Consider the following 110,056-nt stretch of genomic DNA (forward strand, 5'->3'; position numbering starts at 1 on the left):
AGCCGAAGCCGGACGCCAACCAGGGCGGTAAGATCGCCGTGGTGTTCGCCAACGGCGCCATCATGGACGGCCCGCAGACGCCGGGCAACGTCGGGGGCGACACCACCGCCGCCGAGCTGCGTCAGGCCCGTCTGGATCCGGCCGTCAAAGCCGTGGTGTTCCGCGTCAACAGCCCTGGCGGCAGCGTCAGCGCGTCCGAAGTGATCCGCTCCGAGCTGGCCGCCGTGCGCGCCGCCGGCAAACCGGTGGTGGTGTCGATGGGCGGCATGGCCGCGTCGGGCGGTTACTGGGTCTCGACGCCGGCCGACTACATCATCGCCAGCCCGAGCACGCTGACCGGCTCCATCGGCATTTTCGGCATCATCAATACCTACGAGAAAACCCTGGATACGCTGGGCGTGCACACCGACGGCGTGGCGACATCGCCGCTGGCCGATATCGCGGTCACCAAGGCGTTGCCGCAGGAGTTCTCGCAGATGATGCAGCTGAATATCGAAAACGGGTATAAGAACTTCCTCGATCTGGTCGCCAAATCACGCAAGATGACCCCGCAGCAGGTTGACCAAATCGCGCAGGGCCACGTGTGGCTCGGCAGCGACGCCAAGGCCAACGGCCTGGTCGATCAGTTGGGCGATTTCGACGATGCGGTGAAGAAAGCCGCTGAGCTGGCGAAACTGCAACAGTGGCAGCTCGACTGGTTCGTCGACACTCCGAGCCTGAGCGATATGGTGCTCAGCCAGTTCGGCGTTTCCATTCACGCCATGCTGCCGGCGGCGATTCAGGCCATGCTGCCTGCCCCGCTGGCCTCGGTCGCCAATGCGGTGAAAGAGCAACCGGGTTTGTTCAATAACTTGAACGATCCGCAGAACCGTTACGCGATCTGTCTGACCTGCGGAGAAGTCCGCTAACAAATAATTCTGCAGCCCGGCCTCCGCCGGGCTTTTTTTCTGCCGCCATGTCCCTATAATTCAGCCCATCTTATCTTTGTTAAAATCATAACCATGCAAAAGAAATCCATTTACGTCGCCTACACCGGCGGCACCATCGGCATGCAGCGTTCCGAGCACGGCTATATTCCGGTTTCCGGCCACCTGCAGCGTCAGCTGGCGCTGATGCCGGAATTCCATCGGCCGGAGATGCCGGATTTCACCATTCATGAATACGCGCCGCTCATCGATTCCTCGGACATGACGCCGGAAGACTGGCAGCACATCGCCGACGACATCAAACAGAACTACGATCGCTACGACGGCTTCGTGATCCTGCACGGCACCGATACCATGGCGTTCACCGCCTCGGCGCTCTCCTTCATGCTGGAGAACCTGGCCAAACCGGTGATCGTCACCGGCTCGCAGATTCCGCTGGCGGAGCTGCGCTCCGATGGCCAAACCAATCTGCTGAATGCACTGTACCTGGCGGCCAACCATCCGGTGAACGAAGTCAGCCTGTTCTTCAACAACAAGCTGTTCCGCGGCAACCGCACTACCAAAGCGCACGCCGACGGCTTCGACGCTTTCGCGTCACCCAACCTGCCGCCGCTGCTGGAAGCCGGTATCCACATTCGTCGCCAGCACGGCATCGACAGCCCGGTTTGCAACGGTGCGTTGCAGGTACATGACATCACGCCACAACCGATCGGCGTCGTCACCATCTATCCGGGCATTTCCGGCGCGGTGGTGCGCAACTTCCTGCTGCAGCCGGTCAAGGCGCTGATCTTACGCTCCTACGGCGTCGGCAACGCGCCGCAGAAGGCCGAGCTGATCGACGAGTTGCGCGCGGCTTCCGAACGCGGCATCGTAGTGGTCAACCTGACGCAGTGCATCTCCGGGCGCGTCAATATGGAAGGCTACGCCACCGGCAACGCGCTGGCGCACGCCGGGGTGATCAGCGGTTTCGACATGACGGTGGAAGCCGCTCTGACCAAGCTGCACTACCTGTTGAGCCAGCCGCTGACGCCGGAACAAATCCGCGCCCTGATGCAGCAAGATCTGCGCGGCGAGCTGAGCATCAACGGTTAACCTACCGATCTTTGGAGCGGCGATGAAAACGGCCCTGTTGTTGATCGATCTGCAAAACGACTTCTGCCCCGGCGGCGCGCTGGCGGTCACGGCGGGCGACGCCGTCATCCCGGTCGCCAATCAGGCGATCGCCGCCTGCCTGGCGCGCGGCGAACCGGTGGTGGCCAGCCAGGACTGGCATCCCGCCAATCACCGCAGCTTTGCGGTGAACTCCGATGCGCAAGTCGGCACCCTCGGTGAACTGGAAGGTTTGCCGCAGGTGTGGTGGCCGGTGCACTGCGTGCAAGGGAGCCTCGGCGCCGATTTTCATCCTCAACTGCAGCGGCAACACATCAATGCCGTCTTTCGCAAAGGACAGGATACGGACATCGACAGCTATAGCGCGTTCTTCGATAACGGCCACCGGGCGCAGACCGAACTGCACGGCTGGCTGCAATCGCAGGGCATTCAGCGGCTGGCGATCATGGGCCTGGCAACCGACTATTGCGTGAAGTTCAGCGTGCTGGATGCGCTGGCTGCCGGCTATCCGACGCAGGTGATCGTCGACGGCTGCCGCGGCGTGAATCTGCAGCCGGACGACAGTGAGCGGGCGCTGCAGGAAATGGCGCGCGCCGGCGCGCAGCTAGTTACCCTGTCACAATTTCTCACCAATTAAATCCTGCCGGGCGCTATCGGCGCCCTCTCTGGGCGGCGGCGAAAATATCGACGCCGCTCACAATGCTGTTCTTCTTCTCCTCCAGCCGCTTGTGACCGGCAGGCGCTTTTGCTGTTATGGCAGCGACGCTTTTGGCGTCAAACGGTTATACGCATCCGGGGCCCGCTGAGCCCGGCTTTATTGTGACCGCTACTGGCGGTACGGTCGGCCTTGCCGATCCCAAGGAGACAAACATGAAAATAACCCGAAAACTGCTGCCTTTGCTGGCAGCGGTGCAGTTGGCTATCGCCGGTATCGGCGCGGCTCAGGCGGCCTATCTCTCCGTCGGCTACTTCAACGGCGGCGGCGACATCACCGCCGGCCCCGGTGGTGACATCGACAAGCTGGACGTGACGCAAATCACCCACCTCAACTATTCGTTTGGCCTGATCTACAACGACGAGAAAGACGAAACCAATGCGGCGCTGAAAGACCCCGCTCGCCGCCATCAGATCTACCTGTCGCCGAAAGTCACGGCCGATCTGCAACGTCTGCCGGTGCTGCGCAAACAGAACCCCGAGCTGAAAGTGCTGTTGTCGGTCGGAGGCTGGGGCGCACGCGGTTTCTCCGGCGCCGCCGCCACCGCGGAAAACCGGGCGATTTTCATTCGCTCCGCGTTGCAGGTGATCGAGCAGTACCGGCTGGATGGGATCGATCTGGACTGGGAATACCCGGTAAACGGCGCCTGGGGTTTGGTGGAAAGCCAACCGGCAGACCGCGACAACTTCACCCTGCTGCTGAAAGAACTTCATCAGGCGCTGGGTAAAGGCAAACTGTTGACCATCGCCGTCGGGGCCAACGTCAAAAGCCCACGTGAATGGGTCGATGTAAAAAATATTGCGCCCTACCTCAATTACATCAATCTGATGACTTACGACATGGCTTACGGCACGCAGTACTTCAATGCCAACCTGTACGATTCAACGCGTTGGCCAACCGTAGCCGCCGCCGATCGCTACAGCGCCGATAACGTAGTAAAGCATTATCTGGGCGCCGGTCTGAAACCGGCGCAGATGAACCTCGGGATCGGTTTCTACGGCCGGGTGCCGAAACGGGCGACCGAGGCAGGCATCGACTGGGACAAACCGGATGCCGCCAACCATCCGGTGACGCAGCCTTACTTCAGCGCGCGAGAAATCGCCCTGTTCCGCACGCTGGGATTGGATCTCAGCAAAGACACTTATTTTAAATACCGCGATATCGTCAACAAATTGCTCAACGATCCGCAGCAGCGTTTTCGCGAGCACTGGGATGACGACGCCAAAGTGCCATACCTGACGCTGCAATCCGCCGAAGGCAAGCCGCTGTTCGCCATCTCGTACGAGAACCCGCGTTCGGTGGCCATTAAGGCCGATTACATCAAAAGCCAGGGATTGGGCGGTGCGATGTTCTGGGAATACGGCTCAGACGATAACAACCGGCTGGCGCAGCAGCTGGCGGAATCGCTGGGCATAAAGGGCGAGAAACGTTGAATCGACGGGGCGATGGCGACATCGCCCCGCTTTAGGAGTGGAGCCTTACTGCGGCTTGAGTTTCACCAGCGGCTCGGCAACGAACTGCTGCTTCAGCTCTTGTTTGCTCTTCATCACGATCTGCCCGTCGGTGCCGATGCTCATATGCTGCGGATCGACGTTGTTCATCGACTGCCACAGCATCACCGCCTGTAGGCTGTTTTCCTTTTGCTCCGGCGTCAGCGCCACGCCGTCCGGCCATTTGCCCAGTTCAACCGCCTGCACCAGGCGTTGGTATATCTCGGGCGTCATCGCCGCAATCAGATCTTTCACGTCCATCAGGGCCCTTCTCGCTTACGGAAGAATAATTAGCTGAATCGATTTTGTTGGTTAAATTACCGCTTAACCGGCCGTTTGATCGCCATTTTCGCCATCGGTGAAACTCAGCGAGGCGGAGTTGACGCAGTAACGGTCACCGGTCGGCTGCGGGCCATCGGGGAATACATGCCCCAGGTGCGCGTCGCAGTGGCCACAGCGGATTTCAACACGATGCATATTATGTGAATTATCATCAAGATAACGGATTGCATCGGCGGAAACCGGCTCGTAAAAGCTGGGCCAGCCGCAGCCGGAATCGTATTTGGTTTCGGAATAGAACAGCGGCTGGTTACAGCACAGACAATGGTACACGCCCTCACGCTTGTTATGCAGCAATTTGCCGCTAAACGGCGCTTCGGTGCCACGCTGTTGCGTGACATAACGTTGGATTTCATTCAGTTCCGTGACCGGATGAGCGGGGGTTGTCTCTTTAGCCATTTGTGCTTATCTCTGAATGTGGATAATGTCAACGAAAACAATGATTAATAATAACAAAAAATTAACACCGCTGCAGGGGTTTTTGGCCTAAACTGTAGCCCATAAAGGCCACGTCACGATGATATGTGATAGCGATCACACATCTTGCGTATGCTGACTTTATACTTGGCGGCTTGTCCCCATATAACGGATGAGGCCGAGCGCAAATGGACTGTGCAATAAGCGTGCAAAACCACCCTTCCGGTTTGACTTGCCGCAAGTATTGACACGATTCCGCTTGACGCTGGGTAAGGTTTTTGTAATTTTACAACCAACCTTTTATTCACTAACAAATAGCTGGTGGAATATATGACTATCAAAGTAGGTATCAACGGTTTTGGCCGTATCGGTCGCATTGTTTTCCGTGCTGCTCAAGAGCGTTCTGACATCGAGATCGTTGCAATCAACGACCTGTTGGACGCAGAGTACATGGCTTACATGCTGAAGTATGACTCTACTCACGGCCGTTTCAACGGTACGGTAGAAGTTAAAGACGGCCATCTGGTTGTTAACGGCAAAACCATCCGTGTTACCGCAGAGAAAGACCCGGCTAACCTGAAGTGGAACGAAGTGGGCGTTGATGTGGTTGCTGAAGCGACCGGTATCTTCCTGACCGACGAAACCGCGCGTAAACACATCACCGCCGGCGCTAAAAAAGTGGTTCTGACTGGCCCATCCAAAGATGCGACCCCAATGTTCGTTCGCGGCGCCAACTTTGACAAATATGCCGGCCAGGACATCGTTTCCAACGCCTCTTGCACCACCAACTGCCTGGCGCCGCTGGCTAAAGTCATCAACGACAACTTCGGTATCGTTGAAGGCCTGATGACCACCGTTCACGCCACCACCGCGACTCAGAAAACCGTTGATGGCCCGTCTCACAAAGACTGGCGCGGCGGCCGCGGCGCATCCCAGAACATCATCCCTTCTTCTACCGGCGCAGCGAAAGCGGTTGGCGTGGTTCTGCCAGAGCTGAAAGGCAAACTGACCGGCATGGCGTTCCGCGTACCGACCCCTAACGTGTCCGTTGTTGACCTGACCGTGCGTCTGGAAAAACCGGCTACCTACGAAGAAATCAAGAAAGCCATCAAAGACGCCGCTGAAGGCTCTATGAAAGGCGTTCTGGGCTATGTTGAAGACGACGTGGTTTCCACCGACTTCAACGGCGAAGTGCTGACTTCCGTGTTCGATGCCAAAGCCGGTATCGCACTGAACGACAACTTCGTGAAACTGGTTTCCTGGTACGACAACGAAACCGGCTACTCCAACAAGGTTCTGGATCTGATCGCTCACATCTCCAAGTAATGGCATGATGTTAAGCTGATAATGAGGGCGACATTTTTTTGTCGCCCTTTTTTTACCCGTCATCTTTCGAGTCACAGCGTTGTTCGCTGCACACACTCACCTCAGTCACTGTCTAAGCATGCGCCTGAGGGCCTGGTTGTGACCCGAAAGCTAATAGGGTCCATTTCTATTTCCGGCAAACAATAGGTTATGAAATGAACGAGAAAATTTTCACCCTGCCCGTTTCCGAACAGATTTCTCCTTATATCAGCCAGCGCCAACTCGATGAGCTGGGCGTGGTGGTCGTGTCGCACCCGAAAGTGCGCGCGGCGGTCGCGCTGCAGGGCGCCCATTTGCTGGCCTGGCAGCCTAGCGGTGAGCAGCCGGTGATTTGGCTCAGCAACAACACGCCTTTCGCCAAAGGCAAGGCCATCCGCGGCGGCGTGCCGATCTGCTGGCCGTGGTTCGGCCCGGTGGCGCAACCCTCCCACGGGTTCGCCCGCAACCAGCCCTGGAGCCTGACGGCGCACGATGAAGATGACAACGGCGTCATCCTGACCTTTACGCTGAAAGACAATGAGCAGACCCGCAAGCTGTGGCCGCACGCCTTCACGCTGATTGCTCGCTTCAAGCTGGGTGAAGAGTGCGAGATCGAACTGGAATCGCACGGCGATTATCAAGCCACGGCGGCGCTGCACAGCTACTTCCAGGTTGGCGATATCGATCGGGTCAGCGTGGCGGGCCTGGGCGAACCTTATATTGATAAGGTGGCGGGCGGCGTCGAAGCGCGTCAGACGGGCGAAGTGACCTTCGTCGGCCAAACCGACCGCGTCTATACCCGTCCGGAGGCCTTCAGCCTGATCCGCGATCCGGCGCTCGCACGCACCATCGAGGTTCATCACCATCATATGAGCGACGTTATCGCCTGGAACCCCGGCGTAGAGCTGTCCTGCAGCATGGGAGACATGCCGAACGACGGTTACAAGACCATGGTCTGCGTTGAGACCGGGCGCGTCAGCAAACCGCTGCTCGCCGCCGGCGAACAACCCGCCCGTTTGGGTGTGACCTTCCGCAGCCGTAAAAAGGCCTGAAACCCCGTGCGCGTCAGCGCACTACGGATGTGCAAAAGGGGCGCTCGCGCCCCTTTTTGATGCACGCCATGCACACTTATCGTGCAATGCGCGATTAGAAGGTGTAGCTCACACCCGTCATCAGCAAACCGGTGTAAGATTTATCCACCATCGGGCTGTCTTTCACTTCATCCGACAACTTCACATAGCGGCCGAGGAAGAAGGCGTTCCAGCTCTTGTTGATCTGGTAATTGGCGCTCAGCTCGAGATACGGCGCCCAGCTATCGCTCGGGGTGTAGCTGTCCAGACCGCTGCGGCGCGATTCATTGGCGCTGACGCCATAGTAATATTTGTTCTGGTTTTTGCTGTTCCACATCACGCCTACGCCCGGAACCAGCGTCAACGCGTCCAGATCAAACTTGTACAGATAAGCCACATCGCCCACCAGCCCGTTGCTGTAGTTCAGCGTGTCGCCGGTGAAGGTGGTGCGAATGGTGCCCCACTCTGCGTTGTGTGAATAGGCCAGGCCGGCCATCAGCGTGCCGCGACGCTTGTCGAGACGCTTCATGCGATCGTCGTCGCTGTCGCCCGGACGGTAGCCCCATGGCGTGTAATACCCCATGATGCTCAGCTGATTTTCTTGATCTTTCCACAGGTAGTAACCGGCGGTCAGAGTACGGAAGTAGAAGTCGTCACCTTCATAGTCGATGACGGGCACCGGATAAACGCGATCCTGATAACCGCGATACGGGTCCGGGCTAACCAGCGCGGCAGCACCCAGTGACCAGGTTCCCGCCTGGGCACTTTGCGCACAAACCATTGCGGAAGCGATAATTGCTAGCGTTTTGAGTTTTGAAATCTTCACTGGTTCTTTTTCCATAAATTACAGGGTTAATAGCCGCAATAGTTTATGTGAAAATTTAGTTACGCGCCTAATCTTTACAATAGAAAACGACCAAGATCGAATAACTTATAGCGGAATTATGAATTAATCATGGCGGAACGATGACGATTCATGCCGCAGGCCGCGCCAGACAAGGCATTTGGTTATCCCGGCAATAACTGAGTCATTGATATGACTTAAAAAAAGCTTTTTCTACGGCAGGAAATTTTCCGGCAAGCAAACTAAGCTTAAATCAGAAGGTGAATTTATCCTGGGCCCAGTGGCATACAGCGCAACTCGCGATAATAAGCGCACCAAGTTGGCATACGGGTTGCTGTACTCAGGCGTATTCTCATCTTTCGGGAGCCAGAACACTATCACACGCTCTCTTTAACCTGTGCTAATAACGAAAGGACGGGCATCATGAACATATTTGACCACTATCGCCAGCGCTACGAAGCTGCCAAGGACGAAGAGTTCACACTGCAGGAATTTCTTACCATTTGCCGGCAAGATCGCAGTGCCTATGCCAACGCGGCCGAACGTCTGCTGATGGCTATCGGTGAACCTGTGATGGTCGACACTGCGCTAGAATCACGCCTGTCGCGCCTGTTCTCCAACCGCGTGATCGCACGCTATCCGGCCTTCGAAGAGTTCTACGGCATGGAAGAGGCCATCGAACAGATCGTCTCTTACCTGAAACACGCTGCTCAGGGCCTGGAAGAGAAGAAACAGATCCTTTACCTGCTGGGCCCGGTGGGCGGCGGCAAGTCCTCGCTGGCGGAACGTCTGAAAGCGCTGATGCAGCGCGTGCCCATCTACACCCTCAGCGCCAACGGCGAACGCAGCCCGGTCAACGATCATCCGCTGTGCCTGTTCAATCCGCAGGAAGATGCCACGATCCTGGAAAAAGAGTTCAATATCCCAAGTCGCTATCTCGGCACCATCATGTCGCCGTGGGCGGCGAAGCGCCTGCATGAGTTCGGTGGCGATATCACCAAGTTTAAAGTCGTGAAAGTGCGCCCTTCCATTCTGGAACAGATCGCCATCGCCAAAACCGAGCCGGGCGATGAGAACAACCAGGATATCTCGGCGCTGGTCGGTAAAGTGGATATCCGTAAACTGGAGAACCACGCGCAGAACGACCCGGACGCCTACGGCTATTCCGGCGCCCTGTGCCGCGCCAACCAGGGGATTATGGAATTCGTCGAGATGTTCAAAGCGCCGATCAAGGTGCTGCATCCGCTGCTGACCGCAACCCAGGAAGGCAACTACAACGGCACCGAAGGCATCTCCGCCCTGCCGTTCAGCGGCATTATTCTGGCGCACTCCAACGAATCCGAGTGGGTGACCTTCCGTAACAACAAGAACAACGAAGCGTTCCTCGACCGCGTGTATATCGTCAAGGTACCTTACTGCCTGCGCGTGTCGGAAGAGATCAAAATTTACGACAAGCTTCTGGATCACAGTGAGCTGACCCATGCGCCATGCGCGCCGGGCACGCTGGAAACGCTGGCGCGCTTTAGCGTGCTGTCGCGGCTGAAAGAGCCCGAAAACTCGAGCATCTACTCGAAAATGCGCGTGTATGACGGCGAAAGCCTCAAAGATACCGACCCGAAAGCCAAGTCCTATCAGGAATACCGCGACTACGCCGGGGTTGACGAAGGCATGAACGGCCTCTCCACCCGTTTCGCCTTTAAAATCCTCTCGCGGGTATTCAACTTCGATCACGCCGAGGTGGCAGCCAACCCGGTGCACCTGTTCTATGTGCTGGAACAGCAGATCGAGCGCGAACAGTTCCCGCAGGATTTGGCGGAGAAATACCTGGAGCACCTGAAAGGCTATCTGATCCCGAAATACGCCGAGTTTATCGGCAAAGAGATCCAGACCGCCTATCTGGAATCCTACTCGGAATACGGACAAAACATTTTTGACCGCTACGTCACCTATGCCGACTTCTGGATCCAGGATCAGGAGTATCGCGATCCCGACACCGGCCAGCTGTTCGACCGCGAGTCCCTGAACGCCGAACTGGAGAAAATTGAAAAACCGGCCGGCATCAGCAACCCGAAAGATTTCCGCAACGAAATCGTGAACTTCGTGCTGCGCGCCCGCGCCAACAACAACGGCCGCAACCCGAACTGGACCAGCTACGAGAAGCTGCGCACCGTGATCGAGAAAAAGATGTTCTCCAATACCGAAGAACTGTTGCCGGTGATTTCGTTCAACGCCAAAACATCGACGGACGAGCAGAAAAAACACGACGACTTCGTCGATCGCATGATGGAGAAAGGCTATACCCGCAAGCAGGTGCGCCTGCTGTGTGAATGGTATCTGCGGGTCAGAAAATCCTCATAACGCCTCAGGTAAGCGGCATTATCAGGGCCATGTCCACAGTCATGGACGTTGCAGCGCAGCCCACGGAGGGGCTGACACATTGCGCTGCCGCGGCCGGGACATGAAGAGTTGGCAACGTCGTTTGGGGAAGTATGGCCTATTTCATTGACCGGCGGCTGAACGGCAAAAACAAGAGCACGGTGAACCGCCAGCGCTTCTTGCGCCGTTACAAGTCGCAAATCAAACAGTCGATTGCCGAAGCCATCAACAAGCGTTCGGTCACCGACGTAGACAGCGGGGAGTCAGTCTCTATCCCCACTGACGATATCAACGAACCGATGTTTCATCAGGGGCGCGGCGGCACGCGCCATCGCGTTCACCCAGGCAATGACCACTTCGTGCAGAACGATCGCGTCGAACGGCCTCAGGGCGGCGCAGGCGGTGGCGGCGGCCAGGGCAGCGCCAGCCAGGACGGTGAAGGCCAGGATGAGTTCGTCTTCCAGATATCCAAAGACGAGTACCTCGATCTTTTGTTCGAGGATCTCGCCCTGCCCAACCTGAAAAAGAATCAGTACAAGCAGCTGACCGAATACAAAACCCACCGCGCCGGCTACACCGCCAATGGCGTGCCGGCCAACATCAGCGTCGTGCGTTCGCTGCAAAACTCGCTGGCGCGGCGTACCGCCATGACCGCCGGTAAAAGGCGCGCGTTGCACGAACTGGAAGACGCGCTGACCCAGTTGGAAAACACCGAGCCGGTGCAACTGCTGGAAGAAGAGCGGCTGCGCAAAGAGATTGCCGAACTGCGCAAGAAAATCGAAAGCGTGCCGTTTATCGACACCTTCGATCTGCGTTACAAAAACTACGAGCGCCGGCCGGAGCCCTCCAGCCAGGCGGTGATGTTCTGCCTGATGGACGTATCCGGTTCGATGGATCAGGCCACCAAAGACATGGCCAAACGTTTTTACATTCTGCTTTATCTGTTCCTGAGCCGAACCTACAAAAACGTCGAGGTGGTCTATATTCGCCATCATACCCAGGCGAAAGAAGTGGACGAGCAGGAGTTCTTCTATTCGCAGGAAACCGGCGGCACCATCGTCTCCAGCGCATTGAAACTGATGAACGAGGTGGTCGAAGAGCGTTACGATCCGGCGCAATGGAATATCTACGCCGCGCAGGCGTCGGACGGGGACAACTGGGCCGACGATTCACCGCTGTGTCACGAGCTGTTGGCGAAGAAGATCCTGCCAATGGTGCGGTACTACAGCTACATCGAAATCACTCGCCGCGCTCACCAAACGCTATGGCGCGAATACGAAGATCTGCAAGCGAAATTCGACAACTTCGCCATGCAGCATATCCGCGAACCGGACGATATCTATCCGGTATTCCGCGAACTGTTCCGCAAACAGACCGCATAATCATAAAAACGGCCGGAGAATATCTGCCCGGCCGTTTTTATTCTCAACGAATTCAAATGCTATTTCTGCGGAAGGCATCCGCATCCGGCGTCAATCATAGAACCAACTCACCTGAATACAACACGGGGCCGGTCGGTTGCTTGCTCGGTGAGCCGCCTAATGGCTCCAGGCTAATGGCAATCGTTGTTCCTTTAACTAAATCTGCATCTGCCAAATAAAACTGGCTCACGCCTTTCACGTTCACGAGTCCAATTGAAACGGGCTTATGTCCAACGGGGATCAGCCACAGCTCAAGACTTTTTCCATCCGGAATAGCGGCCAAGCCTAAGGGGGTTATACGAACAATTTTTCTTTGACCGTCTGAACTTACGACCCACGTCCCTTGATGCGCTCCGTTCAGGACCACTAACGGTTTCAGCTCTGGCGCACGCCAATAAAACCACGAGCTCAGGCTCAATGCGCCCAATCCCGCAGCAAGCCCCCATGCAATATAGTTTCGCACGCGCCGTCGAGGCGAAGCGTATTGAGGCAGATTTAATTCAATTTTTTTCCAAACGCTTTCAGGGGGCGGTATTGGCATTATATCGATATCCAACCCCGACAACATATTTTGCCACTTTCCAACCTGGGTCGCCAAAATGCTGTCCGTTTTCAGACGGCGCTCAAAATGCAGCCGGGCATTCCCTCTGAGCGTGCCAAGAGCATATTCTGCAGCCAGCATGTCATCACTTTCGCGTCTGTTCATAGGCCCAGGCAATCCTTTAGATGTGCTAGCGCCCTGCGGACCCAGCTTTTTACCGTACCAAGCGGTTGCTGCAACCAATCAGCGATATCCGCGTGCGACATCCCTTGATAATATGCCAAAGCAATACTTTGCCGTTGTTCAGACGTCAGATGCTTCAAACAGTCATTTAACTTTTTAGCCAGCTCCCCCTCATCACCCTGGCTTTCATTTTCCGACTGAGGGATTTGATCGCTATATTCTTCTTCCAGTCCGATATGGCGTCCGTGCCGGCTACGCAATCCATCTATACATCGGTTCCTTATAATGTGAGTAAGCCATGTCATAGGCGAACTCAAGGTCGGATCATAATCTCCGGCACGCTGCCACACGGCAAGAAAGCCGTCGACCAGAACCTCTTCCGCCCACTGGCGATTACGTAACATGCGCAGCGCAATGGCGAATAAACTTGCGGATGTCGATCTGTACAAGCGTTCAAATGCTCGGCGATCGCCATTAGCGATCGCCTTTAAGCACATTACCTGGTTTTCTTTCAACGAGTGATCCATACCATCCCTAAAGCGGTTAAGCTTTGCCCATTCCGAGTATAGGCCTTACTTGGGCATTAGCACGGTATCAATAACGTCGATTACACCGTTTTGCTGCCGCACATCATAGGTGCTGATGTTGGCGACGTCGCCTTTAGCATCTTTGATCTGAATATTATGCGGGCCATTATTCATAAACCATAGCGACTGACCGTTGACGGTTTTGAGTTCCGCCCGTCCGCCGCCCTGCTCAATTTTTCTTTCCAGCGCCCGCATGTCGTAGTTCCCAGCCACAACGTGGTAGGTTAATACACTGCTTAACAGCGCTTTATTTTCGGGTTTTAACAGATTTTCAACGGTGCCGGCCGGTAATTTGGCGAATGCGGCATTCGTCGGCGCAAAAACAGTATAAGGACCTTTGCCTTGTAAAGTATCAACCAAGCCGGCGGCCTTAACGGCCGCGACCAACGTTGTGTGGTCTTTTGAGTTCAGCGCATTTTGCACAATGTTTTTTGAGGGGTACATCGCCGCGCCGCCAACCATTACGGATGACGTGTCCCCACTCGCCGCATAAGTGGCGACGCCGAAAAGTAATGAGCCGGTAACCAGAGTAACGATAAGTGTTTTCATGATGAAGTCCTCTCCGTAAGCTGAGCGTAAGTGTTGCTCATTCCTGATATACGTATGAGGTTCTCCAAGTGGATGCACGGGTCGAAAAAATAATGTAGAGAGAACGAACGCTGTGACAGACAAATAAGCACGCCGTGATGGCCGCCCGTTTCCGCTCTTGCTTATGAGGTTATTCCTAAACCTTCACATCCTCCCTCATGTGTCTTGATGGGAATATTCCCATTCAGTTATCGTTAACACACGCATCGGGTTCTACCCTAAGCGAAATTTGACTCATTTTATTTTCTATGGCTTCTCAGCCCGCTTCGGCGGGCAATTTACCTGTCAGCAGGTTAGACACCATGATCGATTACACCCTCTATGGCCTCAACAAGAATGATGTTGATGAATACCATAAGCAAATCTGCTGCCTGCTCGGCAAAAGCGTGCTGCTGGTGCTCATCGCCAACAAACCGATCACCAAACAGAATCTGCTGGCCAGTCTTATTCAGGAAGTTGAACAACAGCACGACGAGTATTTTCAAAAATTGCATCGCGCGGCAATAGAAATGATCGGCGTTAACGGGCGCTAGATCGATATGCGCAAGGCGGAAATCTACGCCATTATTGCCGCCGCCGTGGTGTTGATTATGCTGTTAATAATGAACTCCGGCAGCGATATCAACGCTTATCCCTAATGTGAAGCGAAGCACTCCTTTGCCGCAAGGTGCCTCTTTTTTGGCCCGAAGCGCGTTTCTGCCCGGGTTTTATTTTGAACCGGCCGCTTCGTCAATCAATCCCGCCACGTCATCGGCATGGGAGACCAGCGAGGCATGACTGGCCTTCAGCACCATCACTTTCTTAGCCTGCAGCCGCTGCGCCATACGCCGTTGGTTCTCCGGCGCTATCATACGGTCGTCGCTGGAGAGTTGATACCACGACGGTTTATGTTTCCAGGCGGGCTCACCGAGGGGGTTGCCGAAGGTATCGGCCAATGGCGCCTTCTGCGTCGCCGCCATCACCAGAGCCTCGTCGGCGGTAAGATCCTGGCAAAAGCTTTCGTGAAACTTGTCGGTCTTGATCCACAGATAACCGTCGCTGTCGGGAATCAGATTCGCGACTGCCGCAGGAGGATGCGCTTGCGTAATGCCACCGGGGCTTTCACCGGCATCCGGGGCAAACGCGGCAATGTAGACCAGGCCGACCACGTTAGGTTGGTTGCCCATTTCCGTGATCACCGCGCCACCGTAAGAGTGCCCCACCAACAATACCGGTCCCGCTTGCTGCGCGACCATCTTGCGCGCCCGTTCCGCATCCTCAGCCAGTGAGGTCAGCGGCATTTCCACCGCATGAATCGCCGAATAGCCCCTGCGCGACAACTCGATAATCACCTTACTCCAGTGCGCGGCGCCGCCCCAGAATCCGTGCACCAGCACGATGGTTGGTTTTGTGCTCATTGCCGACCTCTTCATCTCATTTGGAGGCGCTGTAGACAGATCAACAGCCGCCCTACAGGGACGCGCCTTGCAGCTGGCGACGTCGCGCGATCTCCATTTATATAGTTAGCACTGCGGTATTCGGCAATAGCTACGACGGGTTAAGGCGCTCGGTTTACAGGCGTCGTCATGACTTGCCGAGGCAGCGTACGCCGTGGCGGCAGTGCAAAAAACGGGATTAAAACTAGGATTTTTACCCATGCCGATCTAAAATCCCACGCAAAAACAAAGACAAGTAAATTTGGTTCATCGGGAAAAGGAATGAAGTTGTGAAGGAAATGATCTCCATCGTATTGATGACATGCCTGCTGGCGCTGCTGTTTTCGTGGCTGTTCGTCTACGGTCTTAACATTCATTAAACCTACAGCAACACCAAACCCCCCTTCCTGGCTGACCGGCAGCGCATCCGGACGATGCGCTAAAAACCCCTCTCCCCGCATGTTTCTATCCCATCATTCGCCCGCCGACAGCTAAAAAAGAACCCAAAGCTCGCCGGCGCAACGCGATCTCGCCTTCGTCTGCTCGCCCACTAAAACATCAATAAAATTTATGATTGATAACCTCGTCGCGTTTCCGGACATCTGAATGACTATTTTCCTTCTTCACACCGTTCCCGCCTGAAATCAGGCTGACAACCTTAAAATGTTACCGGTAACTATGTTGTTGATTTCTTTTCGTAATAAACATAAAGCCGTTAATAACCTTACATTCTTTATAGAAATAAATTATGCATTCTTATGGATAAAGGCATGAATTAACGGCCTTCGGTCATTGATTATCGCCCGCCAAGCTCCTAAAATTCGCGCGTAAAAATACAACTGGGATCGAGTTTCATGTCGTCGCTGTGGGTTGCAACGCAATACTGTTATTTTATTGGTCTGTTAGTTTCAATGATTTTCACCTACCTGGTAAGCAGGGACACCGTCAAAATTCGTTGCATCAGCGCGCTGACCATCGGGTTAACCTGGCCGTTAAGTCTGCCGGTCGTCTTGCTGTTTTCGCTGTTCTAACGCCCTAACAGGCTGTGCCGCCACGGATGCTTTTAAACAGCCGTGCTAATGGAATGGGTCAGCCGACGACGCTGCCCCCTCACCGGCGAAACAAGTGACGATACGGCGCATTGTTAAATGAAAGGCCATTTCCCCGCGTAACGTTTTACTTGGGGGTCGACTATTCACCACGCAGCGATCGCCAACGGCGGTACAGCCGCCCCGCGCCCCATACCATCAGCCATAGCAAAATATTCCCCCCCAACCAAAGCATCAGCAGGTAGAGGAAAGTCTGATAACCGGGTATGCCCCGATCGGCGAAGAACGGATTAAAGTGCAAGAATTTGACGATCGCGAAGGGATTAAGATTGAAACGGGTGAAGACGCAGGCGGTCAGCACAGGCGGCAACAGGATGTAAAACGCCAGGGTGAATATCAGCAGCAGCCTGGTGCCATGCGTGTTTTTATAATCTTTCATATCAGCGTATTGCTTGCTTCATCTCAGTGCGAGAATCGCCTGGCGATCGCTCGCCAATCGACCCTGCGGGCCAAAAATAGTTCCGCGCAAACGCGGGAATAAAGCCGGTTCAGCGTTTAATTCTCATTTAGCGCTCGGGTGATATATACCCTGTGGATTATAAATTACGATGCCGACGCGCCGCCTTCAACTGCAGCGTTTGCGTGGCGTCATCAGGAGGCCCTAATGAAACCGGACGCACTCTCCCTGCCGCCGAGCGCCAAAAAACTCAAAGTGATCTACGGCTGGTATATTTACGTGATCTATATCCTGCTGGTTTTCAACATTTACATGGCGGTCTACAACGTCTGCGTTCGGCATCCGATCGAAGCCCCGCTGCTATCGCTGTTTCACAGCCTGTTTCTCGCGCTGATGTTGCAACAGGTGCTCAAGAAAAACGTCGTTTTCGCCTGGATCTTGTTGGGCTATTTTATTCTGATGCGCCTGTATTACGCCAATGTGCTGCACATTGAGTTCACGCTGGTGAGCCGTGGCCTGGTGCTGCTGATTCTGACGCTGCTGCTGACCGGCACCGTGGCCGTCGGGCAGCTGGCCACGCCGCCACAGCGGCGTGACTGGCTGGCTCGCCTAGGCTGGCGGCAATGGACGACGCTCGCGGCGCTGGCGGCGATCCTGACCCCGCTGATCACCACCGATTACCTCGGCTAAACGCGGTGCTATCTGGGGATATGGGGCTCTGAAATGTCTACGATGCGGCATATTTTGGTGTAGTTGCCTGCCTTCTCACAGATCTTGTCCGTGACGAACTCGCTAAGGTAGCCCAGCAGCAGCAAGTAGCCAACCATGCACAAAATAAAGATAAGCGTTCTCACCGATAGCGACCAACCTGACAAGAGTATCTCCAGCATCATAACCTGAACGAGGCGCTTTAAAAGGATTTCATGTGCGCACTGGCCGCATCGGCGCACGTTCTGTAGTAACATTAAGCCACCACGCCAACCACCGGAAACGCCGATGCACCATCTGATGTTAGACATTGAAACCCTGGATATAAAACCCAGCGCCGTGATTTTGGTGGTCGCGGCGGTGTTTTTCGATCCCCGCACCGGCGAACTCGGCGCCGAATTCGAGGCCGCCGTCAGCAGCCAGAAAGATCAGCCGGGACGAACCATAAGCCTGGACACGGTTGCCTGGTGGGCGAAACAATCCGATGAAGCGCGCAAGCTGGCCTTCGGCGGCACCGAGAGCCTCAAGCGCGTGCTGAGCAGTCTCAGCCGTTTTATCCATATGAACAGCACCGATACGGTAAAGGTCTGGGGTAACGGTAAAGAGTTCGACTGCGCAATCCTCGAACACGCCTTCCAGCAGTTGGAGATGCCCTGTCCGTGGAAATTCTGGGATACCCAGGATGTGCGCACGGTGATCACGCTGGCGGAACTGCACGGCTTTAACCCGAAAAAGACCCGTCCGTTCGAAGGCATGCCGCATCGCGCGTTGGATGACGCTCGCCATCAGGCCCGTTATGTGGCCGATACCGTCTCGGCGCTTTATCTCCGCCCGGGAGCGCAGCGCTGACCCGCTTTGCCCCTTTTCATTTGCCGCCAGAATCTCTACTCTAGCCCTCTTTGTCACTCGGACGTGCCTTTCCTGCTATGCAAAAGTTCCTGTTTCTGCTTCTCAGCCTGGTGCTGCTCGGCCCATTGGGCATCGATCTCTATCTGCCCACCATTCCCGCCATCGCCGTCGGCCTGGGCAGCAGTGAAGCGCTGATCCAATCCACCATTTCGCTGTTTATTCTGGTGCTCGGCCTCGGTCAAATCATCGCCGGTCCGTTGGTGGATAACTATGGCCGCAAACCGGTGGCGCTGGCCGGCATTATTCTCTACACGATCGGCGCGGCAATGGCGGCGCTGGCCACCAGCCCGACGATCTTCATCGCGTCGCGCCTGTTGCAAGGGGTTGCGGTCTGTTGCACCGCCGTCGTCGCCTTCAGCGGCGTGCGCGATCGGCTGAATGGCGACGACGCCGCCCGCGCCTTCGGCTTTCTCAACGGCACGCTGAACATCATCCCGGCATTGGCGCCGCTGCTCGGCGGCCTGCTCGCCGAAGCCTTCGGCTGGCGCGCGCCCTTTTGGTTCCTGGCCGGTTACGCGCTGCTGGTGTTGGTGCTCATCGCGCTGCGCCTGCCGGAAACTCGCCCCGCCGACACCGTGCCGGTCAAAGGGCTGCCGGTGCGCCAATACGCGCGCATCCTCAGCGAACGGCGTTTCCTCTCTTTTGCGGTGGTGAACTCCGGGGCGATGGGCATGGCGCTGACCTACGTTTCTCTGGCGCCTAACGTGCTGATGGGCACCGCGGGCCTGACTCCGCTGCAATTCTCGTTGGTGTTCGGCGCCAACGGCTTCTGGATCATGTTGGTCAGCTTCTTCGCTAACCGCATCATCCACAAAGTCGGCCGCCCGGTTTGTCTGGCGACCGGCGGCATTTTGATGGGGTTGGGCTGCCTGGGCCTGCTGCTGGGCGTCATGTGGCTTCCCGCGGCGGCGCAAGCGCACTGGCTGGCGTATATGCTGCCGGTCGCCAGCGCCTGCGCCGGGTTGGCGTTCGTAATGGGCCCGGCCACCAGCTATGCGCTGGAACCGTACTCCAATGAGGCCGGCGTCGCGTCCGCGCTGGTCGGTTTCGTACAGATGGCCGGCGGCGCCGCGCTGGGACTGCTGGCGATGGCGCTGCCGCTGCAACCGAAGCTGTCGCTGGCCTTGGTCATGCTGGCGGGCTGCCTGCTGGCGCTGCACGCGCGGCGGCTCAGCAAGCAGATTAAAGGACAGATCAGAAAAGTCGCCTGAGCCGCGGCTCAGGCTTCGGTAACGACCGGCACCCGTGCCGCCAACGCCGACAACAGTTCATAGCCTAACGTCCCTGCCGCCGTGGCCACCTCGTCCACCGGCAGGCGTTTTCCCCACAGCTCCACCTCGGCGCCCAGTTCAACGTGGGGACAGGGCGTCAAATCCACCGCCAGCATATCCATCGATACCGTTCCCAGGGTGCGTGTCAGCACGCCATCGACCCATACCGGCGTTCCGGTCGGCGCATGACGCGGATAGCCGTCGGCATAACCGCAGGCCACCACGCCGATACGCTGCGCGCCGGCGGCGCTGTAACGGCCACCGTAGCCCACGCGATCGCCAGACTTCAGCTGCTGAATGCCGATGATCTCGCTGCTCAGCGTCATCGCCGGCTGCAACCCCGTCGATGCGATATCGTTCCAGCATCCGCTCGGCGAAGCGCCATAGAGAATGATCCCAGGGCGCACCCAGCTGCCGTGGGTCGCAGGATGCCACAGCGTAGCGGCCGAGTTGGCCAGGCAACGCGGCAGCGGTACATCGGCCGCCGCCGCCTCGATGGTGGCCATCTGCTGAGTTACGCCTTCCGGCCCGTCGGCGGTGGCGAAGTGACTCATCAGCGTAAGCTCGGCAATATTGGCGACAGCCTGCGCCCTGCGCCACACCTCATGCAGGCGCTCGGGCGCAAACCCCAGCCGATTCATGCCGCTGTTCACTTTCAGATAGACATCAAACGGCGCACTCAGCTTTGCGTCGGCGATCGCCGCCAGTTGCCAGTCGCTGTGCACCGCCGTCGTCAGGCGATAACGATCGAGCAAGGCCAGATCCTGTCGCTGGAAGAAGCCTTCCAACAACAGGATCGGCCCCTGCCAACCGGACTCGCGCAGCAGCACCGCTTCGGCCAGATCCAGCATGGCGAAGCCGTCGGTTTGCGCCATGCTGCGCCAAACGTGTTTGATGCCGTGGCCATAGGCGTTGGCCTTGACCACCGCCCAGACTTTGGCGCCGGGGGCGAAACGGCGCACCACCTGCAGGTTGTTTTCAATTGCGCCGAGATGCATCGTGGCGGTTATCGGACGGGGCATCGCTTCTCCTTGGGGCAGCGTACAGCGGCCACGCGCGCCTGCGCGTGGCCGAAAAAGTCTATGACAGCGTCGACGATTAACGTGCGGGATGCACGTCGTTCAGCGGAACCGCGTGTTGCTGGCGAAATCCGGCGCTGTAACGCGCCACCGCCAGATCATCGGAAGGGATTGCCGGCGTAATGCCGGACATCAGATCGGACAACAACTGCCCGGAACCGCAGGCCATGGTCCAGCCGAGCGTGCCATGCCCGGTGTTGAGGTACAGGTTTTTCAACGAGGTGCGGCCGACGATCGGCGTGCCGTCCGGCGTCATCGGGCGCAGGCCGGTCCAGAACGTCGCGTCTTCCACTCTGCCGCCGTTCGGGTAGAGATCGCGCACCACCATCTCCAGCGTTTCTCGCCGCTTTTGCTCCAACTGAGTATTGAAACCGACGATCTCCGCCATGCCGCCGACGCGAATGCGCTGGTCGAAGCGCGTGATGGCGATTTTATACGTCTCATCCAGTACCGTAGAGAATGGCGCCGCCGCCTCATCGACGATAGGGATCGTCAGCGAATAGCCCTTCAGCGGGTAAACCGGAATAGACACCAGGCCGCGCAGCAGCGCCGTGGAGTACGAACCGAACGCCACCACGTAGCTATCGGCTTTGAACACTTCCTCGCCGCACTGTACGCCGGCGATCTTGTCCCCCTCCACCAACAGACGGTCGACGCTGCGGTTGAACAGGAAGGTCACGCCCGCCTGCTCAGCCATCTTCGCCAACTGTTGCGTAAACAGTTGGCAATCGCCGGTTTCGTCGTTCGGCAACTGCAGGCCGCCGGTCAGCTTGTGCGCCACCTGCGCCAGCGCCGGCTCAACGCTGCCGAGTTGGCCGGCCTCCAGCAATCGGTAAGGCACCCCGGCATCTTCCAATACCGCAATATCTTTCGCGGCGTTTTCGAACTGTTGTTGGGTGCGGAACAGCTGCAGCGTGCCGCCCTGACGGCCTTCGTACTGGATGCCGGTTTCCTGCCGCAGCGCCTTGATGCAGTCGCGGCTGTATTCCGCCAGGCGCACCATGCGGCCTTTGTTGGTCATGTAGTGTTCGGTGTTGCAGTTTTTCAGCATCTGCCACATCCAGTTCAGCTGGAAGCTGCTGCCGTCGAGACGGATCGCCAGCGGCGCATGGCGTTGGAACATCCACTTAATGGCCTTCAGCGGCACGCCCGGCGCCGCCCAGGGAGCGGCATAGCCCGGTGAAATCTGCCCGGCGTTCGCCGCGCTGGTTTCCAGTGCCGGGCCGGGCTGACGATCGATCACCGTCACCTCATGCCCAGCCTTCGCCAAATACCAGGCACTGGCTACGCCCACCACTCCACTACCTAAAATTACCACTCGCATCGCTGACTCCAGCCCAAGGCTTCACAAAGCACAATCTTCTGCTAACAGGAAATTAACTCAGTGAAAAAATCCGTCCAACAACTTCATCATCAAACGTGACAATATTCACAATTAATTTATCGTCGATGGCCCGCGCATTTGCAATAGCCGCCAGAAAATAGCGATAAGATACGGTTTAAGGGGGTTTATGGCGCGAGGTCACCCCTGATTCGCTAGCATTGCTATCATTGATGTCATGGAAAATTGGCGTGATAAGCAACATGGATTTAACAGAATATAAAAATATCAGCTAACCTATAAATAGAATAAAAAACCACAAAAACAAAAAATACCAAAACAACTGGCAAATAACGGCACCACCCGCTGCAGCAGAAAAATCGCGTAAATTTTCAGCCCTTAATAGCCTTATTTTTACTGTTGGAATAAAGCGGCGTTCACTGTGGCGCCATCTTGTTTTCGCTGCAGCACGATATGAACGTTCAAGCCCCCAGCCGCGCCCAGAGTTCATACTGTCGCTATTCAGGAGAACCTCGCATGTTCATCGCTCTCTATCAGTTCTCAGTCAAAACCGGACACGAACACGCTTTTCGCCAGGCCTGGCTTGAATTGACGCAGGGCATCTATCAGCAACGCGGCAGCCTGGGCTCGCGCCTGCATCGGGAGGTGAACGGCAAATATATCGGCTATGCGCAGTGGCCAAGCCGCTCGGCATGGGAAAACGCCGATGATATTCAGCTGGATGAACGGTACCGAGCGGCTCGGGATCGCATGCGCGCCACTTTATTGGCGGATGAAACGCTATTTGAAATGGACGTCACGGACGATTACCAGCAAATCAGGTCGTTCGACTGACCACAAGCCCACGCGTGCGGGCTTGTGGTGGCAGAAGAGAGAAGCATCAATGATGCAGCATCTCGTCCACGACTTCTTTGGTCTGCAGCTGGAACGGGTAGTAGGTCGGCCAGTTATCCATCTCTTTCAGCAACGCCTCCTGCGACGTGTTGCCCATAAAGATATGGAAATGCGCCGATTTGCGCGGCCCGATAATGTGATCGCTGAACTGTACGAATTTCGGCGCCTGACTGTCGGCATCCTGGCACTCGAACAGATAACGCACGCCTTTCTTACCGGAGACATACGTCAGGATCTTATGCCCGGCGTACTTGTACTGACAGGCGCTGGATTGGTCGCCACGGTGAAATTCCATGATACCGTTCTCAATGCCAATGGTATCCACATCGGTGGCGTAACCTTTGCGGTAATACGCCTTCACCTCTGCGAAGGTTTTGCTCTTATCCTGCGCCGCTTTCTTCCTGAACACCGGGTCAAGATCCCCATTGATCAGATACGGATACACGGATTGCCATACGCCCTCCCAATCCGCCAGGTCGCGATCTTTGACGTCCTTATCGTCGAACACGCCTCCCTCCGCCTTTTTTTCCACTTCCGTCAGCGGCTTGCCATGTGAATGATGCCCGTGAGCCAACGTTTGCCCACTGATGAACAGCGCCGCCAGCGCCACTGCCAATTTGCCCAAATGCCTCGTCAAAACGCGCTCCTTGTCCGTTATTGAGAAAAATGAAAAGTTACAATATAACATAACAGTTTTCAATCCCTGTCGCACAGCAGGCAATGTGTTGCACGCCCCTGCCGCAGGGCTATACTCGGAGAAGATGCGCGGTGTTGCACCGCCATCTGCCGGGACGGGCGCCGGATCGACCGCCGTTCGCTCCTTTGCGTACCGGCATTTTTATTTCACTGATTTGCAATGGTTAATTATGACTTGAACTATGCTTGTTACAGGGTCCGCCGTTTGAGCAAGGCCCGTGAATAATGAGGGTGCGCTGATGACTACTTCAACACATGACAAGGTTAAGGATGATAAACGTCTGAGCGATGGACCGGACTGGACGTTCGAACTGCTGCAGGTGTATTTGGAGCAGATCGACCGCGTCGCCAAGCATTACCGGCTCGACACCTACCCCCATCAGATCGAGGTGATCACCTCAGAACAGATGATGGACGCCTATTCGAGCGTCGGCATGCCGATCAACTATACCCATTGGTCCTTCGGCAAAAAATTCATCGAAACCGAGCAGCGCTACAAACAGGGCCAGCAAGGGCTGGCGTATGAAATCGTCATCAACTCCAATCCCTGCATCGCCTACCTGATGGAGGAGAACACCATCACCATGCAGGCGCTGGTGATGGCGCACGCCTGCTATGGCCACAACTCGTTCTTCAAGAATAACTACCTGTTCCGCAGTTGGACCGACGCCAGCTCCATCGTCGATTACCTGCTGTTTGCTCGCCACTACATCAGCCAGTGCGAAGAACGCTACGGCGTCGAAGAAGTGGAACGGCTGCTGGACTCCTGCCATGCGCTGATGAACTACGGGGTCGACAGGTACAAACGCCCGCAAAAAATCTCTTTGGTGGAAGAAAAAGCGCGCCAGAAAAGCCGCGAAGAGTATCTGCAAAGCCAGGTGAATACGTTGTGGAAGACCCTGCCACGCGTCGAGCGCGAAGAGTCGCCTGAGCAGGCGCGCCGATATCCGAGCGAACCGCAGGAAAATATCCTCTATTTTATCGAGAAGAATGCGCCGCTGCTGGAACCGTGGCAGCGTGAGGTGCTGCGCATCGTGCGCAAAGTCAGCCAATATTTCTACCCGCAAAAACAGACCCAGGTAATGAACGAGGGGTGGGCGACCTTCTGGCACTACACCATCCTTAACCATCTTTACGACGAAGGCCGGGTGACCGAGCGGTTCATGCTGGAGTTTTTGCACAGCCACACCAACGTGGTTTATCAGCCGCCGTACAACAGCCCATACTATAACGGCATCAACCCCTACGCGCTGGGCTTCGCCATGTTCCAGGACATCAAGCGCATCTGCCAATCGCCGACCGAGGAAGATCGCTACTGGTTCCCGGACATCGCCGGTAAAGACTGGTTGGACACGTTGCACTTCGCCATGCGCGACTTTAAGGATGAGAGCTTTATCAGCCAGTTCCTGTCGCCCAAAGTGATGCGCGACTTCCGCTTGTTTACCGTGCTGGACGACGATCGCAACAACTACCTGGAAATTGCCGCGATCCATAACGAAGCGGGCTACCGGGCAATCCGCCAGGAGCTGTCGGCTCAATACAATCTGAGCAACCACGAGCCGAACATTCAGATCTGGAACGTAGACCTGCGCGGCGACCGTTCGCTGACGCTGCGCTACATCCCGCAGGAGCGCGCGCCGCTCGATAAGAGCCGCCGCGACGTGTTGAAGCACCTGCATCGCCTGTGGGGCTTCGACGTGATCCTCGAGCAGCAAAACGAAGACGGCAGCGTGGAATTGCTCGACCGCTGCCCGCCGCGGCCTACGCCGCTGTAACCGCCATAACGACAAAGGGCGCCAACACGGCGCCCTTATTATGTCATTCGCACGGCATCAGCGGCGCGCTTCGGTCAGATCGCTCGGCATGGTGCCCTGCATGCTCTGCCAAATCGCCCCGCTGTCTTTACCGTAGTTGCGCACGGTGTCCATCACCTGGTCGTACAGCTTCTCATGGCAAAGCGTAGACAGCTTGCTGTAGAAAGTCAGCGCCAGCTTGCGCGCTTCCGGGTTGGAGAAGTAGTAACGGCCCACGCGAGTGTACAGCCCTTTCAGGCCGTTGAAAATCAGGCCATAGATCGGGTTGCCGGAAGCGAACGCCAGACCACGGAAGATCTCATAGTCCAGGACATTGAAGGCATCCGCCTGATCTTCCACCTCGGCGGCTTTCGCCAGCACTTCCTGCGCCTGCTCAGGATGATTGCGCACCGCAGCGCGAATAAAGATCGATGCGATATTGGTACGCACGGACAGCAGGTTATCGATCAGCTGCGGGACGCTTTTGTGATCGAGACGAGCCACGGTCTCAAGGATATTGAGGCCGGACGTTTCCCAGAAATTGTTCACTTTGGTCGGTTTACCATGCTGAATGGTCAACCAGCCATCGCGGGCCAGACGTTGCAACACTTCACGTAACGTGGTGCGCGTGACGCCAATCAACTCCGAAAGCTCACGCTCCGCGGGCAAAATAGAGCCAGGGGGGAAGCGATTATTCCAAATACTCTCAATAATGTACTCTTCCGCGAAACCGGCAGGACTCTGCGCCTTTTATGACCATGTGTTTGACGTTCCGTTGCGACGATAAAATCAGTAAAAGTAATCAGCTCATCATACCAGATCACACAGACATGACATAGCGTGAGCGAAAAACAATAAACGAAAGTGTGCATAAAGTGGCAAAAAACGCGCAAAAACACAGGCCCTGAGAAATTTGCCGCCGTAAAACAAGCTCCGGTTGCGCCCGCCCCCGCCGCGTTGTTAGGGTACGTGCTACGACTGATTTAAGGATGCATAAAGGACAATGGAAACAACCCTGCGCAGCGCCCTGCTCAAAAACTTCCTGGGGCAATCTCCCGACTGGTACAAACTGACCATTCTCATTTTCCTGGCGATCAACCCGCTGGTGTTCTTTTTCGCCAGCCCGTTTCTCGCGGGTTGGCTGTTGGTGATCGAGTTCATCTTTACCCTGGCGATGGCGTTGAAATGTTACCCGCTGCTGCCGGGCGGACTGCTGGCGCTGGAGGCCGTGGCCATCGGCATGACCAGCCCGGCGCAGGTTTCGCAAGAAATCGAACATAATCTGGACGTGCTGCTGCTGCTGGTCTTTATGGTGGCCGGCATCTACTTTATGAAGCAGCTGCTGCTGTTCGTGTTCACCAAGCTGCTGCTCAATATCCGCTCGAAAACGCTGCTGTCGCTGGCGTTCTGCCTGGCGGCCGCCTTCCTTTCCGCCTTCCTCGATGCGCTGACGGTCGTCGCGGTAGTGATCAGCGTCGCCACGGGGTTCTATTCCATCTATCACAATGTGACGTCGAACCGCTCCGACGGCGACATCGGCGATGACAGCGATTTCACCGGCGAAGAGCGCAAGCAGACGCTGGAGCAATTCCGCGCCTTTCTGCGCAGCCTGCTGATGCACGCCGGCGTCGGCACCGCGCTCGGCGGAGTCATGACCATGGTGGGCGAGCCACAGAACCTGATCATCGCCAAAAGCGCGGGCTGGGGCTTTATCGACTTCTTCCTGCGGATGGCGCCGGTCACTTTGCCGGTGCTGGCATGCGGCCTGCTGGTCTGCTGGCTGGTAGAGCGTTTTCGCCTGTTTGGCTACGGCACGCCACTGCCGGAAGCGGTGCGTGAGGTGCTGAAAGAGTATGATCGCAAGGCCACCGCAGGCCGCAGCAAGCAAGAAAGGCTCAAGCTGGTGATGCAGGCGCTGATCGGCGTTTGGCTGGTGCTGGCGCTGGCCTTCCACCTGGCGGAAGTCGGGCTGATCGGCCTGTCGGTCATCATTCTCGCCACATCGCTGTGCGGCGTGAACGACGAACACGCCATCGGCAAAGCGTTCCAGGAGGCGCTGCCGTTCACCGCCCTGCTGACGGTATTTTTCACCGTGGTGGCCGTGATCATTGAGCAACACCTGTTCAGCCCGGTGATCCAGTTTGTACTGCGCGCCGAGCCCGCTTCTCAGCTTTCGCTGTTCTACCTGTTCAACGGTCTGCTGTCGTCGGTTTCCGACAACGTATTCGTCGGCACGGTTTACATCAACGAAGCGCGCACCGCGCTGGAAACCGGCGCCATTGCGCTGAAACAGTTCGAACTGCTGGCGGTCGCCATCAATACCGGCACCAACCTGCCTTCGGTCGCGACCCCCAACGGCCAGGCGGCGTTCCTGTTCCTTTTGACGTCGGCCTTGGCGCCGCTGGTGCGTCTGTCGTATGGCCGCATGGTGTGGATGGCTCTGCCTTATACGATCGTATTGACCGTGGTCGGCCTGCTGTGCGTACAGTTCACGCTGGAGCCGGCGACCGAACTGTTGACACAGTGGCACTGGCTGACGCTGCCGCCTGTCGACGCCATCGGCCACTGATGCGGCGCCGGCAGGGTAAACCGACTATTTTTACGCTGAAACCGGCCCAGGTGGCTGGCAGCGAGGGGGAATTGGTTTACACTGCCGGTTCAATTGCTTACTGCATGGAAGAATCTAGATATGTTGCAATTCTTTAACCGCTGTTCACAAGGACGCGGCGCCTGGCTGCTGATGGCCCTGACAGCGTTGGTGTTGGAACTGGTCGCGCTCTATTTCCAGCACGTTATGCTGCTGCAGCCCTGCGTCATGTGCATTTACGAGCGTTGCGCGCTGTTCGGCATCCTCGGCGCCTCACTGGTGGGCGCCATCGCGCCGAAAACGCCGCTGCGCTATGTGGCGATCCTGCTGTGGATCTACAGCGCCTGGGAAGGCGTACAGCTGGCGTGGAAACACACCATGATCCAACTGCACCCCTCGCCGTTCAATACCTGCGATTTCTTCGTCAGCTTCCCGTCCTGGCTGCCGCTGGATAAATGGCTGCCTGCGGTGTTCCACGCTTCCGGTGACTGTTCCGTGCGTCAATGGCAGTTCCTGACGCTGGAAATGCCACAGTGGCTGGTGGGTATCTTCGGTACCTATCTGCTGGTGGCGCTGATTGTGCTGATCGCGCAATTTGTCCGCCCACGCCGCCGCGATTTGTTCGGCCGCTGATAGGCCAACAAACAAAAAACGGCGCCTCAGGGCGCCGTTTTTTAGGGTATTATTGTTGAATTCAGAGATAACCCCATTTCAGGTATGTGTAAGGAAGTAAACGAGCACGATCAGTGCCCCAGCTACGGCAAACAGACGGACCATTTTCATTGTTATGCTCTCGAACTTGCGGGAGAGCGGCCAAATTACCCAACTTATCGTTTAAAAAGAAGCATCCTGGCTCGATTAAGCGCGTAATTTACATAACATTAAGCTTCTGCGTTGCCAGCGGGCCAACACATGCTGTGCAGGCACTTTCCTCACGGCCTGCGGGCATCAATAAATTACCGTTATTTATGAACGACTGCGTCTTTGTCACATTCAGAGCACAATATTTTGGTGAAGTTTGCCCATAAAATCCTTATAGTATCGGCAAAGTGAGTACTACCGATTTCCCTGGTGTTGTTGTGTGTCTTGCCCCTCATCTTTGCAGGGGCTTTTTTCCTTCTCCCCCCAACCGTCAGTCCCCTCTGCCTTTAAATAAATCATTCAAATTTAACTCTGCGCGGTATCACTCATCGGCCAACGTTCACGCACTAATGATTAAAATCGTTCGTGATTCTTTCCTTATGCTGAATGCAGTAGGCCAATGATATCAAGGACACGATTTATGCCGGATAGCACCTTTCCCCCCACGTCTCAGCGCCCGTTCCTGCGGCGCATGCTGCTCAAAGCAGGGAAAAAATTCCTGAGCTGGAACGGCGAATTTCAGACTCGCCATTCGCTCATCTCCACTACGCCGCGGATCGGTAATCATGAATTTAATTGGGTGACGGCGCTGGAAGCCCGTTGGCCTGCCATTCGCCAAGAGTTGGATCGGTTACTGGAGCACCCGGAGGACATCCCCGCGTTCCACCAAATATCACCGGATCAGAAACGCATCTCCAAAGGGGATAATTGGAAAACCTTCGGGCTATTTGTCTACGGGCAGCGCGTTGATGAGAACTGCGCCATTTGTCCGCACACCGCACAGGCGGTCAGCGAGATCCCCGGCATGCGCACCGCCATGTTTTCGATCCTTAAACCGCACTATCACATCGTCCCCCACAAAGGCCCGACTCGCGCCGTGGTGCGCGCGCATTTGGGATTGATCGTGCCAAAGGATCGGGAAAAGCTCTGGATCCGCGTCGACGATCAGATCCTGCACTGGGATGAAGGCAAGGTCATTTTGTTTGATGACTCTTATGAACACGAGGTGCGCAATGATACCGACGAACTGCGTGCGGTGCTGTTTCTCGATATCGACCGGCCGATGGACAAAGTGGGGACGGCGGTAAATAAACTGCTGTTCAGCCTGATTAAAGCCAGCCCTTACGTGAAGCAGCCGCTGAAAAATCTGGCCAACTGGCGCCGCCGCGACAAAAAAGAGTGAAGTGACGGCTTATGCCATAACCTCACGCCTGCCGGTTAGCGCAATTGCAGAGGGCGGCGTGTCCTGACACGCCGCCCTCTTGCATGAAAACGCGTCTTGCTGCGCAAGGGGGCCGGCGTTATCTGGCCCAGTCCGGCTTGTTGAGGATATGGTCCTGCCAGTCCACCACTTCGCTCTCGCGCACCGCGATATGCCGCACCGTGATGCGCTCACCGTGCATCGCCGCCTTGGAGCCGCTCAGCAACGGGTGCCAGGGGAACAGCGGCTTGCCTTCGCCGATCAGGCGATAGGCGCAGGTCGGCGGCAACCAATCGAAGGTGGTGAGGTTTTCGCGCGTCAATTTGATGCAGTCCTCTTCCAGCTCGAAGCGCCGCTCGTAGTTACGGCATTGGCAGGATTTGATGTTGAGCTGGTTGCAGGCTACGTTGGTAAAATAAATCTCGTCGGTATCTTCGTCGATCAGCTTATTCAAACAGCATTGCCCGCACCCGTCGCACAGCGATTCCCACTCTTGTTCTGACATTTCCGCCAGCGTTTTCTGTTGCCAAAAAGCGAGTTGTGACATGTTAGCGTCCGGTTTCGGTAAATGGATAACTCACCTGCGCACAGGTTCGAGGGGGACTATATAGACATTTTAGCCGCGAGATGCAAGTTTTGCCGCCGACGATGCCGGCGGCCAACAGCGTTCAGATCACCCGGGTGCTGAGCGCTTTACCGTTCAGACTGATTTTCAGCATGTCGCCGGAAACCATCGGGCCTACGCCCTGCGGCGTGCCGGTCAGGATGATGTCGCCGGCGCGCAGCGTGAAGAAACGGCTCATGTAGCTGATTAGCGGCAGGATCGGCGTGATCATGTCACGCGTATTGCCCTGCTGGCGCAGTTGATCGTTGACGGTCAACGACAGCTCGGCGTTTTGCGGATCGCCGAATTCCGCCACCGGGATAAACCCTGACATCGGACAAGACCCGTCGAAGGCCTTGGCCTTCTCCCAGGGCTGACCGGCCTTTTTAAAACCGGCTTGCAGATCGCGCAGCGTCAGATCAAGCGCCACGCCGTAACCGGCAATCGCACGCGCCACGCGATCTTCGTTGGCCTGCTTCAACGGCGTGCCGATCAGTACCGCCAGCTCTACCTCATGATGCACCGCACCGAACTCTTTAGGGATGGCCACCGGCTGGCGGATATCGCATAACGCCGTTTCAGGTTTGATGAACACCACCGGCTCGACGGACACCGCGCTGCCCATTTCCTTGATGTGATCGGCGTAGTTGCTGCCGACGCAGACCACCTTGTTCACCGGGAAATCGAGCAGCGAACCCTGCCAGTCTCTGTGTTGATACATACCGCTTCTCCCAAACTGTAGAGGCTTGGCGCGCCAAGCCGATTATTGGTGTGCCGGATCAATGCCCGATCGCGTCTGCCATCATACCCACGGCGATAGCGAAATAGTAAGAGCGATTCCAGTGCATCAGGGTGCGGAAATTATCATAGACCAGGAAGGTCCGCCCCTGCAGATCATCCGGCGCGATGATCCAGCCGCGCTGCACGGCGTGCGGCAACGCGCGGCCATCCGCACGGCGCACGCCGCGTTTCTGCCAGTCGTTGACGCTGCGCGCCTGCGCGTCTTTCAGGCCCAGTTCGGCTCGATTGAAGCCGGCGGGCAGTTTGACCTCGCGCCCCCAACCGATGCCGGGCTGCCAGCCCTCTTTGGACAGGTAGCTGGCCGTGGACGCGAAAACGTCGTCAATGTTATTCCAGATATCGATGCGTCCGTCACCGTCGCCGTCCGCCGCATAGCGCAGGAAGGAGCTTGGCATAAACTGACATTGCCCCATCGCGCCGGCCCAGGACCCTTTCAGTGGCGTATCGCCAACGTGCCCCTGTTCGACTATCTGCAACGCCGCCAGCAGCTCCCGGCTGAAAAAGGCCTCGCGGCGCCCTTCGAACGCCAGCGTCGCCAGCGCGGACACCACGTCCTCCCGCCCCTGGATCTTGCCATAGGCGCTCTCCATGCCCCACAGCGCGATGATATAGCGCCCCGGCACCCGATAGCGTTCGCTGGCCCGCAGCCATTGCGCATGGCGCTGCCGGTACAGTTCGCGCCCCTGCCGCACCTTGGCGGGCGACATCACCCGCCGCAGGTAATCATCCAAAGTGATCTTCTGCTCCGGCTGATTGCGATCGGCCTTGATCACCCGATCGACGAAATGGATTTGCGCAAAGGCGCGGTCAAGGGTGGCCTGACTGATGCCCTGTTCCCGCGCCCGGCGCTTCAGTTGCTCGACATACGCCGGGAACTGCGCCGGATCGCGCCCGCTGGTCGCCAACGTCGTCTCCTGCGACGCCTGCGGTGCGCCCGGCATCATCGCACCGCCCAGCGCCAGCCAAACGGCCAACGCGGTACTTCTCGTCGAACGTGTCATCATGCCTCCCCTGACCGTAGCGGCGGTCTCAGGCCTTGTCCCCCGCCAAATGCTGATTGAGCAGGTTTTCCACCGGCGGCGGGAACTGCAGGTAATAACCTTCGTCTTTCAGCGCCTGTTTCACCTTTTCGATATCCGCCGAGGCCAATTTCTTGCGTTCATCGAGTGAAAGCATCATGGCGAATTGCGGTACGCCGAAACTTTTCATCAGCGCTTCCGGCACACGAGAGAAATCGTCTTTTTTTTCGACATAAAGATAAGTTTGATCGCGTTTCGGGCTTCTATAGATCACACAAAGCATTTTTTTAACTCTATTTAATTGAGGGAGCGTCTTGCCTGGATATAACTCTGACTATAACATGCTTATAGTACATCGGAATATCGCACCCCGAGTGGTATTCCGGGGATTTAAAGTTGCTGAGACTGAGTCAGGATAGATGTCACAATCGCCAATTGAGCTAAAAGGCAGCAGTTTTACCCTATCGGTTGTTCATTTGCATAATTCGCAGCCCGAGGTAATACGCCAGGCGTTACAGGAAAAAGTTGAGCAAGCGCCCGCTTTTCTGAAAAACGCCCCTGTTGTTATCAACGTCGCAACGCTGGATGGCGATGCGAACTGGAAAGAACTTCAACAGGCTGTCGCGGCGGCAGGTCTGCGCGTTGTGGGTATCAGCGGTTGCAGAGATGAGCGTCAAAAGCGCGCGATAGCCCGTGCCGGGCTGCCGTTGCTGAGCGAAGGCAGAGGCCAGAAAATGGCGGCGCCGGAGCCTGCACCTGCGCCCGTGGTGGCGGATAACGCCCCCGCCAAAACGCGTATCATCAGCACCCCTGTCCGTTCCGGCCAACAGATTTACGCCCGCAACTGCGATCTTATCGTGACCAGCAGCGTCAGCGCCGGCGCCGAACTGATTGCCGACGGCAACATTCATGTCTATGGCATGATGCGCGGTCGCGCGCTGGCAGGCGCGTCAGGCGACACGCAATGTCAGATTTTTTGCACCCACCTGGCGGCTGAGCTAGTCTCTATCGCAGGGCAGTACTGGTTGAGCGACCAAATCCCGTCCGATTACGTCGGGCAGGCCGTACGACTCAGCCTGTTGGATAACGCTTTAACCATACAACCTTTAAATTAAGCCCTTTTGACAAGGAATCCATTTCATGGCACGCATTATTGTTGTTACATCGGGTAAAGGGGGCGTTGGCAAGACCACTTCGAGCGCGGCCATCGCTACCGGCCTGGCCCAGAAAGGCAAGAAAACCGTCGTGATCGATTTCGATATCGGCCTGCGTAATCTTGACCTGATCATGGGCTGCGAACGTCGGGTAGTTTATGATTTCGTGAACGTGATTCAGGGCGACGCCACGCTGAATCAGGCGTTGATCAAAGACAAACGCACTGAAAACCTCTATATCCTGCCGGCTTCGCAGACACGCGACAAAGACGCGTTAACCCGTGAAGGCGTTGAAAAAGTCCTCAACGATCTCGGCGAGATGGATTTTGACTTCGTGGTCTGCGACTCACCGGCCGGTATCGAAACCGGTGCGCTGATGGCGCTGTATTTCGCCGACGAAGCTATCATCACCACCAACCCGGAAGTCTCTTCGGTACGCGACTCCGACCGTATCCTGGGCATCCTTTCCTCCAAATCGCGCCGCGCCGAGAAAGGCGAATCGCCTATCAAGGAACACCTGCTGCTGACCCGTTACAACCCGGGCCGCGTCAGCCGTGGCGACATGCTGAGCATGGAAGACGTGCTGGAAATCCTGCGCATTCCACTGGTGGGTGTGATCCCGGAAGACCAGTCCGTACTGCGTGCTTCCAACCAGGGTGAGCCTGTCATTCTGGATGCCGAGTCAGACGCCGGTAAGGCGTATGACGATACCGTTTGCCGCTTGTTGGGGGAAGAACGCCCATTCCGCTTCATTGAAGAAGAGAAGAAGGGTTTCCTGAAACGCCTTTTTGGGGGATAAACCATGGCCTTATTAGACTTCTTTCTGTCCCGCAAAAAACAGACAGCCAATATAGCCAAGGAACGGCTGCAGATTATCGTCGCAGAGCGTCGTCGCGGGGACAGTGAGCCCCCGTATCTGCCTGATTTGAAACGCGATATTCTGGCGGTTATTTGCAAATACATTCAGATCGATCCTGAAATGCTGCATGTGCAGTTCGAGCAGAAAGGGGACGATATTTCGGTACTTGAACTTAACGTGACATTACCGGAATCGGAAGAAGCAGCTAAATGATTGCGACGCATTAATTACCCCCTGTATATTTTATGCAGGGGGTAACTGTATGTGCATCCAGTTATTAAGCATTATCGGCAGCAAAAAATCGATTTTTCCCTTTGGGACAATTCCCAATTAACTTTGCCGCCACCTCGTTTAAAGTAAATTCTGGCCAGATTTACCTTCAACGCATTATTTCCTGCCTATATTCACCCGAGCAGAGTTTCCCTACCCTGCCCTGGTGATAACCAGCGATTAATAATCTTTCAGGATGTCCTGCAACGGCGCCATTAATAAATCGCCGCGCCAGCCGCTGATTAATTCAGGGCGACTCTCGCCGTCCTTCAGTTTCCAATGCCAGTTCAACAATTGGTTAATTTGGCGACGGGATGCCAGCAGCTCGCTGCTCAACCCGCTTTGCTCGCTGACGGTGGCGATAGCGGCCTTGATGTCCTTAAACACCTTCTTGTAGCCCGGCTGATCGATAAGGTTAGCCAACGGCGCCGGCAAATCGGACTCCTCCAGCGCTTCGGCTTCGGCCACCAGCGCCAACAGCGTTTTGCCGTGATAACGGATCTCCGGCCCGCTCAGGCCCAGCGAATCCAGTTCTCCCAGCGAAGACGGCATAAAGCGCGCCACCTGCCACAGGTTCTCCTCGCGAACCACGAAGTTCACCGCCAGATCGCGCTCGCGCGCCTGGCGCAACCGCCATTCCGCCAACTTCTGCAGACACCCAAGCTGACGCGGGCGCAACTGCCAGGCATTGCTGATTTCGCGATAGGCCACTTCCGGCGCCAGCGCCTCGCTACGGCGTTGGCACAGCAGCAAGCACTCGTTATTGGCCGCAGCGGTCCAGCCGGCCTCTTCGGTCTCCTGCACCAGCTGTTTGGCCATCGGCAGCAGGTAGAACACGTCGGCGGCCGCATACACGCACTGTCTTTCAGTCAGCGGGCGCGCCAGCCAATCGGTGCGCGACTCGCTCTTGTCCAGTTCAACCTTCATGTACTCCGCCACCAGCGTCGCAAAGCCGCAGGAGAGCGGCCGACCGGTAAAGGCCGCCAGGATCTGAGTGTCGATCATCGGCGTCGGCAGCGTTTTAAAGGCGTTGAGAAACACTTCAAGATCTTCACTGCCGGCATGCAGGAACTTCACCACGGCGGTGTCGGCCAGCAGCTCGACAAACGGTTGCCAGTGCTTGATCGGCAGAGGATCGATAAGGGAGAGTTGTTCACCGTCGTAAAGCTGGATCAGGCCCAGCTGCGGATAGTAGGTACGCGTTCTGACAAACTCGGTGTCCAGCGCAACCTGGGCATGCTTTCTCGCCTGCTCGCAGACCTGCTGCAATCCGGCATCGGTAGTGATCAACTGATAATTCAAAACATCATTCTCTTGTAGGATTCAAACACAACAACGCCGGCATTCACCGGCGTTGTTGATAGGCTGACGCGAGAGCAAAACCTAGGCGGCATCGGCCGGCTTAGGCGCTTTTTGCTCATCGCGCAATTCTCGCCGCAAAATCTTGCCGACGTTCGACTTCGGCAGTTCATCGCGGAACTCAACAATTTTAGGCACTTTATACCCGGTCAGGTGGCGTCGGCAATGGGTCAACAGCTCTTCCTTGGTCAGCGAGGCGTCTTTCTTCACCACGCAGATCTTCACCGTTTCGCCGGAGGCCTCGCTGGGCACGCCGATTGCCGCACATTCCAGCACTTTCGGGTGCTGGCTGACCACATCTTCAATCTCGTTCGGATACACGTTGAAACCCGAGACCAGGATCATGTCTTTCTTGCGGTCGACGATGCGTACAAATCCCTGATCGTCCACGGTCACCACATCACCGGTCGCCAGCCAGCCGTCTTTCAGCACTTCGTCGGTGGCATCCGGGCGCTGCCAATAGCCTAACATAACTTGCGGCCCTTTGACCCACAGTTCGCCCGGCTCGCCCGGCGGCACATCATGGCCGTTGTCGTCCACTAACCGAATGTCCGTCGACGGCACCGGCAGACCGATGCTGCCGCTGTAGTGCTTAAGATCGTAAGGGTTGCCGGCCACCAGCGGCGCGCACTCCGTCAGGCCGTAACCTTCCAGCAGGTGTTTGCCGGTGGTTTTCTCCCACTTCTCGGCCACCGATTTTTGCACCGACATGCCGCCGCCGACCGAGAAACGCAGCGTAGAGAAATCGAGCTTGTGGAAGTCTTCGTTATTCAGCAACGCATTGAACAGCGTATTCACCCCGCTCATGGCGGTGAACGGGTATTTGCCCAATTCTTTCACCAGGCCCGGAATGTCACGCGGGTTGGTGATCAGCAAATTGCGCCCGCCCAGATCGATAAACAGCAGGCAGTTCACCGTCAGCGCGAAAATGTGATACAGCGGCAGCGCCGTCACCACCAGCTCCTGCCCTTCACGGAACAGCGGCGAATAGGCAGCCTTGGCCTGCTCAAGGTTGGCCTGCATGTTGCGGTGCGTCAGCATCGCCCCCTTCGCCACCCCGGTGGTGCCGCCGGTGTATTGCAGGAAAGCCAGATCGGCATTAATGATGTCCGGTTTTACATATTGTAAACGGCGGCCGCGCTGCAGCGCGCTGCGGAAGGAAATGGCGTCCGGCAGATTGTATTTCGGCACCAGACGCTTAACGTATTTGACCACGAAGTTGACCAACGTGCCCTTGGCAGCCGACAGCTGATCGCCCATGCGCGTCAGGATCACGTGTTTGACCTGGGTGTTGAACACCACTTTTTCCAGCGTATGGGCAAAGTTGGAGACGATGACGATGGCACTGGCGCCGCTGTCATTCAACTGGTGCTCCAGCTCGCGCGGGGTATACAGCGGGTTGACGTTGACCACCACCATGCCGGCGCGCAGAATGCCGAACAGGGCAATGGGGTATTGCAACAGGTTAGGCATCATCAGCGCGACGCGGTCGCCCTTCTTCAGGCCCAGCTCATTTTGCAGGTAAGCCGCGAAAGCCCGGCTGCGTTCTTCCAGTTTGCGGAAGGTCATCACCTCACCCATATTGATAAAGGCGGGCTGATCGGCATAGCGCTGCACGGCATGCTCAAACATTTCGATCAACGACGAATAGCGATCGGCATCAATCTCTGCGGGCACATCTGCCGGATACCGTTTTAACCAGACCTTATCCAAGGTATTACTCCTGAAATCATTACTAATTATCATCGCAGCCCTCAAACTCGCAGCCTAACCATAACAATATTTTAACTCAGCAGACCAGTTCGGGTTTTAAACATTACTCAGGTTGCGATGTACGTCACTAATTGTCGGATATTCCTTATCCCAAAAAACAAAAGGGCGGCCTGAGCCGCCCTGTCAAATTTGTTCACATCAAGCGTATGTTACTCGGTTACGATGGTTTGCACCTGTGCCGGGCCGGGGTTGTACCAGCCATAGCCGGCGCCCCAGCCGGGTCCCCACGGGCCACCGCGCCAGCCCCAAGGGCCCATCGGCGCAGGCGGCATCACCACCTGCTGTACCAGATGCCAGCGCTTGAAACCGGTCACGTTCATCGTTACGAAGCGATATGGCGTCATGCCGATCCGCCCCTCTTTCAGGCCGGTGATAGGGCCGACGACGGTCACCAATTGGCCTTTGAAATCGACCGGTTCGAGGAAGCCGTTCACCGTGGCCAGCAAGCGGCCGTTCGACGGTTCACCCAGTATCGGCCGCGCACCGCTGTCAAGCGGCACCGCCGCGATCTCCAGCAGCGTGCGCCCTTGTTCGTTGGCGACGTTCACCACGGTGCCGCCGAAGCGGGCTTCCGCGCCGGTAAACAGGTTCGGTGCATTTTGTACCGAGGAAAGCTGAGTCACCGGCGAAGGGCTGGAGCCTTTGATCGCATCCGGTACGGTGACGCACCCGGTCAGAACCAGCGCGCCGCAGGCGACGGCCAGCAGCGACAGCTTTTTACTTGCAGTGCGGATTAACATGGTCGCAATCTCCTGAAATGCCTGTAACTTTGACCGCGTTTCAGCGTTCAAGTTGCAGGCCTTCATCGCCCGGCATCAACATCAGCACAATAACGCCGTGATTACTCGCGGCCCGGCAGTTTTTTCCAGGTCACTTCATTGCGCAGGTAGGTCGGCTCGGCGTTTTCCACCGCCACCACCAGCCCCTGTTGCCAGGCGTGCAGCGCCAGCGGCAACATGTCTTCCGCCTGCGGCAACAGCATCAGGCCGTCGCGCACGCTCAGCGTGGAACCGTTGACCAGATCGGGGTAGGTTTGCCAGCCGGTGCCAACGTGGGCCCATTCGCCCTGCAGGCGCTGTGCACGCTCGAGCGCCTGCGCCGGCGACAGCACCGCCTCGCCTTCGCTTTCCAACCAACGGCCGTCGGCCTGACGTTCGAACTGCCCCCAGTAGACCTCGCCCATGCGCGCATCGATCGCCGCCAGCACACGCTCCGCGCCGCTGACGCGCCAGGCGCCCTGCGCCATGGTTTGCAGCGTAGAAACGCCGATCATCGGCAGATCGGCACCCAGCGCCAGGCCCTGAGCGATGCCGATGCCGATGCGCACCCCGGTAAAACTGCCGGGGCCGCGGCCGAAGGCCAGCGCATCGAGCTGGTTGAGCGCCAGGCCGGATTCCGCCAGCACCTGCTGCACCATAGGTAAAATACGTTGCGTATGCTCGCGTGGGCACAGCTCAAACAGGGCGTGGATTTCGCCTTGATTCCAGACGGCGACGGAACAGGCTTCCGTCGCGGTATCGATCGCTAAAATTCGCGTGGACATGCCAACCTCTGGCGGGAATAAAACTGGGTTTTTCATACAGGGCGCGCATTGTAGCACAGCCCCGTAAGCCCTTCATCTTTCACGTGGCCGACGTATCAGCGGCCTGCAAGAAGGCGATCGCCTGCTTCAGATCGCGGGTACGCGGCGTAGGCGGCAGGCTATTGAGGAACACCTCGCCATAAGGGCGCATCACCAGACGGTTATCGCAGATCACCAGCACGCCGCGATCGTCGGTATCGCGGATCAAACGGCCCACCCCCTGTTTCAGGGTGATGACCGCATCCGGCAACTGCACGTCATTGAACGGATCGCCGCCGCGCAGGCGACAATCTTCAATGCGCGCCTTCAGCAGCGGATCGTCCGGTGAGGTAAACGGCAGCTTATCGATGATCACGCACGACAGCGCATCGCCACGCACGTCCACCCCTTCCCAGAAGCTGCTGGTCGCCACCAATAGCGCGTTACCGGCGGCGACGAACTGTGCCAACAGCTGCCCTTTGCTGGTTTCCCCTTGCAATAAGACCGGCAGCGTCATCGTGGCGCGGAACTCTTCCGCCAGCTCGCGCATCATCTGGTGCGATGTGCACAAGAAGAAGCAGCGGCCGTTGTTGGCTTCGATTAATGGGCGCAGCATGCGCGCCAGCTGGCGCGCCCCGCCGGGCTGATTCGGCGAAGGCAAAAAGCGCGGCACGCACAGCAACGCCTGTTTGGCATAGTCGAACGGGCTCGGCAACAGCAGCGTTTTGGCCTTGGTCAGCCCCAGCCGTTCGGTGAAGTGACCCAACTGATCGTTAACCGACAGCGTGGCCGAGGTAAAGATCCAGCTGCCCGGTTTCTCGTCCAGCATTTCGCGGAAACGATCGGCCACCGTCAGCGGCGTCAGCGCCAACACGAAGTGGCGCGAATTGCACTCATACCAATAGCTGTAGCCCGGTTCCGTCACCGCCTTGAGGCGTTTGAGACGCGCGCGATACAGCGTGGCGCGCTCAAAGGCGGCGTCCAGCAGCGCCGAACGCCCCAGCGACAGTTTCATGACGTCATAACACAGCTCCAGCGCGTCATCGAGCAGCAACAAAGCACGCTGCACGTTCGGTTCGCCGAGCACATCCCGCAGGTTGCCGCGAAAACCCGGCTCCCCCAGATTCAGACGGAAATCTTGCGTGCTCAGGCTGAGACGGTCGGCGCTTTTTTGCAGTTGGGCGGCATCGCGCACCTCGGTGCGGTAGGCGATGGTGATGTCCTTCGCCAGATCCAGCAGTTGGCGGCTGGTGAGCTGCTGGCCGAAATACTGGCTGGCGATGTCGGGAATTTGGTGCGCTTCATCGAAAATCATCACCTCGGCTTCCGGGATCAGCTCGGCGAAGCCGCCCTCTTTCACCACCATATCCGCCAGGAACAGGTGATGGTTCACCACCACCACATCCGCATCCATCGCGCGGCGGCGCGCTTTGACCACGAAGCAATCCTGATACAGCGGGCAGTCGCTGCCGAGACAGTTGTCATTGGTGCTGGTCACCAATGGCCAGACGAAGCTGTCTTCCGCCACTTCGCTGCAGGTGCTGATATCACCCTCTTTGGTCTGCGACGACCACTTGCGCAGTTGCACCAGATCGATCAACGTCTGCCCCGCCAGCTCCCCGCCGGCCATCGACTGTTGCTCAAGACGCTCCAGACACAGGTAGTTGGAGCGCCCCTTCAGCAGCGCCAGCTTGCCTTTGTACTTCAGCGCCTTGGCGACGGTGGGCAGATCGCGCGCATACAGCTGATCCTGCAGCGCTTTCGAACCGGTGGAGATGATCACTTTGCGATCGGCACGCAGCGCCGGCGCCAGATAAGCGAAGGTTTTGCCGGTGCCGGTGCCGGCTTCCACCACCAGTTCCTGCTTGAAATTGATCGCTTCGGTAACGGCTTGCGCCATCTGCCGCTGCGGCTCACGCGGTTTGAATCCCTTGATAGCCTGCGCCAATGCGCCGTCTGTTGCAAAATCGTCTGTCACGCTGTCTCTCTGCCGGTGTCATTCAGCGGTGATTATGCCAAGCCTGCCGCCCGGCTACCACCCACTTTATCGCCGCGCTTTTTCATCACCGGCTGTGCTACCCTTAGCGGGACTATGATATGGAGATAAGCAAATGAATATCGAAAGAATTGATCCCGATCAGCGCTGGTCCGAAGCCGTGGTGCACAACGAGACCGTTTACTACACCAGCGTGCCTGAGAATCTGGATGATGACGCGACCGCGCAGACCGCCAACGCCCTTGCAGCCATCGACGTGCTGCTGGAACGTGTAGGGTCGGACAAAAGCCGTATTCTGGATGCCACCATCTTCCTGGCCAATACCGCCGACTTCGCCGCGATGAACGCCGCCTGGGACGCCTGGGTCGTCGCCGGCAGCGCGCCGGTGCGCTGCACCGTGCAGGCTCAGCTGATGAATCCGAAGTACAAGGTGGAAATTAAAATCATCGCCGCGCTGTAAGCCACGCGCAGACGAAAAAAAACCGCAGACGGCAACGCCTGCGGTTTTTTATTGCCCGCTATCAGGACAGTTTGAGGATCACCATCCCCGTCAACAGCAGCGCCAGGCCAATCCAGCCTTTGGCGTTCAACCGCTGGCCGAACATGATCCAGCCTGCGGCGATGGTGGCGGCGATACCGAAACCGCCCCACAACGCGTAAGCGATTGACAGATCGATGCCTTTTACCACCTGCGCCAGGGCGCTGAACGCACCGAGTACCGACAGCAGCGACAGCAATCCCAGCCAAATTTTACGGAAACCGTCCGACATCTTCAGGAAGATGTTGGCGATGATTTCCAGCACGATGGCCAATCCCAGGAACCCAATGTGGTACAACTCAAACTGTTGCATGGTTGTCACCTCGCGGGCTGACCTGTTTTCGCTCTTTGCGGGTACCGGATTTCACCAGCATGATACCGGCGATCAGCGTAGCCAGACCCAGTACCTTCAGCGCCGAAATGGGCTCGTCGAACCACAGCACGCTGAACAGGGTAATGAACAGAATGCCGATACCTTCCCACAGCGCATAAGCCACGCCCAACGCCACGCGTTTTACCGCTACTGACAGCAACACATAAGACGCGGTGATCATCACGTACATCACGATATGCCCGATCATGCCGCCATTGACGCTGGCGTATTTCATCGACAAGGTGCCGATGATTTCGGTCATGATGGCCAAACCTAAAAAGATCCAATAAATCATAATTTTTCTCCCAAACGGCGAATAACGCGCGCCAAGGCATATTTATCCCGATTTATCTCGTCGAACGGCCGCAGTACGGCGCGCAAGACGCAGAGATCCCTGGGGATAAACTGACCCAAACGCAAAAAGAATGTTTGCCCGGCTGAACGGTAGAGCGAAGGCGTAAGCCCGCTACCAGCACCGGTTAAGGGAGAAAGACGCTATAGCTCGCTGCACCAGTGATGCTCACTGGCAAGGATCGCAGACAGGAAGAGTTGGCACGTAGAGGTTCTGAGGGTAGTTCCGTTAATAGTCATCATAATAATTCTCTATTATCAGCCGCACACCGTGCGATTTGCCCAATATCCTCATAAAAGTAAAATTTTCAACTGAGATATTTTTACCACAGCCCAAATAAGAAAGCAAACTGCCGTTTTCATAAAAAAGCAGAAAAAAACGGGTTAAAAAATAAGAAAGTTAATCGCGATAAAAATTAAAAAAGGACCCAACGGAGCGTTGAGCCTTGCGATATCCGCGGGTGAGCAAATAAGCGCCACCCCCAGGCCTGGCGCGGGTTACAACGCGGCGCCGTTGACGGCGCTGCGCGCCAGTTCAGTGATGCGCGCGTAGTCGCCGCTTTCGAGCGCATCGGCCGGCACCAGCCAGGAGCCGCCGATGCACAGCACGCTTTTCAGCGCCAGATAGCTGCGGTAATTGTCCGGCGAGATGCCGCCGGTCGGGCAGAAACGCACCTGCGGGAACGGGCCGCCGATCGCCTGCAGCGCCTTCACGCCGCCGTTGGCTTCCGCCGGGAAGAATTTGAATTCGCGCAGGCCGTAATCCATGCCCTGCATCAGTTCAGATACGGTGCTGATGCCCGGGATCAACGGGATTGACCCCGCCGTCGCCGCCTGCAGCAAAGCGTCGGTCAGCCCCGGGCTGATGGCGAACTGCGCCCCGGCCTCGGTCACCTCCCGCAGCTGCTGTGGATTGATCACCGTACCGGCGCCGATGATCGCCTCCGGCACCTCTTTGGCGATAGCGCGGATAGCTTCCAGCGCACAGGCGGTGCGCAGCGTCACCTCCAGTACCCGCACGCCGCCGGCAACCAATGCTTTCGCCAGCGGCACCGCCTGTTCCAGCGTGTTGATCACGATAACAGGCACCACCGGCCCCGCCGTCAGGATCTGTTCAGCGCTGGTTTTCCAGTTTTTCATCATTCTTTCTCCATTACTCGCGGTTAACAATGGCACGCCCCTGCCACAGGGCTCCGCGCAAACGCGCGAACGTCCGGCCGTACCGTAAGTGATGTGGCCCACGCGCAGATCGCAGGCAAAAAAAAAAGCCGGCAGACGGGCTGCCGGCATTGCGCATTACTCGAACTCGTTCCAGGAACGGCCGTCGCGGGTGATCATCGCCACCGAGGCCACCGGCCCCCAGGTGCCCGCCTGATAAGGCTTAGGCGCTTCGTTGTCGGCTTTCCACGCGTCCATGATGGAGTCGACCCACTTCCAGGCCTCTTCCACTTCGTCACGGCGCACGAACAGCGCCTGAATACCGCGCATGGTCTCCAGCAGCAGGCGCTCGTAGGCGTCCGCCACGTGCTCCTGGTTGAAGGTTTCCGAGAAACTCAGATCCAGCTTGGTAGTCTGCAGGCGGTGCTTGTGATCCAGCCCCGGCACCTTATTCAACACCTGAATTTCGATGCCTTCGTCCGGTTGCAAACGAATGGTCAGCTTGTTTTGCGGCAGCTGCTGATAAGAGTCGCTGAACAGGTTAAGCGGCGGATTCTTGAAGTACACCACCACTTCCGAGCATTTGGTCGGCAGACGTTTACCGGTACGCAGATAGAACGGCACCCCGGCCCACTGCCAGTTGTCGATGTCCACGCGGATGGAAACGAAGGTCTCGGTGCTGCTGCTCTTGTTCGCCCCTTCTTCTTCCAGATACCCCGGCACTTTCTTGCCCTGAACGAAACCGGCGGTGTACTGACCGCGCACGGTGGTTTCCCGTACATTGGTCTGATCGATGCGGCGCAGCGAACGCAGCACCTTCACCTTCTCGTCGCGGATGCGGTCGGTGGTCAGATCCGCCGGCGGCGACATGGCGATCATGGTCAGGATCTGCAGCAGGTGGTTCTGGATCATGTCGCGCATTTGGCCGGCCTGATCGAAGTAGCCCCAGCGCCCTTCGATGCCCACCTCTTCCGCCACGGTGATCTGCACCGAATCGATGGTGCGGTTGTCCCAGTTGGACGCGAACAGCGAGTTGGCGAAACGCAGCGCCAACAGGTTCAACACCGTCTCTTTGCCGAGGTAGTGGTCGATGCGGTAAACCTGGGACTCGTTGAAGAACTCCGCCACCTGATCGTTGATCACGCGGGAGGACGCCAGATCGGTGCCCAACGGTTTCTCCATCACCACGCGCGCCGGCTCATGGTTCAGCTTGGCTTCGCCCAACCCTTTGCAGATGGCGCCGAAGGTGCTTGGCGGCATAGCGAAGTAGTTGATGGTGGTGCGGTGCTTCTGATCCAGCATTTTACCCAGTTTGGTAAAGTTCTTGCTGTCGTTGACGTCCAGGTTGCAGAAGTCCAGGCGCGCGCTCAGCGTGGCCCAGAGTTCGTCATCCAGCTTTTCCTTCATGAAGGTGCCAAGCGCTTCCTTGACCACTTCGGTATAGGCTTTTTTATCCCACTCCGCGCGGCCGACGCCGATGATCCGCGTATCCGGGTGGATGTGTCCGGCTTTCTCTAACTGGTACAGGGAAGGCAGCAGCTTACGGCGCGCCAAATCACCTTTCGCGCCGAAAATAACCAGGTCACACGCCTGGGCTGTAGAGGTTACCGCCATGTTCATCTCCTCGTTGCAGGATATTTGTAATTTTCTTACATTACTAATGTACTCTGTTTGACTACGGCCAGCAAACCCGGCGCAGAAGCAGAAAAAAGACGTAAAGATCTCAGTGGTAGCGCCACTGCGCGCCGACGCCCTCACAGGCGGGCAAAAATGTAATTTTTCGTCTTTTTTGACGCTCTGTTACCATTATGAAAGTTAGACACAGGTCATATTCTGGTGAAAAAAGCCTGCATACGCCCTGTCGAGACTGCCAACGGTTACCAGCACGTAGTATATTTTCACTAAACCGGCATTGATTTCTCCTTTGTTTGCAATCGACATACCCTATCGATTTCAGGTTACAGCCGCTCGTTTGGCGTCTGCTTGCACGGCGAACACGGGCGAAATTCGGCGCTGTTGCTTGAAAGCCACAGGGATAAAACCATGAGTGACTCTCGTTATATGAATACGCTGGACAAAATCCAGAGCCATCTGGAGCTCCTGAGCAAATCTGAAAGGAAAGTCGCCGAGGTGATCCTGGCCTCCCCGCAGACCGCCATTCACTCCAGCATCGCCACGCTGGCGCGCATGGCCGACGTCAGCGAACCCACCGTCAACCGTTTTTGCCGTCGCCTTGATACCAAAGGCTTTCCCGACTTCAAACTGCATCTCGCCCAAAGCCTGGCTAACGGCACGCCCTACGTGAACCGCAACGTCGAGGAAGATGACAGCGTCGATTCCTACACCAGCAAGATCTTCGAATCGGTGATGGCCAGCCTGGATACAGTAAAGGCAAATTTGGATATTGCCGCAATCAATCGTGCGGTTGACCTGCTCACCCAGGCAAAAAAGATCTCTTTCTTCGGTCTGGGCGCCTCCGCCGCCGTGGCCCACGACGCGATGAACAAATTTTTCCGCTTCAATATTCCGGTGGTCTACTTCGATGACATCGTCATGCAGCGCATGAGCTGCATGAACTCCGGCGAGGGCGACGTGGTGGTGTTGATCTCTCACACCGGCCGCACCAAGAACCTGGTGGAAATGGCCCACCTGGCGCGAGAAAACGACGCCACGGTACTGGCTATCACCTCGCGCGACACCCCGCTCGCCCAGTCGGCGACCCTCGCGTTGCTGCTCGACGTGCCTGAAGACACCGACGTTTACATGCCGATGGTGTCGCGGATCGCGCAATTAACGCTCATTGACGTGCTCGCCACCGGATTTACCTTGCGCAGAGGGGCTAAATTCAGAGATAACTTGAAGCGGGTCAAAGAAGCGCTCAAAGAATCGCGCTTTGATAAAGGCGTAGTCATTCCCAACAGTTTTGACTCGTAACCCGACGAAGAAAAAAGTCGCCGTTCAACAGACATTTGAATGGCGACATCAGAGGCTGTACCCTGTTAATACGCTCATGCGGGTAACCCGGGTGAAATATCAGTGTTGTAAAATTACATTTCACGCCTGGTTTCGTTATCCGACGTTATCGCAACGCCAATATTTGCTTCACCAGTCAACGGAGTAATACATGTCCAGACGGCTCAGAAGAACCAAAATCGTTACCACCCTGGGTCCGGCTACAGACCGCGACAATAATCTGGAAAAGATCATTGCCGCCGGCGCCAACGTAGTTCGGCTTAACTTCTCCCACGGCAGCCCGGAAGATCACCAGGCTCGCGCAGACAAAGTTCGCGAAATCGCTGCCAAACTGGGACGTCACGTCGCTATCCTCGGCGATCTGCAAGGGCCGAAAATCCGCGTTTCCACCTTCAAGGAAGGCAAAATCTTCCTCAACGTGGGCGATAAATTCCTGCTGGACGCCAACCTGTCAAAAGGCGAAGGCGATAAAGAAAAAGTCGGTATCGACTATAAAGGCCTGCCTGCCGACGTCGTGCCGGGCGACGTCTTGCTGCTCGACGACGGCCGCGTTCAGCTGAAAGTGCTCGAAGTTCAGGGCATGAAAGTGTTTACCGAAGTGACCGTTGGCGGCCCGTTGTCCAACAACAAGGGCATCAACAAACTCGGCGGCGGCCTGTCGGCCGAAGCGCTGACCGAAAAAGACAAGGCGGACATCGTCACCGCCGCCAAGATCGGCGTCGACTACCTGGCGGTCTCCTTCCCGCGCACCGGTGAAGACCTGAACTATGCTCGCCGCCTGGCGCGCGACGCAGGCTGCAACGCCAAGATCGTGTCCAAGGTTGAGCGCGCCGAAGCGGTCTGCAGCGACGAAGCGATGGACGACATCATTCTGGCCTCCGACGTGGTGATGGTCGCCCGTGGCGATCTGGGCGTCGAAATCGGCGATCCGGAACTGGTCGGGATCCAGAAGAAACTGATCCGCCGCGCCCGTACTCTGAACCGCGCGGTGATCACCGCGACTCAGATGATGGAGTCGATGATCACCAACCCGATGCCGACCCGCGCCGAAGTCATGGACGTGGCCAACGCCGTGCTGGACGGCACCGACGCCGTCATGCTGTCGGCGGAAACCGCTGCCGGCCAATACCCGGCGGAAACCGTGGCGGCGATGGCGCGCGTTTGTCTGGGCGCCGAGAAGATCCCGAGCATCAACGTTTCCAAACACCGTCTGGACGTGCAGTTCGACAATATCGAAGAGGCGATCGCCATGTCTTCGATGTATGCGGCCAACCACCTGAAAGGCGTCACCGCGCTGATCGCCATGACCGAGTCCGGCCGCACCGCGCTGATGATGTCACGCATCAGCTCCGGCCTGCCGATCTTCGCCATGTCGCGGCATGAGCACACGCTTAACCTGACCGCACTGTATCGCGGCGTGACGCCGGTGTATTTCGACAGCCATAAAGACGGCGTCATCGCCGCCAACGAAGCCGTCAATCGCCTGCGCGACAAAGGCTTCCTGGTCTCCGGCGATCTGGTGATCGTCACCCAGGGCGACGTGATGGAAACCGTCGGCACCACCAATACCAGCCGCATCCTGCGCGTCGAGTAATTCACGCCGCAGACGAAATGCCGGCCGGCTCACCTAGGCCGGCATTTTTTTTGCTCTGACACTGCCATGACGACGGAGAACGCCATGCTCCACCAGCACAATCCCGCCTCGACCTGTGATGAGCTCGAGCTCGACGGACGCGGCCTGACGCAGCTCGACGAATCGCTGTTTGCCGGCCACGCGCTGCGCAAGGTCAGCCTGTACGACAATCGGCTGACGGTCTTCCCTACTTCCCTATTCCGGCATCGCAACCTGCAGGTGCTGAATATCTCTTGCAATCAGCTCGAGCATCTGCCGTCGGAGATTGGTCAGTTGCAACAGCTCGAGATGTTCGATTTTGGTCACAACCGCGCGAGCGAACTGCCTGAAACATTGGGGCGACTGCACCGGCTGAAATACCTCTACCTGAGCGATAACGGCTTTAGCGACCTGCCGCGTGCGCTGGCGCAACTGCAGCAGTTGGTTTACCTCAACGCGACCGATAACCAGCTGACCGCCTTGCCGCAGGCAATACCGAGGCTGGCGGCGTTGCAGGAGCTGCGTTTATACAACAATCGTATCCGCAGCCTGCCCGGCGAAATCGGGCAACTGCGCGCGCTGCGCGAGTTGCATATCATGAAAAATGCCCTGACCACGCTGCCGGCGGAAATGGCTCTGCTCGGCGAGCTTGAAATACTCGATGCGGCCAACAATGCCATCACCGAACTGCCGGCAGCCTTCTGCCGCCTGCCGCGATTGAGCGAGCTGAACCTGCGTTTTAATCAGCTGACGCGCCTGCCGGAAAATATCGGTGAGCTCACGGCGCTGAGAAGTCTGGATCTGCGCGCCAACCGCCTGAGCGGTCTGCCGGAAAGCCTCGGTGAACTGAGCCGGCTGCGCAAGCTGGATCTGCGCTGGAATGATTTCACCCACACGCCCAACGTCATTGAGATCCTGCGGGCGCGCGGCTGTATGGTGCACATATGAAGTGACGCCGGCCAGGGTGTGGCCCGACCGGCGTTAGCGGTAGATAGGATTAACGATACAGATCGTCGCGCGAGTAGGGTTCAATCTCCCCTTCCTTGCGCGTCTTCAACAGTTTGAGGATCCAGGTGTACTGCTCAGGGTTCGGGCCCACCAGATTCTCCACCTCTTCGTTCATGCGGCGGGCAATGCGCGGATCGTCCGCTTCGGCCAGATCGTCCATCGGCTCGCGAATATAAATATCCAGCATGCTGGTTTTGCCGTCGTACACCGGGAACAACGGCACGATCGCCGCACGACACACTTTCATCAACCGCCCGACCGCCGGCAACGTCGCCTTATAGGTGGCGAAGAAGTCGACAAACTCACTGTGCTCAGCGCCGTGATCCTGATCGGGCAGATAGTAACCCCAATATCCCTGGCGAACCGAACTGATAAACGGTTTGATGCCGTCATTGCGCGCGTGCATGCGGCCGCCGAATTTACGACGCACGGCATTCCACAGGTAGTCGATCAGCTGATTGCGCTGATTGTGGAACATCGCCGCCATCGGTTGACCGCGCGCGGCCATCAACATCGCCGGCACATCCACCGCCCAGCCATGTGGCACCAGGAAAATCACGTTGCGCCCTTCCGCGCGGATCTTGTCCAACACCTCTTCACCGTGCCAACGCACGCGCTTGAGCACTTTTTCCGGTTTGGTGCAGGCCAGTTCCGCCATCAGCACCATCGACTGCGGCGCACAGGCGAACATCTGGTCGATAATGTGCTCACGCTCGCTTTCCGGCAGTTCCGGCAAGCAATACAGCAGGTTGATGCGGGCACGACGACGCGCCCCTTTCGCCAGCTTGCCGGCCAGTGTGCCGATCGCCCCCAGCACCGGATCGCGCAGGCGCGCAGGCACCAGAGAAACGCCGGCCATCAGGCCGGTTCCCAGCCACACGCCCCAGTAGCGCGGGTATAAAAAGGCTTTTTGAAACTGCGGGATGAACTCTACGTTCGATTTCTTCTCGTTTTGCATGCACATGCTCTTCGCTTAGCAATTCGGCTAATCATAATTGCCATCACCAATTTTGCAATTAACAACCGCGAACCGCCCAGATAAAACAGCATCGGCCCGCAATCAGGCCGATGAAATTAACGGCGCCGGAGCGCCGGAATAAGGGGACGTTAATCCAGTTGCAGCTGAGGAACCACTTCCTTCACCTGCGCCAGATAATCGCTGCGGTCTTTGCCGCTCAGGCCTTCGGAACGCGGCAGCTTGGCCGTCAGCGGGTTCACCGCCTGTTGACCGGTCCACAGTTCAAAGTGCAGGTGCGGCCCGGTGGAACGGCCGGTGTTGCCGGAGAGCGCTATGCGATCGCCACGCTTCACCTTCTGGCCCGGTTTCACCAGCAGCTTTTTCAGGTGCATGTAGCGCGTGGTGTATTGGCGGCCGTGGCGGATCGCCACATAGTTGCCGGCTGCGCCGCTGCGCTTGGCGATCACCACCTCGCCGTCGCCGACCGCCAGCACCGGCGTGCCGACCGGCATGGCAAAATCGACGCCTTTGTGCGGCGCCACGCGGCCGGTCACCGGGTTCACCCGGCGCGGGTTGAAGTTGGAGGAGATGCGGAACTGTTTCATGGTTGGGAAACGCATGAAGCCGCGCGCCAGGCCAGAGCCCTGGCGATCGTAGAACTTGCCGTCCTCGGCGCGGATCGCATAGTAATCTTTGCCGCCCGTGCGCAGACGCACGCCCAACAGTTGGCTTTGCGATTTCTTGCCGTCGAAATGTTCGCGCGACATCAGCACGGAGAACTGGTCGCCCTTGCGCAGTTTGCGGAAATCGAGCTGCCATTGCAGCGCCTTGATCACCGCATTGATTTCGTTACGGCTCAACCCGGCGTCGCCTGCGCTGCTGACGAAGCTGCCGTTAACGCGGCCGCTGATCACGTTGTTGCGCCATTCGCCCTGCTGCGCCTCTTTCGACTCTTTGAAGCTGTTGCCGACGCGATCATAGGTGCGGGTTTCGCGACGAGAAACCTCCCAGGTCAACTGCTGCAGATCGCCCGCTTCGTTCACGGTCCACGACAGCTGTTGGCCGATCTTCAGGTTGCGCAGATCGCGGTTTTGCGAAGCCAGCAGCGTGACATCCGACATATCGATGCCGTACTGCGTCAGAATGCTGCCGAGGGTATCGCCGGTGGAAACCACATATTCATGCACGCCATCATCGCCGGCATCCTTCTGGTCCAGCTCATCCTGCGGGATTTCGTCATCGGGGGTGGGTTGGTCGGCATCTATCGGTTCACTGGCTTCGGGGAGCAATGACCGCAACTGGCTGGATTCTAACTCGACGCTCTTGGCGATGGGATTGTGTTCTGGGTGGTAAACAAAAGGCCGCCAAACAGCGACGGCCAATGTGACGACTGTCAGCGACCCCAGCATGACGCGGTGGGGCCGTGGCAGGTTGTTATACGCCAGAGCGATAGTTCGGACTATCTGCTGCACTCGATATTATCCTCATAAGCTTACTTCAGGCAGCTCACGTACTGGCTTGACAGCTGTGTCAGGAATTTCCCGTAGCTGTCCTTCCCCAGCGCGATGCCGATGCCCAGCGGGTCCAGCGTTCCGGAACGCACAGTGGTACCCTTGGCGACGGCATTGATTACGGCCGGCCTGAATTGTGGCTCAGCAAAAACGCATACCGCTTTCTGCTCAACCAACTGTGTTCGAATTTGGTGTAGGCGCTGTGCTCCAGGCTGAATTTCGGGATTGACGGTAAAATGGCCCAGCGGACTCAAACCGTAGTGTTTCTCAAAGTAGCCGTAAGCATCATGAAAAACAAAATAACCCTTACCTTGCACAGGCGTAAGCATGTTACCAACATTTTTGTCAGTTTGCGTCAGCAGATTCTCGAACTGGCGCAGGTTTGCGTCTAATTTGTCCTTATTTTGCGGCATAAGTTCCAACAATCTGTCGTGAATCGCGATCGCGGTCACTTTTGCCACCTCCGGCGACAGCCAAACGTGCATATTGTACTCGCCGTGATGATGCCCATGATCGTCATCAGCATGATTATGCGCCTCGCCTGCATGATCATGATCGTCGTCATCTTCGCCTTTCATCAGCAGCGGCTTCACCGCGGGCAGTTCGCTGATGGCGAGTTTGCGGGTTGCCGAGATAGGCACCAGCGCCTTGGTCAGGAACGCTTCCATGTCCGGTCCGACCCACAGCACCAGGTCGGCAGAACGCAAACGCTGAATATCGGAAGGCCGCAGCGCGAAGTCGTGCGGCGAAGCGCCATCCGGCAGCAGCACCTCGGTCGGCGTCACGCCGTCGGCGATAGCCGAAGCGATAAAGCCCAGCGGACGAATCGTCGTCACCACCGCCGCGGAAGCGCTGCTCAGCGGGCCGGCCATCACGAGTGCGCTGGCCAGCAGCGTGCGCTGCAGCCATTTATTTTTCTGTGCCATCATCAGTAATCCCATCGTTTTCATCAACAAGGCGTGATATTATAACATTCGCTTCGTTCTGCAACCTGTAATCTCGAGATGTCTACACTGATAACGCTAAAAAATATCTCCGTCGCCTTCGGCAGCCGCAAGGTGCTGTCGAATATTTCCCTCAGCCTGCAGCCCGGCCGTATTCTCACCCTGCTGGGCCCGAACGGCGCGGGTAAATCCACGCTGGTGCGCGTAGTGCTGGGATTGGTAAAACCGACCGCCGGCACGCTGGAGCGTGAGCCCGATCTGCGCATCGGCTACGTGCCGCAAAAGCTGCACCTCGACGCTACCCTGCCATTGACCGTCAGCCGCTTTATGCGCCTGAAGCCGGGCGTAAAGAAAGCCGACATTCTGCCGGCGCTCAAACGCGTGCACGCCGCCCACCTGCTCGACCAGCCCATGCAAAAGCTCTCCGGCGGCGAAAACCAGCGCGTGCTGCTGGCGCGAGCGCTGCTGAATAAACCGCAGTTGCTGGTGCTGGACGAACCCACGCAAGGGGTGGACGTCAATGGCCAACTGGCGCTGTACGATCTGATCGATCAGCTGCGCAAGGAGCTGGGGTGCGCCGTGCTGATGGTCTCGCACGATCTGCATCTGGTGATGGCGAAAACCGACGAGGTGTTGTGCCTCAATCAGCACATCTGCTGCTCCGGGGCGCCGGAGGTGGTCTCGATGCATCCCGAATTCATCGCCATGTTCGGCAACCGCGGCGCAGAGCAGCTGGCGGTGTATCGCCACCATCACAACCACCGTCACGACCTGCAGGGAAGAATTGTCTTGAAGAAAACCGGGAGCCGCGAAGCATGATCGAATTGTTACTTCCCGGCTGGCTGGCCGGGGTGTTGTTGGCCGGTGCCGCCGGGCCGCTGGGCTCCTTCGTGGTCTGGCGCCGCATGTCCTACTTCGGCGATACCCTGGCGCACGCCTCGCTGCTCGGCGTCGCCTTCGGTCTGCTGCTGGACATCAATCCTTTCTATGCGGTGATCGCCATTACGCTGCTGCTGGCCCTGGCCCTGGTGTGGCTGGAGCGCCGCCCGCAGCTCTCGGTGGATACGCTGCTCGGCATTCTGGCCCACAGCGCGCTGTCGCTGGGGCTGGTGGTGGTGGCGCTGATGTCCAACGTGCGGGTCGATCTGATGGCCTATCTGTTCGGCGATCTGCTGTCGGTCACGCTGAGCGACATCGTGATGATCGCCGGCGGCGTCGCCGTGGTGCTATTGGTGTTGTGGTGGCAATGGCGCGATCTGCTGTCGATGACCATCAGCCCTGAGCTGGCGCACGTCGACGGCGTCAATCTGGCGCGGGCGCGCACCGTGCTGATGCTGGTCACTGCCTTGACCATCGGTCTGGCGATGAAATTCGTCGGCGCGCTGATCATCACCTCGCTGCTGATCATCCCGGCGGCCACCGCTCGCCGCTTCGCGCGCACGCCGGAGCAGATGGCGGGCATCGCGGTGCTGCTCGGGATGGTGGCGGTTACCGGTGGCCTGACCTTCTCGGCGTTTTACGATACGCCTGCCGGCCCTTCGGTGGTGCTCTGCGCCGCCGTGCTGTTCACGCTGAGCCTGTTTAAAAAACAGCAGGCTTGATTAAAACCGGGATATGACAAGGGCCGCATCTGCGGCCCTTTCTTATTGGCGGATTAAAAACTTACGCTTCGCGTTCGAGGCCGAAATGCCGGTAGGCGTGCTGCGTCGCCAGACGGCCGCGCGGCGTGCGCTGGATAAAGCCCTGCTGGATCAGGAACGGTTCGATCACGTCTTCGATGGTCTCGCGCTCCTCGCCGATCGCCGCCGCCAGGTTATCCAACCCGACCGGGCCACCGGTAAACTTGTCGATAATCGCCAACAGCAGTTTGCGATCCATATAGTCGAAGCCTTCGGCATCGACGTTAAGCATATCGAGCGCCTGCGCCGCCACCGCGCCGCTGATCACGCCGTTGGCGCGCACTTCGGCGAAGTCGCGCACCCGGCGCAACAGACGGTTGGCGATACGCGGCGTGCCGCGCGCGCGGCGGGCTACCTCATGGGCGCCCTCGTCGGACAGCTCCAGCCCCAGGCAGCCGGCGCTGCGCGAGACGATGTGCTGCAGATCCGCCACCTGATAAAACTCCAGCCGCTGGACAATGCCGAAGCGATCGCGCAGCGGTGAGGTCAGCGAACCGGCGCGGGTGGTTGCACCCACCAAGGTAAACGGCGGCAGATCGAGCTTAATCGAACGCGCCGCCGGCCCTTCGCCGATCATGATATCCAGCTGATAGTCTTCCATCGCCGGATACAGCACCTCTTCCACCACCGGTGACAGGCGGTGAATCTCATCGATGAACAACACGTCATGCGGTTCAAGGTTGGTCAGCATCGCCGCCAGATCGCCCGCCTTCTCCAGCACCGGGCCGGAGGTGGTACGCAAATTCACGCCCATTTCGTTGGCCACGATGTTGGCCAGGGTGGTTTTCCCCAGCCCCGGCGGACCGAAGATCAGCAGGTGGTCGAGCGCGTCGCCGCGCTGCTTGGCCGCCTGGATGAAAATCTCCATCTGCTCGCGCACGTGCGGCTGGCCCACATATTCGGTCAGCAGCTTGGGACGAATGGCGCGATCGAGGACTTCTTCCTCGTTGAGCGGTTCGGCGGAGATCAGGCGATCGGCTTCAATCATTATCTACCTCTTAGCGGCCTTACAAAGCAGCGCGCAACGCGTCGCGGATCAGGGTCTCGCAGTCGGCACCCGGTTTGGCAATTTTGCTGACCATGCGGCTGGCTTCCTGCGGCTTATAGCCCAGCGCCACCAATGCCGAGACCGCTTCGGCCTCCGCATCCGCCTCAGGCGCTTTCTCAGCGGCGGACGGCAAGCTGATCTCGCTGCTGTTGAACAGATCGCCGTTGAGCCCTTTGAAGCGGTCTTTCATCTCTACCACCAGGCGTTCGGCGGTTTTCTTGCCCACGCCCGGCAGCTTGACCAGCGCGGTGATCTCTTCACGCTCCACCGCGCTGACGAACTGCTGCGCGGACATGCCGGACAGGATCGCGAGCGCCAGTTTCGGCCCGACGCCGTTGACCTTGATCAGCTCGCGGAACAGCGCGCGCTCTTGCTTATCGTTGAAACCATACAGCAGCTGCGCGTCTTCGCGCACCACGAAGTGGGTAAACACGATGGCCTCTTGCCCCAGTTCCGGCAGCTCGTAAAAGCAGGTCATCGGCATGTGCACTTCATAGCCCACGCCGTTCGCCTCCAATAACACTAGCGGCGGCTGCTTTTCCAGAATATTTCCTCTGAGACGACCTATCATTTACCCTCCTGCAGAATGACCGGGCATGGCGCCCTGCCATGCCGTTGCTGGTAAAGCTTATAACATAAAAAAGGCTGGATGAATATCCAGCCTGAGCAATCATCGCTTCGCGTCAGCGCAAACGCCCGCGCGCCAGGTTAAGCCGCCCTTCGCTCATCCGCAGCACGTTCTGGCTGAGGTGGCAGTGGGTGATGGCGATAGCCAGGGCGTCGGCGGCGTCCGCCTGCGGGTTGGCCGAGAGTTTGAGCAGCGAGCGCACCATGTGCTGCACCTGCGCCTTTTCGGCTGCGCCGGTGCCGACCACGGTTTGTTTGACCTGCCGCGCCGCATACTCGAACACTTCCAGATTCTGATTCACCGCCGCGACGATCGCGACGCCGCGCGCCTGGCCGAGCTTGAGCGCCGAATCCGGGTTCTTGGCCATAAACACCTGTTCGATGGCGAAGAAGTCGGGCTGAAACTGGGTGATGATCTCGCTGACGCCGGCGTAAATCAGCTTCAGCCGCGTCGGCATGTCGTCCACCACCGTGCGGATGCAGCCGCTGGCGATATAGCTCAACTGGCGCCCCTGCTGGCGGATAAGGCCATAGCCGGTGACGCGTGAGCCGGGATCGATACCGAGTATGATCGCCATATCTACATCCACCTTGCATGCACGGCGCCGCCTGATGGCGGCGCCCGTTTTACCGGATTACAGCGTCGCCGCCACTTCGTCGGAGATCTCACCGTTATGGTAAACTTCCTGCACGTCGTCGCAGTCTTCCAGCATATCGATCAGGCGCAGCAGCTTAGGCGCCGTTTCCGCGTCCATGTCGGCCTTGGTCGATGGGATCATCGACACTTCCGCCGCTTCGGCTTCGAAGCCTGCCGCGGTCAGCGCGTCTTTCACCGCGCCCAGGCTTTCCCAGGCGGTGAACACGTCGATGGCGCCATCGTCATAGGTCACGATGTCTTCCGCACCGGCTTCCAGCGCCGCTTCCATCACGCTGTCTTCATCCAGGCCCGGTGCGTAAGTGATTACGCCCTTCTTGGTGAACAGGTAGGCAACGGAACCGTCGGTACCCAGGTTGCCGCCGCATTTGGTGAAGGCGTGACGCACTTCCGCCACGGTGCGGTTACGGTTGTCACTCAGGCATTCAATCATGACGGCGGTGCCGCCAGGGCCGTAGCCTTCATAGATGATGGTTTCCATGTTGGTATCATCATCGCCGCCCACGCCACGCGCGATCGCCCGGTTCATGGTGTCGCGCGTCATGTTGTTCGACAGCGCCTTGTCCATCGCCGCGCGCAGACGCGGGTTGGAATCCGGATCGCCGCCGCCCAGCTTCGCGGCAGTGACCAGCTCACGAATAATCTTGGTGAAAATTTTACCGCGCTTGGCGTCCTGCGCCGCTTTACGGTGCTTTGTGTTGGCCCACTTACTATGACCTGCCATAAAAAATCTCCGAAAAAAACTACTGGACTGAATTGATCACGAACTCTTCAATCGCCTGCTGATTGCTCCACGACTTGGTCAACTTCACGGCCTCGGCCGCCTCAAGCCATTGGTAAGCGTGATGCTCGGTAATCACCGGATCGCGCTCCTCGGGCAACGCCAGACAGAACCAGTGCTCTTTATTGCGCGTGGTTCCCGGCGCATAGCGATGTCGCAAATGGACAAAGAGTTCAAACTCCACGCAGCGTTGGCAATCGAACAACGGCAGGTGCTCTGCTTCGATATCGATGCCGACTTCTTCCATGACTTCACGCCGCGCGGCATGCGGTGGCGACTCATCCTGCTCCAGACTGCCGGTGACCGACTGCCAGAACTCGATATCGTCGCGCCGCTGTAACATCAGCACCCGACCACTGGATTTCGCGTAAATCACTACCAGGATAGATTCAGGGCGCTTATAACTCATCACTCGCTCTCTTGTTCCGCACCGGCTTTCTTTACCACGCTGATCGCCAGCTCCTGCAGCGACGCCGGGTTGGCGAAGCTCGGGGCGTCGGTCATCAGACAGGCCGCCGCGGTGGTTTTCGGGAAGGCAATCACGTCGCGGATATTGTCGGTGCCGGTCAGCAGCATCACCAGACGGTCCAGGCCGAAGGCCAGGCCGGCGTGCGGCGGCGTGCCGTACTTCAGCGCGTCCAGCAGGAAGCCGAACTTCTCGCGCTGTTCGTGTTCGTCGATGCCCAGAATGCTGAATACCGTCTGCTGCATTTCGCTGCGGTGAATACGCACCGAACCGCCGCCCACTTCGTAACCGTTGATGACCATGTCATAAGCGTTGGCGATAGCGTTGACCGGCGCTGCGGCCAGCTCTTCCGGGCTCATGTCGCGCGGCGAGGTGAACGGGTGGTGCATCGCCGCCAGGCCGCCCTCTTCGTCTTCTTCGAACATCGGGAAGTCGACCACCCACAGCGGCGCCCAGCTGTCGAGTTGGGTCAGCCCCAGATCGCGCCCCAGCTTCAGGCGCAGCGCGCCCATCGCATCGGTGACAATCTTGAAGCTGTCTGCGCCGAAGAACAGGATGTCACCGGTCTGCGCGTCGGTACGCGCCAGGACAGCTTCCAGCACTTCCGCGCTGAGGAATTTGGCGATCGGGCTCTGCACGCCTTCCATGCCGGCGGCGCGGTCGTTGACCTTCAGCCAGGCCAGGCCTTTCGCGCCGTAGATGTTGACGAAAGCGCCGTACTCGTCGATCTGCTTGCGGGTCAGCTGTGCGCCGCCCGGTACGCGGATCGCCGCCACGCGGCCTTTGGCGTCGTTGGCCGGGCCGGAGAACACTTTGAACTCGACGTCCTTGACCAGGTCAGCCACGTCCACCAGCTCCAGCGGGTTACGCAGGTCCGGCTTATCGGAACCAAAGCGACGCATCGCTTCGGCGAAGGTCATGACCGGGAAATCGCCCAGATCCACACCCTTCACGTTCAGCCACAGTTCACGCGCCAGTTTCTCCATCACTTCACGCACCTGGTCGGCGGTCATGAAGGAGGTTTCGACGTCGATCTGGGTAAATTCAGGCTGACGGTCCGCACGCAGGTCTTCGTCACGGAAGCATTTGACGATCTGATAGTAACGATCGAAGCCGGACATCATCAGCAGCTGTTTAAACAGCTGCGGAGACTGCGGCAACGCGTAGAATTTGCCCTTGTGCACGCGGCTCGGCACCAGGTAATCGCGGGCGCCTTCCGGCGTCGCTTTGGTCAGCATCGGCGTTTCGATGTCGAGGAAGCCGTGGCTGTCCATGAAGCGGCGCACGAAGCTGGTGATTTTGGCGCGGGTCTTCAGACGCTCGGCCATTTCCGGGCGGCGCAGATCCAGGTAGCGGTATTTCAGGCGCGCTTCTTCGCTGTTGACCTGGTTGGAGTCCAGCGGCAGCGGCTCGGAGCGGTTGATGATCTCGAGCGCGTGGGCAAACACTTCCACTTCGCCGGTGGCCATATCTTTATTGATCTGGCTGTCCGGACGCGCACGCACGGTGCCGACGATCTGGATGCAGAACTCATTGCGCAGGTCGTAGGCCTTGTCGAACGCCACTTTCTCGTCCGGATCGAAGAACACCTGCACGATGCCTTCGCGGTCGCGCATATCAATAAAGATCAGGCCGCCGAGATCGCGACGACGATTGACCCAACCACACAGAGTGACTTCCTGGCCCACGTGGGACAGATTCAACTGCCCGCAATATTCAGTACGCATACGCTATCCTTTTACACAGCCGATGCCGCGCCGGGCTACTGCGCCCCTGTCGCGCGGCTGTTATCTGATAAATTCTACTTGTTACCCGGTTTAAAATCCGTCGCATACCAGCCGGTGCCCTTAAGCTGGAAACCGGAAGATGAAATCAACTTGGTCAACGCGGGCTGCCCACACGCCGGGCAGTCTGCCAGCGGCGCATCGGAAAATTTTTGCAATTTCTCTAACCGATGGTTGCAAGCACCACATGCATATTCATAAATCGGCATAGGTCGTTGGATTAAAGAGTGTTGAAAAAAGGGAGTCATTATAAAGGAAATTCATCCGCCCGATAAGTGCGAACACAGCATTGTTACTGCACTAAATGGCGCGTTTTTGTTCGAATCAACACATCGGTTAACAAATTTCCCATTAACCTGCGACAGTTTTTTCACGTAGCCTGATTCTCCCCCGGTTTTGCGCCGAACGCAGCTCGCCCGACGCGCCGAACAGTTTTTATCCACTTCGCAACGAGATGAAATCCATGCTGAAACTTGACGCTCAAACCACCGCTCTGGTGCTGATCGATTTGCAAAACGGCATTCTGCCCTACGCCGGCGGCCCGCACGGCGCCGACCAGGTGGTGGCGAACGCCGCCCTGCTGGCCGCGCGTTTTCGCATGCTGGGCGCGCCGGTGCTGTTGGTGCGAGTCGGTTGGTCAGACTCCTTCGCCGAGGCGCTGAAACAACCGGTGGATAAACCGGCTCCCGCGCCCGCCGGCGGTTTGCCGGCCACCTGGTGGGAGTTCCCCGCGCCGCTGGCGGTCTGCGACAGCGATATTCTGATCACCAAGCGCCAATGGGGCGCCTTCTACGGCACCGATCTGGACTTGCAGCTGCGCCGTCGCGGCATCAAATCCGTAGTCTTGGGCGGCATATCCACCAATATCGGCGTGGAATCCACCGCCCGCGCCGCCTGGGAACACGGCTATGAGCTGGTGATCGCCGAAGACGTCTGCAGCGCGCAGAACGCGGAAATGCACCGTTTCGCGTTCGAACACATCTTCCCGCGTTTGGCGCGGGTGCGCGACACCGGCGAAATTCTTGCCGCGCTCGACCGGTAACGTTAAGTTGTAGCCTGATAAGCCAAGCACAAGTAAAGGAAGACAAGCCGTGATCTACATCGGACTGCCACAGTGGCAACATGCAGCCTGGAACCGTATCGGGCTGCGCGACTTGGCGGATTACAGCCGCTACTTCAACTGTGTGGAGGGCAACACCACCTTCTATGCGCTGCCGAAGCTGGAAATCGTGCAGCGCTGGCGCGACATGACCGGCGACGATTTTCGCTTTTGCTTCAAATTCCCGTCGGACATCAGCCATAAGGCCGCCCTGCGCAACTGCGCCGCCGAGCTGCAGGCGTTTTACCACTGCCTGAGCCCGGTGCATCAACGCATCGGGCAATTGTGGCTGCAGTTGCCAGCCGCCTTCGGCCCCGATGAGCTGCCGCGCATGTGGCAGTTCTTCGAAAGCCTGCCGCAGGAGTTCACTTACGGCGTCGAAGTGCGTCATCCGGCATTTTTCGCCAAAGGCGAGGAAGAGCGCGCGTTGAATCAGGGGCTGCATCAGCGCGGCATCAATCGGGTGATCCTCGACAGCCGCCCGGTGCATCACGCCGCCCCTAATACCGCCGCCGTGCGCGATGCCCAGCAGAAAAAACCGAAGCTGCCGGTGCACGCGTTAGTCACCGCCGACCAACCGCTGGTGCGCTTTATCGGCGGCGACCAATTGGCCGACAACCTGCGCTGGTTCGAAGCCTGGCAGCAAAAACTGCCGCTGTGGCAGCAACAGCATCAACCGTATCTGTTTATTCATACGCCGGACAACGGCGATTCACCCCAGCAAGCGCAAAAAATTTGGCAGCAGCTTCGCCGGGCGATCCCCGATTTGCCTGCGCCGCCGGACTGGCCAGAGCAAGATGCACTGTTTTGACCTATTAATCTGACCAATAACATCAAATATTTCCCCGCGACAGTGAATACAATGACGGCTATGATGCTGGCTGCCAGTTTTGGTTAGGGAACGGAGTTAAAAATGGTAAGCGCGCTTTATGTGGTGCTCGGCGCATTGTTGTTGATCAAACTCTCTTATGACGTTGTCAGATTAAGGATGCAGTACCGCGTAGCCTACGGCGACGGCGGTTTTTACGAATTGCAGACCGCCATCCGCGTGCATGGCAACGCCGTTGAATACATTCCTATCGCTGCTGTATTGCTGGTGATTATGGAAATGAACGGCGCGGAAATATGGATGATCCACCTTTGCGGCCTGATGCTGATGGCCGGGCGACTGGTGCATTACTACGGTTTGCGCAACCGCGAGGTTCGCTGGCGTCGTTCGGGCATGGCCGCGACCTACATCTCTTTGTTGTTGATGGTTCTGGCAAATATCTTCTATCTGCCCTGGGATCTGATTTTCAGCCTGCATTGATCCCGTTTTATCATCAGGCGGCCGCGCCGCCTGCTTCCGCTCCGCTTTTTTACGCTTTTCTGTTAGACTACGCAGCTTCGAATTCTGAACTGATTTGCCGCTATGCCAAACCGCGATACTCTTTTCTCAGCCCCCATCGCCAAACTGGGCGACTGGACCTTCGACGAACGCGTCGCCGAAGTGTTTCCCGACATGATCCAACGCTCCGTTCCCGGCTATTCCAACATCATCTCGATGATCGGCATGCTGGCCGAACGTTTTGTGCAACCCGACAGCCGGGTGTATGACCTGGGCTGCTCGCTGGGCGCGGCGACGCTGTCGATGCGGCGGAATATCAGGGTGCCCGACTGCACTATCGTTGCCGTCGACAATTCGCCGGCGATGGTGGAACGTTGCCGCCGCCATATCGACGCCTTCCGCGCCGACACGCCGGTAGACGTCATCGAAGCCGATATTCGCGACATCGACATCGAAGACGCCTCGATGGTGGTGCTGAACTTTACGCTGCAGTTCCTCGAACCTGCCGATCGCCTGCGCCTGCTGGAAAAAATTTATCGTGGCCTGCGCCCGGGCGGCGCACTGGTGCTGTCGGAAAAGTTCAGCTTTGAAGACGCCGAAGTCGGCGAGCTGCTGTTCAACATGCACCACGATTTCAAGCGCGCCAACGGGTACAGCGAGCTGGAGATCAGCCAAAAACGCAGCATGCTGGAAAACGTGATGCTGACCGACTCGGTGGAAGCGCACAAGGCGCGTCTGCAACAGGCCGGATTCGAGCATGCCGAAGTGTGGTTCCAGTGCTTCAACTTCGGTTCATTGATCGCTCTGAAAGCGGGGGATGCGCAATGATCGAGTTTGGTGACTTCTATCAGCGCATTGCCAAGAGCCCCCTCAGCCACTGGCTGGATACGCTGCCCGCTCAGCTGAGCGCCTGGCAGCGAGAATCGCTGCACGGCAAATTCAAGCAGTGGTTCAACTCGGTAGAGCATTTGCCGACGCTGACTCCCACCCGTCTCGATCTGCTGCACGGCGTGCGCGCCGAGATGGAGCCGGGGCTGTCGCCGGGCCAGCTTGAAGGCATCGAGAAAATGCTGCGCACCCTGATGCCGTGGCGCAAAGGGCCCTTCTCGCTGTATGGCATCGATATCGATACCGAATGGCATTCCGATTGGAAATGGGATCGCGTACTGCCGCACATTTCTCCGCTGGCCGGCCGCACCATTCTCGACGTCGGCTGTGGCAGCGGCTATCACCTGTGGCGCATGATTGGCGCCGGCGCACACTTCGCCGTGGGTATCGATCCGATGCAGCTGTTCCTGTGCCAGTTTGAAGCCGTGCGCAAACTGTTGGGCGGCGATCAGCGCGCCCATCTGCTGCCACTCGGCATCGAGCAGTTGCCGGATCTGGCGGCGTTCGACACCGTGTTCTCGATGGGGGTGCTGTATCATCGCCGCTCGCCGCTCGATCATCTCTATCAGTTGAAAAATCAGCTGGTGGCTGAAGGTGAGCTGGTGCTGGAAACGCTGGTGGTGGAAGGCGACCGTCACCAGGTGCTGGTGCCGGGCGATCGTTATGCGCAGATGCGCAACGTGTATTTCATCCCTTCCGCCGAAGCGCTGAAATGCTGGCTGGAGAAGTGCGGCTTTGTCGACGTGAAGATCGCCGATATGTGCGTCACCAGCCTCGAAGAGCAGCGACGCACTGACTGGATGACCAGCGAATCGTTGGCCGAATTCCTCGATCCGAACGATCGCAGCAAAACGGTCGAAGGCTATCCGGCGCCGCTGCGCGCCGTGCTGACCGCCAAAAAGCCCTAGCGCACGCTAATCGGGCCGGCCTGCGCCGGCCCGCCTTCACCCGTTACTGACATCGACAATCCGCAGTTCATAAACCATCGTCGCGTTTGGCGGGATCTGCGGCGCATAGCCAGTTTCACCGTACGCCAACGCCGGCGGCACCACCATCGTCAGCGAGCCGTGATTTTTCAGATGGCCGATAGCCTCGCGGAACAACGGCGGATAGGCGGAGAGCGGCTGGGACATCACCTTCCCACTGCGATCCATATCCTGAATCACGCGACCGTCGGTTAAACTTTCTTTCACCACGATATCCACCCGCGCGTTTTCCGTAATGGCCTCATCACCCGCATAATCGATGCGATACCAGAAACCGGAAGGCGACTTCTGCGTGCCCTTCTTCTTTTGGAACTCGGCGACGAACGCCTCACCTTTGCTGGCCTGCTTCTTCGCAGCCTGGTTTCTGGCGTCGTTCACCGCTTTTTCCGACTCCGCCAGTGCGCTGGTCAACTGCGCATCGCTCAACTGGTAATGGCCGTTGAAGGTATCGATCACGCCTGCCAGCAGCACGGTTTTGTCGGGCGTGATACCCCAATTTTTACGTTCCGCCAGCATCGTTTGAATATCGCGCCCCAAAGCGACACCGGCGGCGTAGCTCTGTTGCTCCGGCTTTTTCTTCAGCGCTTGCCTATCCGGCAGCCATTTGGCCCGCGATCTCAGCCCGTCCAGTTCCTCACGCAAGGCTTGCTGCGCCTGATGCGCGGCCGCCAGCTCCGTCGCCGTTTTATCCGCCTGTTGCGCCGCTTTATCCCGTTGCTGCGCAGCCTGCGCGCTTTCCGCCGTTACCACCGCCAAACGTTGTTCCAACGCTTTAGCTTGTTCGGTTTGCGTCTTGTTTTTTTCCTGCAGCTGCGCCAGCTGCTGCTGAAGTTCACCCGTCGCCTTGGCGGCCTCGGTCTTTTGCTGCTCCAGCGCCATCTTCAGGTTTTTCTCTTGCTGCTCGGCCTGATGGCGTTGGTCATCACGCTCTTTTTGCAGCGCTGCCAGCTGCTGCTGAAGTTCCCCCGTCGTTTTGGCGGCCTCGGCCTTTTGCTGCTCGAGCGCCATCTTCAGGTTTTTCTCTTGCTGCCCACCCTGCTGGCGTTGGCTTTCCTGCTCTTTTTGCAACTGCGTCAGTTGTTGTTGCAGTACGCCGAGCGCTTTGGCGGCTTCGGCCTTCTGCTGTTCCAGTTCAGCGGCGGCCGCTTTTTGGTCCTGTTCATAACGCTGGCGCGCTTTATCATTGGCAGCCTGCGCCGCCGCCAGTTTCTCCTGCCAAACCTGTTGCTGCGCGTTATCAGACTGTTTTGGCAACGCCGCCAACCGTTGCTCCAGCGATGCGATGCGTCGATCCCGCTCCTCGGTTTGCTGCTTTTGCCGCGCTAACGCCGCTTGCGCCTCGGCGATTTGCGCCTGAGCCTTACGCTCCTGCGGCGTCAGGTTCAGCGCCTGTCGCACGCGGCTGGCAAAGTCGCTCAACGCGCTCAGATCGGGCGCCGGAGCCGGTTTATCGGCAGCCGCCAGGGAAGACGCGACGCGCAACGCGGTCAGCTCCTGCTGCAGTGATTGAATGGAAGCCTGCTGTTGCTCCAGTCGGGCATCTTTCTCGCGCAGCGCCTTTTGCCACTGCGCCAGCTGCTGCTTCTGCGCCGTCGCCTCACGCGTTTGAACCTGGCGGGATGCTGACTTCTGGGGGCCTGGGGTTGCGTGACGGCGGCATCAGCCTCCGCGGCCGGTGCATCCTGCCGCTGGTAGCGCTCGGCAAACTGCAATAACGCTGGCACATCGTCATCCGCAGCGGCCACCGCCGGCGCAAACGCCAACGGTATCATCAGGCTCAGTAACGCCTTTCTCGCACGCGGGGTCATTGGGTGCGCTCTCCACGCTCAGCCAGACCGGTCATCATGGCAGAACTGATGTCTGCGCACAGACGGCTGGTGCGATAACGATACAGGGCGTCAACGGTTTCCTGCGTCCCCGTGTTGACCCGCTGACGCACCCCGGCATACTGCGCGGCGCCGCCCATCAAAGCATCGAATTCGCGTTTGAATTTTTGGTATTTTTCGTTATCCATGCCGCGCATGGCATCCAGCTCGCGCTGGCACTGCTGCATGCGTTCGGCCTCACGTTGCCGTTTGTCTTGCTCCGCAATTTCTTCTGCGCTGGGGGGCTTACTTAAGGTTGAAACAGGCCGCTTGGTGGTCTGGCAGCCGGTCAGGGCCAAGGTCAGCAAAAGCGCAGCGGTCAAACAGTGTGCCGTTCGGGTCATTATCGTTATCTCCTTGTAAAGTCCGCCGTCGACGTGCTCTGTGGCTGCGCCGACAGCTCTCCTCATTGGTGCTGTGATGTTCCGGCCATAAAAACCGGCGGTGATCAGGTATAAAATGCAGACGCGGTGATGAACGGCAGAGCGCAAATCATTCACCACGCCAATGCATACCAAAAAATCATTTAATATCATGATATTTAAAGGATTTTAACTCACAAACTTATCAGCAGGGCATGACGAGCGCAAGAGAAGAGATGGCGCCTGACCGAGCGAGCAACAGTGCAGGAATGGGCGCAGTGTCTTAACAAGGCATAAAAAAAGCCCCGGCAAAACGCCGGGGCCTGGTACTTGCGTGATCACCGAAGGCTCAGTGACACGCAAAGGGGTCTTACGGCCCGGAAACCGGTTATCAAACGCGGTTAGCTGCGTGTTTATGCGCTTTGCGCCAAGGGGTCAACCAAGGCCAGCGCGTTTTTCATCGCCTCCACCATTTCGCCATCCACGCAATAATGGCTAAATTCGTCAAACTCGTTATCGGAACACATGGTGACCCCCGCCTTGCGATAACGCATGGTCGATGGCACCAGATGGCCGGAAGAGCTGTGCAATTCATGCAGGCCGATATCGACAAACTTGTGCAAATTGCTCAGACGCACGCCGGCGCCCGCCATGATCACCGGACCCTGGCTGGCCTGACGCAAATCACGCAACAGCGGCAGGCCCAGTTCGGCGCTCTGCTGTTGACCGGAAGTCAGAATGCGCGCCACGCCCAGGTCGGTTAGTTGCTCCAGCGCCACCATCGGGTTTTGGCACATGTCGAATGCGCGATGGAACGTGACGGCCATCCCCTCGCACAACGTCATTACCTCGCGCATCCGCGGCAGATCGATATGCCCTTCTTCGTCCAGCATGCCGACGACCACGCCGGGGAATCCCAACTCGCGGATCTGGCGGATATCCTGCTTGATCACCTCGAAATCCACCGCGCCATAACAGAAATCGCCACCGCGAGGGCGTACGATCGGATGAACCGGAATCGAAACCCGTTCCCGCGCCAAACGCAGCGTGCCATAACTCGGCGTCAATCCGCCCTCGCTCTGGCTGGCGCATAACTCGATACGATCGGCGCCCGCCCGTTCGGCCGTTAGCGCGCAGTCGACGCTAAAGCAACAAACTTCCAGTTTTATCATTGTCACCCCCAGATAACGGCCAACATACGGCGGCAATTGTTCATTTCTTCATTTCTCACGTAGGCTCATGCTTAGGCATAAACCGGCTCAGGGTTGTAACTATGGCATTCAATTTTGATCAATGGGTAGACCGCAGTCACAGTGACAGCGTTAAGTGGGATAAATATCGCGACAGCGACATCATTCCGCTGTGGGTCGCCGACAGCGACTTCGCCTCCCCACCGGCGGTCATCGACGCCTTGCAGCGGCGCGTGGCGCACGGCGTGTTCGGCTACACGCACCCATCCCCCGAGCTTCTTGAGGTTTTTACCCGCCGCATGGTAGAGCGCTACCGCTGGCACATCAAGCCTGAATGGATCCTTTTCCTGCCCGGCCTGGTGTGCGGCTTGAACCTGTGCGTGCGCGCCTTCACCGAAGAACATCAGAGCACGCTCGCGCCCAGCCCCATTTATCCGCCATTTCGCAAAGCGGCCAAATTCGCCGGGCGCAAACACCTCTCGGTACCGTTGGCGGCAGCAGGCCAACGTTGGGTGCTGGATTTTTCCGCGCTGCATGGGCAGCTCAGCGGCAATGAGAAGCTCTTGCTGCTGTGCAACCCGCAAAATCCCGGTGGCACCGTTTATCGTCGAGAAGAGCTGTCGCGGCACCATCAGTTCGCCCGCGAGCACGATTTAATCGTCTGTTCGGATGAAATCCACTGCGAATTGCTGCTTGAACCCGGCGCACGGCATATTCCTTTCGCCACCCTGAACGAAGACGCGGCCCAACGCAGCGTGACGCTGATGTCGCCGTCAAAGGCGTTTAATCTCGCCGGGCTGGGCGCCTCGATGGCGATCGTCCCTAATGAGGCGCTGCGACAAAAGCTGAAACGCGCGCGCAGCGGCATCGTGCCGGAGGTCAATCTGCTGGCGCTGGTCGCCGCCCAAGCGGCCTATCAATACGGGCAACCCTGGCTGGACGAGCAGTTGATTTATCTGCGCGCCAATCGCGATCGGGTGACAGAGCGCATCAACGCCATGCCGGGATTGAAGTTGTTGCCGATTGAAGCCACCTATTTGGCCTGGATCGACTGCGGGGCGTTGCCGGTGGACAATCCGCATCAGTTCTTCGAGCGAGCGGGCGTTGGATTAAGCGCCGGTTTAGATTTCGGCGATCGGCGCTTTGTACGACTGAACTTCGGTTGTCGGCGGGCCCTGCTCGATGAAGCGCTCGATCGCATGGCGCGGGCCTGCGCCACGCTGTTCGACTAGCCTTGCTCGCTGGCGACAATGTCCCGAATGGAGTAAGGATGAAACTTGATCGTGACCGTTCCATCGGTGATGGCCAACGTCGGGTTCGGCAACCGCTCGCCCTCGCCTTTTGGCGAGCTTTGCTTCAGTTTGATCCCCGGCGCCAGCAACGCTTCATCAGCGAGATGGCTCAGCGCGCGGGCGTGCAACGTCTGCGGATCGCCGCTCAGCACTAGCTCGACATGTTCCCACCCTTCATGCGGATACCGTTTCTCCCCGGGATACGGCAGCTCGACGCAATCTATCCGCCACGGCCCCACGGCCAGCGGCTGCTGTAAATCAAACAGACAGATAGGCCGCCCGTTGATCATCGATTCGGACAACAGTGTCCCGCACTGCATCAATCCCTGGCGCCAGCGTTCGGCGGTAGCAGTCTGGTGACAGCGCAGGGAAATGTGATCGGCGGTAAACGAGGACAGGTCAAGCTGCAATCTGGCGGCGAATTGTTGCAACGCCTGCTCGAAACGCGGCAGGTCAAGCCTCAGATCGTCAAGCTCGGCAATGGCCTGCAAGGGATTGGTCATAGAAACCTCAAAACAACGAGCGCAAAGTTAAACGCCGTAATTTACACGGTGGCGACGGCGCTCGCCAGAGTGGCGAGATTTTTCAGCGGCAGTACAGCATAATTTTCGGTTCTGGATGGAGGACGAAAAACCCAGTGCTTATTGAGATGGCAGCTTATTAATTCGGCAATTAAATAAAAAATAGGATTTTTCGCAGACCATCATATCATTTCCTTATGACAGTAAAATTTAAGTTATTTTGCACAAAACCCTCCGCCACCTGCGGGCCAAATCGATTGATTTTTTGCGCTTAATCAAACCTCGCCCACTTATATAAGTCACACAAAACCAAAAGCTTAACAAATTGTAAACAAAGAGAATTCCGCACAAAAAATGATGAAAAAGTAAGGATTATCTTAATTTAATGCCGGGCAATTGATTCACCCACTCAACTCGGCTACTTTGGGGGAAATTTAAATTAGAGATGATCATTATGTTATTGCTGACGATATCCTTGGTGTTGATAATTATCGCCGTATACGCCATCTACCGTCATTTTAAATCTCGCAGCACCAATACGCTGGACTCCGGTCGCCGCAATAAAAAACGCTAGCCCCTCATTTTTTCCACCGTATATCTTCTCTCGGTTGTCCATCTTTTACCCCACGGCAATAACGCGCGCCTCCGCAACTGTTTCATCGCTGCGGTCGCGCCAACTGCTGACGGGCTCCCTCAGATCGGTTACAATTGCAGGCTGTTTTGTGGAGGTCGCCGCCGCCCGCGCGCCGTTGGCCACCACCGTTGAATCCCTCGGGGGCTGGTTTCGGCCCCTCGTTCGTCATTAAGGTAACCCGGTGAATATTCAGGTTCTTCTTTCAGATAAAGTCAGCCAGGCGCTGATCGCCGCTGGCGCGCCAGCCGATTGCGAAGCGCAGGTCCGCCCATCCGCCAAGGCGCAGTTTGGTGATTACCAGGCCAACGGCGTGATGTCAGTCGCCAAAAAGCTGGGCATGCCGCCCCGTCAGCTGGCGGAAAAAGTGGTGCAACTGCTGGATCTCGGCGACGTCGCCAGTAAAGTGGAAATCGCCGGCCCCGGCTTTATCAATATCTTCCTGAACAGCGACTGGGTCGCCCGCCAGGCCGACCAGGTGCTGAACGCACCGAAATTGGGCATTGCGCCGGTTGAACCGCAAACCATCGTTATCGACTATTCTGCGCCGAACGTGGCGAAAGAAATGCACGTCGGCCACCTGCGCTCCACCATCATCGGCGACGCCGCAGCGCGTACTCAGGAGTTTCTGGGCCATAAAGTGATCCGCGCCAACCACGTCGGCGACTGGGGCACCCAGTTCGGCATGCTGATTGCCTACCTGGAAAAAATGCAGAATGAAAACGCCAGCGATATGGGCTTGTCCGATCTCGAGCAGTTCTACCGCGAAGCCAAGAAGCATTACGATGAAGACGCCGAGTTCGCCGAGCGCGCACGCGCTTACGTCGTGAAGCTGCAGGGCGGCGATCAATACTGCCTGAAAATGTGGCGCAAGCTGGTCGACATCACCATGGCGCAAAACCAGCTGACCTATAACCGCCTGAACGTCACGCTGACCGAAGACGACGTGATGGGCGAAAGCCTGTATAACGCGATGCTGCCGGGCATCGTCGCCGATCTGAAAGCCAAAGGGCTGGCGGTGGAAAGCGAAGGCGCCACCGTGGTGTTCCTCGACGAATACCAGAACAAGGACGGCGACCCGATGGGCGTCATCATCCAGAAAAAGGATGGCGGCTACCTCTACACCACCACCGATATCGCCTGCGCCAAGTATCGCTACGAGACCCTGGGCGCCAATCGCGTGCTGTATTACATCGATTCCCGCCAGCATCAGCACCTGATGCAGGCCTGGACCATCGTGCGCAAAGCCGGTTATGTGCCGGAGTCCGTCTCGCTGGAACATCACATGTTCGGCATGATGCTGGGCAAAGACGGCAAGCCGTTCAAAACCCGCTCAGGCGGCACCGTGAAGCTCTCCGACCTGCTGGATGAAGCCATCGAACGCGCCGAACAGCTGATCGCCGGCAAAAACCCGGACATGCCGGAAGACGAAATGAAGACCATCGCTCGCGTGGTCGGTATCGGCGCGGTGAAATACGCCGATCTGTCGAAAAGCCGCACCACCGACTATGTTTTCGACTGGGATAACATGCTGGCCTTCGAAGGCAATACCGCGCCTTACATGCAATACGCCTATACCCGTGTGGCATCGGTATTCAAACGCGCCGGGATCGACGAAAGCAGCCTGACGCTGCCGCTGACCCTGACCGAAGAGCGTGAAATTGCGCTGGCCACTCGCCTGCTGCAGTTCGAAGAGGTGCTCACCGCCGTCGCGCGTGAAGGCACGCCGCACGTCATGTGCAGCTACCTGTACGATCTGGCCGGCTTGTTCTCCGGCTTCTACGAGCACTGCCAGATCCTCAACGCCGACAGCGAAGAAGCCCGTCAGAGCCGCCTGAAGCTGGCGCTGCTGACCGCCAAAACGCTGAAAACCGGCCTGGATACGCTGGGCATCGAAACCGTCGAGCGCATGTAAACCGCGCCGCGCAGAAAAGCAAAAAAGGTCGCCGTGGCGACCTTTTTTTTTACGCTTTCACTCGGCTCAGACGACCCGGCGCGCGAAATCACGCGGGCGGAAACCCAACCCGGCCAGCACGCCGAAGTAGGCTACCACACCGGCCACCACCACCGCCGCCAAGCGCAGCAAACGCTCCAGCATGTTGCCCTGATCCCAGGCCGGCATCAGCCACATCAAGCCAATCAGCACGGCCGACATCACCAGCACGGCAATCACCAGCTTGGTGAGGAACAGCGCCCAACCCGGCTGTGGCTGGAAGATTTTCTGCTTGCGCAGCTGCCAATACAGCAGCGCGGCGTTCAGGCAGGCCGCCAAACCGATCGACAGCGCCAGGCCGGCATGCTTCAGCGGACCGATAAACGCCAGGTTCATCACCTGCGTCATGATCAGCGTAATGATGGCGATCTTGACCGGGGTTTTGATGTCCTGACGCGAATAAAAGCCCGGCGCCAGCACCTTAACCACGATCAGCCCCATCAGCCCCACCGAGTAAGCCACCAGCGCGCGTTGCGTCATCGCCGCGTCAAAGGCGCTGAACTTGCCGTACTGGAACAGCGAGACGGTCAACGGTTTGGCCAAAATACCCAGCGCGATGGCGCTCGGCAGCGCCAGCAGAAAGCACAGGCGCAGCCCCCAATCCATCAGGCGCGAATACTCGTCGTGGTTGCCGCTCGAGAAGCTTTTGGCCAGCGACGGCAGCAGGATGGTGCCCAATGCCACGCCCAGCACGCCGGAAGGAAACTCCATCAGGCGGTCGGCATAGTACATCCAGGACACCGAGCCGGACACCAGGAACGATGCGAAGATCGTGTTGATGATCAGCGAGATTTGGCTGACCGACACCCCAAGGATCGCCGGCCCCATCTGGCGCATCACCCGCCAGACCCCGGCGTCGCCCAATTTGATGCGCGGCAGCACCAGCATGCCGATCTTGCGCAGGTGCGGCAGCTGATAGCCCAGTTGCAGCACGCCGCCGACCACCACCGCCCACGCCAGCGCCAGCACCGGCGGGTGGAAATACGGCGCGGCGAACAGCGCGAAGCCGATCATGCTGACGTTAAGCAGCGTTGGCGCAAAGGCCGGGATCGAGAAACGGTTCCAGGTATTGAGGATCGCCCCCACCAGCGAGGCCAGCGAAATCAATAGAATATAGGGGAAGGTAATGCGCAGCAGCGCCGACGTCAGCGCAAACTTGTCGGGCGTATCGGTAAAGCCCGGCGCAGTGATATAGATCACCCAGGGCGCGGCCAGCATCCCCAGCACCGTCACCACCGCCAGCACCAACGTCAACAGCCCGGAGACATAGGCGATAAAGGTGCGCGTCGCTTCCTCGCCCTGCTGGCTCTTATATTCCGCCAGGATCGGCACGAAAGCCTGCGAAAATGCGCCTTCGGCAAAGATACGACGCAGCAGGTTAGGAAGTTTGAACGCCACGAAGAAGGCGTCCGTTGCCATGCCGGCCCCGAACACGCGCGCGACGATCGCATCGCGGGCAAAGCCCAACACCCGCGAAAACATCGTCATCGAGCTGACGGCAGCCAAGGATTTGAGTAGGTTCATGTGGTTGTCTGATAGGTACCGTAAATATCAACGCCTGCAACAGCAGGCGTCAGTGAAACAATCGGCTCAGTTTACGCATCCGGAAAAGAATAGCTACCGCCATATGTTACATAGAGTTATCGCGTAACAAACGCTCGACCACCCGCTGCGCAACCAGCGCCTGCTCGCCGCCGGTTTCCGGCGCGCTCTGATTGGCGACGGCGCAGAGGAAATGCCGCACCGCCCCGTCGAAACCGCGTTGCACCAGCGTGCTTTGCCAACCCGGCACCGGCTGTTCCAACTCGCCCTGCGCATCTTCGCGCAGCCAGTGGCGCATATCGGTCAACTGATACAGCGCGCCGTCTGTCACCGCCTGCACGCTTTCGCGCTGGCTGCCGCCGCGGCGATGCATACTGGTCGTCACCAGCGTATCGCCACAGGCGAAGTGGTGCTCGGCGTACAGCATTTCGCCTGCAGCGTTGGCGCGCACGCTGCCGCTCAGCAGTTGCTCGCCTCCGCCCGCCAGCCACAGGGCGGTGTCCACCACGTGCAGATAGTCATCCAGCAGGGTAAAGCGCAGATCGTGAGGGCCGACGCTGTCCGCCCGATGTTTATCCATGCGAATGGAGGCGGGCTGATTCATTTGCTGCTTGAGTTGGCGGTAAAGCGGCGCGAAACGGCGGTTGAACCCCACCATCAGCGTTTTGCCCCGCCGCTCGGCCAGCTCAAGCAACTGCTCGCCCTGCTCCAGCGTTTCCGCCAGCGGCTTATCGACGTAAACATGTACGCCACGGTTAAGCAGCTCGCCAATGACCGAAAAATGGCTGGCGGTGCTGCTGTGGACAAAGACCGCATCGCACTGTTCGGCCAGGCTGTCCAGCCGAGGGAAACAGGCCATGCGGTAGCTGTCGCACAGCGGCTGCGCTTTGTGTTGATTAGGCGAGAAGCCGCCCACCAGCGTCCAGTCCGCCGCCTGACTGAGGATCGGCAGGTAGGCCTTCTGCGCGATGCTGCCCAGCCCCACCACGCCCACGCGCAATTTAGTCATGCGTTTCCCTCGCCAACAGTTGCTGCACCTGCCGTTTCAGCTCCGCCACGTCGTTTTCCAACGCGCTGACCCTGGCGCTCAATTCACCGTCGATCTCCGACTCGAGCGCCGGCGGCGCCTCATCGATTGGCCCGCTGAACAGATGCATGAAGCGGCTTTCGCGCTTGCCCGGCTCGCGCGCCAGGCGCACTACGAACGGGCCGTCTTCGCGCGTGGTCAACTGCTGCAGCACCTGTTCGACCTCGCTGACATCGCTGAACTCGTGCATTCGGTTGGTGCGCGTGCGCAGCTCGCCCGGCGTTTGCGCGCCGCGCAGCAGTAAGGTGGCGATCACCGCCAGTTCGGCGGGAGAGAGCTTCAGCTGGCCAAACTCGGAATTGCAAAACCGCTGCTCGTATTTCACGACCCGATTGCCGAACCCGCTGAGGGTGCGCAGGAAATGTTTGCGCAGCAACAGATCGAGGAGTTGCTGCACCTCGCTTTCACTCAGATCCATCACCGGCTCGCGGTTGGTCTTTTGGTTACAGGCCAGGGTAATGGCGTTAAGCGAAAGCGGGTATTGGTCCGGCGTCGTCACCTGTTTTTCCAACAGGCAGCCGATGACCCGGGCCTCTTTGGCGTTCAATTCATATTTCATCGTTTGGCCTCAACGTGGGGGTAGCCACTCTTTATTGGTGTATGCCGTCAAAACGTGGTCTTGCCACTTGCCGTCGATCAGCAGGTAATCTTTGGCGTAACCTTCGCGTTCGAATCCCAGACGCGTCAGCAATGCGCCGCTGCGCTGGTTATGCGGCATATAGTTGGCCATGATGCGGTGCATGCGCTGTTGGCGCAGCATATAGCGGATGGCGGACTGCAAGGCTTCGAACATCAACCCCTGCCCCTGCCATTTCTCCCCCAGCGAATAACCGAGGAAACAGGCGTGAAACGAACCGCGCAACACGTTGCTGAAGTTCGCCACGCCGCGGACTTCCTGCTCTTCCGGATCGAGCAGGATAAAATAGTAGGCGCTGCCCTGCTTTTGCATTTCAGCGATCATCCCCAGGCGCGCCTGCCAGCCGGACGGATAACAATGGCTTTCATCGCGCACCGGCTCCCAGGGTTTGAGAAAGGTCCGGTTCTCGGCATAATAGTCCGCCAGACGATAGGCGTCCCGTTCATGCACTAAACGGACCACCATCCGGTCGGTAGTAAGACGTACTTTTGGCGATGCAGAGCGGTAGCCGAACATCATTTCCCCCGCGGTCAAAACGGTTCGATAAGAAGTATTTATTAGGAAGCGTCGTGGATAATTATCCGACGCCGATCTGAAGCCATGACTTTATGTTGCCAATAGCGCCTCAGAACCGCGCTCCCTTGCATTCAATATAACCGTAGGCCGCCCCCGAGGTAAAATACCGGCCGCTCAGTAAATCGCCGAATACGCGTTTTACGGCGTTTTTCCGCCAATTTTGCAGTTCAGGTAACACCTTGACGATAAAAAAATATTATCTACTCCGCCCCTGTCGCCGTCCGCCAATTGGGTAGAGAATGGTAGGGTTGCCTTCCCCCTCTCTCTTAATTGCTCATGGTGATGCATGTCTCTGGTGTCGCAAGCGCGCAGCTTGGGTAAATATTTTCTGTTGCTCGACAACCTGCTGGTGGTTTTAGGCTTCTTTGTCGTGTTCCCGCTTATTTCGATCCGCTTCGTCGATCAACTGGGATGGGCGGCGCTGATCGTCGGCATCGCGCTGGGTTTGCGTCAGTTGCTGCAACAAGGGCTCGGCATCTTTGGCGGCGCGGTTGCCGATCGCTTTGGCGCCAAGCCGATGATCGTCACCGGCATGCTGCTGCGCGCCGCCGGTTTCGCCACCATGGCGATGGCCGATGCGCCGTGGATCCTGTGGTTCTCCTGCGCGCTGTCGGCCCTCGGCGGCACGCTGTTCGATCCGCCGCGTACCGCTTTGGTGATCAAACTGACCCGTCCGCACGAACGCGGCCGCTTTTTCTCGCTGTTGATGATGCAGGACAGCGCCGGCGCGGTAGTCGGCGCGCTGATCGGCAGTTGGCTGCTGCAATACGATTTCCACTTTGTCTGCTGGGTCGGGGCGGCGATCTTCGTGCTGGCCGCCGGCTGGAACGCCTGGTTACTGCCGGCTTATCGCATCTCCACCGTGCGCGTACCGATGAAAGAAGGCATGTTGCGGGTCGTGCGCGATCGCCGCTTCCTCACCTATGTCCTGACGCTGACCGGCTACTATATGCTGGCGGTACAGGTGATGCTGATGCTGCCGATCGTGGTCAATGAAATTGCCGGCTCACCGGCGGCGGTGAAATGGATGTACGCGATCGAAGCGGCGCTGTCGCTGTCGCTGCTCTATCCGCTGGCGCGTTGGGGTGAAAAACATTTTCGGCTTGAACAACGCCTGATGGCGGGCCTGCTGCTGATGACGCTCAGCCTGCTGCCGATCGGCCTTGCCAGCAGCCTGCAAGGCGTGTTCACGCTGATCTGCTGTTTCTATCTGGGTTCGATCATCGCCGAGCCGGCGCGCGAAACGCTCAGCGCGTCGCTGGCCGATCCGCGGGCGCGCGGCAGCTACATGGGCTTCAGCCGCCTCGGGCTGGCGTTGGGCGGTGCGTTGGGATATACCGGCGGCGGTTGGATGTACGATACCGGGCGGATGATGAACATGCCGGAGCTGCCCTGGCTGCTGCTCGGCGCCGTCGGCTTCGCCACGCTGCTGGCGCTGTACTGGCAATTCAGCCCGCGGCGCAACGCGTCGGTGATACTGCGCGGCGGCTAACGCCATAGAAATCCGGCCGAATCGGCAACAGCTGCTATCCTGTTAGTAAAAACACCCACAGGAGCCCGTCGGCATGAGCGAAGAAGCCAAATTACCGCAACTACTCGAACATATGATACTGAACTTGCGCATGATTTATGCGCGCTCCACCCTGGTGGAAAAGGCGCTGGCGCATATCCTCGCCAGCGACGCCGGCCTGAAAAACGATATTATCAAACAGCTGCAGGTCGTTACCGCCGCCAACGAACGCGATCAGATCGATTTGGAACAAGCCCGCATTCACCTGATCGATGTGCTCAACTCGGTACCGGTCAAGAAATAGCACTCCTCGCCCGCGCCTGTTGCGCGGGCAATATCGCAATAACGCACCATCCAACACACGCGTTTCAAGACAGCCTCGATAAGCTGTGGTAACTATTGCTGTTAAAACCTGACAACCCGGAGCAAGCATGAAACTGTTCATTTACGATCATTGCCCATTCTGCGTTAAAGCCCGCATGATTTTCGGCCTGAAACATCTGCCGATTCGCCTGGTCACGTTGCTCAACGACGATGAGACGACCCCGTTCAATCTGATTGGCAAAAAAATGGTGCCGATCCTGATCAAAGACGACGGCGAAGCGATGCCGGAAAGCCTGGATATCGTGCGCTATGTCGATGGCTTGGACGGCAAACCGGTGCTGACCGGCCGCACCAACCCGGCCATCGCCGAGTGGTTGCGCCGGGTCGACAGTTATGCGGCCAAATTGCTGTTGCCGCGTATTGCGCATGCCGATTTCGAAGAATTTGCCACCGACAGCGCCCGCCGTTACTTTATCGATAAAAAGCAGGCGTCAATCGGTGATTTCGCCGAGCATCTCGCCAACAGCGCCGATCTGATCGCCGAACTGGAGGCCGACCTGCAAACGCTGTCACCGCTGATCGTCTCCGCCGACGCCGTGAACGGCGAGCTTTCTGAGGACGATATTCATCTGTTCCCGCTGCTGCGCTCATTGTCGATCGTCGCCGGGGTTGCCCTGCCGGACAACGTGGAAGCCTACCGCAACCGCATGGCGCAGCGCAGCGAAGTGCCGTTGCTGCTGGATATGGAACAATAACGTTCGACAGTCACAAAAAGGATATGGCGTACTGATGCTGAAAATGGTGCTCGCCACCGCTCGCGATCGGGCGCGGCTGAAGGAAATTACTTCCGTTCTGATTCGTTATGGTTTGCAAGACGTTCTGCGCCTGCTGGGCCTGGGGGCGTTGCTGCATGGCGCCCGCGGTGAGCCCGCACGGCAGAGCGCGCAGCCCCTTCCTCAGCGGCTGCGCGAAGCGCTCGAGGCGCTCGGCCCAACCTTCGTCAAATTCGGCCAGATCTTGGCCACGCGTTCTGACCTGCTGGATCCGGCCTGGACCGACGAACTGGATCGCCTGCACAGCCAGGCGACGGTGTTGCCATGGGAAATGCTGGCGCCGCAGATCGTTGCCGATCTCGGCGATGATCCCGAGCAGCTGTTTGCCGAATTCGATCGCACACCGCTGGCCGCGGCGTCGATGGCGCAAATCTACCGCGCGCGCCTGCACAGCGGCGAACAGGTGGTGGTGAAAGTGCTGCGCCCCGGCCTGGCGAAAACCATTCACGCCGATCTGCGGCTGCTGGCCTCGCTGGCGGAAACCGTGGAGCAGCAGAGTCAGGCGCTGGCGCGCTATCGACCACGGCAGATGGTCAGAGCGCTGGCGACGGCGCTCAATCATGAACTGGATTTGACCCATGAAGGGCATAACTGCGATCGCGTCGCCGGCATGTTTGCGCGTGAACCTGACGTGGTCGTGCCGAAAATCTATTGGCAATGGTCTTCCCCGCGTCTGTTAGTGCAGGAATACTTGCCCGGCACCGCGCCGGAGACCCCCCGGCAGTTGGCGGAAGCGGGATTTGACGGCCCGCTGCTGGCGCGGCGCGGCGCTCGCGCCTTTATGAACATGGTGCTGGAGCACCGGCTGTATCACGCCGATCCGCACCCCGGCAACGTGATGGCGCTGAGCGGCGATCGCGTCGGCTTCATCGACTTCGGCATGGTAGGTCAGTTGTCCGAACGGCGGCGCAACCAGTTGCTCCTGCTGCTGCAGGCCATCGCCGATCGTCAGTCCGAAGGCATCGTCAACACGCTGATCGCCTGGTCGGACAGCGAACCGCTGGATCTGATGGACCTGGAGCTGGCGGCGCAAAACTTTCTCGACAAGCAGGCCGCCGCCACCCTGACGCTCGGCAAAGCCCTCACTGACCTGTTGGTGATGGCGCGTGAGCACCAGCTGGCGCTGCCGCCGGATCTGGTGCTGCTGTTCAAGGCCTTAATCACCGCCGACGGCGTGCTGCACCGGCTGGATCCGGCCTTTGACATCGTCGCCACGCTCAAACCGATGCTGCAACAAACGGTGCTGCAACGTTATGCCCCTGACGCCGTGCGCCAACGGCTCTTGGCCCTGGGCGGGGAAGCGCTCGACGCCGGAGAGGAGCTGCCGCAAACCCTGCGGCTGTTGGTGCGCCGCCTGAAACGCGGGCAGCTCAATGCCGACATTAACGTCAAGAACCTCGGTCAGTTGAGCAAAGCACTGGAGCGCGGCGCCGTCACCCTGGCCATCGCCATCGTCACCGCCGCTTTTGCCCTTGGGCTGGCGCCTTATCTGATGCATTCGTCGCTGCGGCTGTGGGGCATTCCGCTGTTCCCGTTGTTGGGAGGCGCAGCCTGCCTGGCCGGCGTGATCCTCTTGGCGCTGCGATTACGGCGCTGACGCTTTCGGCGTTATCCGATAGGTCTCGCCCTGTTTTACGCGCACTATTCCCGCCATACCGCCGCCTGCCGTTTTCACGCGCAGGCGGAGCGTTTATAATGATTAATCAATTATCTGCAGCACTTTTCGCCAGCAGTCGCAATGAGGCATTAATGAAGAAGATCCTGATGGGCGCAGCCGCCCTGCTGTTCGCCGGCGTATTGGCCGGTTGCAATCAACTGACCCAGTACACCCTGAGTGAACAGGAAGTGAATGACTACCTGCAGAAACATAACGACTATCAGAAGCAAATCGGCGTGCCCGGCCTGCTGGACGCCAACATCGTGCTGACTCAGTTGCAAAGCCAGATCGGCCGCAGCGAACCGGGTAAAGTCACCCTTTCCGGCGACGCCAAGGTCAACATCACGTCGATTCTCGGCCCGCAGACCGCGGATCTGAAGCTGACGCTGAAGGCGCAGCCGGTTTATGACCGGGCGCAGGGCGCCATTTTCCTGAAGGACATGGAGCTGACCGATTACAGCGTGCAGCCGGAAAAAATGCAGACGGTGATGAAAGCGCTGACGCCGTATCTGAACCAGTCGCTGAAATCCTACTTCGACCAAAAGCCGGCTTATGTGCTGAATCCTGACAACAGCAAAACCGAAGCGCTGGCGAAAAAACTGGCGAAAGGGTTGGAAGTGAAACCGGGGGAATTGGTGATCCCATTCAGCGACTGACGCCGCCTGAGAACATCAAGCCCGCCGCTCGGCGGGCTTTTTACTGCCGGGAAAGCGTTACTGTGGGGCGCTGTAGGCGATTTCGCCGGTGTTGCAGTTGAGCGTCACGTTGTAGGTTTTATCTGCCTTGGTGCCACGCACCGTCAACGGCACCTGCCATACCTGATCCTTGCCGCTGATGGCATCCGGGCTAACCCAGGCAATCGGCGTTGCGGTACCCAGCAGCTTTTTGTCCGACTCCCAGCGCGTAATGCGGTTCTGCAAGAAGTCGCGCTTGACCTGGGCGGCGATATCCGCTGGCTGCAGGCCCGCACACTGCCCCACCTTGGCGGCGCGCTGTTCGTGATCCTGCGCCCACACCGCCGTCGATGCTCCCATCATGGCCAACAAGGCGATAGCAAAACCCGTTTTTTTCATATGTCCTCCCGTTGTGATTAGCGCTATCCGGGCGCCCATCCCTGGCTCACAACAGGGCTTCGGCAAAGGGTTACCGTTTGACGAACTCAATGACAAACAGCGCATCCAGGCCCGGATAGATTTCCTTGATCACCTGCTTCAGTTCGCCGAGCGACATGTTCTCCTGCTGTGCGTGGCGTTCGGTCAGCGCATCCAGGCGCACCGGCGTTACCGACAGCACTTCGATAAAGCAGAAAAATACGCCGTCCTCATTGCGGCTGACGCGCAATACCTCACCCGGTTCAAAATGCGATTCACTGGCATCCCGAATGGTGATGGTTTTACGCCCGGCCAGAATGTCTTGCTCAAAGCGGCTGAAGAAAGTTATTTCACGGCTCATTTTAGATCCTTTTTCATCACAACACCGCAACATAAGTCATTATGCCGCCTGCTTTTCTGACGCAGATCCCTCTTTTGGGGTATAGGCCGCTTTTTTCGCTTTGCTTTCCGCTGGTTTCTTGAGGGTTTCCGCCGGCGATGCGCCGCGCAGAATCAGACCCAGCGCATCCTTGTTTTCCGCCAGGAAGAAGCTCAGCCCTTCGCGCTGTTCGTCATCCAGGTTCAGCGGCGCCTGCTGCAGCCACTCCCCAAGGTTGTCCGCCAGATCCAGCATTTTGTCGTAGGCGTCGGCTTCTTTCTTGCTCGCGAAAGTCATTTTTTCCTCACCGTTTCTCACCACCACATATTTAACTTCAACCGCCATGCGTGCGTCCTCAAATACTCAAATTACTGTGATTATATACAGTATAGATAGATCGTGGCGGGAAGGCAAACCGCCGCCCGCCTTCGGCTTATTTCAGCAGCCGCACCTTGCAGCTTTTGCCTTTGATTTTGCCCTGCTGCAACTGTTGCAGCGCCTTGCGCGCGCTGGCTTTGCGGATCGCGACATAGGCATGCACCGGGAACATATCGATCTTGCCCACTTCCGCCGCCGTCAGCCCGGCATCACCGGTCAGCGCCCCGAGAATATCGCCGGGACGGATCTTCGCCTTGCGGCCACCGTCGATACACAGCGTCACCATTTCCGCCTCCAGCGAGCCGTTGGCCGCCCCGCTCAGCTCGGACACCGGCGACCAGTCGACGCTCATCTGCAGATAGTCTTCAATCGCGTGCGCACGCGCCATTTCCTGCGGCGTGCACAGGCTGATCGCCAACCCGCTCATGCCGGCGCGGCCGGTACGGCCAATACGGTGCACATGCACTTCGGGATCGAACGCCAGCTCGTAGTTGACCACCAGCTCCAGCTCTTTAATATCCAGCCCGCGTGCGGCGACGTCGGTCGCCACCAATACCCGGCAACTGCGGTTGGCGAAACGCACCAACACCTGGTCGCGGTCGCGCTGTTCCAGATCGCCATGCAGCGCCAGCGCACTGATGCCGCGGGCCTCCAGGGCCTCAAGCACCGTCTGACAGTCGCGCTTGGTATTGCAGAACACCACGCAGGACGCGGGTTGATGATAGCGAATGGCCGACACCAGCAGCGCTGGGCGCTGATCGCGCGTGGTCTCATAAAAGCGTTGTTCGATGGAGGTCTGCGCTTCGCCATCGTCCACCTCGACGCTCAGCGGCTGGCGTTGAACGCGCGCGCTGATGCGCTCGATGCCTGCCGGGTACGTGGCGGAAAACAGCAGCGTCTGACGTTGCGGCGGCGTATAGCTGATCACATCGTCGATGTCGTCGGCGAACCCCATGTCCAGCATGCGATCGGCCTCATCCAGCACCAGCACCTTCAGCTCGTCCAGCTGCAGCGTTTTCTTGCGCAAGTGTTCCTGGATACGGCCCGGCGTCCCCACCACGATGTGCGGCGCATGCACCAGCGAATCGAGCTGCGGCCCCATCGGCTGGCCGCCGCACAGCGTCAGGATCTTGATGTTTTGCGTAAAACGCGCCAGGCGACGCAGCTCTTTGCTCACCTGATCGGCCAGCTCGCGGGTGGGACAGAGCACCAGCGCCTGCGTGGCGACCTGACCGACGACGATACTGTTCAGCAGACCAATGCCGAAGGCCGCCGTTTTACCGCTGCCGGTTTTCGCCTTGGCGCGCACGTCCCGCCCTTGCAGGATGGCGGGCAATGCGGCGGCCTGTACCGGCGTCATTTCGGCGTACCCCAGTTCGTTGAGGTTGGCCAACTGTTCGGCTGGCAGCGGCAGGGAAGAAAAAGAAACTGTGCTCACGGCGATAACTCTTATATGACGAATGGAATGGCGGCGCGCCCGCAGGTAAGCGCCGAATCAGCGGTAAATGATAACAGAGATGGGCGGCGTTACGGGGTGCGGGCATAAAAAAACCCGCCGGCGGCGGGTTTCTTGGCAACGCAGTCGTTAAATCGCAACGACGTTGGCTGCGGCTGGGCCACGTTGGCTGTCCTGGATGGAGAACTCAACCTGCTGGCCTTCAGCCAGGGTCTTGAAACCATCGCTGACGATAGCGGAGAAATGAACGAAAACGTCTTTAGAGCCGTCGGCAGGGGTAATAAAGCCGAAACCTTTGCTTTCGTTGAACCATTTAACGTGACCAGTGATCTTGCTCATTTGTGTTTCCTTTACTTGATAAACCTGCCTTGACGGCACGAGACGCGAAAACCTTTCGATAAGTAGGCCTTCTTTCGCCGTCGGTTATTAACGCACAATCGCTCATACAGGGCAAATATTTCTGTTTGTTATAAAAACAGCCAGTTAGCAACAAAACCGGCGCGGCGGCTGCGCGCGCAATCGTTTTCGTATATACTGCCCGCCGATCATCAATCCGCTTACTTTCACCGATCCAGGTACGAAACTATGTTAACGATTGGAACCGCCCTGCGCCCTTCCGCCACCCGCGTCATGTTGCTCGGCTCCGGCGAGCTGGGTAAAGAAGTCGCCATTGAATGCCAGCGCCTCGGTCTGGAGGTGATCGCTGTCGATCGCTACGCCGATGCGCCGGCCATGCATGTGGCGCACCGCAGCCACGTCATCAATATGCTGGACGGTGACGCGTTGAAAGCCGTCATCGAACACGAGCGACCGGACTATATCGTTCCCGAAATCGAAGCGATCGCCACCGCCATGCTGGTCGAGCTTGAACGCCAGGGCCACCGCGTAGTGCCCTGCGCCGAAGCCACACGCCTGACCATGAACCGTGAAGGCATCCGCCGTCTGGCGGCGGAAGAGCTCGGTCTTCCCACCTCCAGCTACCGCTTTGCCGACAGTGAAATCGCTTTCCGCCAGGCGGTTGAGCATATCGGCTACCCGTGCATCGTCAAACCGGTGATGAGCTCTTCCGGCAAAGGCCAGAGCCTGATCCGCACGCCCGAACAGCTGCAAAGCGCCTGGGATTACGCCCAACAGGGCGGCCGTGCCGGCGGTGGCCGGGTGATCGTCGAAGGGCTGGTAAGATTTGATTTTGAAATTACGCTGCTGACCATCAACGCCGTGGATGGCGTGCATTTCTGTGAGCCGATCGGGCACCGTCAGGAGGATGGGGATTACCGCGAATCCTGGCAGCCGCAACGCATGTCGGCTACGGCGCTGAGCCGGGCCCAGGCTATCGCCGAGAAAGTGGTGAAGGCCCTGGGGGGCTTCGGGCTGTTCGGCGTGGAGCTGTTCGTCTGTGGCGACGACGTGATCTTCAGCGAAGTGTCGCCACGCCCACACGATACCGGCATGGTCACGTTGATTTCACAGGATCTGTCTGAGTTCGCCCTGCACGTGCGCGCGTTTCTCGGTTTGCCGATCGGCGCTATCCGCCAGTTCGGCCCTTCCGCTTCGGCGGTGCTCCTGCCACAGCTCACCAGCACCGATGTGCGCTTCAGCGGATTGGAAAACGCGCTGCGCGGGCACAACCAGCTGCGTCTGTTCGGTAAGCCGGAAATCGCCGGCCAGCGCCGCCTGGGTGTAGCGCTGGCGACGGCGGACACCACGGAACTCGCGGTGGAGCTGGCGAAACAGGCCGCCGCCGCCGTGGCGGTCAACCGCTAAAACTGACGGGGCCGCTTGCGCGGCCCCGATAACATCAATAGTCTTCGTCTTCTTCAGCATCGTCATCCCGCGACGCCTCCGGCGCGGCATCCTGCTGTTCGTCTTCGTCATCGAACAGCACCGCGACATGAGCGCCCTGATGCTTCTCACGAATTTCCTGCGCAACGCGAGCAATGGCCTCACCGCTGCTCATGCCCTGTTCCATCAGCTGATGGATGCGATCCGCCGCTTCCTGCTGCTCCGCGTGGCTCAGTAATGGCATACCTGCATGCATGTGTCGTTCTCTCCGGCAAAAGGGAGAAGGAGTATACGCGCTAACGCGGCGGATCCCAACGTCTTGTGCCTCAGGCCGGCTGTGAACAGCCGTTATCGTTGCGCCACTGCTTTAAACGGTGCCGCCACAGCATGACATGCCACCCCTGCTTCACGCCGCGCGCATTGGCGAGCATCGCTCTGTCGATGCCACGTTGGTAAAACTCTTCGGTAATCTGATTCTGAGCGGCCGGATCCGGCTCACGGCGAATGCTGTGGCAAATCCCCAGCGCTTCGCGGGTGATCTGCCAATGGAACGCCGGCCGAATGGCGATGGTGCTCGCATAACGCAGGTTGAGCCGCTCCAGCATTTCGACGATTTTCATATAGTGGCGCTGATAATCCACGTTAGCCTTGCCGGTGCGACGGCGATTGCTGATCGACTTGTCGTGCACCCGTTGGCGGTACAGCGGCGTGCTTAAATATTTGACCCGCTTGGCATTAAACATGACCTCCGTCGTCCAGGGAATATCCTGGTGATGTAAGCCCGGTTCAAAATAGAGCCGATGCTGGCGGATAAAATCGAGACGATATATCGCCAACCACACAACGTGAATAAACTTTCGCGATTTCAACGCGCGTTCGAACCATTGAACGCCAGTGATAACATCAGTGGTGCGTAAACGCTCCTGAGGAAAAATCGGCTGCAATTCGTCCTCGCTGGCAAAATAGCGTTCGCCATTGCATTGCATCACGTCTAATTGGTGCCGTTCGGCCTGCTCCAGCAGCGTGGAATACATTTCCGGCGCCAGCAGATCGTCAGCGTCGGGAAACGCCACGTATTTTCCTCGGGCAACGGCGAGCCCGGCATTACGCGCATTGGAAACGCCGGCGTTCGCCTGATCGATAACCCGAATATGCGGATGCGCCGCCGCATAGCGGTGGGCGACCTCCCCCGAACCGTCGGTGGAACCATCGTTAACGATGATCACCTCCAACCGCTGTTCTCGTTGAGCAAGCAACGAAGCCAGGAAAGGTTCTAACAGTTCTCCCGCATTGTGCATCGGGACGATGACGCTCAGCATTAACGACATAGGCAGCTCTTCAATAATAATGTAACAAAATGATAATTTTATTTTTTTGAAAAATAGAAATCGCTTCAGCGCCCGAGCGAAATATGACGCAAACATTCACATTTCCGCCGCGAGCTAAATAAGATTCATCTTGTTTGTCTTTTCATGCTTTCTACAAGAAAAGCGTTCCACAACAAGGAATAACTTTCACAAGACGGCCACCTTAAAAAACACAGGCAAAACCGTTTCGCATCGCCCACTTAATAACAGCGAGCAACAATAAAAGTGTGAAATTAACGAGTTGTCTTTATATTTCTCGGGTCTTGCGCCCTCGGTGAAAAATGCTTCCAGTTATTTTGACGTTAAATTTTTAACATATCGAAGTATAAACAATGGCGCAAAAAATGCCTTATTTCAGGTTTATTGAACTGCCGTTTATGTGAGGTGTGCTGCATGTCTCGCATGGCAAAACATGCATGCCATGGCCGTCTATGGCACACTAGCCGCCAGATATTGCCGTCTTCACAGCCAGGTTTATTGACGTTCATGAGCGTAACCGCCCCAAACATAAAGTCTTTGCCCTACCATCGCAGCGCCCTGATGACGCTTTTTGCCCCGCTTTCATCGCAGCCTTGGGCGATGCTGCTGCACTCGGGCTTTGCCGACCATTCGCACAACCGCTTCGATATTCTGGTCGCGCAGCCGCGCATTACTCTCACGACTCATGGCGCCACCACAGAAATCACAAGTGACGACGTAACAATACGGTCGCAACAAGATCCGTTTGAGTTGTTGCAACAGCAGATGGTGGCGCAAGGTTGGCAACCGGCCTTTAATCCGGATCTGCCGTTTCAGGGCGGCGCCCTGGGGCTGTTCGGCTACGATCTTGGGCGGCGGGTGGAAAGCTTGCCGCAGTTGGCCGAAGCCGACCTCACCTTGCCGGACATGGCGGTGGGCATTTATGACTGGGCGCTGATCGCCGACCACCGGCTGCAAACGCTGACGCTGCTCAGCTATGGCGACGTGGAACAGCGCTGGCGCTGGCTCAATAGCCAAACCGCGCCTGCGGCACGCCCTTTCACGCTGCTGAGCGACTGGCGCGCCAATATGAGCCGGCAGCAGTACGGCGAGAAGTTCCAACGCATTCAGCACTACCTGCGCAGCGGCGACTGTTACCAAATCAATCTGGCGCAGCGATTCTCCGCAGACTATCAGGGAGATGAATGGCAGGCGTTTTGCCGATTGAGCGCAAGCAACCGCGCGCCGTTCTCCGCGTTCTTGCGTCTGCCGCACAACAGCGTGTTGAGCGTTTCTCCCGAGCGCTTCCTGTGGCTGGAGCAGCAGCGCATCCAAACCCGCCCGATCAAGGGCACGCTGCCGCGGCTGGCGGACGCGGAACAAGACACCGCACAGGCTCGACGTTTGGCCGGTTCGCCCAAAGATCGCGCTGAAAATCTGATGATTGTCGATCTGCTGCGCAACGATATCGGCCGCGTCGCCCAGCCCGGCAGCGTGCGCGTGCCGGAGCTGTTCGTCGTGGAGCCGTTCCCGGCGGTGCACCACCTGGTGAGCACCATCACCGCAACCCTGCCGGACACCGCCTCGGCGACCGAACTGCTGCGCGCCTGCTTCCCCGGCGGCTCGATCACCGGCGCGCCCAAGGTGCGGGCGATGGAAATCATCGAAGAACTGGAGCCGCAGCGTCGCAACGCCTATTGCGGCAGCATCGGTTACCTGAGCGCCTGCGGCACCATGGACACCAACATCACTATTCGCACGCTCGTCACCGAAAACGGCCGCATCCATTGCTCCGCCGGTGGCGGCATCGTGGCGGACAGCCAGGAACAGGCGGAATATCAGGAGACCTTCGACAAGGTTGGCCGCATTCTGCCGCAGCTCGGGGAGTGCGCCCAGTCGTGATCCCACCAAATGCACCGGCTTCACTGCACGCCTTTATCAGCCGTTTCCAACTGCAGCTGCCGCAGGCGGCGCAGATCTCGCACAATGTGCGCCCGGCCGCAGTGCTGATCCCGATCGTCTGTCGCGCCGAGCCGACGCTGCTGTTGACCCGCCGCGCCGACTCGCTGCGCAAACATGCCGGCCAGGTGGCCTTCCCCGGCGGTAAAACCGACGATGAAGACGGGTCGGCGATCGTGACGGCGCTGCGAGAAGCGCAGGAAGAAGTGGCGATACCGCCGCAGGCGGTTACTATACTCGGCCAAATGGCGCCGCTCGACAGCAGCACCGGATTTCAGGTCACGCCTATCGTCGGCCTGGTCTCGCCGGACGTGCAGTTCCGCGCCAACGAAGGCGAAGTGGCTGACGTGTTTGAAATGCCTTTGCGGGAGGCGCTGACCCTGTCGCGTTACTACCCGCTGGACATTCATCGCGCCGGCCATACGCACCGGATTTACCTTTCCTGGTACCACAGCCAGTTTATCTGGGGGCTGACCGCCGCCATCATTCGCCGCCTGGCGCAGCAAGTCAGTATTTAGCCGGCATTGCGTGATCTGACTCGCAATCTGGCACGGTTGCCGGCCTCCGCTGCGGGTAAAGCGATCGAAATCACTTCATTTGATCGCTTTTTCAACTACCGTTCCGGTTGAATGGTTTTAAAAAAACTGTAAACCCTCTCTTAAACCTTACGAAATACCTGTAAAATACCACCGTCCGAGATAAACCACTGTAGAAACAGGGATTAAGCCGGCGGCGTTCAGCAAGGAAAGCTGGCGCGATTACCGTTAATGGAGCTTGGGCGAAAGCGGATGCCCCGCACAAGGGTTCGCCCCGGGTAATCAGTAAAAAAAGCGACACCACGGATTATTTAATTTCATGCGAAAAAGGCAGCCGAACCCGCACGGCCCTTTTACAATATCGCTGTTCCCTGCGCGGTTCTTAACCGCCGCAGCCATAACAATACGTCTCTTTAAGGAGTTTTAGCGTGATTAGCGTTTTCGACATGTTTAAGATCGGCATCGGCCCGTCCAGCTCTCATACGGTTGGACCGATGAAAGCCGGCAAACAGTTTGTCGACGATCTGGTAAATAAAGGCCTGATGCCTTCTATCACGCGTGTTGCCGTAGACGTTTACGGCTCACTCTCATTGACCGGCAAAGGTCACCATACCGATATCGCTATCATTCTCGGCCTGGCCGGCAACATGCCGGACACCGTCGATATCGATAGCATCCCGGGTTTTATTCGCGATGTAGAACAACGTCAACGCCTGATGCTGGCCAACGGCCTGCATGAAGTCGATTTCCCGCGCGACGGCGGCATGGTCTTCCGCAGCGACAACCTGCCGCTGCACGAAAACGGCATGCAGGTCCACGCCTTCGCCGGCGATAAAGAAGTGTATAGCAAGACCTATTACTCTATCGGCGGCGGCTTCATCGTCGATGAAGAGAACTTCGGCAAGGCCGCCGAGCAAGAACTGCAAATGCCTTATCCGTTCAATTCCGCGCGCGAAATGCTCGACCACTGTCGCGAGACCGGGCTGTCGCTGTCCGGCATGGTGATGCAGAACGAACTGGCGCTGCACAGCAAGCAAGAGATCGACACCTACTTCGGTAACGTCTGGCAAACCATGCGCGCCTGCATCGATCGCGGTCTGAACACCGAAGGCGTGCTGCCGGGCCCGCTGCGCGTGCCGCGCCGTGCCTCCGCGCTGCGCCGCATGCTGGTGGCGTCGGACAAGCTGTCCAACGATCCGATGAACGTGATCGACTGGGTCAACATGTTCGCGCTGGCGGTTAACGAAGAAAACGCCGCCGGCGGCCGCGTCGTCACCGCGCCGACCAACGGCGCCTGCGGCATCGTGCCTGCCGTGCTGGCTTACTACGATCACTTCATCGAGTCCGTCAGCCCGGACATCTATATCCGCTACTTTATGGCGGCGGGCGCCATCGGCGCGCTGTACAAGATGAACGCCTCCATTTCCGGCGCCGAAGTCGGCTGTCAGGGTGAAGTCGGCGTTGCCTGCTCCATGGCGGCGGCCGGCCTGGCCGAACTGCTGGGCGGCAGCCCTGAGCAGGTATGCGTGGCGGCGGAAATCGGCATGGAACACAACCTGGGTCTGACCTGCGATCCGGTCGCCGGCCAGGTGCAGGTGCCGTGCATTGAGCGCAACGCCATCGCCTCGGTCAAGGCGATCAATGCCGCCCGCATGGCCCTGCGCCGCACCAGCGAACCGCGCGTTTCGCTGGATAAGGTGATCGAGACCATGTATGAAACCGGCAAAGACATGAACGCCAAGTATCGAGAAACATCACGCGGCGGCCTGGCTATCAAGGTGCAATGCGACTGACCGACAACCCCGCCACCCGGCGGGGTTTTTATGGGTAATCAATTCATTGAGCGTTTTTGTGACAATGTCACCAGAAAAAATCCTGCATTTTTCTCATCGATCCGGCGGTTAGCCTGCAAATTGACCTTCTGTTTTGCCAAATCGAAATAATTTACTGAGTTACCATCAATCTTGTATAACCTCAGGCTAGAATTAGCCGAGCGCAACTTAAGGATCTATGGCCTGACCGTGACTCGGAGCTGGATTACCGAACAAGGATTTACCGGATGTTGATGACCCACCTCGCCGCGTCCCAATATCGTTACTACCGTTGGCTGCTGGCCGGAGCGGTGGGCGCGGCTATTCTGTTGGTATCGCTGTATACCCGTTACTATCAAGAGGTCAAAAGCATCGAGCAGAGCCAGCAAACGTTGGCCACCCGCACCGTCGGCAAGATTGACCAGCTGCTGTCCCCCGCACAGCTGCAGGCGGAACGCAGTATGGACATGCTGGAACAACCCTGCGAGAACGTCTCATCGACCCTACGCTTTCGCGCTGCGCAAAATCAGGCGCTGCGCGCCATGCTGCTGGTAAAAAATGGCGTCATCTACTGCTCCAGCCTGTTTGGCGCCCGTCATTATCAGTTGGCCGCCGTGCTGCCGATTTTCGTCAACAGCAACGTCAAGCTGGCGCTGCGCCCTTCGTTGGCGGTGAGCAAAGGACTGCCCACGTTGGTGATGTGGACACCCTCCCCCGGCGATAGAACCAGCGGCGTTCTGCACGTCTTCAATATCGAGCTGTTATCGAACTTTTTACTCGAACCGCAGGAGCCTTATGTTCAGCGAATGGTGCTGAACGTAGCCGACAGCAGCCTGGAATACGGACGCCGTGAAATCCTGCGCCGCGACACCCTGACCAACGATCTGCGTTACACCGCCGGTTCCGAGCGGTACCCGTTCTCGATTTCGCTGTTCGGCCCGCAGGTCGGCATGCTGGCGTTTTCCGCACTGCCGCGCCATATTCCTCTGGCGCTGTTGATCAGCCTGCTGGCGGCCTATGTGGTCTACCTGCTCACCGCTAACCGTATGAGCCTGTCTTATCACATCGGCCATGCCATTACCCACCGGGAGTTCCGCGTTTACTGCCAACCGATCATTCACAGCGATACCGGCCGCTGCGCCGGCGTCGAGATGCTGCTGCGTTGGAAAAAGAAACGGCAGGGGTGGATCTCGCCCGACGTGTTTATCCCGCTGGCCGAGCAGCATGAGCTGATCATTCCGCTGACCCGCTATCTGATGAACACCGTGACGGAAAATCTGCAGCTATTCCCGCCGCGGCCGTCGTTCTACATCAGCATCAACGTCGCGGCCGAGCATTTTAAAACGCTCAACATCATCGACGATATCCGCCAGATTTGGCTGCCGGCGCACCCAATGCCGTCACTGATGCTGGAGCTGACCGAGCGCACCGCGCTGTCGGCCATCCAGCATGACCAGATCCGGACGCTGAAAGACATGGGTATCATGCTGGCCATCGACGATTTCGGCACCGGCCACAGTTCGCTGAGCTACCTGAAAAACCTCAGCCCGGACGTGTTGAAGATTGACCGCGGGTTTACCGCGGCCATCGGCACCGACGCGGTAAACGCAACGGTGACCGACACCATCATTACGCTGGCGCAGCGGCTGAAGCTGAAGTTGGTGGCTGAAGGGGTAGAAACGGCGGAACAGGCTGACTACCTGCGCTCACGCGAGGTCAATGCCCTGCAGGGGTATTATTTCGCCAAACCGATGCCGATCCACGTTTTCCCGCTATGGTTGCAACAGTACGAATCGCGCGTCAGGCATGCGCAAGAGGATCCGCCGGAGGCCTGAGCCTCCGGCGAACGGGTTACGACTGCGTCGGCTCGTCAAAGACGACGCGGGTGACACGCACCAGTTCGATGCGGTATTCGGAGACGTCGACGATATCGAAACGCAGGTGGTTCAGCTCGATAGTATCCCCCACCACTGGCATCTGGCCGTAGTGGGCCAACAGCAGCCCCGCCAGGGTGGCGTAGTCCGCGGTTGGGCTCACCAGGTCATCGCAGGCCAGCGCCTGTTCCAGCGAGTGCAGGTCGGTCCCGCCCTTCACCAGCCAGCCGTCGCCTTCCGCCACAATGTCCGGGGTTTCATCTTCGTCCGGGAATTCACCGGCAATCGCTTCCAGCACGTCCAGCGGCGTCACCAGCCCTTGCACGACGCCGAACTCGTTGGTGACCACCACCAGACGCCCTTTGGCGCGACGCAGCACCGCCAACAGCTTGATGACGTCCATGGTTTCCGGCACCACGATCGGCGGCGTGCGGGCGGCGAACTCGGCGATATCTTCACCCTGCTCCAGCGCCACCAGCAGATCCTTGGCGCGCACCACGCCAACAATCTCATCCACCGAATCGCGGCACACCGGGAACAGGCTGTGCGGCGTGTCCAGCAGCTGTTCGCGTACCTCTTCGCGGGAGCGCTCGCAATCGACCCAGGAAATCTCGGTGCGCGGCGTCATCACGCTGCGCAATGAGCGCGAGGCCAGCGTCAGCACGCCGCTGATCATATAACGCTCTTCCTCCGCAAAGGTTTCATCCCGCGGCAAGGCGACCGCATCGTCCGTCTGCTGCGCGCGCTGCTGCCCCATCAGGCGCATGATCGCTTCCGCAGTGCGCTCGCGCATCGGGCGACGCGCCTGATGCTTGATGAAGTTGCGACGCGCGATCTGGTTGAACAATTCAATCAGGATCGAGAAGCCGATCGCGGCGTACAGATAACCTTTAGGAATATGCAAGCCGAAGCCTTCGGCGATCAGGCTCAGGCCGATCATCAACAGGAAGCTCAGGCACAGCACCACAATGGTCGGATGCGCGTTAACGAAGTTAGTCAACGGTTTGGACGCCAACAGCATCACCGCCATCGCGATCACCACCGCCGCCATCATCACCGGCAGATCGTTCACCATGCCCACGGCGGTAATCACCGCATCGAGCGAGAACACCGCGTCGAGGATGACGATCTGCACCACCACCGCCCAGAACTTGGCGTAACCGCGGTTGGCGCCGTCCTGGTGCGTCTGCCCTTCCAGCCGTTCATGCAGCTCCATGGTGGCTTTGAACAACAGGAACACCCCGCCGAACAGCAGGATAAGATCGCGGCCCGAGAAGCTGAAATCGCCGACGCTGAACAGCGGCGTGGTCAGCGTCACCATCCAGGAGATCACCGACAACAGGCCCAAACGCATCAGCAATGCCAGCGACAGGCCGATGATGCGCGCTTTATCACGCTGCTTCGGCGGCAGCTTGTCGGCCAAAATGGCAATGAACACCAGGTTGTCGATGCCCAGCACGATTTCCAGCACCACCAGCGTAAGCAACCCCGCCCAAATAGAGGGGTCCATTAAAAATTCCATATCAGACTCCAGAGAAAAGTGGGAACGAGCGCAGGAGGCTCAGACGTGACGATGCCGCCGCTGCATGGGCGCAGTCGACAATAGCAAGGTGACGGGATGGGATTACCGGGTGGTGGCCGAGCGGCCGAACAGCATATGTAACGCCAGCAGGTGGCGGGTGAAACCTGGAAAAACAGTAACTTCGGTGACAGTCCATAGGGAGGGCTGAGGCCCTTCACTCCTTAGTGATGAAAGAGGAAATTACTGTATCAGGATTTTTCTGGCGGACAAAGAGGCTTTTTCAACGGCGGTTTAAGGTTGCGCCCTGTCATCTCGCCCACGACCGCTAAGATTTATCCGAGCATTCAATAGCGGAGCAGCGTCACAAAAAATATTTTTTCACTCACTAAAATAAATGACGCGTTCGTGAAGTATCGCGCACAGGCATTTGAAACTGCGTGAGAAATGTTAGGCGTGCGTTTCTTTTTTTCTACCATAATGTATCTGAACCGCGGAAGTGACTGCCAAGACGGCACGGAAGAACGATACACACCGTGCCTGGAGTTCAACGAGGAGGTAGCGAGTGGCAATAGCTATTATCATCGGCACACACGGGGCTGCAGCGGAACAACTGCTGAAAACGGCGGAGATGCTATTGGGCGAGCAGGACAACGTCGCCTTTATAGACTTCGTTCCCGGTGAGAATGCCGAAACGTTAATCGTCAAGTACAACGAAAAAATCAGTGGATTGGATACCAGCGGCGGCGTGCTGTTCCTGGTGGATACCTGGGGCGGCAGCCCGTTCAACGCCGCCAGCCGCATTGCGGTCGATAAAGACAACTATGAGGTCGTCACCGGGGTCAACATTCCGATGCTGGTGGAAACCTTCATGGCGCGGGACGATAACCCCGCTTTCGATGAACTGGTGGCGCTGGCGTTGGAAACCGGCCGTGAAGGCGTGAAAGCGCTGAAAAAACCGCAGGAAGAACCCGCAAAACCCGCAGCACCCGCCCCGAAAGCCGCTGCTCCTCAGGCGCCGTTGGGGCCGAACGATCACATGAAAATCGGCCTGGCGCGTATCGACGATCGCTTAATCCACGGCCAGGTCGCCACCCGCTGGACCAAAGAGACCAACGTCAGCCGCATCATCGTCGTCAGCGATGAGGTTGCCGCCGACCATGTGCGCAAAACCTTGTTGACCCAGGTTGCCCCGCCGGGCGTCACCGCTCACGTGGTGGACGTGGCGAAGGCCATCCGCGTCTGGAACAACCCGAAATACGCCAACGATCGCGTGATGCTGTTATTCACCAACCCGACCGACGTTTGGCGTCTGGTGGAAGGCGGCGTGGAGATTACATCCGTCAATATCGGCGGCATGGCGTTCCGTCAGGGGAAAACCCAGGTGAATAACGCCGTTTCCGTCGATGAAAAAGATATCGAAGCGTTTAAGAAGCTGAACGACCGCGGTATCGAGCTGGAGGTGCGTAAGGTCTCGTCCGACAGCCGGCTAAAAATGATGGACCTGATTAACAAACTCAATTAGTGGCGCCAGCCGCTGATTATTTTACTCAGAGCTTTTTTGGTCATAGGAGAAGTGCAATGGAGATCACCACTCTTCAGATTGTGCTGATATTTATCGTTGCCTGTATCGCCGGGATGGGTTCCGTCCTCGACGAATTCCAGTTCCACCGCCCGCTGGTCGCCTGTACCCTGATCGGCTTCATCCTCGGCGACATGAAAACCGGCATCATCATCGGCGGTACGCTGGAAATGATCGCCCTCGGCTGGATGAACATCGGTGCGGCGGTCGCGCCGGATGCCGCCCTGGCGTCCATCATCTCGACCATACTGGTCATCGCCGGTGGGCAGAGCGTCGGCGCCGGTATCGCGCTGGCCATTCCGCTGGCGGCGGCCGGCCAGGTGCTGACCATCATCGTGCGCACCCTCACCGTGGCCTTCCAGCACGCGGCGGACAGCGCGGCGGAGCGCGGCAGCCTGCGCGCCATCACCTGGATCCATATCGGCGCCCTGCTGCTGCAGGCGATGCGTATCGCCATCCCTGCGGTCATCGTCGCCATCTCGGTCGGCACCGCCGGGGTACACGCCCTGCTCAACTCGATCCCGGAAGTGGTCACCAGCGGCCTGAACATCGCCGGCGGCATGATCGTCGTGGTCGGTTACGCAATGGTGATTAACATGATGCGCGCCGGCTACCTGATGCCGTTCTTCTATCTCGGTTTCGTTACCGCCGCCTTCACCAACTTTAACCTGGTGGCGCTCGGCGTCATCGGCGTGGTGATGGCCGTGCTGTATATCCAGCTCAGCCCGAAATACAACAAATCTCAGGTTGTCCAGGCCGGCCCGGCTAACGCGAACGATCTCGATAACGAACTCGACTAGGAATAGGTGAGAGAAATGGTTGATACAACTGCTCAAAAGAAACTCACGCCGGCCGACATTCGCGGCGTATTCCTGCGCTCTAACCTGTTCCAGGGGTCATGGAACTTCGAACGCATGCAGGCGCTGGGTTTTTGCTTCTCGATGGTGCCGGTGATCCGTCGCCTGTATCCGGAAAACAATGACGATCGCAAACAGGCGATCAAACGCCACCTCGAGTTCTTCAACACGCACCCTTACGTGGCGGCGCCGGTGCTCGGCGTGACCATGGCGATGGAAGAGCAACGCGCCAACGGCGCGCCGATCGACGACGGCGCGATCAACGGCATCAAGGTCGGTTTGATGGGGCCGTTGGCAGGCGTCGGTGACCCGATCTTCTGGGGCACCGTGCGGCCGGTGTTCGCCGCGCTCGGCGCCGGCATCGCCATGAGCGGCAGCCTGCTCGGGCCGATCCTGTTCTTCGTGCTGTTCAACCTGGTGCGCCTGCTGACCCGTTACTACGGCGTGGCCTACGGTTACCGTAAAGGGGTGGATATCGTCAACGACATGGGCGGCGGTTTCCTGCAAAAACTGACGGAAGGAGCGTCCATTCTCGGCCTGTTTGTGATGGGGGCGCTGGTCAACAAGTGGACGCACGTGAATATCCCGCTGGTGGTGTCCAAGATAACCGACCAGACCGGGCATACCAACGTCACCACGGTGCAGACTATCCTCGACCAGCTGATGCCGGGCCTGGTGCCGCTGCTGCTGACCTTCGCCTGCATGTGGCTGCTGCGCAAGAAAGTCAACGCGCTGTGGATCATTATCGGCTTCTTCGTCATCGGTATCTTTGGCTATTGGATTGGCCTGCTGGGCCTGTAATCGTTCGGAACGGCCGGGGGGCAACCCCCGGCTTTTTTATGTGTGGAGCGCAAGAGATGTCACTGACCGACGCCGTACTGATGCTGTTCATCGCCCTGCTGTTGCTGTATTCGCTGTATGACGAATTCGGCATGGATCTGCTGAAAGGCAAAACGCGGCTCAAAGTGCCGCTCAAACGCCGCAACCGGCTCGACAGCCTGATTTTCGTCGGCCTGATCGCCATTCTGATTTACCGCAACGTCACCACCAACGGCGCGGCATTAACCACTTACCTGCTTATTTCTTTGGCGCTGCTCGCCATCTATATCGCTTATATTCGCTCACCCAAGATGGTGTTTAAAGCGCACGGTTTTTTCTTCGCCAATGTGTTTGTCGAATATAACCGCATTAAAGCCATGAATTTATCGGAAGATGGCATTCTGGCCATCGACCTGGAACAGCGCCGGCTGTTGGTTCAGGTAACTCACCTGGACGACCTGGAGAAGATTTATCACTTTTTCGTTGATAATCAATAAATAAAAATAAATCCATTCCGTTATCGCTCAAACCCCGCGCTGCTTGTGGACAATTAATCGGCAGCGCCATTTCTTTTCTGACTATTATTTCCGCAACATTGTTACCCCCAGCTACATTATATTCCCCCATGAACTCAGATTAATGAAAACGAGTCTCAATTAAGAGCCAATATTGCCAAAGAATAAGGTTGTCGATGGCTGAAATAATATGGTATGGTTGCGCCGTCATTGGGGAGTAGCCGGTTTCTGGAGAATAAAAACCAGAAACGCCCGTATCAACATACTCGTTTCGCCGTATGAAACGTGGTGCGGGCAGCCAGGTAAGGTTGGCGAGACCATAGACACGTAACTCCGTCGTTTGGTTGGGGGTGGGTTACGTGTATATGGAGCCACCCGGCCGAGGCTATTTCACATGAACCTTTCAGCAACGCTTATTCTCGCTTTCGGCATGTCCATGGATGCTTTCGCCGCTTCAATCGGCAAAGGCGCCAGCCTGCATCAACCCCGTTTTCGCGAAGCGATCCGCACCGGCCTGATCTTCGGCGTGGTGGAAGCGATCACCCCGCTCATCGGTTGGGCCATCGGCCTGTTCGCCAGCCAATACATCATGGAATGGGACCACTGGGTCGCCTTCTCGCTGCTATTCATTCTCGGCATGCGCATGATCGTCGAAGGGGTGCGCAACAGGCCCGACGAAGAAGAGAAGGTCAAACGCCATGGTTTCTGGTTATTGGTCGCCACCGCCATCGCCACCAGCCTCGACGCCATGGCGATCGGCGTCGGCCTGGCCTTCCTGCAGGTGAATATCGTGCACACCGCGATGGCCATCGGCTGCGCCACCATGATCATGGCGACGCTGGGCATGATGATCGGCCGCTTTATCGGCCCGCTGCTCGGCAAACGCGCCGAGATCCTCGGCGGCGTGGTGCTGATAGGTATTGGCGTCAACATCCTGCTGGAACACCTCGGCTACCTGGCCTGAGGCGACCGAACTGCAAAAAAAACCTGCCGCGGCAGGTTTTTTTTGTTTCTGGACGCGCGCCTTTTAAGCGCGACGTCGGTACAGCGCCAGGACGAAATCCGTCTCGCACACAAACTCCCCGCCTTCGGCCAACCGCTGTTGCACCTCCGGCGTGGCGCGCCAGGCGAACGGCGTCATCTGCAGCAGGTTGGCGGCCTGCGCGCCCGGCAAGGTCATCGTATAGGCCAGCGCCTCTTTGCGCTCGCAGTCGAACCCATCGAACTGTTCGTCCTGTTCGGCATGCAGCTGCACCTGCTGGTACACCCGCTCTTTCAGCTGGTACAGATGACGCGGGCCCGGCGAAACCGTCACTACCACGCCGCCCGGCTTCACCACCCGCGCCAGCTCCTGCGCCTTGCAAGGGGCGTAGATGCGCAAGACCGCATCCAAGGCCCCGTCGGCGAACGGCAAACGGTGGCTGGAGGCGACGCAGAACGAGACCGCCGGATAACGTTTGGCGGCATAACGGATCGCCACCTTCGCGACGTCCAGCCCATAGACCGCCATATTGCGCCCCTGGGCCAGCCGTGAGGCCACGGCGGCGGTGTAATACCCTTCCCCACAGCCTATGTCCAATAACGCGCCAGCATCGGCCGCCAGCGCCACATCCAGCCACTCGGCCACCTGCGCTTGCAGCGGCTGATAATACCCACCGTCGAGAAACGCGCGCCGCGCCTGCATCATTTCCGCGCTGTCTCCCGGCTGTTTCGATCGCTTGTGCTGTACCGGCAGCAGATTGACGTAGCCCTCTTTGGCCTGATCGAACTGATGATTGCTGTCGCAACGCCATTGTTGAGACGAAAAATGCAGCGGCTGATGACACAGGGGACATTGATAAGACATGAATGGGCTTCCAGAGAGACAGGGCGCGGCTAGTCTAAAGAAGGCGCCGGTTTGATGCAAGGCGCATCCCCGCTCGCTTTCATCGCCAACAACACCTGGCCAAGCGGGGAAAAAGCTGGCTACACTGAGAGTCTGTTTTCTCACGCAGGTGAAAATAATTTATGAGCGATCGTTCCGCGCTGCTCGATGCGGTGCCCCACATTCAGCACGGCTTCGGCAGCAAACTCGCGCTGCTGCCGGGGCATCTGCTGCCCTACAGCGCCACATTGCCGGAAAAGAAGCAGGTGCATGGCACCCGCATCGTCGATGTGCTGCAACCGGCGCAGGCGTGCGGTGAGGCCGATGGCTTCTACACGCGCCAGCCCGGCATTCTGCTCAGCGTGCTGACGGCGGATTGCCTGCCGGTGCTGTTCAGCCGTCGTGACGGCGGCGCCATCGCGGCGGTGCACGCCGGCTGGCGCGGGTTGCTGGACGGTATTCTGGAACAGATGGCGGCCCGCATTCGCCAGGACGGCGACACCGCCGATTGGGTGGCCTCCATCGGCCCCGCCGCCGGCCCGTGCTGTTACGAAGTTGACGAAGCACTGGTGGAAAACTTTAAACAGCGTCTGCCGCTGCCCGCTACGCTGATCAGCCCGCACTATCGGCATCTGGATCTGGCCGCGATCGCCGAATACAAGCTGACGACGCTCGGCTTCGCCGCCGTTGACCGCTCAGGCAGTTGCACTATCTGCACACCGGACGTCGATCCGCAGCGGCCGCAGCGCTTCAAATACACCAGCTATCGCCGCAACAGCCATCGGCGCGCGCAGGATCCGACGCATCCGGGCATTAAAGGCCGCAACCAGTACGCCGGCATCGTCATCGTCGCCGAATGACGGAAACGAAAAAGCCCGCGCGAAGGCGGGCTTTTTGTACAGCTGACGCTGATTAGATAGCAGTAACGTTTACTGCAGATGGGCCTTTCTGGCCATCTTGGATTTCGAACTCAACGTTCTGGCCTTCAGCCAGGGTTTTGAAGCCGTTACCCTGGATTGCAGAGAAGTGTACGAACACGTCTTTGCTGCCGTCAGCCGGGGTGATGAAACCGAAACCTTTAGACTCGTTGAACCACTTAACTTGACCTTTGATCTTTGCCATCTTGAGTATTTCCTTTGGATTGTTTAAACCGCCCGTAGGCGTTACATAGACAAACTAGAGTCGTTACTGCTTGAGGCACTAAGATAAGGATCGGCAGAGAAGCGGTATTCAACGCTAACGTCTTTACTCAGAACTTCTTTACTGAAAATGCCACACATATACAGAACTGTACCTCGTTTTACCCAGATGCGTTATCACATACTCTGTATGCGATGGCAAGCCATTTTTAATCACTGAACGACATGTCGCACATATTTGAAACGGTCGAGAGCCACATTTGCTTAAATAGGCCAAAAGATGTTGAAGCATCGGCTATTTTCTGCTTGCCAAAATCACTGCGCCAGACCCCGCATTCTGCTGGCGTTTTAACAAAACTTTCATCGTATTGACGCCTATCTGTCTCGTCATTTCCGCTTTTTTGCCGCTTATAGCGTTAAAAAATTTGAATCTTTATGGAATTTGATATGCAACATTTGAATATCGATGAACGGGGGCCAATTTATTCATCGCTCCTCCGACCATTTACCGCCGGAAAGCCCATTCATCATCGGCTTTCAGCCCTGCCGCCAAACGGCGCGGGCGAGCACGGCGAACGGGCCAGCGGTGACGCATCCGCCCTGCACAACGGATGCATAAACATGCAAAGCGCCGACACCTCTCCCGCTTGCCGGTGGGTTCATCATAAATAATCCGAATATCATTAACCTCAATAGCCGGAATAGTCTTATCAATAACGAAAGTTCAACGTTGAATTAAATCCTGAAAACAAGGGGGTTATTTGAATCACCACCCGCGCTTATCAATTCGGCTAATTACAGCCGCGCTTTCAAACCGTTGGTTTTATTCATCCCGCAGCGCCGCCGGGTGATGAGGTAACGCAGACGGTGAGTCCTGCAACGCGATGCGCTCACCAATCTTCAGCGGATGGAATTGATGCTGCTCCAGCCCCGCTTCGCTCAACGCCAGGTTCAACTGCTGCGGCGGCTCGTCCAGCGATTCATCCGCCAATTCGAACACCCCCCAATGAATGGGAATGGCGCGCGGCTGATTCAGTTGACGGTACAGCGTCACCGACTGCTGCGGATCCATATGCTGTTCCTGCATAAACCAGCGCGGCGCATAGGCGCCGATGGGCAGCGCCGCCACATCGAACGGCCCCAACCGCTGACCGATCTCCGCCAACCGTTCCGAATAGCCGCTGTCGCCGGAAAAATAAAACCGCAGCGCCGGATGGTGGATCACCCAGCCGCACCACAGCGAGCGATTGCGATCCCACAGCGTGCGCATGCTCCAGTGCCGCGCCGGCGTGGCGTAGACCGTCAGCTCGCCCAACGGCAGACTCTGCCACCAGTCCAGCTCATGCACCTTCAGCCGATAACGGCGGAACCAGCGCTTCAAGCCGAGCGGCACGATGAACTCGGTCTGAGGGAAACGCCGCGCCAATTGCCGCACCGTGCGCCTGTCAAGGTGATCATAATGGTTATGGGAGATCAGCACCGCATCCACCGCCGGCAGTTGCTCCACCGTCAGCGGCGGCGGCGTTCTGCGCTTCGGGCCGTAAAAGCTCAGCGGCGATGCGCGTTGGGACAACACCGGATCGATCAGGATATAGCGCCCGCTCAACCGCAGCAGCATCGAGGCATGCCCCAACCACCAGACGCTGTCGCCACTGCCGCTGAGATCGGCCGGCTGCCACCAGCGTTCGGTAAATTGCGCGTAGCCCTGCTGCGGCGGCTTGGGCAACCCCTGGCGCTTGCGCTCATCTTGCCAACGTTGAAGATCCCCCTCCTGACGCCGCGAAGGTTCCGGGTTGCGAAATCCCTCCGGCGTGTGATGCGCCTTGGCCGCGTCGTAATAACGGTTGATTCTTTTCATCCAGCGTCTTCTCCCGACCCTCAGCGCCCTGCACGGGCATGACTTTCAGTGTAACAAACCCGATGAAGCTCGCACTTCGTCAGCCGTGCGCTGCATTGAGGGAGCTTTTGCCGTATGCTGTTGTCTCACTTCGGTGAGACAGCCAGGGCCGCCAAGAGCCCGTTAAGACTCTCTTAAGAACTTTGTGATTGACTTGTAGGGCATACAGAAAAGGAGAAGTTATGAGTCGTTCGACATCCCGCAAATCAGGCGCAGGCCTGGGGCGCCGTATTCGCAGCGCGCTGCTGGCGCAGAAGCAATACTGGAAAATGTATTTCGCCATGAAGCTGCGCCGCGTGCGCGTGCCTGCACCGCTGGTGCTGCTTGGCGGTTCGCTGCTCGGGTTCTTCATGCTGACCCTGCTGATGCTCAGCGTGGTGACCATCGACGTCATCAGCACCCTGCTGCTGCTGTGCCGGAAACTGCTGGGACGGGGTGACGGTGAGGGGCGCGCCTTTATGCCGCGCAGCTGACGAGAAGAGCGCGGAGGCGCAATACGCCTCCGCGCGCAGATTAACGCTTGGCGCCTTTGCGGCGCGTCAGCATGAACCCGCCCCACAGCACTGCAACCCACACCGGCATCAACAGCACCGAAATGCGGATCCCTTCGCTGAAATACATAATCACTAAAATCAGGCCGAGGAACGCCAGGCACAGATAGTTGCCGAACGGATACCACAGCGCCTTAAAGCTCGGAATAACGCCCTGACGGTTCTTCGCCGCACGGAATTTCAGGTGCGCCAGGCAGATCATCACCCAGTTGATCACCAGGGTGGACACCACCAGCGCCATCAGCAGCTCAAACGCCTTGCCGGGCATCAGATAGTTGATCAACACGCCGATCGAGGTAATCAGCGCCGACAGTGCGATGGACAGCACCGGCACGCCGCGCTTGTTGACGCGCGTCAGCGCTTTCGGCGCATTGCCCTGGCTGGCCAGCCCGAACAACATGCGGCTGTTGGCGTAAACGCCGCTGTTGTAGACCGACAATGCGGCGGTCAGCACCACCACGTTGAGCACCGTCGCCACCAGATTGCTGTTCAGCGCATGGAAGATCAGCACGAACGGGCTGCCGCCCTCCACCACTTGCCCCCACGGATAAAGCGAGAGCAGTACGGTCAGCGAACCGATATAGAAAATCAGAATGCGGTACACCACCTGATTGGTCGCTTTAGGAATGCTGCGACGCGGATCGGCGGCTTCCGCCGCGGTGATGCCCACCATCTCCAGCCCGCCGAACGAGAACATGATCACCGCCATCGCCATCACCAGCCCCGAGAAGCCGTGCGGCATAAAGCCGCCCTGCTGCCACAGGTTGGTGATGCTGGCCTGCGGCCCGCCGTTGCCGCTGGCCAACAGCCAGGCGCCAAACACGATCATGCCGACAATCGCCACCACCTTGATGATGGCAAACCAAAACTCGGTTTCGCCGTACAGGCGCACGTTCACCAGGTTGATCAGATTGATCAACACAAAGAACAGCGCGGCGGACGCCCAGGTGGGGATCTCTGGCCACCAGTACTGAATGTAGATGCCGACGGCGGTCAATTCCGCCATGCCGACCAGAATGAACATCGCCCAGTAGTTCCAGCCGGAAAGGAAACCGGCGAAATCACCCCAATATTTATAGGCAAAGTGACTGAAAGATCCGGCGACCGGCTCCTCCACCACCATTTCGCCCAGCTGGCGCATGATCAAAAACGCGATAAAACCGCCGATGGCGTAGCCCAACAGCACGGCGGGGCCGGCCATTTTAATGGTTTGCGCAATGCCGAGAAATAAACCGGTGCCGATGGCGCCCCCGAGGGCAATAAGCTGTATGTGTCTGTTTTTTAATCCGCGTTTTAGCGGGGTATCCTGATGCTGACCGCCCATCTTATCCTCATATGGCGTACCTCCTTGCCGTTATCGGCCAAGATTTAACCAATCAATAAATGTATCTGCGGGCGGCTTTTTAACACTTAACCCCGTGAGCATCAAGGAGTAGCGCCCCGAGACGGCAGACCGGAGCGCGATTTTTTAACCGAGGGAGAGCGGGTAACGACGGCGTTCAGCCAGGCATACCGCACAGTTTGGTCAGGTTGCGCGCGCCGATCATCAGCGTGGCGACATAAGATTGGCGACGCGTAACCACTTCCACCGCCACGCGATCGTTTTGATATTTTATCAGATAGGTCGAGGGCCAGCCCTGACGGCGCTGGCCGAAGCTTTCGGCATGACGATCGATCGCCGCATGGGCAATCACCAGATGAGACAAGTTTTTATCACCTTTGATAATGCGCTTCATAAACAGCCTCCGCCAACGACAGCTCTGTTATTAGAAAAAGGAGAAACTCTTACCAATCACCGGTATTTTTGCGAATCAGTTAGCCTGTCGGCTCATCAGAAAACAGATCATCGCCGCGCGCAGCGGGCTGGCGCTGTCGGCCTGCCATTCACCGCCCTGGGTGCTCATGCGCGCCTGCCACTGTGGGCTGTCGCTGTGGTTGTCGGGGTTCAGACTGATTTTGTTGGCGCAAATGATCGGCCAGGCGTCGGAGGGATTCTTGCAGTAATCTTTACCTTTCACGCCGCCGTAGGGATACCACTTGTCCGGGTTCTCCCCGGTCAGCAGCGCAATGCTGCGGTTCACTTCGGCATCGCTTTCTTCGTACCATTTAATCATCGGCTTTATCCATCTTTTGTAAGGTTCGCGCTACATTACGATGTCTGTAAGACAGTTTTATGACAGCGTCGCCGGTTTTCACATTATCTGCACTAATGTTTCGCCCCTTTAACTTTTCTCCCCTTCTGCGTACACTTTTCGTCTGTTTAGCGCCCAGGAAACGCACGCATGTTGACCGGTCTCAACCATCTGACGCTCGCCGTCAGCGATCTCGATCGCAGCTTCGATTTTTACCGCCATCTGTTGGGGTTCACCCCTCACGCCCGCTGGCAAGGCGGCGCCTATCTGTCGTTGGGGGCGTTGTGGCTGTGCCTGTCATTGGATGAGGCGCGCACGCAACCACGGGCGCGTGATTACACCCATTACGCCTTCAGCGTCGCGCCGGAACACATTGAACGGGTCAGCGAGCGGCTGCGCCACAGCGGCGCAGAAGAGTGGAAAAGCAATCGCAGCGAGGGCGAGTCGCTCTATTTTCTCGATCCTGATGGGCATCAGTTGGAGATCCATGCCGGCGATCTGGCCAGCCGCCTGGCGGCATGCCGGGAAAAACCGTATCAGGGCATGGTATTTTACTGAAGCGCCCCGGCGGCGCAGCGCCGGCCGGAGCAGGGTGTTCAACGTTCGGGGATAAAACCTTTAAAATCCAGCGCGGGGCTGAGATCGTCGTCATCAGCATCGCCGCCGTCGGCGCGAGCGCTGTGCGCCAAACGCTTCAACAGCGCCGTTTGTTGACGTTGCTGCTCGGCAATTTCCTGCAGCAGGCGAATCTGCTCATTGGCGCGCACGCTGGCGCGGTTCACCAGGAACCAAACCCAGAGCCCCACCAGCAACGCCACGGCGGCGAGAGCCAACGACAACAGGCCGTTCTGGCCAAAACCTAAATCGTACATGGACAACCCTATCTACTGCGAAATTCAGGCCGCCATCTTAACACTCGCGGCGGCCGGGCGAACATCCCTGCCAAAAATTGCTTACCAGGGTACGAAGCGCGTCACCGAACAGATGCCCAGCGCAAAATTTCCACCATCGTCGCAATAGCTGTCCAGCGCCAACAGGTAGAAAAACAGGCAGGCAGCGACGGCCGTCATTATCACGAGGATTTTTTTTCGCAACAAATTTAGCAGCCTCATTGTTATCAGGATGGTCTATCGCGCATGTTATCACAGCAAAGTTAAACGAAGTTTAACTTGTCGTTTAGATTTCTGGCTATCGCCCGGTTTTCAGACTGTTACCCTTGCCCTCGCGCTGGCGCCGTGGCTAGATGAACCCTCAGGGATAACGAGGAAACGCAATGAGCAGACTGATTAAGTGGGTACTGGTATTGGCGGTCATTTACGGCGGCTTTTTTGATTTCGGGCTACGGCGTGCTGATCGGCAGCAACAAGAACGTCGGCGGATTGGGATTGCAGTGCAAATACCTGACGGCGCGCAACGTGGCGATCGCCCAGTACGTCAATGGCGACAACGGTTTCATCGGCGTGACCGACTGCCCGCTGTTCAAGAAAATCGAAACGGTGGTGGATTAACCGCCACCGCCCGACGCCGTCGCTCTGCGGCGGCTCCGCCTCAATCGCGGGTAAACTTCAACTCGATCAGCGCAATCGCCTTGTCAATCGCTCTGCGGGTCACCGGATCGGCGCCGGCGGGATGCGTGGAGAAATCGATGCTTTTGAGCTGGCCCGCCATCTTGTCGCGCACTTCGGTCGGCGCAATCACGTCGATAACGTCCAGAATCTGTTTAATGACCAGTTGGCAAGCGACCAGATCGGAAGCCAATTCCTGCTCGTTGCTCAGCATGTCAGACATAATAACTTTCCCTCTTGATTCAAACGCCGCACAGAATAGCATGCCGCCAGCGCCATTGCCCGCCCTCCCCGCCTTTTTCCCCATTCTGCGCACCGCCGGGCAAAAGCCCGCGGCAGATTAGCCTATACTTGCAGCATGACGGTGATAAAAACATCCGTAACCTAAGCCACAACCAACAGGAGATAGTTATGGCGAATCACAATGTGAAATCCTGGGCAACAGTGCGTGAAACTTCGGTGGAAATTGCCGAAGCTATTTTTGAACTGGCAGGGAACGATGAAGTGTTGGCGCAGAAGATCTGGGAAGAAGGCAGCGATGAAGCGCTGGAAAAGGCTTTTGCCAAAACCACCGCAGACCAGCTTTATTGGGGAGAGGAAACCGTCGAGCGTAAAAACGTTTAAGCCGCCAGGCAACAAAAAGCCCGGGTTTCTGGCCCAGGCTTTCCCGATTAGCGCTCACCCCGCTCAGCGGCGTGCATCTCTGCTTGCTCTCACGGTTCTTCACCTCCCACACCTTCCGCATTTTTCATGCTCATCACCGGCGTCGCCATAAAAGCGCCGACGCCCACGATTACAACCAGAGTAATAATCACTGTCATTAACATGCGATCACCCCATCAACGTTGAGTTGTTACGGCTGACTCTGTTTTGGCGGTTCTTGCTGCGGTCTGCTCCGCGTCACCCACCGCGGCGGCGACAGTCTCAGATTAGCCGTTTTTCCTTTCGGCTGACAAGCGGCGGTTCAACGGTTTTTCCGAATCATGCCCCGTCATCGGCGGCGTTTTTTGTCCGCGGCGGCAAGTTGTGTATACTTCACCGCTATGTAGATCTCACACTGACGCACTGATGATACAAGAACACCATCTCTCATTGGTCTGCGCCCTCAGCAAATGGGTCGAAACTCACCTCGGACGAGTGATCCATCTCGAAGAGCTGGCCGAGTACTCCGGCTACTCGCTGTGGCACATGCAGAAGCTGTTCAAAGAAGCGACAGGGATTTCGCTGGGCAAATACATTCGTGAACGCCGTCTGGCCGGCGCGGTCTATCAACTGCGCAGCAGTGAAGCGTCGATTTTCGATATCGCCCTGGACTTTGGCTTCGGCTCACAGTCCCACTTCACCTACATGTTCAGAAAGCGTTTTAATATCACGCCTTACGATTTCCGCCAGGATCTGAGCGTCGATCTGCATATCGATCCGCCGCTGCACGTCATTCATCAAAAATCCGCCTGATTTTCGCCCGCCGCCAACCGGCGGGTTAACGCGCGCCCCAGACCGCCAGCAGCGCGATCGCGGCCGGCAACGCCTGCACCCACAGGATCTTGCGGCTGGCGGTCAGCCCGCCGAACACGCCGGCCGCCAGCACGCAGCCGAGAAAGAACAGCTGCAGCGCCACATCTTCACGCCAATAGCCCCATACCAGGCCCAGCGCCAGAAAACCGTTGTACAGTCCCTGGTTGGCGGCCAAGACCCGCGTGGCTGCGGCGAACTCCGCCGTCGTCCCGAATGCTCGCCTGCCGATCGGCGCGCGCCACAGGAACATTTCCAATACCAGGATATAAAGGTGGAGCGCCGCGATAAGCAGCAGAACAATGTCGGCAAAGAGCTTCATGATTATCCAAATAGCGGAATGGGGATGCCGTCAAGTATAAGTGATGAGTGAATATCGCTCACCATCCAAGATAAAAAAACCCGCCGAAGCGGGTTTATGCAGGAGTCATTTTTTGAGGTTAGTGTAATACGGCAACCAACAATGCCGCGACAGAGACCCAAAACAGCGCCGTGGCAACCACGACATGGGACAGTCTTGCTCGATAAAGAACCTGGCTCATAATGACCTCACTGACATCAGACTAACGGGAGACAACCTGACTTCCTGAGGATTATCCTAATCTTCTTCCGTTTATCATTATATGCGTCAGATCACTATTTCGTTGAGAAACTTTATATTGTCGTGAAGCTGGAGCCGCGATCACATTTATTGCGCGTTATTAGAGCGAAATAAGTCGAATAATCTCGGCGATTATATCCTAACGCTATCAAACTTCGCTCCACGGCAGGCGTGGCGCGACCATGCGCTCACCGGAATAACCGCTGACCGCCGGAAAACGATCCGTTTCCTGCTCCCACTCGCGCTGAGCCTGAATAATTTCCGCTTTGGTATGGCCAACGAAGTTCCACCAGATAAGGATCTCTTCATTTAACGGCGCTCCACCGATTAATAATCCCCGGCTGCCCTTCTCTGCATTTAACTCAATAGAGTTATTACCCATGCCTAAATAGGCGAATGCATCAGGTGAAAATGTTTCACCATTAAGTTCAAATGCACCAATCAGGGGCAAAAAGCCGATTTCATAATCACCGCGCAGCGGCAATTGCGCCGTCGCCGCCTCTTGCCATTCCATATC

119 protein-coding genes, 1 pseudogene and 1 riboswitch (2 of these 121 running past the window's edge) are annotated in these 110,056 nt (G+C 57.9%); of the genes and pseudogenes, 55 read left to right on the plus strand and 65 right to left on the minus strand.

Annotated elements, in window-relative coordinates:
• The 4 genes from sppA to SERRSCBI_RS12910 form a co-directional block, all read left to right on the plus strand.
• Positions 1-908: the 3' portion of a signal peptide peptidase SppA gene (gene sppA / locus SERRSCBI_RS12895; protein WP_033643311.1), read on the plus strand. It extends 949 nt beyond the left edge of the window; the window shows 908 of its 1,857 coding nt (coding positions 950-1,857); the start codon falls outside the window, past its left edge; it ends in the stop codon at positions 906-908.
• Positions 909-1,001: 93 nt separating this feature from the next.
• Positions 1,002-2,018: an asparaginase gene (gene ansA / locus SERRSCBI_RS12900; RefSeq protein ID WP_033643312.1), complete on the plus strand. Its 1,017-nt coding sequence runs from the start codon at positions 1,002-1,004 to the stop codon at positions 2,016-2,018.
• A 22-nt stretch (positions 2,019-2,040) separates the two neighbouring features.
• The gene (gene pncA / locus SERRSCBI_RS12905) at positions 2,041-2,673 is read left to right on the plus strand and encodes a bifunctional nicotinamidase/pyrazinamidase (protein WP_042784712.1); all 633 of its coding nucleotides are present in this window, start codon (positions 2,041-2,043) and stop codon (positions 2,671-2,673) included.
• Between the two features lie 233 nt (positions 2,674-2,906).
• Positions 2,907-4,184: a glycoside hydrolase family 18 protein gene (locus SERRSCBI_RS12910; RefSeq protein WP_042784713.1), complete on the plus strand. Its 1,278-nt coding sequence runs from the start codon at positions 2,907-2,909 to the stop codon at positions 4,182-4,184.
• A 45-nt stretch (positions 4,185-4,229) separates the two neighbouring features.
• On the opposite strand, the gene SERRSCBI_RS12915 is transcribed toward SERRSCBI_RS12910, so the two are convergent.
• Both SERRSCBI_RS12915 and msrB read right to left on the minus strand, forming a co-directional pair.
• A complete protein-coding gene (locus SERRSCBI_RS12915) occupies positions 4,230-4,502 on the minus strand; it encodes a YeaC family protein (RefSeq protein WP_004932218.1) in 273 nt (90 codons plus the stop codon).
• 63 nt (positions 4,503-4,565) lie between these two features.
• Entirely contained in the window at positions 4,566-4,979 is a 414-nt protein-coding gene (gene msrB, locus SERRSCBI_RS12920) for a peptide-methionine (R)-S-oxide reductase MsrB (RefSeq protein WP_033643315.1), read from the minus strand.
• A gap of 348 nt (positions 4,980-5,327) precedes the next feature.
• Here msrB and gapA point away from each other — a divergent pair, with 348 nt between their 5' ends.
• Both gapA and SERRSCBI_RS12930 read left to right on the plus strand, forming a co-directional pair.
• Positions 5,328-6,323, plus strand: coding sequence for a glyceraldehyde-3-phosphate dehydrogenase (gapA, locus tag SERRSCBI_RS12925; protein ID WP_016927474.1), 996 nt, complete (start codon positions 5,328-5,330; stop codon positions 6,321-6,323).
• A 194-nt stretch (positions 6,324-6,517) separates the two neighbouring features.
• Positions 6,518-7,393, plus strand: coding sequence for a D-hexose-6-phosphate mutarotase (locus SERRSCBI_RS12930; RefSeq protein ID WP_042784714.1), 876 nt, complete (start codon positions 6,518-6,520; stop codon positions 7,391-7,393).
• Between the two features lie 94 nt (positions 7,394-7,487).
• On the opposite strand, the gene SERRSCBI_RS12935 is transcribed toward SERRSCBI_RS12930, so the two are convergent.
• Positions 7,488-8,252, minus strand: a complete 765-nt coding sequence (locus SERRSCBI_RS12935; protein WP_033643317.1) for a MipA/OmpV family protein — start codon at positions 8,250-8,252, stop codon at positions 7,488-7,490.
• Between the two features lie 426 nt (positions 8,253-8,678).
• On the opposite strand from SERRSCBI_RS12935, the gene yeaG reads away from it, so the two are divergent.
• Positions 8,679-10,613, plus strand: coding sequence for a protein kinase YeaG (gene yeaG, locus SERRSCBI_RS12940; RefSeq protein ID WP_016927472.1), 1,935 nt, complete (start codon positions 8,679-8,681; stop codon positions 10,611-10,613).
• Between the two features lie 131 nt (positions 10,614-10,744).
• Positions 10,745-12,013, plus strand: coding sequence for a YeaH/YhbH family protein (locus SERRSCBI_RS12945; protein ID WP_042784715.1), 1,269 nt, complete (start codon positions 10,745-10,747; stop codon positions 12,011-12,013).
• Positions 12,014-12,107: 94 nt separating this feature from the next.
• On the opposite strand, the gene SERRSCBI_RS12950 is transcribed toward SERRSCBI_RS12945, so the two are convergent.
• Genes SERRSCBI_RS12950 through SERRSCBI_RS12960 form a run of 3 tightly spaced genes read right to left on the minus strand, consistent with a single transcriptional unit; the run spans position 12,108 to position 13,912 of the window.
• Positions 12,108-12,758: an anti-sigma factor domain-containing protein gene (locus tag SERRSCBI_RS12950; RefSeq protein WP_042784716.1), complete on the minus strand. Its 651-nt coding sequence runs from the start codon at positions 12,756-12,758 to the stop codon at positions 12,108-12,110.
• Positions 12,755-13,303 carry an RNA polymerase sigma factor gene (locus SERRSCBI_RS12955; RefSeq protein ID WP_033650962.1) on the minus strand — a complete coding sequence of 183 codons (549 nt, stop codon included), beginning with the start codon at positions 13,301-13,303 and terminating at the stop codon, positions 12,755-12,757. The genes SERRSCBI_RS12950 and SERRSCBI_RS12955 overlap by 4 nt, the downstream gene beginning before the upstream one ends.
• A 45-nt stretch (positions 13,304-13,348) precedes the next feature.
• Positions 13,349-13,912 carry a fasciclin domain-containing protein gene (locus tag SERRSCBI_RS12960; RefSeq protein ID WP_033650960.1) on the minus strand — a complete coding sequence of 188 codons (564 nt, stop codon included), beginning with the start codon at positions 13,910-13,912 and terminating at the stop codon, positions 13,349-13,351.
• Positions 13,913-14,253: 341 nt separating this feature from the next.
• Between SERRSCBI_RS12960 and SERRSCBI_RS12965 the strand changes: the two genes are divergently transcribed.
• Positions 14,254-14,484 carry a hypothetical protein gene (locus SERRSCBI_RS12965; RefSeq protein WP_033643319.1) on the plus strand — a complete coding sequence of 77 codons (231 nt, stop codon included), beginning with the start codon at positions 14,254-14,256 and terminating at the stop codon, positions 14,482-14,484.
• Positions 14,485-14,658: 174 nt separating this feature from the next.
• On the opposite strand, the gene SERRSCBI_RS12970 is transcribed toward SERRSCBI_RS12965, so the two are convergent.
• Both SERRSCBI_RS12970 and SERRSCBI_RS24750 read right to left on the minus strand, forming a co-directional pair.
• Entirely contained in the window at positions 14,659-15,348 is a 690-nt protein-coding gene (locus tag SERRSCBI_RS12970) for an alpha/beta hydrolase (RefSeq protein ID WP_042784718.1), read from the minus strand.
• A gap of 140 nt (positions 15,349-15,488) precedes the next feature.
• Positions 15,489-15,827 (minus strand): hypothetical protein, encoded by a 339-nt coding sequence (locus tag SERRSCBI_RS24750; protein ID WP_156965103.1) that lies wholly within the window; start codon positions 15,825-15,827, stop codon positions 15,489-15,491.
• A gap of 393 nt (positions 15,828-16,220) precedes the next feature.
• Here SERRSCBI_RS24750 and SERRSCBI_RS24145 point away from each other — a divergent pair, with 393 nt between their 5' ends.
• Positions 16,221-16,397: a GhoT/OrtT family toxin gene (locus SERRSCBI_RS24145; protein ID WP_033634815.1), complete on the plus strand. Its 177-nt coding sequence runs from the start codon at positions 16,221-16,223 to the stop codon at positions 16,395-16,397.
• Positions 16,398-16,557: 160 nt separating this feature from the next.
• Here the strand turns inward: SERRSCBI_RS24145 and SERRSCBI_RS12980 are convergent, their stop codons facing one another.
• Positions 16,558-16,854: a hypothetical protein gene (locus SERRSCBI_RS12980; RefSeq protein ID WP_042784720.1), complete on the minus strand. Its 297-nt coding sequence runs from the start codon at positions 16,852-16,854 to the stop codon at positions 16,558-16,560.
• Positions 16,855-17,079: 225 nt separating this feature from the next.
• Between SERRSCBI_RS12980 and SERRSCBI_RS12985 the strand changes: the two genes are divergently transcribed.
• The 3 genes from SERRSCBI_RS12985 (at position 17,080) to SERRSCBI_RS13000 (ending at position 19,700) form a co-directional block, all read left to right on the plus strand.
• Entirely contained in the window at positions 17,080-17,562 is a 483-nt protein-coding gene (locus SERRSCBI_RS12985) for a hypothetical protein (protein ID WP_042784721.1), read from the plus strand.
• A gap of 306 nt (positions 17,563-17,868) precedes the next feature.
• On the plus strand, positions 17,869-18,429 hold the full coding sequence (locus tag SERRSCBI_RS12995; protein WP_033643325.1) for a 3'-5' exonuclease: 561 nt from the start codon (positions 17,869-17,871) through the stop codon (positions 18,427-18,429).
• A gap of 77 nt (positions 18,430-18,506) precedes the next feature.
• Positions 18,507-19,700, plus strand: coding sequence for a Bcr/CflA family efflux MFS transporter (locus tag SERRSCBI_RS13000; RefSeq protein WP_033650957.1), 1,194 nt, complete (start codon positions 18,507-18,509; stop codon positions 19,698-19,700).
• Positions 19,701-19,708: 8 nt separating this feature from the next.
• Here the strand turns inward: SERRSCBI_RS13000 and dadX are convergent, their stop codons facing one another.
• Positions 19,709-20,782 carry a catabolic alanine racemase DadX gene (gene dadX / locus SERRSCBI_RS13005; RefSeq protein ID WP_042784725.1) on the minus strand — a complete coding sequence of 358 codons (1,074 nt, stop codon included), beginning with the start codon at positions 20,780-20,782 and terminating at the stop codon, positions 19,709-19,711.
• Positions 20,783-20,858: 76 nt separating this feature from the next.
• A complete protein-coding gene (locus SERRSCBI_RS13010) occupies positions 20,859-22,163 on the minus strand; it encodes a D-amino acid dehydrogenase (protein ID WP_033643328.1) in 1,305 nt (434 codons plus the stop codon).
• Positions 22,164-22,697: 534 nt separating this feature from the next.
• Between SERRSCBI_RS13010 and SERRSCBI_RS13015 the strand changes: the two genes are divergently transcribed.
• On the plus strand, positions 22,698-23,015 hold the full coding sequence (locus SERRSCBI_RS13015) for an antibiotic biosynthesis monooxygenase (RefSeq protein ID WP_042784726.1): 318 nt from the start codon (positions 22,698-22,700) through the stop codon (positions 23,013-23,015).
• Positions 23,016-23,061: 46 nt separating this feature from the next.
• Here SERRSCBI_RS13015 and zinT read toward each other — a convergent pair whose 3' ends face one another.
• Entirely contained in the window at positions 23,062-23,712 is a 651-nt protein-coding gene (gene zinT / locus SERRSCBI_RS13020) for a metal-binding protein ZinT (protein ID WP_042784728.1), read from the minus strand.
• A 298-nt stretch (positions 23,713-24,010) separates the two neighbouring features.
• Between zinT and SERRSCBI_RS13025 the strand changes: the two genes are divergently transcribed.
• A complete protein-coding gene (locus SERRSCBI_RS13025; RefSeq protein WP_033643331.1) occupies positions 24,011-25,546 on the plus strand; it encodes a SpoVR family protein in 1,536 nt (511 codons plus the stop codon).
• 57 nt (positions 25,547-25,603) lie between these two features.
• Here SERRSCBI_RS13025 and fadR read toward each other — a convergent pair whose 3' ends face one another.
• On the minus strand, positions 25,604-26,278 hold the full coding sequence (fadR, locus tag SERRSCBI_RS13030) for a fatty acid metabolism transcriptional regulator FadR (RefSeq protein ID WP_049866683.1): 675 nt from the start codon (positions 26,276-26,278) through the stop codon (positions 25,604-25,606).
• A gap of 289 nt (positions 26,279-26,567) precedes the next feature.
• Between fadR and nhaB the strand changes: the two genes are divergently transcribed.
• The 3 genes from nhaB to SERRSCBI_RS13045 all read left to right on the plus strand — a co-directional run bounded on the left by nhaB (position 26,568) and on the right by SERRSCBI_RS13045 (position 30,195).
• Positions 26,568-28,133: a sodium/proton antiporter NhaB gene (gene nhaB, locus SERRSCBI_RS13035; protein WP_042784729.1), complete on the plus strand. Its 1,566-nt coding sequence runs from the start codon at positions 26,568-26,570 to the stop codon at positions 28,131-28,133.
• A 120-nt stretch (positions 28,134-28,253) separates the two neighbouring features.
• On the plus strand, positions 28,254-28,784 hold the full coding sequence (dsbB, locus tag SERRSCBI_RS13040) for a disulfide bond formation protein DsbB (protein WP_038877166.1): 531 nt from the start codon (positions 28,254-28,256) through the stop codon (positions 28,782-28,784).
• Between the two features lie 649 nt (positions 28,785-29,433).
• Positions 29,434-30,195, plus strand: coding sequence for an aspartyl/asparaginyl beta-hydroxylase domain-containing protein (locus SERRSCBI_RS13045; RefSeq protein WP_042784730.1), 762 nt, complete (start codon positions 29,434-29,436; stop codon positions 30,193-30,195).
• Between the two features lie 118 nt (positions 30,196-30,313).
• Here the strand turns inward: SERRSCBI_RS13045 and SERRSCBI_RS13050 are convergent, their stop codons facing one another.
• From SERRSCBI_RS13050 to SERRSCBI_RS13065, 4 genes are all read right to left on the minus strand, one after another.
• On the minus strand, positions 30,314-30,760 hold the full coding sequence (locus SERRSCBI_RS13050; protein WP_025159803.1) for a YcgN family cysteine cluster protein: 447 nt from the start codon (positions 30,758-30,760) through the stop codon (positions 30,314-30,316).
• A 121-nt stretch (positions 30,761-30,881) separates the two neighbouring features.
• Positions 30,882-31,538, minus strand: coding sequence for a fumarylacetoacetate hydrolase family protein (locus SERRSCBI_RS13055; protein WP_042784731.1), 657 nt, complete (start codon positions 31,536-31,538; stop codon positions 30,882-30,884).
• Positions 31,539-31,596: 58 nt separating this feature from the next.
• Positions 31,597-32,622 carry a lytic transglycosylase domain-containing protein gene (locus SERRSCBI_RS13060; RefSeq protein ID WP_369795865.1) on the minus strand — a complete coding sequence of 342 codons (1,026 nt, stop codon included), beginning with the start codon at positions 32,620-32,622 and terminating at the stop codon, positions 31,597-31,599.
• Positions 32,623-32,647: 25 nt separating this feature from the next.
• On the minus strand, positions 32,648-32,920 hold the full coding sequence (locus SERRSCBI_RS13065; RefSeq protein ID WP_033643340.1) for a YcgL domain-containing protein: 273 nt from the start codon (positions 32,918-32,920) through the stop codon (positions 32,648-32,650).
• A 136-nt stretch (positions 32,921-33,056) separates the two neighbouring features.
• Here SERRSCBI_RS13065 and minC point away from each other — a divergent pair, with 136 nt between their 5' ends.
• From minC to minE, 3 genes are read left to right on the plus strand one after another with little or no spacing between them, the layout of a single operon-like run.
• Positions 33,057-33,752, plus strand: coding sequence for a septum site-determining protein MinC (gene minC / locus SERRSCBI_RS13070; protein WP_033650952.1), 696 nt, complete (start codon positions 33,057-33,059; stop codon positions 33,750-33,752).
• Between the two features lie 25 nt (positions 33,753-33,777).
• Entirely contained in the window at positions 33,778-34,590 is an 813-nt protein-coding gene (gene minD / locus SERRSCBI_RS13075) for a septum site-determining protein MinD (RefSeq protein ID WP_004932300.1), read from the plus strand.
• A gap of 3 nt (positions 34,591-34,593) precedes the next feature.
• Positions 34,594-34,863 (plus strand): cell division topological specificity factor MinE, encoded by a 270-nt coding sequence (gene minE, locus SERRSCBI_RS13080; protein WP_004932303.1) that lies wholly within the window; start codon positions 34,594-34,596, stop codon positions 34,861-34,863.
• Positions 34,864-35,100: 237 nt separating this feature from the next.
• On the opposite strand, the gene rnd is transcribed toward minE, so the two are convergent.
• The 5 genes from rnd to SERRSCBI_RS13105 all read right to left on the minus strand — a co-directional run bounded on the left by rnd (position 35,101) and on the right by SERRSCBI_RS13105 (position 41,591).
• Positions 35,101-36,222 carry a ribonuclease D gene (rnd, locus tag SERRSCBI_RS13085; protein WP_033650951.1) on the minus strand — a complete coding sequence of 374 codons (1,122 nt, stop codon included), beginning with the start codon at positions 36,220-36,222 and terminating at the stop codon, positions 35,101-35,103.
• A gap of 81 nt (positions 36,223-36,303) precedes the next feature.
• Entirely contained in the window at positions 36,304-37,992 is a 1,689-nt protein-coding gene (gene fadD / locus SERRSCBI_RS13090) for a long-chain-fatty-acid--CoA ligase FadD (RefSeq protein ID WP_033643344.1), read from the minus strand.
• Between the two features lie 209 nt (positions 37,993-38,201).
• Entirely contained in the window at positions 38,202-38,792 is a 591-nt protein-coding gene (locus tag SERRSCBI_RS13095) for a Slp family lipoprotein (RefSeq protein WP_021503867.1), read from the minus strand.
• A 101-nt stretch (positions 38,793-38,893) separates the two neighbouring features.
• Positions 38,894-39,595, minus strand: coding sequence for a tRNA (adenosine(37)-N6)-threonylcarbamoyltransferase complex dimerization subunit type 1 TsaB (gene tsaB / locus SERRSCBI_RS13100; protein ID WP_042784732.1), 702 nt, complete (start codon positions 39,593-39,595; stop codon positions 38,894-38,896).
• Between the two features lie 79 nt (positions 39,596-39,674).
• Positions 39,675-41,591, minus strand: a complete 1,917-nt coding sequence (locus SERRSCBI_RS13105; RefSeq protein WP_004932318.1) for an ATP-dependent DNA helicase — start codon at positions 41,589-41,591, stop codon at positions 39,675-39,677.
• 133 nt (positions 41,592-41,724) lie between these two features.
• Between SERRSCBI_RS13105 and SERRSCBI_RS13110 the strand changes: the two genes are divergently transcribed.
• Positions 41,725-42,069 (plus strand): RidA family protein, encoded by a 345-nt coding sequence (locus SERRSCBI_RS13110; protein WP_004932322.1) that lies wholly within the window; start codon positions 41,725-41,727, stop codon positions 42,067-42,069.
• Positions 42,070-42,130: 61 nt separating this feature from the next.
• Here the strand turns inward: SERRSCBI_RS13110 and mdtI are convergent, their stop codons facing one another.
• The 4 genes from mdtI to zwf all read right to left on the minus strand — a co-directional run bounded on the left by mdtI (position 42,131) and on the right by zwf (position 45,643).
• Positions 42,131-42,460: a multidrug/spermidine efflux SMR transporter subunit MdtI gene (gene mdtI / locus SERRSCBI_RS13115; protein ID WP_042784733.1), complete on the minus strand. Its 330-nt coding sequence runs from the start codon at positions 42,458-42,460 to the stop codon at positions 42,131-42,133.
• Entirely contained in the window at positions 42,447-42,815 is a 369-nt protein-coding gene (gene mdtJ, locus SERRSCBI_RS13120; RefSeq protein WP_004932327.1) for a multidrug/spermidine efflux SMR transporter subunit MdtJ, read from the minus strand. Before mdtJ ends, mdtI begins: the two co-directional genes overlap by 14 nt.
• Positions 42,816-43,369: 554 nt before the next feature.
• Entirely contained in the window at positions 43,370-44,011 is a 642-nt protein-coding gene (locus SERRSCBI_RS13125) for a bifunctional 4-hydroxy-2-oxoglutarate aldolase/2-dehydro-3-deoxy-phosphogluconate aldolase (RefSeq protein ID WP_042785717.1), read from the minus strand.
• Positions 44,012-44,167: 156 nt separating this feature from the next.
• Positions 44,168-45,643 (minus strand): glucose-6-phosphate dehydrogenase, encoded by a 1,476-nt coding sequence (gene zwf, locus SERRSCBI_RS13130; protein ID WP_033643346.1) that lies wholly within the window; start codon positions 45,641-45,643, stop codon positions 44,168-44,170.
• A 447-nt stretch (positions 45,644-46,090) separates the two neighbouring features.
• On the opposite strand from zwf, the gene SERRSCBI_RS13135 reads away from it, so the two are divergent.
• The 3 genes from SERRSCBI_RS13135 to SERRSCBI_RS13145 all read left to right on the plus strand — a co-directional run bounded on the left by SERRSCBI_RS13135 (position 46,091) and on the right by SERRSCBI_RS13145 (position 49,562).
• A complete protein-coding gene (locus tag SERRSCBI_RS13135; RefSeq protein WP_042784735.1) occupies positions 46,091-46,963 on the plus strand; it encodes a MurR/RpiR family transcriptional regulator in 873 nt (290 codons plus the stop codon).
• Positions 46,964-47,153: 190 nt separating this feature from the next.
• Positions 47,154-48,596 (plus strand): pyruvate kinase, encoded by a 1,443-nt coding sequence (gene pyk, locus SERRSCBI_RS13140; RefSeq protein ID WP_019452801.1) that lies wholly within the window; start codon positions 47,154-47,156, stop codon positions 48,594-48,596.
• 84 nt (positions 48,597-48,680) lie between these two features.
• A complete protein-coding gene (locus tag SERRSCBI_RS13145) occupies positions 48,681-49,562 on the plus strand; it encodes a leucine-rich repeat domain-containing protein (protein ID WP_042784736.1) in 882 nt (293 codons plus the stop codon).
• A gap of 49 nt (positions 49,563-49,611) precedes the next feature.
• On the opposite strand, the gene lpxM is transcribed toward SERRSCBI_RS13145, so the two are convergent.
• The 3 genes from lpxM to znuA all read right to left on the minus strand — a co-directional run bounded on the left by lpxM (position 49,612) and on the right by znuA (position 53,017).
• Positions 49,612-50,580: a lauroyl-Kdo(2)-lipid IV(A) myristoyltransferase gene (lpxM, locus tag SERRSCBI_RS13150; protein ID WP_042785718.1), complete on the minus strand. Its 969-nt coding sequence runs from the start codon at positions 50,578-50,580 to the stop codon at positions 49,612-49,614.
• Between the two features lie 149 nt (positions 50,581-50,729).
• Positions 50,730-52,052: a murein DD-endopeptidase MepM gene (gene mepM / locus SERRSCBI_RS13155; protein ID WP_033643350.1), complete on the minus strand. Its 1,323-nt coding sequence runs from the start codon at positions 52,050-52,052 to the stop codon at positions 50,730-50,732.
• 20 nt (positions 52,053-52,072) lie between these two features.
• Positions 52,073-53,017, minus strand: a complete 945-nt coding sequence (gene znuA / locus SERRSCBI_RS13160; RefSeq protein WP_033644289.1) for a zinc ABC transporter substrate-binding protein ZnuA — start codon at positions 53,015-53,017, stop codon at positions 52,073-52,075.
• 78 nt (positions 53,018-53,095) lie between these two features.
• On the opposite strand from znuA, the gene znuC reads away from it, so the two are divergent.
• The gene (gene znuC / locus SERRSCBI_RS13165; protein ID WP_004932357.1) at positions 53,096-53,854 is read left to right on the plus strand and encodes a zinc ABC transporter ATP-binding protein ZnuC; all 759 of its coding nucleotides are present in this window, start codon (positions 53,096-53,098) and stop codon (positions 53,852-53,854) included.
• The gene (gene znuB, locus SERRSCBI_RS13170) at positions 53,851-54,636 is read left to right on the plus strand and encodes a zinc ABC transporter permease subunit ZnuB (protein WP_033643351.1); all 786 of its coding nucleotides are present in this window, start codon (positions 53,851-53,853) and stop codon (positions 54,634-54,636) included. The genes znuC and znuB overlap by 4 nt, the downstream gene beginning before the upstream one ends.
• Before the next feature lie 61 nt (positions 54,637-54,697).
• On the opposite strand, the gene ruvB is transcribed toward znuB, so the two are convergent.
• From ruvB to SERRSCBI_RS24150, 7 genes are all read right to left on the minus strand, one after another.
• The gene (gene ruvB / locus SERRSCBI_RS13175) at positions 54,698-55,702 is read right to left on the minus strand and encodes a Holliday junction branch migration DNA helicase RuvB (RefSeq protein WP_033643352.1); all 1,005 of its coding nucleotides are present in this window, start codon (positions 55,700-55,702) and stop codon (positions 54,698-54,700) included.
• Positions 55,703-55,721: 19 nt separating this feature from the next.
• Entirely contained in the window at positions 55,722-56,333 is a 612-nt protein-coding gene (gene ruvA, locus SERRSCBI_RS13180; protein WP_033643353.1) for a Holliday junction branch migration protein RuvA, read from the minus strand.
• A gap of 112 nt (positions 56,334-56,445) precedes the next feature.
• Complete coding sequence (gene ruvC, locus SERRSCBI_RS13185) at positions 56,446-56,967, minus strand: crossover junction endodeoxyribonuclease RuvC (RefSeq protein WP_004932367.1); 522 nt, start codon at positions 56,965-56,967, stop codon at positions 56,446-56,448.
• A gap of 57 nt (positions 56,968-57,024) precedes the next feature.
• Positions 57,025-57,768, minus strand: a complete 744-nt coding sequence (locus SERRSCBI_RS13190) for a YebC/PmpR family DNA-binding transcriptional regulator (protein ID WP_004932370.1) — start codon at positions 57,766-57,768, stop codon at positions 57,025-57,027.
• A 19-nt stretch (positions 57,769-57,787) separates the two neighbouring features.
• Complete coding sequence (gene nudB / locus SERRSCBI_RS13195; protein ID WP_042784738.1) at positions 57,788-58,234, minus strand: dihydroneopterin triphosphate diphosphatase; 447 nt, start codon at positions 58,232-58,234, stop codon at positions 57,788-57,790.
• A complete protein-coding gene (gene aspS, locus SERRSCBI_RS13200; RefSeq protein WP_042784739.1) occupies positions 58,234-60,018 on the minus strand; it encodes an aspartate--tRNA ligase in 1,785 nt (594 codons plus the stop codon). The genes nudB and aspS overlap by 1 nt, the downstream gene beginning before the upstream one ends.
• A 74-nt stretch (positions 60,019-60,092) precedes the next feature.
• Positions 60,093-60,323, minus strand: a complete 231-nt coding sequence (locus SERRSCBI_RS24150) for a zinc ribbon domain-containing protein (RefSeq protein ID WP_320204121.1) — start codon at positions 60,321-60,323, stop codon at positions 60,093-60,095.
• Between the two features lie 215 nt (positions 60,324-60,538).
• Between SERRSCBI_RS24150 and SERRSCBI_RS13210 the strand changes: the two genes are divergently transcribed.
• The 5 genes from SERRSCBI_RS13210 to cmoB all read left to right on the plus strand — a co-directional run bounded on the left by SERRSCBI_RS13210 (position 60,539) and on the right by cmoB (position 64,297).
• The gene (locus tag SERRSCBI_RS13210; protein ID WP_033643355.1) at positions 60,539-61,117 is read left to right on the plus strand and encodes a hydrolase; all 579 of its coding nucleotides are present in this window, start codon (positions 60,539-60,541) and stop codon (positions 61,115-61,117) included.
• A 52-nt stretch (positions 61,118-61,169) separates the two neighbouring features.
• A complete protein-coding gene (locus SERRSCBI_RS13215; protein ID WP_096242837.1) occupies positions 61,170-61,985 on the plus strand; it encodes a DUF72 domain-containing protein in 816 nt (271 codons plus the stop codon).
• A gap of 102 nt (positions 61,986-62,087) precedes the next feature.
• A complete protein-coding gene (locus SERRSCBI_RS13220) occupies positions 62,088-62,483 on the plus strand; it encodes an MAPEG family protein (RefSeq protein ID WP_004932387.1) in 396 nt (131 codons plus the stop codon).
• 102 nt (positions 62,484-62,585) lie between these two features.
• Complete coding sequence (cmoA, locus tag SERRSCBI_RS13225; RefSeq protein ID WP_042784741.1) at positions 62,586-63,329, plus strand: carboxy-S-adenosyl-L-methionine synthase CmoA; 744 nt, start codon at positions 62,586-62,588, stop codon at positions 63,327-63,329.
• Complete coding sequence (cmoB, locus tag SERRSCBI_RS13230) at positions 63,326-64,297, plus strand: tRNA 5-methoxyuridine(34)/uridine 5-oxyacetic acid(34) synthase CmoB (RefSeq protein ID WP_033643358.1); 972 nt, start codon at positions 63,326-63,328, stop codon at positions 64,295-64,297. The genes cmoA and cmoB overlap by 4 nt, the downstream gene beginning before the upstream one ends.
• A gap of 36 nt (positions 64,298-64,333) precedes the next feature.
• On the opposite strand, the gene SERRSCBI_RS23780 is transcribed toward cmoB, so the two are convergent.
• The 3 genes from SERRSCBI_RS23780 to cutC all read right to left on the minus strand — a co-directional run bounded on the left by SERRSCBI_RS23780 (position 64,334) and on the right by cutC (position 67,774).
• A complete protein-coding gene (locus SERRSCBI_RS23780; RefSeq protein ID WP_232230703.1) occupies positions 64,334-65,857 on the minus strand; it encodes an FKBP-type peptidyl-prolyl cis-trans isomerase N-terminal domain-containing protein in 1,524 nt (507 codons plus the stop codon).
• 322 nt (positions 65,858-66,179) lie between these two features.
• Complete coding sequence (locus SERRSCBI_RS13240; protein WP_033643360.1) at positions 66,180-66,584, minus strand: hypothetical protein; 405 nt, start codon at positions 66,582-66,584, stop codon at positions 66,180-66,182.
• 431 nt (positions 66,585-67,015) lie between these two features.
• Positions 67,016-67,774 carry a copper homeostasis protein CutC gene (gene cutC / locus SERRSCBI_RS13245; RefSeq protein WP_033643362.1) on the minus strand — a complete coding sequence of 253 codons (759 nt, stop codon included), beginning with the start codon at positions 67,772-67,774 and terminating at the stop codon, positions 67,016-67,018.
• A gap of 101 nt (positions 67,775-67,875) precedes the next feature.
• On the opposite strand from cutC, the gene SERRSCBI_RS13250 reads away from it, so the two are divergent.
• The gene (locus SERRSCBI_RS13250) at positions 67,876-69,024 is read left to right on the plus strand and encodes a MalY/PatB family protein (protein WP_042784742.1); all 1,149 of its coding nucleotides are present in this window, start codon (positions 67,876-67,878) and stop codon (positions 69,022-69,024) included.
• Here the strand turns inward: SERRSCBI_RS13250 and SERRSCBI_RS13255 are convergent.
• Positions 69,021-69,587 carry a VOC family protein gene (locus tag SERRSCBI_RS13255; protein ID WP_042784743.1) on the minus strand — a complete coding sequence of 189 codons (567 nt, stop codon included), beginning with the start codon at positions 69,585-69,587 and terminating at the stop codon, positions 69,021-69,023. The two genes, SERRSCBI_RS13250 and SERRSCBI_RS13255, sit on opposite strands and share 4 nt — an antisense overlap.
• 475 nt (positions 69,588-70,062) lie before the next feature.
• On the minus strand, positions 70,063-70,221 hold the full coding sequence (locus tag SERRSCBI_RS24755; protein ID WP_156965104.1) for a hypothetical protein: 159 nt from the start codon (positions 70,219-70,221) through the stop codon (positions 70,063-70,065).
• A gap of 199 nt (positions 70,222-70,420) precedes the next feature.
• Between SERRSCBI_RS24755 and argS the strand changes: the two genes are divergently transcribed.
• Positions 70,421-72,151, plus strand: coding sequence for an arginine--tRNA ligase (argS, locus tag SERRSCBI_RS13260; RefSeq protein ID WP_033650942.1), 1,731 nt, complete (start codon positions 70,421-70,423; stop codon positions 72,149-72,151).
• A 66-nt stretch (positions 72,152-72,217) separates the two neighbouring features.
• Here the strand turns inward: argS and murJ are convergent, their stop codons facing one another.
• From murJ to rimJ, 4 genes are all read right to left on the minus strand, one after another.
• Positions 72,218-73,753 (minus strand): murein biosynthesis integral membrane protein MurJ, encoded by a 1,536-nt coding sequence (gene murJ, locus SERRSCBI_RS13265; protein ID WP_033643367.1) that lies wholly within the window; start codon positions 73,751-73,753, stop codon positions 72,218-72,220.
• A 106-nt stretch (positions 73,754-73,859) separates the two neighbouring features.
• Entirely contained in the window at positions 73,860-74,780 is a 921-nt protein-coding gene (locus SERRSCBI_RS13270; RefSeq protein WP_042784745.1) for a Gfo/Idh/MocA family protein, read from the minus strand.
• Complete coding sequence (locus SERRSCBI_RS13275; protein ID WP_042784746.1) at positions 74,773-75,417, minus strand: YceH family protein; 645 nt, start codon at positions 75,415-75,417, stop codon at positions 74,773-74,775. The genes SERRSCBI_RS13270 and SERRSCBI_RS13275 overlap by 8 nt, the downstream gene beginning before the upstream one ends.
• A gap of 9 nt (positions 75,418-75,426) precedes the next feature.
• Complete coding sequence (gene rimJ, locus SERRSCBI_RS13280; RefSeq protein WP_033644290.1) at positions 75,427-76,011, minus strand: ribosomal protein S5-alanine N-acetyltransferase; 585 nt, start codon at positions 76,009-76,011, stop codon at positions 75,427-75,429.
• A gap of 346 nt (positions 76,012-76,357) precedes the next feature.
• Here rimJ and mdtH point away from each other — a divergent pair, with 346 nt between their 5' ends.
• From mdtH to SERRSCBI_RS13305, 5 genes are all read left to right on the plus strand, one after another.
• Positions 76,358-77,563, plus strand: coding sequence for a multidrug efflux MFS transporter MdtH (mdtH, locus tag SERRSCBI_RS13285; protein WP_033643370.1), 1,206 nt, complete (start codon positions 76,358-76,360; stop codon positions 77,561-77,563).
• Positions 77,564-77,636: 73 nt separating this feature from the next.
• The gene (locus SERRSCBI_RS13290; protein ID WP_033643371.1) at positions 77,637-77,885 is read left to right on the plus strand and encodes a hypothetical protein; all 249 of its coding nucleotides are present in this window, start codon (positions 77,637-77,639) and stop codon (positions 77,883-77,885) included.
• Between the two features lie 127 nt (positions 77,886-78,012).
• Positions 78,013-78,660 carry a glutaredoxin 2 gene (gene grxB, locus SERRSCBI_RS13295; RefSeq protein ID WP_033650938.1) on the plus strand — a complete coding sequence of 216 codons (648 nt, stop codon included), beginning with the start codon at positions 78,013-78,015 and terminating at the stop codon, positions 78,658-78,660.
• Between the two features lie 34 nt (positions 78,661-78,694).
• Positions 78,695-80,335 (plus strand): AarF/ABC1/UbiB kinase family protein, encoded by a 1,641-nt coding sequence (locus SERRSCBI_RS13300; RefSeq protein ID WP_042784748.1) that lies wholly within the window; start codon positions 78,695-78,697, stop codon positions 80,333-80,335.
• Between the two features lie 152 nt (positions 80,336-80,487).
• Positions 80,488-81,051: a lipoprotein gene (locus SERRSCBI_RS13305; protein WP_016927416.1), complete on the plus strand. Its 564-nt coding sequence runs from the start codon at positions 80,488-80,490 to the stop codon at positions 81,049-81,051.
• A 57-nt stretch (positions 81,052-81,108) separates the two neighbouring features.
• Here SERRSCBI_RS13305 and yebF read toward each other — a convergent pair whose 3' ends face one another.
• The 5 genes from yebF to cspC all read right to left on the minus strand — a co-directional run bounded on the left by yebF (position 81,109) and on the right by cspC (position 84,038).
• Positions 81,109-81,468: a protein YebF gene (gene yebF / locus SERRSCBI_RS13310; protein ID WP_042784750.1), complete on the minus strand. Its 360-nt coding sequence runs from the start codon at positions 81,466-81,468 to the stop codon at positions 81,109-81,111.
• A 70-nt stretch (positions 81,469-81,538) separates the two neighbouring features.
• Positions 81,539-81,847 (minus strand): N(4)-acetylcytidine aminohydrolase, encoded by a 309-nt coding sequence (gene yqfB / locus SERRSCBI_RS13315; RefSeq protein ID WP_004927562.1) that lies wholly within the window; start codon positions 81,845-81,847, stop codon positions 81,539-81,541.
• 39 nt (positions 81,848-81,886) lie between these two features.
• Positions 81,887-82,210, minus strand: a complete 324-nt coding sequence (locus SERRSCBI_RS13320; RefSeq protein WP_042784751.1) for a YebG family protein — start codon at positions 82,208-82,210, stop codon at positions 81,887-81,889.
• A gap of 88 nt (positions 82,211-82,298) precedes the next feature.
• A complete protein-coding gene (gene dbpA / locus SERRSCBI_RS13325; RefSeq protein WP_033643376.1) occupies positions 82,299-83,681 on the minus strand; it encodes an ATP-dependent RNA helicase DbpA in 1,383 nt (460 codons plus the stop codon).
• A gap of 147 nt (positions 83,682-83,828) precedes the next feature.
• Positions 83,829-84,038, minus strand: a complete 210-nt coding sequence (gene cspC / locus SERRSCBI_RS13330) for a cold shock-like protein CspC (RefSeq protein ID WP_004927572.1) — start codon at positions 84,036-84,038, stop codon at positions 83,829-83,831.
• 246 nt (positions 84,039-84,284) lie between these two features.
• Between cspC and purT the strand changes: the two genes are divergently transcribed.
• The gene (gene purT, locus SERRSCBI_RS13335) at positions 84,285-85,463 is read left to right on the plus strand and encodes a formate-dependent phosphoribosylglycinamide formyltransferase (RefSeq protein ID WP_042784753.1); all 1,179 of its coding nucleotides are present in this window, start codon (positions 84,285-84,287) and stop codon (positions 85,461-85,463) included.
• Between the two features lie 34 nt (positions 85,464-85,497).
• On the opposite strand, the gene SERRSCBI_RS13340 is transcribed toward purT, so the two are convergent.
• Together SERRSCBI_RS13340 and SERRSCBI_RS13345 are read right to left on the minus strand one after the other, a co-directional pair.
• Positions 85,498-85,737, minus strand: coding sequence for a YoaH family protein (locus SERRSCBI_RS13340; RefSeq protein ID WP_033643378.1), 240 nt, complete (start codon positions 85,735-85,737; stop codon positions 85,498-85,500).
• Positions 85,738-85,807: 70 nt separating this feature from the next.
• Entirely contained in the window at positions 85,808-86,809 is a 1,002-nt protein-coding gene (locus tag SERRSCBI_RS13345; protein WP_042785721.1) for a glycosyltransferase, read from the minus strand.
• Between the two features lie 525 nt (positions 86,810-87,334).
• Here SERRSCBI_RS13345 and pabB point away from each other — a divergent pair.
• From pabB to SERRSCBI_RS13365, 4 genes are all read left to right on the plus strand, one after another.
• Positions 87,335-88,708, plus strand: a complete 1,374-nt coding sequence (gene pabB / locus SERRSCBI_RS13350; protein ID WP_042785722.1) for an aminodeoxychorismate synthase component 1 — start codon at positions 87,335-87,337, stop codon at positions 88,706-88,708.
• Positions 88,705-89,283, plus strand: coding sequence for a CoA pyrophosphatase (locus tag SERRSCBI_RS13355; RefSeq protein WP_042784755.1), 579 nt, complete (start codon positions 88,705-88,707; stop codon positions 89,281-89,283). The genes pabB and SERRSCBI_RS13355 overlap by 4 nt, the downstream gene beginning before the upstream one ends.
• Before the next feature lie 446 nt (positions 89,284-89,729).
• The gene (sdaA, locus tag SERRSCBI_RS13360; protein ID WP_025159820.1) at positions 89,730-91,094 is read left to right on the plus strand and encodes an L-serine ammonia-lyase; all 1,365 of its coding nucleotides are present in this window, start codon (positions 89,730-89,732) and stop codon (positions 91,092-91,094) included.
• Positions 91,095-91,360: 266 nt separating this feature from the next.
• Positions 91,361-92,947, plus strand: a complete 1,587-nt coding sequence (locus tag SERRSCBI_RS13365; protein ID WP_033643382.1) for an EAL domain-containing protein — start codon at positions 91,361-91,363, stop codon at positions 92,945-92,947.
• Positions 92,948-92,963: 16 nt separating this feature from the next.
• Here SERRSCBI_RS13365 and SERRSCBI_RS13370 read toward each other — a convergent pair whose 3' ends face one another.
• Complete coding sequence (locus tag SERRSCBI_RS13370; protein WP_033643383.1) at positions 92,964-94,508, minus strand: TerC family protein; 1,545 nt, start codon at positions 94,506-94,508, stop codon at positions 92,964-92,966.
• A gap of 562 nt (positions 94,509-95,070) precedes the next feature.
• Here SERRSCBI_RS13370 and manX point away from each other — a divergent pair.
• From manX to mntP, 5 genes are all read left to right on the plus strand, one after another.
• Complete coding sequence (gene manX / locus SERRSCBI_RS13375) at positions 95,071-96,030, plus strand: PTS mannose transporter subunit IIAB (protein ID WP_042784756.1); 960 nt, start codon at positions 95,071-95,073, stop codon at positions 96,028-96,030.
• A gap of 56 nt (positions 96,031-96,086) precedes the next feature.
• A complete protein-coding gene (locus SERRSCBI_RS13380) occupies positions 96,087-96,887 on the plus strand; it encodes a PTS mannose/fructose/sorbose transporter subunit IIC (RefSeq protein ID WP_033634888.1) in 801 nt (266 codons plus the stop codon).
• Positions 96,888-96,902: 15 nt separating this feature from the next.
• Positions 96,903-97,745, plus strand: coding sequence for a PTS mannose transporter subunit IID (locus SERRSCBI_RS13385; protein WP_033634889.1), 843 nt, complete (start codon positions 96,903-96,905; stop codon positions 97,743-97,745).
• Positions 97,746-97,801: 56 nt separating this feature from the next.
• A complete protein-coding gene (locus SERRSCBI_RS13390) occupies positions 97,802-98,260 on the plus strand; it encodes a DUF986 family protein (RefSeq protein ID WP_033643385.1) in 459 nt (152 codons plus the stop codon).
• A gap of 218 nt (positions 98,261-98,478) precedes the next feature.
• Positions 98,479-98,665, plus strand: a riboswitch (yybP-ykoY riboswitch).
• Positions 98,666-98,672: 7 nt separating this feature from the next.
• Entirely contained in the window at positions 98,673-99,242 is a 570-nt protein-coding gene (gene mntP / locus SERRSCBI_RS13395) for a manganese efflux pump MntP (protein ID WP_025159822.1), read from the plus strand.
• 63 nt (positions 99,243-99,305) lie between these two features.
• Here the strand turns inward: mntP and rlmA are convergent, their stop codons facing one another.
• Entirely contained in the window at positions 99,306-100,124 is an 819-nt protein-coding gene (rlmA, locus tag SERRSCBI_RS13400) for a 23S rRNA (guanine(745)-N(1))-methyltransferase (RefSeq protein WP_033643386.1), read from the minus strand.
• Positions 100,125-100,285: 161 nt separating this feature from the next.
• Here rlmA and pgeF point away from each other — a divergent pair, with 161 nt between their 5' ends.
• Positions 100,286-101,002 carry a peptidoglycan editing factor PgeF gene (gene pgeF, locus SERRSCBI_RS13405; protein ID WP_033650929.1) on the plus strand — a complete coding sequence of 239 codons (717 nt, stop codon included), beginning with the start codon at positions 100,286-100,288 and terminating at the stop codon, positions 101,000-101,002.
• A 52-nt stretch (positions 101,003-101,054) separates the two neighbouring features.
• Here the strand turns inward: pgeF and cspE are convergent, their stop codons facing one another.
• The 3 genes from cspE to SERRSCBI_RS13415 all read right to left on the minus strand — a co-directional run bounded on the left by cspE (position 101,055) and on the right by SERRSCBI_RS13415 (position 103,139).
• On the minus strand, positions 101,055-101,264 hold the full coding sequence (gene cspE / locus SERRSCBI_RS13410) for a transcription antiterminator/RNA stability regulator CspE (protein ID WP_002221949.1): 210 nt from the start codon (positions 101,262-101,264) through the stop codon (positions 101,055-101,057).
• Between the two features lie 41 nt (positions 101,265-101,305).
• Complete coding sequence (locus SERRSCBI_RS24155) at positions 101,306-101,422, minus strand: DUF2627 domain-containing protein (protein WP_002211058.1); 117 nt, start codon at positions 101,420-101,422, stop codon at positions 101,306-101,308.
• Positions 101,423-102,104: 682 nt separating this feature from the next.
• On the minus strand, positions 102,105-103,139 hold the full coding sequence (locus tag SERRSCBI_RS13415) for an MBL fold metallo-hydrolase (protein ID WP_042784757.1): 1,035 nt from the start codon (positions 103,137-103,139) through the stop codon (positions 102,105-102,107).
• 221 nt (positions 103,140-103,360) lie between these two features.
• On the opposite strand from SERRSCBI_RS13415, the gene SERRSCBI_RS13420 reads away from it, so the two are divergent.
• A complete protein-coding gene (locus tag SERRSCBI_RS13420; protein WP_033643389.1) occupies positions 103,361-103,651 on the plus strand; it encodes a hypothetical protein in 291 nt (96 codons plus the stop codon).
• A 40-nt stretch (positions 103,652-103,691) separates the two neighbouring features.
• On the opposite strand, the gene SERRSCBI_RS13425 is transcribed toward SERRSCBI_RS13420, so the two are convergent.
• From SERRSCBI_RS13425 to SERRSCBI_RS13435, 3 genes are all read right to left on the minus strand, one after another.
• Positions 103,692-105,053: an amino acid permease gene (locus tag SERRSCBI_RS13425; protein WP_033643390.1), complete on the minus strand. Its 1,362-nt coding sequence runs from the start codon at positions 105,051-105,053 to the stop codon at positions 103,692-103,694.
• A 175-nt stretch (positions 105,054-105,228) separates the two neighbouring features.
• The gene (locus SERRSCBI_RS13430) at positions 105,229-105,465 is read right to left on the minus strand and encodes a DUF4060 family protein (protein ID WP_025303167.1); all 237 of its coding nucleotides are present in this window, start codon (positions 105,463-105,465) and stop codon (positions 105,229-105,231) included.
• A 75-nt stretch (positions 105,466-105,540) separates the two neighbouring features.
• Entirely contained in the window at positions 105,541-105,843 is a 303-nt protein-coding gene (locus SERRSCBI_RS13435) for a phage protein NinX family protein (protein ID WP_033643391.1), read from the minus strand.
• 168 nt (positions 105,844-106,011) lie between these two features.
• Between SERRSCBI_RS13435 and fos the strand changes: the two genes are divergently transcribed.
• Positions 106,012-106,419, plus strand: a complete 408-nt coding sequence (gene fos / locus SERRSCBI_RS13440; RefSeq protein WP_042784759.1) for a fosfomycin resistance glutathione transferase — start codon at positions 106,012-106,014, stop codon at positions 106,417-106,419.
• A gap of 38 nt (positions 106,420-106,457) precedes the next feature.
• Here fos and SERRSCBI_RS13445 read toward each other — a convergent pair whose 3' ends face one another.
• Both SERRSCBI_RS13445 and SERRSCBI_RS13450 read right to left on the minus strand, forming a co-directional pair.
• Positions 106,458-106,733 carry a YebO family protein gene (locus SERRSCBI_RS13445; protein WP_033643394.1) on the minus strand — a complete coding sequence of 92 codons (276 nt, stop codon included), beginning with the start codon at positions 106,731-106,733 and terminating at the stop codon, positions 106,458-106,460.
• Positions 106,734-106,814: 81 nt separating this feature from the next.
• A complete protein-coding gene (locus SERRSCBI_RS13450) occupies positions 106,815-106,973 on the minus strand; it encodes a PhoP/PhoQ regulator MgrB (RefSeq protein WP_004927688.1) in 159 nt (52 codons plus the stop codon).
• A gap of 161 nt (positions 106,974-107,134) precedes the next feature.
• Here SERRSCBI_RS13450 and SERRSCBI_RS13455 point away from each other — a divergent pair.
• A pseudogene (locus SERRSCBI_RS13455) lies at positions 107,135-107,369 on the plus strand (YobH family protein).
• Positions 107,370-107,409: 40 nt separating this feature from the next.
• Here the strand turns inward: SERRSCBI_RS13455 and SERRSCBI_RS13460 are convergent.
• On the minus strand, positions 107,410-107,649 hold the full coding sequence (locus SERRSCBI_RS13460) for a DUF2766 family protein (RefSeq protein WP_033643399.1): 240 nt from the start codon (positions 107,647-107,649) through the stop codon (positions 107,410-107,412).
• A 188-nt stretch (positions 107,650-107,837) separates the two neighbouring features.
• Between SERRSCBI_RS13460 and SERRSCBI_RS13465 the strand changes: the two genes are divergently transcribed.
• Together SERRSCBI_RS13465 and SERRSCBI_RS13470 are read left to right on the plus strand one after the other, a co-directional pair.
• Entirely contained in the window at positions 107,838-108,050 is a 213-nt protein-coding gene (locus SERRSCBI_RS13465; protein ID WP_004927694.1) for a YccJ family protein, read from the plus strand.
• Positions 108,051-108,494: 444 nt separating this feature from the next.
• On the plus strand, positions 108,495-108,881 hold the full coding sequence (locus tag SERRSCBI_RS13470) for a helix-turn-helix domain-containing protein (RefSeq protein ID WP_004927697.1): 387 nt from the start codon (positions 108,495-108,497) through the stop codon (positions 108,879-108,881).
• Between the two features lie 25 nt (positions 108,882-108,906).
• Here the strand turns inward: SERRSCBI_RS13470 and SERRSCBI_RS13475 are convergent, their stop codons facing one another.
• On the minus strand, positions 108,907-109,260 hold the full coding sequence (locus SERRSCBI_RS13475) for a DUF1304 domain-containing protein (protein ID WP_042784760.1): 354 nt from the start codon (positions 109,258-109,260) through the stop codon (positions 108,907-108,909).
• Between the two features lie 427 nt (positions 109,261-109,687).
• Positions 109,688-110,056, minus strand: the end of a protein-coding gene (locus tag SERRSCBI_RS13480; RefSeq protein ID WP_042784761.1) for a pirin family protein. Its footprint extends 573 nt past the window's final position; 369 of the gene's 942 nt are visible here — the last part of the coding sequence; the start codon falls outside the window, past its right edge — the gene reads right to left on this strand; it ends in the stop codon at positions 109,688-109,690.

Origin of the sequence: Serratia sp. SCBI (assembly GCF_000747565.1) — a bacterium.
Lineage (GTDB): Bacteria > Pseudomonadota > Gammaproteobacteria > Enterobacterales > Enterobacteriaceae > Serratia > Serratia ureilytica.

Bases quoted from the DNA above. Each gene is read 5' to 3' on its own strand.
- ansA (WP_033643312.1), top strand. From the start codon at position 1,002: ATGCAAAAGAAATCCATTTACGTCGCCTACACCGGCGGCACCATCGGC.
- pncA (WP_042784712.1), top strand. From the start codon at position 2,041: ATGAAAACGGCCCTGTTGTTGATCGATCTGCAAAACGACTTCTGCCCC.
- SERRSCBI_RS12910 (WP_042784713.1), top strand. From the start codon at position 2,907: ATGAAAATAACCCGAAAACTGCTGCCTTTGCTGGCAGCGGTGCAGTTG.
- SERRSCBI_RS12915 (WP_004932218.1), bottom strand. From the start codon at position 4,502: ATGGACGTGAAAGATCTGATTGCGGCGATGACGCCCGAGATATACCAA.
- msrB (WP_033643315.1), bottom strand. From the start codon at position 4,979: ATGGCTAAAGAGACAACCCCCGCTCATCCGGTCACGGAACTGAATGAA.
- gapA (WP_016927474.1), top strand. From the start codon at position 5,328: ATGACTATCAAAGTAGGTATCAACGGTTTTGGCCGTATCGGTCGCATT.
- SERRSCBI_RS12930 (WP_042784714.1), top strand. From the start codon at position 6,518: ATGAACGAGAAAATTTTCACCCTGCCCGTTTCCGAACAGATTTCTCCT.
- SERRSCBI_RS12935 (WP_033643317.1), bottom strand. From the start codon at position 8,252: ATGGAAAAAGAACCAGTGAAGATTTCAAAACTCAAAACGCTAGCAATT.
- yeaG (WP_016927472.1), top strand. From the start codon at position 8,679: ATGAACATATTTGACCACTATCGCCAGCGCTACGAAGCTGCCAAGGAC.
- SERRSCBI_RS12945 (WP_042784715.1), top strand. From the start codon at position 10,745: ATGGCCTATTTCATTGACCGGCGGCTGAACGGCAAAAACAAGAGCACG.
- SERRSCBI_RS12950 (WP_042784716.1), bottom strand. From the start codon at position 12,758: ATGAACAGACGCGAAAGTGATGACATGCTGGCTGCAGAATATGCTCTT.
- SERRSCBI_RS12955 (WP_033650962.1), bottom strand. From the start codon at position 13,303: ATGGATCACTCGTTGAAAGAAAACCAGGTAATGTGCTTAAAGGCGATC.
- SERRSCBI_RS12960 (WP_033650960.1), bottom strand. From the start codon at position 13,912: ATGAAAACACTTATCGTTACTCTGGTTACCGGCTCATTACTTTTCGGC.
- SERRSCBI_RS12965 (WP_033643319.1), top strand. From the start codon at position 14,254: ATGATCGATTACACCCTCTATGGCCTCAACAAGAATGATGTTGATGAA.
- SERRSCBI_RS12970 (WP_042784718.1), bottom strand. From the start codon at position 15,348: ATGAGCACAAAACCAACCATCGTGCTGGTGCACGGATTCTGGGGCGGC.
- SERRSCBI_RS24750 (WP_156965103.1), bottom strand. From the start codon at position 15,827: ATGCGGGGAGAGGGGTTTTTAGCGCATCGTCCGGATGCGCTGCCGGTC.
- SERRSCBI_RS24145 (WP_033634815.1), top strand. From the start codon at position 16,221: ATGTCGTCGCTGTGGGTTGCAACGCAATACTGTTATTTTATTGGTCTG.
- SERRSCBI_RS12980 (WP_042784720.1), bottom strand. From the start codon at position 16,854: ATGAAAGATTATAAAAACACGCATGGCACCAGGCTGCTGCTGATATTC.
- SERRSCBI_RS12985 (WP_042784721.1), top strand. From the start codon at position 17,080: ATGAAACCGGACGCACTCTCCCTGCCGCCGAGCGCCAAAAAACTCAAA.
- SERRSCBI_RS12995 (WP_033643325.1), top strand. From the start codon at position 17,869: ATGCACCATCTGATGTTAGACATTGAAACCCTGGATATAAAACCCAGC.
- SERRSCBI_RS13000 (WP_033650957.1), top strand. From the start codon at position 18,507: ATGCAAAAGTTCCTGTTTCTGCTTCTCAGCCTGGTGCTGCTCGGCCCA.
- dadX (WP_042784725.1), bottom strand. From the start codon at position 20,782: ATGCCCCGTCCGATAACCGCCACGATGCATCTCGGCGCAATTGAAAAC.
- SERRSCBI_RS13010 (WP_033643328.1), bottom strand. From the start codon at position 22,163: ATGCGAGTGGTAATTTTAGGTAGTGGAGTGGTGGGCGTAGCCAGTGCC.
- SERRSCBI_RS13015 (WP_042784726.1), top strand. From the start codon at position 22,698: ATGTTCATCGCTCTCTATCAGTTCTCAGTCAAAACCGGACACGAACAC.
- SERRSCBI_RS13025 (WP_033643331.1), top strand. From the start codon at position 24,011: ATGACTACTTCAACACATGACAAGGTTAAGGATGATAAACGTCTGAGC.
- nhaB (WP_042784729.1), top strand. From the start codon at position 26,568: ATGGAAACAACCCTGCGCAGCGCCCTGCTCAAAAACTTCCTGGGGCAA.
- dsbB (WP_038877166.1), top strand. From the start codon at position 28,254: ATGTTGCAATTCTTTAACCGCTGTTCACAAGGACGCGGCGCCTGGCTG.
- SERRSCBI_RS13045 (WP_042784730.1), top strand. From the start codon at position 29,434: ATGCCGGATAGCACCTTTCCCCCCACGTCTCAGCGCCCGTTCCTGCGG.
- SERRSCBI_RS13050 (WP_025159803.1), bottom strand. From the start codon at position 30,760: ATGTCACAACTCGCTTTTTGGCAACAGAAAACGCTGGCGGAAATGTCA.
- SERRSCBI_RS13055 (WP_042784731.1), bottom strand. From the start codon at position 31,538: ATGTATCAACACAGAGACTGGCAGGGTTCGCTGCTCGATTTCCCGGTG.
- SERRSCBI_RS13060 (WP_369795865.1), bottom strand. From the start codon at position 32,622: ATGATGACACGTTCGACGAGAAGTACCGCGTTGGCCGTTTGGCTGGCG.
- SERRSCBI_RS13065 (WP_033643340.1), bottom strand. From the start codon at position 32,920: ATGCTTTGTGTGATCTATAGAAGCCCGAAACGCGATCAAACTTATCTT.
- minC (WP_033650952.1), top strand. From the start codon at position 33,057: ATGTCACAATCGCCAATTGAGCTAAAAGGCAGCAGTTTTACCCTATCG.
- minD (WP_004932300.1), top strand. From the start codon at position 33,778: ATGGCACGCATTATTGTTGTTACATCGGGTAAAGGGGGCGTTGGCAAG.
- minE (WP_004932303.1), top strand. From the start codon at position 34,594: ATGGCCTTATTAGACTTCTTTCTGTCCCGCAAAAAACAGACAGCCAAT.
- SERRSCBI_RS13095 (WP_021503867.1), bottom strand. From the start codon at position 38,792: ATGTTAATCCGCACTGCAAGTAAAAAGCTGTCGCTGCTGGCCGTCGCC.
- tsaB (WP_042784732.1), bottom strand. From the start codon at position 39,595: ATGTCCACGCGAATTTTAGCGATCGATACCGCGACGGAAGCCTGTTCC.
- SERRSCBI_RS13110 (WP_004932322.1), top strand. From the start codon at position 41,725: ATGAATATCGAAAGAATTGATCCCGATCAGCGCTGGTCCGAAGCCGTG.
- mdtI (WP_042784733.1), bottom strand. From the start codon at position 42,460: ATGCAACAGTTTGAGTTGTACCACATTGGGTTCCTGGGATTGGCCATC.
- mdtJ (WP_004932327.1), bottom strand. From the start codon at position 42,815: ATGATTTATTGGATCTTTTTAGGTTTGGCCATCATGACCGAAATCATC.
- SERRSCBI_RS13125 (WP_042785717.1), bottom strand. From the start codon at position 44,011: ATGAAAAACTGGAAAACCAGCGCTGAACAGATCCTGACGGCGGGGCCG.
- zwf (WP_033643346.1), bottom strand. From the start codon at position 45,643: ATGGCGGTAACCTCTACAGCCCAGGCGTGTGACCTGGTTATTTTCGGC.
- SERRSCBI_RS13135 (WP_042784735.1), top strand. From the start codon at position 46,091: ATGAATACGCTGGACAAAATCCAGAGCCATCTGGAGCTCCTGAGCAAA.
- pyk (WP_019452801.1), top strand. From the start codon at position 47,154: ATGTCCAGACGGCTCAGAAGAACCAAAATCGTTACCACCCTGGGTCCG.
- SERRSCBI_RS13145 (WP_042784736.1), top strand. From the start codon at position 48,681: ATGCTCCACCAGCACAATCCCGCCTCGACCTGTGATGAGCTCGAGCTC.
- lpxM (WP_042785718.1), bottom strand. From the start codon at position 50,580: ATGCAAAACGAGAAGAAATCGAACGTAGAGTTCATCCCGCAGTTTCAA.
- znuA (WP_033644289.1), bottom strand. From the start codon at position 53,017: ATGGCACAGAAAAATAAATGGCTGCAGCGCACGCTGCTGGCCAGCGCA.
- znuC (WP_004932357.1), top strand. From the start codon at position 53,096: ATGTCTACACTGATAACGCTAAAAAATATCTCCGTCGCCTTCGGCAGC.
- znuB (WP_033643351.1), top strand. From the start codon at position 53,851: ATGATCGAATTGTTACTTCCCGGCTGGCTGGCCGGGGTGTTGTTGGCC.
- ruvB (WP_033643352.1), bottom strand. From the start codon at position 55,702: ATGATTGAAGCCGATCGCCTGATCTCCGCCGAACCGCTCAACGAGGAA.
- ruvA (WP_033643353.1), bottom strand. From the start codon at position 56,333: ATGATAGGTCGTCTCAGAGGAAATATTCTGGAAAAGCAGCCGCCGCTA.
- ruvC (WP_004932367.1), bottom strand. From the start codon at position 56,967: ATGGCGATCATACTCGGTATCGATCCCGGCTCACGCGTCACCGGCTAT.
- SERRSCBI_RS13190 (WP_004932370.1), bottom strand. From the start codon at position 57,768: ATGGCAGGTCATAGTAAGTGGGCCAACACAAAGCACCGTAAAGCGGCG.
- nudB (WP_042784738.1), bottom strand. From the start codon at position 58,234: ATGAGTTATAAGCGCCCTGAATCTATCCTGGTAGTGATTTACGCGAAA.
- aspS (WP_042784739.1), bottom strand. From the start codon at position 60,018: ATGCGTACTGAATATTGCGGGCAGTTGAATCTGTCCCACGTGGGCCAG.
- SERRSCBI_RS24150 (WP_320204121.1), bottom strand. From the start codon at position 60,323: ATGACTCCCTTTTTTCAACACTCTTTAATCCAACGACCTATGCCGATT.
- SERRSCBI_RS13210 (WP_033643355.1), top strand. From the start codon at position 60,539: ATGCTGAAACTTGACGCTCAAACCACCGCTCTGGTGCTGATCGATTTG.
- SERRSCBI_RS13220 (WP_004932387.1), top strand. From the start codon at position 62,088: ATGGTAAGCGCGCTTTATGTGGTGCTCGGCGCATTGTTGTTGATCAAA.
- cmoA (WP_042784741.1), top strand. From the start codon at position 62,586: ATGCCAAACCGCGATACTCTTTTCTCAGCCCCCATCGCCAAACTGGGC.
- cmoB (WP_033643358.1), top strand. From the start codon at position 63,326: ATGATCGAGTTTGGTGACTTCTATCAGCGCATTGCCAAGAGCCCCCTC.
- SERRSCBI_RS13240 (WP_033643360.1), bottom strand. From the start codon at position 66,584: ATGACCCGAACGGCACACTGTTTGACCGCTGCGCTTTTGCTGACCTTG.
- cutC (WP_033643362.1), bottom strand. From the start codon at position 67,774: ATGATAAAACTGGAAGTTTGTTGCTTTAGCGTCGACTGCGCGCTAACG.
- SERRSCBI_RS13250 (WP_042784742.1), top strand. From the start codon at position 67,876: ATGGCATTCAATTTTGATCAATGGGTAGACCGCAGTCACAGTGACAGC.
- SERRSCBI_RS13255 (WP_042784743.1), bottom strand. From the start codon at position 69,587: ATGACCAATCCCTTGCAGGCCATTGCCGAGCTTGACGATCTGAGGCTT.
- SERRSCBI_RS24755 (WP_156965104.1), bottom strand. From the start codon at position 70,221: ATGGACAACCGAGAGAAGATATACGGTGGAAAAAATGAGGGGCTAGCG.
- murJ (WP_033643367.1), bottom strand. From the start codon at position 73,753: ATGAACCTACTCAAATCCTTGGCTGCCGTCAGCTCGATGACGATGTTT.
- SERRSCBI_RS13270 (WP_042784745.1), bottom strand. From the start codon at position 74,780: ATGACTAAATTGCGCGTGGGCGTGGTGGGGCTGGGCAGCATCGCGCAG.
- SERRSCBI_RS13275 (WP_042784746.1), bottom strand. From the start codon at position 75,417: ATGAAATATGAATTGAACGCCAAAGAGGCCCGGGTCATCGGCTGCCTG.
- rimJ (WP_033644290.1), bottom strand. From the start codon at position 76,011: ATGTTCGGCTACCGCTCTGCATCGCCAAAAGTACGTCTTACTACCGAC.
- mdtH (WP_033643370.1), top strand. From the start codon at position 76,358: ATGTCTCTGGTGTCGCAAGCGCGCAGCTTGGGTAAATATTTTCTGTTG.
- SERRSCBI_RS13290 (WP_033643371.1), top strand. From the start codon at position 77,637: ATGAGCGAAGAAGCCAAATTACCGCAACTACTCGAACATATGATACTG.
- grxB (WP_033650938.1), top strand. From the start codon at position 78,013: ATGAAACTGTTCATTTACGATCATTGCCCATTCTGCGTTAAAGCCCGC.
- SERRSCBI_RS13300 (WP_042784748.1), top strand. From the start codon at position 78,695: ATGCTGAAAATGGTGCTCGCCACCGCTCGCGATCGGGCGCGGCTGAAG.
- SERRSCBI_RS13305 (WP_016927416.1), top strand. From the start codon at position 80,488: ATGAAGAAGATCCTGATGGGCGCAGCCGCCCTGCTGTTCGCCGGCGTA.
- yebF (WP_042784750.1), bottom strand. From the start codon at position 81,468: ATGAAAAAAACGGGTTTTGCTATCGCCTTGTTGGCCATGATGGGAGCA.
- yqfB (WP_004927562.1), bottom strand. From the start codon at position 81,847: ATGAGCCGTGAAATAACTTTCTTCAGCCGCTTTGAGCAAGACATTCTG.
- SERRSCBI_RS13320 (WP_042784751.1), bottom strand. From the start codon at position 82,210: ATGGCGGTTGAAGTTAAATATGTGGTGGTGAGAAACGGTGAGGAAAAA.
- cspC (WP_004927572.1), bottom strand. From the start codon at position 84,038: ATGAGCAAGATCACTGGTCACGTTAAATGGTTCAACGAAAGCAAAGGT.
- purT (WP_042784753.1), top strand. From the start codon at position 84,285: ATGTTAACGATTGGAACCGCCCTGCGCCCTTCCGCCACCCGCGTCATG.
- SERRSCBI_RS13340 (WP_033643378.1), bottom strand. From the start codon at position 85,737: ATGCATGCAGGTATGCCATTACTGAGCCACGCGGAGCAGCAGGAAGCG.
- SERRSCBI_RS13345 (WP_042785721.1), bottom strand. From the start codon at position 86,809: ATGTCGTTAATGCTGAGCGTCATCGTCCCGATGCACAATGCGGGAGAA.
- pabB (WP_042785722.1), top strand. From the start codon at position 87,335: ATGAGCGTAACCGCCCCAAACATAAAGTCTTTGCCCTACCATCGCAGC.
- SERRSCBI_RS13365 (WP_033643382.1), top strand. From the start codon at position 91,361: ATGTTGATGACCCACCTCGCCGCGTCCCAATATCGTTACTACCGTTGG.
- SERRSCBI_RS13370 (WP_033643383.1), bottom strand. From the start codon at position 94,508: ATGGAATTTTTAATGGACCCCTCTATTTGGGCGGGGTTGCTTACGCTG.
- SERRSCBI_RS13380 (WP_033634888.1), top strand. From the start codon at position 96,087: ATGGAGATCACCACTCTTCAGATTGTGCTGATATTTATCGTTGCCTGT.
- SERRSCBI_RS13385 (WP_033634889.1), top strand. From the start codon at position 96,903: ATGGTTGATACAACTGCTCAAAAGAAACTCACGCCGGCCGACATTCGC.
- SERRSCBI_RS13390 (WP_033643385.1), top strand. From the start codon at position 97,802: ATGTCACTGACCGACGCCGTACTGATGCTGTTCATCGCCCTGCTGTTG.
- mntP (WP_025159822.1), top strand. From the start codon at position 98,673: ATGAACCTTTCAGCAACGCTTATTCTCGCTTTCGGCATGTCCATGGAT.
- rlmA (WP_033643386.1), bottom strand. From the start codon at position 100,124: ATGTCTTATCAATGTCCCCTGTGTCATCAGCCGCTGCATTTTTCGTCT.
- pgeF (WP_033650929.1), top strand. From the start codon at position 100,286: ATGAGCGATCGTTCCGCGCTGCTCGATGCGGTGCCCCACATTCAGCAC.
- cspE (WP_002221949.1), bottom strand. From the start codon at position 101,264: ATGGCAAAGATCAAAGGTCAAGTTAAGTGGTTCAACGAGTCTAAAGGT.
- SERRSCBI_RS24155 (WP_002211058.1), bottom strand. From the start codon at position 101,422: ATGTGTGGCATTTTCAGTAAAGAAGTTCTGAGTAAAGACGTTAGCGTT.
- SERRSCBI_RS13415 (WP_042784757.1), bottom strand. From the start codon at position 103,139: ATGAAAAGAATCAACCGTTATTACGACGCGGCCAAGGCGCATCACACG.
- SERRSCBI_RS13420 (WP_033643389.1), top strand. From the start codon at position 103,361: ATGAGTCGTTCGACATCCCGCAAATCAGGCGCAGGCCTGGGGCGCCGT.
- SERRSCBI_RS13425 (WP_033643390.1), bottom strand. From the start codon at position 105,053: ATGGGCGGTCAGCATCAGGATACCCCGCTAAAACGCGGATTAAAAAAC.
- SERRSCBI_RS13430 (WP_025303167.1), bottom strand. From the start codon at position 105,465: ATGAAGCGCATTATCAAAGGTGATAAAAACTTGTCTCATCTGGTGATT.
- SERRSCBI_RS13435 (WP_033643391.1), bottom strand. From the start codon at position 105,843: ATGATTAAATGGTACGAAGAAAGCGATGCCGAAGTGAACCGCAGCATT.
- fos (WP_042784759.1), top strand. From the start codon at position 106,012: ATGTTGACCGGTCTCAACCATCTGACGCTCGCCGTCAGCGATCTCGAT.
- SERRSCBI_RS13445 (WP_033643394.1), bottom strand. From the start codon at position 106,733: ATGTACGATTTAGGTTTTGGCCAGAACGGCCTGTTGTCGTTGGCTCTC.
- SERRSCBI_RS13450 (WP_004927688.1), bottom strand. From the start codon at position 106,973: ATGAGGCTGCTAAATTTGTTGCGAAAAAAAATCCTCGTGATAATGACG.
- SERRSCBI_RS13460 (WP_033643399.1), bottom strand. From the start codon at position 107,649: ATGTCTGACATGCTGAGCAACGAGCAGGAATTGGCTTCCGATCTGGTC.
- SERRSCBI_RS13465 (WP_004927694.1), top strand. From the start codon at position 107,838: ATGGCGAATCACAATGTGAAATCCTGGGCAACAGTGCGTGAAACTTCG.
- SERRSCBI_RS13470 (WP_004927697.1), top strand. From the start codon at position 108,495: ATGATACAAGAACACCATCTCTCATTGGTCTGCGCCCTCAGCAAATGG.
- SERRSCBI_RS13475 (WP_042784760.1), bottom strand. From the start codon at position 109,260: ATGAAGCTCTTTGCCGACATTGTTCTGCTGCTTATCGCGGCGCTCCAC.